We start from the raw sequence: 85,964 nt of genomic DNA, 5'->3' as shown, positions 1-85,964 counted from the left end.
AAAGTTAGTGGAAAACCTGGAAGTAATCGAAGCTAAAGAACTGGAAGTGGGGAGTGCATTTCATGCGTTCCGTTTCAGTACAGTGACGGGCGCAGAAAAATAAGTTAGATCCTAAATCCATAAGGTGATCCAAAGAGAGTGTTAGCTTTTATAAAACTAGCACTCTCTTTGGATAAATAAAAGGAGAATTTTTTCAGATGAAAAATTCAGATGCCATGATAGTTTTTCCTCCTCTAACTGAAGCCAGGCTCTTTCCGTATTTAAGTTTACCCATGATTACTAGTTTTTTGAGAAGTAAAGGAATGAGTGTAAGCCAAATTGATTTAAATATTGAATTATGCCATACCCTCTTTAGTGAAGATTGTTTAAATGAATATGTGAGCATCAATGAAAATGGAAGTAAAGACTTAAAATGGGTATATAAAGTCGAAATGGCTAAATACTTATTAAAAGAACAAAAGCAACTTTACAATAATGTATTCATTGAGAAAAGATCTTCTGATTCATTGAAGTATGACGTTCGGCTGGTGAGACAAGGCATAGAGTTACTGCTAGTCAATTCGTTTTTAAAACTGGAAATTACCTCATTGGAAGAAATCCTTGAATCGGTAAGGGATTTTAGTTGGAAAAAAAGTGATATAGCAACAAAAACCTTATACGAAAATATCAAAGAAAAAATTCTAAACGATAAACCAAAAATCTTCGCGCTTTCTATTGCTTACTATAGCCAAATATTACCTTCCCTTTTAATATGCAAGTGGATTAGAGAACTTTCCCCCAATACCCACATTATTTTGGGCGGGCAACAAATCATGATTCGTCAATCATCTTTCTTAAGCCTAAATGGATTGAATCAATTTGTGGATTCATTAGGAATTTCAGCTGGCGAAGAAACATTATTCATGTTAAACAGGTATTTGAAAAACGATTGCCAAATCGTGGAGGTGCCGGATATTGTTTGGCTTAATGAAAATAATGTTGAAAATGTCCCTTCCAAGTCTGCATATAGGATCACCGATGCCTTACCACCTGATTTTTCTGATTTACCGTACAAAAACTATCTAGATGAAGAAGTACATATGTCTCTGATTACATGTGTGGGGTGTTACTGGGGACGATGCACTTTTTGTTCATATGGTAATAGATCAAGAAAAGAAAAAAGTTATCAGCAGAAAACGGCAAGGCAGGTAGCAAACGAGTGCGAGGATATCATTAACAATTATGGGGTTAATAGAATTAATTTCATAGATGAGAATACTAATTTGCGGCTTGTCGTCAATGCAGTCAAAATACTTAAATCTAGAGGTTATGAAATTAAATTCAGTACACGGAACCGTCTTGAGGATGTGTTGTTAGACGCTGGTTTTTGTTCTGAACTAAGTAATTTAGGTTGCATTTTAATGTCAGTTGGCTATGAAACCAATTCTCAAAGGATTTTAGACTCCTTGGATAAAGGAGTGCAATCTAGTAATTATCAACAGATAATAGATAATTTACATAATGCTAACATTACGCTGCGGATGTCTATAATTGGTGGTTTACCTGGTGAAACCGAGGATGAAATTGAATGTTCTGAGGAATTTTTACTTAAAAATCAAGATAAAATTGGCATCGACGTCATGCAAATGCTCGTTTTGGAACCCGGCACTTATATTTATGAAGATACAAATAATCCTGATATCCATATTCAATCAAGCAAGAATCTAAGAGGAAACAAATTACTCAATTATGGGATGGGTAGAATGGGCGCTACATTTCAATACTCTGACGGAATAACATTTGAAGAAAAACTGAATAGATTCCTGCAACTGCATAAAAATATCAACCCCCAAAAGAATGATGAGCTGCCTCCTGATAAATACAAAAAGGAAGGACTGGATATCACTTCAAATACCTTATTGATAAACCCTTGGACTAAAATCATTAAGTTAGATAAAACGTATATCATGGATTTTGTATGGCAAAGAATCTTCTTGGTCCCAGAATCCTTAGAAGTATTCGGAAACTCATTAATAATGAGCAAGGCAGACGATAAAAAGTACCTAGAGTATTTTGTCGAAAAAGGTGTGATTAACCTTAACTAATAAAACTTATGGGGAGGAAAGACTAATGAGCACAGTCTATCAGAAGATAAAATTTCCAGATGTAAAGGAAAAACTTGGACTTGGTTTAGGCATGGATTTACCTTGGGGGGAAGATATAGGTTTTTCAAGCAAAGGGGACCATGACGACATCACGCTTAAGATGAAAGGCTTTTTTCAAAATTATAAAGACGAGTTTAACTATATTTTCTTTGCCTTTCAACCGAAAAATAGAAGTGTGTTAAAAGCCGAGGATTACTTTGATGCTTATGATAGATTATTCGAAGCCAATCCACATCTTAAGGCAAGAGCATTCCATCAAACGATTTTAAATATGGGGGCTACCGAATATTACAAAAAATCGGAAATCATAGAATTCACAAATAAGATTATAGAAAGATATGACATAAGATGGATCGTAGAAGATCTTGGCCTGTGGTCAATAAAAGGAAAAACCGTCCCTTTCCCTTTGCCGCCATATATGACACCAACAGGATTGGAAGCTTGTATAAAGAACATCAACGAATACCAATCTGAACTGGCTGTTCCAGTTTCAGTTGAGTTTCCTGGGTTCACTGAAGGTACGAACTTCTTTATTGGTGAAATAAATGGATTTGATTATTTCAGAACATTGGTCGAGGAGACAAACTCCCCGATCACTATAGATATTGGTCATATTCTCAGTTATCAATGGTTGTTAGGGAATACAAATGAAAAGATGTTCAATGGTTTAGAAAAATTGCCTTTTGAAAACTGTTTTGAATTGCATCTTTCAGGCTGCCAAATCATTAAAGGGAAATTCAGAGATCTGCATCATGGAGTTTTAATGGATGAACAAATCCAGCTTTTAGATTACTTGCTTCCTTTATGCCCTAATTTAAAAGCCATTACATATGAAGACCCTAAATATACAGATGAAGGAATATTAATTCCGAAGTCACAGAAAAATTATCAAAGAATGAAGGAGGCAGTTGAAAAATGGCAAATGATTTAAAGCCAAAGAATTATTCACTGGACGAGTTACTTTACAATTTATTATATGATTACCAATATAGAAACAACTTTTTAAATGATGAATTGAATGAATTGAATTTATCAGCTGATCATTTAAATCACATAAAAACAATAGATAAAGAAGAGCTTGTAGCAACGGCTACAACGATTGTAAGAAATTTAATGAGTGGAAACATTGAACATAATGGTGGTTTAAGAACTTCTTTTCCCGGTGTTTTTCAGGCTTTGGAATTCCGTAAAACCGATATAACGCTGCTCATGCATAAGTTCCTGGCGTCCAAACATTTCGAGGGTTACATGGAATTGCCCTATGCTGGGGAAGGGACATGTATCGAGGAAGCGTTTTATAATTATTTGTCTGAAAACGAGGAGTTTATCCTTGCGGCTGAAAATAATCATTTATTATTAAAACACGAATTTTTAAATGCCATTTTATCTATACTAACAGTCAATAAACACCCATTTTTCAGAATAGATAGTGACCTGGTTAAAAATAATGGTCATATTTACTACGCGTACCAAACATATTCTAAAGAAATATCCGAGGCACTAAGTGGAAAAAAAGTAGCTGGTGATTCCGAAATGGTCATATGGCTATATGCAGCGACCGAAAAACATTTAGTTAGGGGTCCCATTCACCCAAGTATATTAGAAATGGTGGAAATAGGAAGTTCAAGGGAAATAAGCCGTCAACAAAAGTTCAATCAAGACCAGATAGATTGGATTCTGAACTTAGGATTAATCAAGAATGATGGATAAAATATATGTATATGAGGAACATAGTGAAGTATTTTCATATTGGGTCAATGAAATTCCTAGGAATAGTACCTTGGTCTATTTTGATCAGCACTTAGATTTAAAGTTGATAGAAAATTCAAAAATGAAAAGAGTTAGTCAGTTCATTAAAGAGGGTCTGTGTATTGATGAATTGAAAAAAGATATACCTTGCAGGGAAGATGGAAGATATTGTTATGGGATTGATGACTTTTTGTATGCCGCAATACAAGAGGGTCTTTTTCGGAAAATTATATGGGTATACCCTCATATGTTAGGAGAAAAAGGTTTTAGTGAAATGCTATGGGGCCTTTTGTCCCTTGTACCAAATCATGGAAAAGAATTCATATCAAGCTTTAGAAACGGGAAAAATTCTGCTTCTGTACAATTAAATAATATTGAGTTACATGTCACAAGTATTGATTATCTGGGAGAATTCATAATTAATGAACAGGTTATTGTAGATATTGATTTGGATTATTTTTATGATCCCAAGACTAATGATTTATCCAATGATATAGACGAAACCTTACATGTATTGGGAAGTCTAGGCATCATTAATCAAGTGAAAACAATGACCTATTCAATTAAAAGTGGTTTTCTACCTGAAAGTTTCAGGTGGTTAGGGGAATATATAGCCGGGCAAATGGGGAGGGAAATTGTATATTCCAAGGAAGATAAGATTTCCCCGAAGGTAACGATGGAGAAAATTTCATCAAATAAAAAGTTGAGTCTAGCTGAAATAGATGATTTAAACTTTGAACTGAAACCATTAGGAGCAATAGGATGGAAATTGAAATCCATTCTCTATACCCAATCTGGTGAAATTGAACGTGCTAAGAATTGCTATCAAAAAGCAATTAAAACAGGTGATGATTCATATTGGGCTGCCTATGTTTTAGGCATTCACTTTTTCAAGGGTAGTCATTATGAAGAGGCTCTAAATTGGTTTAGTAAAACTGGAAATATAGTGGATTCCATCGAGGCGCATGGCTTAATATTACGTTTAATTTGTTGCCTTCGCTTGGAGCTGTATCAAAAAGGATATGATTTATCAAAAGATTGCATCGAATTATTGCCTATGAGAATAGAGGGTTATAAATTGGGTGAAGTATTCGCATCAAAACTTGGAATGGAATTACCGGATTTTGACGGAAAGATCCATAACGATCCTTCGCAATTAATAATTAGTCGAGCTGATGCGAAACCATGAACAATGAATATTTAATATCATATGATTCAGCTGTTGAAGGGGTTGTTTCACCAGGGTGCGAGAATGAAAAGAATAAGTTTCTTCAAGAAGAATTAAATCATTGTTTAACATTCATTGAACGGGATAGCTATGATCACTTAAGGCATTGGAAGTCTTTTAAACTTCGTATCGGTTTGAGCAGTTATGAATTAAAGTATTCCATCCTTATAATGATTTTAATAGAGACTTCAGCATCTATTATTCCAGTAATATGGCAAACAAGAACTAATAAGTCACCATGTATTGAATTAATCGATCATTTTGAAGTGATTTTAGCGGAAATAGAAGCAGCTTTATATGGTCAGCAACTTGAACGCAAGATTGAAACACAAATTGTGCTTGAGCCATGGACTGGATCCCATTATGTACACGAATGTTTTGGTCATACGTTAGAAGCAGATAATTATCTAGAGTATTTAAAGCCTAATGGAATAACGATGGGATACAAATGGTCAGAATATAAAATTAACGTATTCGATGATCCGACCATTCCTGGGCAAAATGGCAGTTATTTATTGGATGCGGAACAGAATGAAGCATTTAGGACGAACCTAATAAAGGACGGGGTAAACGTAGGTTTGATGCATAATGCAAAAACCTGTAAGCTCCTAGACTTACAATCTTCCTGTAATGCAAGAAGCGTTGACTCATCTTCACTTTCGATGCCAAGAATGTCAACAACCTATTTGGATTCTGGCAATATGGAAGTACAGGAGATAATTTCAGGAATTGACAATGGGATCTATTGCAGAGGTGCCTGGGGTGGGGGATCACTTGGTTTGAATTTTGTAATCCGGCCAGCATATGGTTTGGTCATTAAAAATGGGAAATTAACCAATAAAATACTTAGAAGATTTGATATTAAAGGCAACAAACTTGATTCAGCTAAAGCTATAAAGTCCCTTAGCAATGAACTGCTTTTTTTTAATCCGGTTTTCGGCTGTAATAAAAATGGTGAAAATAACCTTAGCGTCACCCAAGGTTCACCTCATATTCATTTTGAAAATCTAACATTGTATCCCGTACTCTGAAAGGATGAGCGAATTGATAGAAAAGATTCACTATAAAGAATTATCACTAATGGACTTTGAAGAAAATTATGCGGGTAAAAAGCCATTGATAATAACTGGATTAGTAGATTCATGGCCTTCTAGGGATTGGGATACAGACTATCTACAGTCTAATTATGGAGAAAGGGAAATAATCATTAGGAAATCAGGATACGATCAAGAAAAAAAATTTTACAAATCAAAACTTGGTAAATTCATTGGTATTTTAAACGATAACCCCGAAAAATTGTATTGTGACTGGCCTTTTTCCATAATGGGCAATGAGGATTTAGAGAGTTATTTTGAAAGTCCATCTCTATTCAACCATAATACAATCAAGACAAAAAACAACAAGAAATTAAAATGGATTTTCCTTGGTTCGGTTGGAACAGGAACCCCAATACACCAGGATTTTGAGAAATCACATAATTGGAATGCAGTAGTATTTGGCCAAAAAAAGTGGATTTTCTTCAGTCCTGATGATACTGAGTATGTGAAAGATTTGAAGCATGATTTATTCGATTTGGATTTAAAGGAGGATTCAACTTTCAAATATACCAAGCCCTACATTGTGGACCAGTTTTCTGGAGAATTAATGTACACACCTAAAAATTGGTGGCATACCGTTCGAAATATCAAAACTTCTTTCTCTGTTAGTGAGAATTTCTGGTATAAAGATGAAAAGGAATAATCCTTTATTCCTTTTAAGTGTACAGGTTAAAAACTCGTATTTACTAAATTTAGCGGCTTACAAACATTCTGTGGATTTTAGTGATGCCGCCATATCTAATGAAATTGGGAAATCAGCCATAGGGCTGTTTTTCTTTTTACCCTCTGAATCCTTGTTGCCCTAGTGAGCCTTCGCCTGCTTTTCTTCAAAAAACCTCCATACGAATTTATCAATTCCGTCATTAATTAAGAAAGGACGTTTGCCGGAGAATAGTCAATCTCACTTTAAAAAGATGGATGTAAATGATGGGATTAACACTTATTGGTAATTGGAGAGGGTGGTATTTCATGGATCAAGACACAAAAGTGATTCAAGAATTGCAGGAATTGAAGCAAAAAGTCGGTCATCTTGAAGACTTATTAACGCAGCAACAGAATAAAAAGGAAAAAGCAGGACCATTTCGAATCTTTCTGGACGCGGTAGTCTCATTGTTATTTGGATTAATTGTTGTAGGACCGGTTATAGTGATTGTCGTTGGGGTCCTGATGGTGGCGGCATCATGGTTAGGGATGGAGTTTTAAACGTTTAGGAAAGCCTGGGCTTTTATGAATAGATTCATTCGATAAGGTAAACAGGAAGGTAGTGTTCGGTTATTCCAGCCGGAATTATTTATGATGTCGGCGAACCCAGACAGGATGAGACTGGTTGCCACTGCGAAACGGAAAAAGAACCACTCATCCTCAAAGACAGTAGTGGTTCTTCTGACCAAGATGAAAGTGTTTAGAAAAGTGATCGTTCGCTCTTGCAGTTGTCATCCTTATGTATCCAGCATGGGGTTTTAAGAATGGTTGCTTAAACGTTCTGTTAGCTGGAAATGCTCCGTTGCATAAATTAAGGTCAGACCCGGGTGTTTCGTAAATAAAATAATCATCTTTTAAAGATATAATGCAAAAAAAGGACGGTTACTGCAAGGTTGTATCTTTTTTCAATGGACAGGGAGTCATTTTCTTTCATGAATTTTTCGATATCTTCACATTCAAGATTAGAGAATAAGGAGATCGTCTCTACTGTTATACCAAATTCATTGTTCAGTACTTGAGTTATAGCGGAGACCCTTTCATCTGCATCGGTTGAAGGTACACCTATGACTAAAAGGCCCACCAAATCTATTAGGTCCATCATTTCTGTTTGAGTTATAGAAGATTGAATATTTCGACCGTTCGCAAAATCTAAAATGACTTGTTCAGATATTCCGGTAATTTTACTTAATGATGCTGCAGGCATTTTATAATCATTTAGAAGAGTTCTTAATAACTCTTTAGGTTCATGACCAATCATCTTAAATAACCCTCTTTCACTTTTAACTCTATTATATGGAAGTAGACAATATAATTATATATTGTCTACAGTTTTATTATGGCTTGTATAATTTGAACGTTGATTAGAACGTAGGGCACTCGCTTTCCGCGGGCAGTCCGCCCTCGGATTGCGCCTGCAGGGTCTCCCCTAGACACGCTTTTCCCGCAGGAGTCTAGCACACCCGTTCCATCAACTTTGTTATAAAATTAAAATCTCTTTTGCCTACAGTAGTAGACAATATAATATATTGTCTACTTATTTTTTGAAAAATACCCCTTATTTAGAAACCCAAGTAATGTAATTTGGAACCGTATAAGAAACAACTTTACCGAGGAAAGTTGCTGATCCGGTTAATTGTGCACTATATCTATTATTATATAACGCTTTATATGAAACAGACCCACTAAAACCTGAAACTGAAGTTCTCCCAGAGGATAATCCTGAAGTAAGATTTGTAATAAGCATAGTACCAGTAAAACCAGTAGCTGGTATAGACATAGTTATTTTGTATCTAACTTTACTTCCTTCGGCCCATAAATTTAGAATACCTCCGGGGCCAGGAAAGGCTAATGTTGGTTGGAGAAGGTTGTTATCTAAATTGGTGGGAACTAGAACTAAAGGAATAGAAGCTACTTCACCTTCGGCTAATTTAATTTCCGATAAATCAACTGAGAAAGTATAGTCATCACCTGAATTTTCACCTTCTACTGTATCATTTGATACCAAGTCAGACGAAACAAATTTTTGTTGTTCTTCTGCAAAAACTGATGATGTACCCATAATCATAAATACTACTAAGATACTTATAAACCATTTGCTCATTCTATCATCTCCTTTAGAATTTTTGCTTCTATTTCATAATAACATAGGTCTTTTTAACTAGTTATATTTTTTGTAAAATTCATAAAATTATTAAATTTGAAAGTTTATATTGGATTATGCGATGAGTTTCATATAGGTGTTAAGATTTGATATAGGATTAATCGATGATTTGCTAGTAACTTTAGAAGGTTAATAAAAAGAAATGAGAAGTGAGTAACATTGGGATAACACTACGTTAGAAGACAATCCAACTGCAGATATATTACCTATTATTTAGGTGGAAATGATCAAGTTTCTAGGGGAATTGATGATCTTTAAATCTGCTAACGTGTTACGTCTAACGCCTAAAAGCTACAAGGCAGAATACTAAATTAGCAAATATGTAAAAGAGTGATCAAATGAGCAAATCAATAATATCCCGTTTTCCCCAGAAGGTTGGTAGGCTTCTTTTATACTATCCTTTGGGCAAACAAAATCTATAAAGGTGTCAGTGATAACCAATCATCCTTTATTCTAAATAGTATTTTACTGATTTCATATAGCTGGCCCATCATGATTTCATATGATTTGTTCCTTTGAATATATTATCCTAAGAAAATTATTGACAAATTTACTTCGAGTCCGTATAGTATGGGATATTATTAAAAATATTCAGATATAATTTAATTTTTGAAACGCAATGATCAGGAGTAGTAAAAGCACATTATTCGGTAAAGAGAGCTGCGGGTTGGTGCAACGCAGTCCAATGATACTTTGAACTTGCCTGGGAGTGGTAAAGCGAAAGATAGGAATTATTCCATTCTTTTGTTTTAACGATTGACCTTCGTTACAAGGTTTTTAAAGCAGGGTTCTAGAAAAGAGCCAATAAGAGTGGTACCGCGGTAAGCTTAAGGCATATCGTCTCTTTCTTCATTTGATTATGAAGGAAGAGACGATATGCTTTTTTGATTTTGGGGAGGTAAGGATATGGAGACGGATAAACGGAATTTACAGAGGACAATGACTTCAAGGCATATTACGATGATGGCATTAGGCGGTGCAATCGGGGCAGGTTTATTTAAAGGAAGCAGTTCAGCCATTGATATGGCAGGCCCTTCCGTAATCATTGCGTACTTGATAGGGGGCATCATCCTATTATTCATCATGCAAGGTTTAGCTGAAATGGCGGTCCGCAATAGCGGTGCACGAACATTCAGGGATTTGGTCCAATCGATTTTAGGAAAGTATCCTGCCTATTTCCTGGATTGGATCTATTGGAAAATGTGGGTATTGAATATCGCGGCCGAATCAGTGGTTGCGGCGATTTTCCTTCAATATTGGCTGCCTGGATATCCAATCTGGATACTGGCATTAGCTGTTTCGGTTTTAGTTACTGCGGTTAACTTGCTGTCGGTAAAGGTTTTTGCTGAAACGGAGTACTGGCTTGCTTTAATTAAAATTACCGTCATCATTGTGTTCATCATGGCTGGATTATTGTTATTGCTCGTGACTTTTGGTGATCATACAGCCGTCGGTTTCTCTAACTTGACTGAGCATGGCGGTTTCTTTCCAAATGGATCAAAAGGTTTAATCACCGCGATGCTGGTGGTAATCTATTCATATGGCGGAACGGAAATTATCGGGGTCACATTGGCTGAAACGAAAGATCCTGAAAAAGTGGTTCCAAAAGCCGTTCGCAGTACATTGGTAAGGATCATTTCCTTCTATATCATTCCATTTTTCATCATCGTTAGCTTAATTCCTTGGAATGAAGTAAACGGTGTGCCGGAAAGTCCGTTTGTGATGGTATTTCAAATGATTGGGATTCCAGGTGCCGACCATATTATGAACGCCGTTGTTCTGCTGGCGATCATTTCATCGATGAACTCTGGATTGTATGGTTCATCCCGCGTTCTGTATACACAAGCCGTGGACGGTCGCATTCCGAAAATCTTTTCAAGGTTATCCAAGAAAAAAGTTCCTGTTTTCGCAATATTAATGTGTACGTCCGCTTTATACGGCGGTGTACTGATTTCCTTATTTGCTGGAAGCAAGACCTTCGATTTCCTAATGGGATCGCTGGGATATACCGTATTATTCATCTGGTTGATCATTGCATTCGCCCATTTGAAATCACGTAAACAACAGTCCGGAAAAACAAGTGCCTATTCGGTTAAATGGTTCCCGTATACGACATGGGCTGCGATCATCGCTTTAATAACGATCCTGATCGGAATCATTTTCACGACATCCATAATCGTAACGATCATGACACTTTGCATCTACATTTTCATTACCTTAACGTATGTATGGAAAAGACGCCATAACAAAATCTAGAGAAAGCAGTGTTATCACCTTTACCTTCTCGCATATACATTTTAAGTTCCAGGCCGTGGTAACATACCATGGCTTTCTTTATGTATTTTGGGTCTGATGAAAAGTAAGAGATATCCATTTTACTAGTTCATGGGAATCTTAACTTTAGCAATTAAACAGTTAATCTAGTGAAAAATGTTGTATAATAATCTTTGGAAAATAACCAATATATTGAAAGCTGGAGCGAGTATGAAAAACAATTCTATCTTATCCTTTCACCCATTATGTTATTTATTACTTTTAGTGATTACTAGTTCCATCTACTCGGTAATCAATCAATCCACAGGTCACGCTGTCGATGTTACGACTATAATAGATGGGGAGATTCCCTTTATTAAAGAATTTGTCGTTCCTTATTTACTTTGGTACCCGTATATTTATGGATTGCTGATTTACTACTGTTTCGTTGACCGGAAGCACTATTTTGTGGCATTAGGCAGTTTGGTATCAGGGAAACTTATCTGTTTTCTTGTATATTGCCTTTGGCAATCGACAGTCCCGCGTCCAGAAGTGGTGGGGAACGATATCTTTGCCCATTTAATGCGAGTTGTTTATAGTCATGATCAACCTGTTAACTGTCTTCCCAGCATTCATGTACTGACTACATTCATCATGATGATCGTCGTCCATAAGCGGAAAGAGCAGCATAAATGGGAGTACATCAGTGTCACTACATTGGGAACACTGATTATCCTCTCCACGCTATTCACGAAACAGCATGCTGTATTGGATGTACTCGCAGGGATACTTCTTGCATGTGGGGTATATGCAGCTGTCCAGTATATGTTCCAAGCGCTATCGGCTTTTCAGGGCAATCATTACGCAGCGAGGCAAATGAAAAAGTGATTACAGGCCATAAAAGAAGGAAAATGCCACTGTAAGATATTCGCTCCCATGGGCTGATATTTTACAGTGGCATTTTATGTGAAGTTCAATTAAGAAACAACAAGAGTATTGAAAATTGGCTATGTTAATAATGAAGGTTGATCAAGTAGACAAGATAACTCGAAAGATGAAGGTGGGATTTGGATATTTATGTTAAAGTGTATAAAGAGAATTGAAAGAGTGGACATTTAAATTAGGGGAGAACAGAATGACTCATTATCTTAATCGAATTGCTGAAGACTTGTTTAAAGCGAAATTGGAAAATTATTGGCCGGGTTTTGAACTTGTTGCTTATGCATTATATGATAAGAAAAATGTTTATCTATTCAATCATCCTAAATTTAGTAACGATCAACAATCTACATATCATATTTTAAGTTGGGATGTGCAGTTTACTGGAGACACAATCATTCTGTTTGAAGAATATCCCACTGCAATTGTTAATATGGAATCGTATGAGGAATATGAAGGTTTGTATTCAATACTTATTCACGAATTATTTCACGGCTATCAATATATAAAAGGTGAAAAACGGTTTCCTGATGAAATGATGGGAATCACATATCCGTTGTCAAAAGATAATGTGGAATTACGAAATCAGGAAAGAACAAATCTTTATCGTGCGTTGTTGGAAAACAACATTATTAAGAAGAAACAATATCTTAATAATTTCATAGCCTTAAGAGAAAAAAGAACAGCCAAGATTAAAGAGTATCTAACATATGAAAAATTAATTGAAACCGTTGAGGGACCCGCGTGGTATGTGGAATTAAAGGCTTATTCGGAAAAAAGCCCACATGATTACCATTCAGTTTTAAAAAAGTATGGACAACAGTTACTAAACAAATATAAATCTACTTCTAGTATAAGAAGGAGTTGTTATAGTTCCGGTTTGTTTATGTGTTTATTACTGGAGGAGCTTTCACCAGGTTGGATGGAAAGTTTTTTTGGTATAGAAGAAACATTATATGACCTAGTTAAAAAGCATTCCGGTGACTATATAAAATATCCGATAGCTGATGTGAAAATAAGTTCTGAAACAGAGAAAGCAGTTAATTTTGCTTTAGAAAAGAGAAAAAATGAATTTGAAGAATTTTATGAACAAGCAGGAATTCATCTATATATTGAAGGGGAAATAACTGCCAAAACCTATGATCCGATGAATATCATCCCCTTAGAAGATAGACTTTTACATAAGAGCTTTTTAGAAGTAAGAATCAACAATGAAGCTTATCATATTCAACAACCCGTTATTGCCTATTTTGGAAATGGAATTCAAAACATAAATAGATTACATCTGATTTTAGAGAATAAACCCATTGAAAATATTGATTCGCTTACAATTGATGGTGTTGGAGAAATAAAGGGAAGATATAAAAAACAAGAAAATACCTTGCATTTACTTATTAATTAAAATGGACATTAAAAATCCGAAAAAAGAAGAAATCCCACTAAAGGAATAATAAGGGATTAAACACTTGCAATACAAGGTAGTTAAATGTAAAATAAAGTATATCTTCCTTTTTTAAGTAATATTTTTTAAACTAATACCTTGTTATACAAGATAAAGGGGGAGGTGATTTAATATCCATGACATCAACTCAAATGCTTAAAGGGATATTGGAAGGTTGTCTGTTAGCGATCATTAAAGAAGGGGAGGTTTACGGGTATGAATTAGCCGAAAAGCTTGGGGGATATGGGTTTGATTCTTTAAGTGAAGGTACCATTTATCCATTATTAATACGCATGCAGAAGGAAAAATTAGTAATTACGACTTTAAAGAAGTCTACAGCAGGTCCTAGTCGGAAGTATTACTCTTTATCTGAAAAAGGCGAAAGCGAACTGGAAGTCTTCATTGACCGCTGGAATAAGCTAAGTTCAAATGTAAATAAAATAGTGAAAAACAAAGGGGGAATGTAAAGGTGCTTGATGTTAACAAACCGTTATCCAAGGAAAGTCAAAACTTTTTAGAAAACCTCAGATTATACCTTTTTTCAAGTGGAAAGAAAACGGCTGAAATCGAGGATATCATCGAAGAGTTAGAGGTCCATCTTCTTGAAGCTGAAAGGAATAAAAAAAGCGTGGAACATATCGTAGGCAGAAGTCCAAAAGAATATATGGAGCAACTTTCTGATGAAATGTCTGTTGATTTTATGGGATGGCTGAAGTATATAGTGATGATCTTAATCGGGGCATTTTCCTATTGGATTATTGCAAAAGCTATAAATGGTGGTATTGAATTTTCATTGTGGGAAATCATTGGTTATCCTTTTGCTGGCATACTTTCGATATTCATTTATATGATGTGTTTTAGGTATATGGCTAGTCATAAATTATCCAAGGTAAAGCAGGGTGTACTCCTATATGGACTAGGCATAATCTCGATTGCGTTATTTGCAGGTTTAATTATTTTTAGTGGCATTTATAGTACAACTTTTATAAAACTTGATAACACAGGTAATGCTGTTGCTGTAATACTGGCCATTTCAATATTCATCCTCATATCCTTATGGAGCAAATCCTGGGTTTCCATCATCATTCCGATACTCCTTTTTGCACCTGAAGTTTTATTGAAACAGACCCATTACCAAGGGAACGTTAATTTGATACTGAGCAGTTTGATAACGATGCTGGGTATACTTATTTATTGTGGATATACGATCAGGAAAACCAAAAGCAGTTGAAGTGATTTTTATACAGGTTCATTAGCCTATACAAAAAAAAGCACCAGACTTCCTATGACAGGTAGTCCGATGCTTTTTTCTTTTACATTTCAGCTTCTATTTTCAAAGATGATTCTTCGCTGAACTGTTCCTTATCTAGGTCGCCTGTTATTTTACTAGTCAGAATACCGGAAGTCATGCTTCCGCTGACATTCACAGCCGTTCTTCCCATATCGATCAATGGCTCGACGGAAATCAAAAGTCCAGCCAAGGCGATTGGCAAGTTCATTGCAGATAATACTAGAATGGCAGCGAAGGTTGCTCCTCCGCCTACACCTGCAACCCCGAAAGAGCTAATGGCCACGATGGCAATCAACATGGCTATAAAGGAAGGCGTTAGTGGGTCGATTCCCACCGTTGGAGCGATCATGACCGCTAACATGGCCGGATAGATGCCGGCACAGCCATTTTGACCGATCGATAAGCCGAAGGATCCGGCAAAGTTGGCAATTCCTTCGGAAACCCCTAGTTGTTTCTGTGTTTGGATGTTCAATGGAAGTGCTCCTGCACTTGTTCGCGAAGTGAAGGCAAACGATAATACCGGGAAAGCTTTTCTCAAGTATACCATTGGATTCAATCCTGCAAGCGTCAGCAATAACAAATGAATGAGGAACATGACAATCAGGGCGACATAAGAGGCCCCCACGAATTTCCCCAACTTCAGGATGGCATCCAGATCACTCGTAGCTACCGTCTTCGTCATGATCGCCAAGATTCCGTATGGTGTTAAACGCAGGATCAATGTGACTACGCGCATGATGATGCTGTGCAATGTATCTACTATTTTAGCAAAAAATTCAGCTTGATCAGGCTGCTTCCTTTTGACTCCTAAATAGGCAATTCCAAGAAATGCAGCAAAAATTACAACGGAAATGGTTGAAGTCGGACGTGCTCCCGTTAAATCAAGGAACGGATTAGACGGAATCAATTCAAGGATTTGCTGCGGCATCGTTTTATCCTGAATCGTACCGTATGTTTCCGATATTTGATCACCGCGGCTTAACTCTGCTTCCCCCTGCTCAATTTGAACGGCTTCTAAATTGAATACAGTTGCAGAGGTGATACCTACGGCTGCTGCAATCGCAGTCGTTCCAAGCAGGATTCCGATGATCAGGACACTGATCTTTCCGATATTGCTGGTCAGTTTCAATCTTGTAAATGCTGATAAGATCGAAATGAAGACAAGCGGCATGACGATCATTTGCAGGAACTTGACATAGCCGGAACCTACAATGTTAAACCAATCGACCGATTTAATGATCGCCTCTGACTGAGGTTCATAGAAATACTGCAAAAGAAGTCCGAATACGATCCCTAAACCAAGTCCAGTAAAGACCCTTTTAGTAAAGGAAACATGCTTCTTATTCATGTAAAATAAAACGCCTAAAAGAACGAGCATTATGGCAAGATTTAAAAACACATAACCAATCATATCTATCCCCCCCCCTAATTCCGATTAATCAAATAAGAATAATGAATATCTGAAGACAATGATACATCATCCGTCGATTTTTTACCAGAAGAAAATAATTTATTTTTGACTTTTGAAGGGATTCATGTATATATCCATATTCACGAACTGGATTAGAAGGAACAATAAAAAGGAGGCATACATGAACCCTTTCCGCTCTCGGATCAGGATTTCTGTATACCTCTCGTGAATAGAACAGTTATTTCTTCAAATCAATCATGATATCGTCCAATACCAACTCTTTGGGAGCATTTTTTGGTTTTGATGGGAAGGATGACACCTTTTCTTTACCATCTTCCGTTATGGTTACTTCCCCATGATTCTCTGAGGTGAAATTCCGTAACGACAAATGAGGAGTTGCAATCAGTTTCGTAGCATTCTGATCAATTTTTTGGAAGGTTTTACTCCAGCTCATATTATAAGAACCCAAACCCATTCCTCCGTTACCTTGACCAGAGTAAACATTTCCTAAGTCATCTTTAATGGTCAATTCAACATAGACGTCATCCCACTTGCTTTTAACCAAGTCGGAAACTTCTTGATTGTAGTGAACGACAAATGACATCGGTGATATCGCGATTTTTTCAACCGAAACCTTTACTCCATATTGATCTACACTTTTATTGATGACCTTCTCGTTGCTTTCGGTTGCCTCTAAAGAGAAGGCAAAGTTCCAATTTCCTTTTATCTCTTTATGCTTGTCAGTAATACTAATGCTGTTTATATCCCAGTCTATATTTACCTTATCTTCTTTAAGATCTTCTAAATTACTAGCCGTTAATAAGCCTACATATTTTTTATCAGCTACTTTTGTAACTCCGTCCGATCCTGCTTGGGCTTTCATTTCTTTTATATTCGGGCCGGGAATATAGAATGATCCATCCCCCAAATCTTCTTCGCTTTCAATAGTATAAGTGATGGTTACCGTTTTTCCGTCATAAATGGCGTCATTTATCGTGAAAGTAAGGCCATTGCTTTCTTCGGTAAGGCCAATTTCGTTGGAGTAGGCCTTATAATCACCGTAAAGACCCTTTCCAGTATTCTTGATATCATCATAGAGACCCGTTTTTCCATTACCTAAAAAGCTGAAAATATCTCCTATTAAAGGAAGGCTTTTAGCAGAAGCGGTAAACGAGAATCCTATCGTTGCGGTGGATAATCCGAATATAATGGAAGCAGCCAGCACATTCTTCTGCCAACGCTTCATTTTTTTCTTCTTGCTTATTGATTTTTTGAGTGATCTTTTGATTTTGGCTTTCTCTAGTTCGGTGACTTCCATTTCCTTAAATTCAGTTTCGTCTATGTCCATATCATTTAATAATTCATAAATATCCTTCATACGACGCTGCCTCCTAACTTAAGATTCGTAGCTTTTTGACTTAGCTTCTTTTTTCCTCTATAAATACGATTGTCTATTGATGCTTTGGTCAACCCGAGTTTTATCGATATATCCTCATTTTTCAAACCTAGAAAGTACTTCATGATAAAAATATCCCGATCAACAGGTTCTAAGAGATTGATTAACTGAAGCAGTTCTTTTCTGTCTTCCAATATAATCAGTTCATCTTCTACAGATTTTTCTGAATCTACTTCTGTGTAACCTGACGTAAGCTCCATTTTCTTCATGGCTTTTCTGTAGTAATCAATCGCTTTAAACTTAGCAATCGCACAAATCCATTTTCTGAAATCTGTTTTATCCCCATGGAACTTTTTCGAATTGTTCCAGATTGAGAGAAAAATATCATTGATGCATTCCTCCAGAACACCGTCGTTCTTGAGTGGTGAGAGAACCTTATATGCGACCCCCTTGATTAGTGGCAAATAGGTATCCACTACAAATTCCAATGCATCCTCTTCTTGGCGTTGCAGCCGCTCGATAAAATTTCCTTCAGTAGACTTCATGATCATGATTCCCCTCGTTTTTTTGTAAAAGCTTTTACACCTTATACAACGTATGTAAAAAGATTTATTCTCAACTATTTGTGGAGTTTTATAGAAATTAGTTGGTATGATGGGTTCATAGTAGTTGGAATGATATGGTATTGAGGGTATCACGATTTGTCAGTATGTGACAGTGTTATCCAAATGACAGCATTAAACGATCAAAAATAGATTCTTTACTAAAGGCACATGCTTCCTGCTAAAAACTGTTGAATGAAAAAAAATTCTTTATCCATTTATCAGGAAGGATAAGCCCTTGGTTTTCTTGAATGATAGGTATGGAAGATATCAGGTCTCATATGATTAGCGTTTTTGGAAAGGGATGAAGGAATGAAGGATATATACATTGATAGGCTTAATGAACAGGATGCACAAGAGTTATTTGCATTTGAATGTAATAATAGAAGGTTTTTCGAGCATACGGTCCAAAGCCGGGGAGATGATTATTATAGCTTTGGAACGTTTGAAATCAGGCATAAGGAATTATTAAAAGAACAAGAAGATGCTATCTCCTCTTTTTATCTGATTAAGGATAGTTCAGGCATAATCGTTGGTAGGATTAATCTTGTGGATATCGACCCCATTAATGGTACGGCACATGTCGGATATAGAATTGGTGAAGCGTTTACGCAAAAAGGGATAGCGAACGAAGCTTTAAAGCTTTTGGTTAATCTTGCGCCGGAATTGAATGTGACTCAAATACATGCCAAAACGACAAGCAGCAATATGTTTTCTCAAAAGGTTTTAGTGAAAAACGGTTTTGAACGGATTTCGGTTAATACGGAAAATAATCTGGATACCGGTCAAAAGGTAACATTCTACCATTTTAGTAAGAACCTATAAATCCACATTCCTCTATTAATAGACCGCATTCCCAAGAAAAATTGTGAAAAGGCGGGGATTTATCGTGAAGTACCGAAGGGCATGCGAGGATTTACCGCTTGACGATTGCAAAGGATTTAAGAGTTGAAGCAGCAATGAAGAAATAATCGCGAGATATTTTCCCGGCAAAAGGGTTCATTACTTAAAAGGAGAAAGGAGAATGTAATATGATAGAAGGTTTATATGAAGCCCATTTACCCGTTAAGAACCTGGCCATCTCAATCGATTTTTATAAGAAAATAGGCTTGAAACTAGCTTGGAGGGATGAAGATACTGCCTTCTTTTGGATAGAGGAAAACAAAAGCTGGGTCGGCCTATGGGAAGGGAAAGAATATCAAACTCCATACCACCCTTCACTTAGGCATATCGCCTTTCGGGTATCTTATGAAAATATGAAAAATTCGTTAACTTGGCTTCAATCTCTAAAAATTGAAGTCGTCCCTTTTGGTAAGAGGACAACCATTGAACCTTTTGTGCGTCCGAACCAAGGAAACGCTTCCGTCTATTTTACTGACCCTGATGGCAATAGTCTGGAATTTATGTGTTCGGTAAAAGTCCCTGATGCATATAAGCATATGACCGAAAAACTTTCACTTGAAGAATGGGAAAAACTAAAGTCTATCTTATAGAAGAAAAAAATCTACTAGTATGAAACGATTTTAGAAAGGCAGAGCCAGTTTTTAAAGGAAGGTGTAAGTATTGTTCAATCAATTAAAGAATGACGATAGAATTCTTAATAATTTGCGTGCAGACTGTGAGTATTGTTTTGGTTTGTGCTGTGTAGCTTTGCCTTATGCAAAATCTGCTGATTTTGCATTTGATAAAGATGGAGGTACACCATGTTCAAACCTGCAATCAGATTATCGTTGCGGCATCCATGAAAATCTCAGAGCAAAAGGATTTAGGGGCTGCACGGTATATGAATGCTTTGGTGCCGGTCAAAAGGTATCCCAAATCACTTATGATGGAAACGATTGGAGAGACAACCAAGCGTCAGCAAAGGAAATGTTTGATGTATTTCCTATTATGCAACAACTTCATGAAATGCTTTGCTACTTAAATGAAGCACTGAATTTAGAAGATGCGAAACCACTTCATCGAGATTTGCAGGCTGCTTTTGAAGACACGGAATATCTTACTAAGCAAAATCCAAAGTCTCTATTGGCACTAAATGTACCAGCCCATAGAGCGACCGTTAATGATTTACTTCTGCGCACAAGTGAACTGGTACGTGCAAAGGTTTCATTTAAGAAAAATCAAAAAAAACAGTACAAAATAGGCAGGGGGAGCGACCTTATCGGTGCAAAGTTGAGAGGTGCTGATCTTAGGGGAGCGAACTTAAGAGGAGCTTTGTTTATTGCATCTGACCTCAGAGAAGCTGACATGAGAGTGACTGATCTTATCGGTGCCGACTTTAGGGACGCTGATTTAAGCGGTGCCGATCTCACTGGAAGTTTCTTTATCACACAAGCACAAGTTAACTCGGCCAAAGGCGATATGCATACAAAATTACCGCCTTCTTTAAGCATTCCCGATCATTGGAGAAAAAAAGTGTAGCTAAGATCGGAGCTAACTTTCATGCAGAGCAAATGCTTCATTCACGAGTAAAAGGCCCAAATTCATGAGTAAAGCCCAATTCACGAGTAAAATGCCGAAACTCACGAGTAAATGGCCAAAACTCACGAGTAAAAGACCAAAACTCACGAGTAAATGGCTCAAACTCACGAGTAAAAGGCCAAAACTCACGAGTAAAAGACCAAAACTCACGAGTAAATGGCTCAAACTCACGAGTAAAAGGCCAAAATTCACGAGTAAATGGTCCAAACTCCCGAGTAAAAGCGTCAAATTCATGAGTAAAGCCCAAACTCCCGAGTAAAAGCGTCAAATTCACGAGTAAAGCCGAAATTCACGAGTAAAAGCGTCAAATTCATGAGTAAAATGCGGAAACTCACGAGTAAAAGGCCAAAATTCACGAGTAAATGGTCCAAACTCACGAGTGAAAGCGTCAAATTCATGAGTAAAGCCCAAACTCACGAGTGAAAGCGTCCAACTCACGAGTAAAAAGGGAATTTTAATGTGTGAACTCTGACTATCATGCGATTCTTCATTAGGAAGGATCGTCTTTTCAAGTTAGGCGGAAAATTTTCATTTTTCTATTTGACTCTCACGTTGCGTAATACCTTACAGTAAATGATATCGAAAGGAGGTATGAAGCAGTGGCAATGAAAGTGAAAGAACTAGCCGGTTTAGTTGGCATTAGTGTGCGGACACTGCATTATTATGATGAGATCGGGTTATTATCGCCAGAGGAGACAACCGATTCCGGTTATCGCCTTTATTCGAATGAAAATCTTGAGATGTTGCAGCAAATCCTGTTTTTCAGGGAACTCGACATGCCTTTAAAGGAAATTAAACAAATGATAAGCAGTTCTTCGTTTGATAAACAAGAAGCGTTAAGGCAGCATCAAAAAATGTTACTGGAGAAACGCAGTCAACTCGATAAATTAATTAACACGGTCGATAAATCGATTAAGCATATGAAAGGGGAAATTCAAATGACGGATAAAGAAAAATTTGAAGGTTTTGACTTCAGTCAGAATCCATATGAAGAAGAAGCCCGAGAGCGTTGGGGGGATAAAGCTGTCGATGAGTCGAAGGCTAAAGTGGCGGGTATGTCCAAAGATGCACAGAAAATTGTATCGGATATTTATATAAAACTGACGTCAATCCGTACTGCCTCGCCCGAGTCGGAGGAGGCACAAGAAGCAATTAAAGAATGGTATGACTGTTTGAACACTAACTTCGGAACATACTCGCCGGAAGCTTTCAAAGGATTAGGTCAAATGTACGTGGATGATCAACGCTTCACCAAAAATATCGACCAATATGGTGATGGTTTAGCAAAATTTATGTGTGATGCGATGGGGCACTTTGCTGAAGCTAACAAAAATTGAATCCCCAGATTAGATGGAAGGTTGCTCCGGCAACCTTCTTATTTTGGAGCTGAATAATAGGCAATATCCAACCCCTATGGTCTGTACCCGTATGAAAAACTGAATATGAAAATGAAAAGTAAAAAAAGGGCCAATGATGGAATGAAACTAACGATCACCCATCCCTTCGCTTCCTTACTTTTCACACTTGTGAACCATTTAAAATAGATAAACAGGAGAATTATTAAAAAGGACCATAAATAATAACCAGTCATAGTGTCGACCCAGGCTGAATTTTTATCCCAGTAAGCGTCAGGTACAGGAGTGATATTCTCATACTGTTTATCAATTTTATTTTTAGTGGTAATGAAGAGATAGGAAATGACAGAGTAATAAACGGCAATGGCGGCTTTTACCCACCAGGGTAAGAATCGATTGGAAATCACTATTAAAAAGATGATGGCCAGAAAAATGAATAATTCGATATATAGCTCCAAAATAAAAACACCTCCATTTTATATAGTATAATGATTATGTAAAAATTCCCATTATATTATTGTAGGCTGCGTTGTCCGCCTGCTTATAGCGAGGTGTTGGTTAAAATGGAACTTTGGAAAATGAGTCAAAAGGTATCGGAGCTAAGCGATGTGATTCCTTATTATTTTTTTAGTCTAGTCTCCTCCTGTCTATTGCTTTCCACGGTGTTGGTTATTTTTAGCGGGGGTTCCTGGGGGGTACTTGGTATTATCGTGTTTTCTTTTTATGTGGTTATACCTTATTTATTATTTGCTGTTCCGGTACAGGTCCTTTTCAATAAACATCCTAAAAAATTCAGTTTACTTTATTTTTGCCTTTATATTTTTTTCTCTTTGCTGGCTGTATTCATTTATAGTTCGGTGCTTAATTTTGACTTCAGTATGGATGTTTTAACTACAAAGAATTACTATGCAATAAGCCTTTCTGCGGCACTGATTTTTTGGTTTTGGGACTCGGTCTTTTTACAAAAAAAGAGATCTGCATCATAAAAGGGACCAAAGAAATGGTCCCTTTCCGATATTATTTCTTTAGCATGTTCACGATTTCTTTAGCTTTTTCTAATTGGACTCCTTCAATGATACTGTTATTTTTTCGAACAGCCGTACCGAAATGATAGTGACCGGTATGCAATTCGGAATGGATCGATAGGATATTATCCTTATTTAAGCCGCTTCCCACCAATATCGCTATGTCGCCGCAGACTCTTTTCATTTGTTGAATGGTTTGCATGCGGCTGGGCAAATCCCCATGTCCACCGGAAGTCAATATCGTTGTGATTCCTGGATATTGTCCTAGTATTTCAGCTGAAAGGACTGGGTCGTTTGTGTCATCGATGGCTCGGTGGAATGTAATCTCCAAACCTTCACATACCGTCAATAGTTCTTCGAGGTATGGTCGATTGATTTCATTTTTTTCATTTAATGTACCCAATACGACCCCGTTCGCTCCCAGTGATCGAATGATTTGGATATCTTTTTTCATGATTTCCAAATCATTTTGAGTATAACAAAACGATTGGCTATGAGGCCTGACCATAACGTTGACTGGTATCTTTACCGAATTGACGACAGCTTCTATCAGGGCGTGGCTGGGAGTTAATCCCCCCTCGGCTAAAGCACTGACAAGCTCGATTCGGTCTGCGCCCGATTTCTCGATTAATAGGGCATCTTCTATGGTTGTGGCAATGAATTCAATATACATTGGATTTTTCCTTTCCTGCATGCAAGTGTTATAAGAATAGTATGTATAAGATTATTAAATCCATTAAGAATGGTAAAGTCAATCCATTAATAGATACAATGCCCTCCCTAGCTTTCCTCGATTGAAATTTCTTTATATCTCAATATTATGAAACGAAATGAACATTCAAACGTATAAAAAAAAGAATATATTCAATGGTATATTTGAAAGTGGAATGTTTGGCGGAGGAATTAAATGAAAATCATCATGACGGAGGTTATTTAATTGGATAAAGAAAGTAAGGAAATAAAGAAATCGAAGTTTTACAAAGTAGGGATGGGATTCCTGATCATTTCCCTTCTCACTTGGATCATTCCTGTAATAGCTCCTTTTACGCCTTTTTCGACTGGCGTTAAAGCGGGAGTCATAACAGGTGCAATCGTCTTTGCGGAAGTCATGTTTTGGGCTGGCGCGCTCTTGGTTGGGAAAGAGGTGGCTGCTAAATATAAAGGTTATTTAAACCCTAAAAATTGGAAAAAAGAAAAAGGGTGAAGCAGTTTTTTATAAAAAGGCTAGGAGTGAAGCTCCATGGAAACCGAGTTGTTGAAAGTATTCGATTCCGATCACATTCAAATCGGCGTGGCTCCGCGTGAGGAAGTACATAGATTGGGGCATTGGCATGAGGTTTTCCATTGCTGGTTTGCAAGTTCGGAAGCAGGAGTGGATTACCTATATCTTCAGCGTCGTTGTGCGATGAAAAAAGATTATCCGAATCTATTGGATATAACGGCTGCCGGTCATTTACTGGCTCATGAATCGGTATACGACGGAGTCAGGGAGATTAAAGAAGAAATAGGCATTGACGTTTCCTTTGACGAGTTGGTTCCATTAGGGATTATTGAATACCATCAAACGAAAGAAGATTTTATCGACAAGGAACTGGCAAACGTCTTTCTATATGAAAGTGCACATTGCTTCGATGATTTCACCCTGCAGCCAGAAGAGGTTTCCGGGATGGTGAAGGTAGTACTGAATGACTTCGAAGAGCTTTGGACCGAAGCGAAGGACAAAGTGAATATTAAGGGATTCGAAATGAATCAAGAAGGCCGTAGGATGATGATCGATCGATTTGTTGGACGAGATGAGCTCGTGCCGCATGATCTTTCCTATTATGAAAGCATCATTAGATTGATCAGAGAAAACTTATCGAAGGCTCCAGGTTCTGGCCTTGCTAAATGAAAATAAAGCCCCGACAAAATGATTCGAGTTTTGTTGGGGCTTTTCTCTATTTTAAAAAACATTAAGTCCATCGACCTGTGTCTTTTCCCCGTTCAACTATAGCCTATTAGCCCGTTTTGTCTCAAACGCGACATTCATATGTCCTTAGTTGTTCCCGGAATTGTCGTGAATTGTTCATAGGCATAATGACTTTGTCCTGTGGTGATTCAGTTGATAAAGCGAGACATATCAGACGTATAAATGATGGCAGGGTTCAAGTTAAAGGAGGTTTTCTGTAAATTTTCATGAACTAGGGAATTTATCACTTGTAAGAATATTACAAAATCGTAAGATAAACAAGTGTATAAATTTTGTTAAGGGGATGAGTGAAATAATGAAAAAAATGGTTTTATGTATTTCATTTTTTGTAGCTTTTTTAGTCCTTTTTGGCTCCCTTGATTTTTTTGCTAGCAAAGCATCAGCAGAAACACACACCTATGATGGAAAAAGTCCTTACTATAATAGTTGTGCAAATGGCGCAGTCACGAAGAAGTCAGTGAAAATTTATGCCAACGGTGCTTCTGCCAATTTGGAGTTGAAATTCAGCACAACTTGCAAAACGGCTTGGGCAAAGATCACTTTAAGCAGACCGGCTAAAGCAGATGGGGAGGCAACGGCATTGGTTGTCCGAAATACTGATAATAAACAATTTAGCTGTGCATCTCCTGGAGGAAATGGTGAAATAAATAAAGGTCAAACGACATGCTATACACCTATGGTATATGATTTAGATCCTCGAAAAGCTCAAGCAGTTGCATACTGGCCATATACGGCAGGCGAAACTGGCTGGTATTAATGAAAAAGGAAAGCCTTCATCTATTTTTACGCAAAGGAAGGATGAATGAATTGAATAAAAAGCTTAAAATGATAGGTTTATCCATGGTGATGACCTTGTCGATGTTTCTTGTCGATTTTGGATTTGGAAAAAATCAGGCCCTGGCCGAAACACATACTTATGATGGTAAAAGCCCTAACTATGATAGTTGTGCAAGTTCGGCGGTAACGAAGGATAAAAAATGGATCGATTCCAATTCGTACGTAGAATTGAAATTCAGCACTGTCTGTAAAACCGCCTGGGCAAAAGTGACCGTAACACGCCCCGCCGTATACAACCATGAAGCGGATGCCAGGATCGTCCGAAGTACTGATGGTAAGGCCTATACATGCGCCAGTTCCGGGGGCAATGGTGTTGTGAATATCGGGCAGACCTCTTGCTATACACCAATGGTATATGATTTGGACCCGCGCAAAGCACAGGGCCAAGGGATACATGCGATTCCTAATAGTGATGCATATAAAAAAGCGGTGACCATCTGGTACTAAGAAACAAAGGCGCAAAAAAAGCATCCGCATGATTGGATGCTTTTTTTGGCGGTCCGATTGAACTCACGCCTTATTCATTCATCACAGCTTTTTTTGTGCTTCCAATTCAAGTAGATATTGTTTCATCTCCGTACCCCCTCGGTAACCGGTAATGGCCCCGTTTTTCCCGATTACCCGATGACATGGCACCGTGATCAGAACAGGATTGGCACCAATGGCCGTTCCGACCGCCCGAACAGCGGAAGGTCTTTTGATGACTTGGGCAATGTCGGAATAGGAACAGGTTTTGCCATAGGGTATTTGATTCAGCGCTGCCCAAATTTCTTGTTGAAAGGGCGTACCTTTTACATCTGCTGGAAGAGAGAAAGTCTGCCTGGTTCCTTCGAAATATTCTAGGAGTTCTTGTAGATAGGGTGTTAACTCTTCTTCATTTTCAACAAGGCTCGCCATTGGAAAGCGTTTTTGTAGCCAAGCCTTCAGTTCTTCATACGATTGACCAGGAGAGCCTACATAGCAAAGTCCTTTTTCCGTCTTGGCAATATATAATTGCCACTTATCATAATGCAGTATGGCCCATTCAATGGTTTGTTCTTTAACATTCTTCATCTTGTTCACGCTCCTTCGCTTGAGTCTTGAGATAAGCTTTCCGATATCCTGAAGGGGTATTCCCCATTTTCCTTTTGAATAGCGTCAGGAAATAGGGTGTGCTTGAGAACCCGACAGCCAAGCCTATCTCAGTTATTGGCTGTTCGGAGTTTTCAAGGAGCCTCATTGCTTTTTCAAGGCGAAGCCGTTGAATGTATTCAGTGGGCGATATCCCCTTCACACGCTTGAATGACCGTTGTAAATGATAGGGGCTGCCGTGGGAAATATCCGCCAATCTGTTCAATGTGAGGGGTTCTCTGTAATGTGTGTCGATCCATTCGGCTATTTTGTCAACCCATTCTTCTGTCGGCAAATTCAGTCCTTCCGGTTTACATCGTTTACAAGGGCGGAAATCTTCTTCCAAAGCCATCATGGCATTTTTGAAAATCTTCACGTTTTCCTTATTAGGCACCCTGGATTGACAGGAAGGCCTGCAAAAAATGCCTGTCGTTTTTACCCCATATAAAAAATGATCATCATATGCTGCATCACAATCAATAATGGCTTTCCAATATTCATTCGGGAAATCTGCTTTTTTCGGATTCAACACATTCACCTCTTCTTTTAGTATACAAGAAAGCGTTGATATACAAACATTTTGATAATATAAAAGCAAGATAACGTAATTACTCAATTAGTGGAAAGTTAGTGGAGAAGACTATTGGTCTGTTAAAATAAGGGAGTTGAATGAAAAAGAAAAGAGCAAGATAACGTATCCATTTTTCATTACAATAAAGCTAAAGGAGGGGCAGAATGAAAGAGACATTATCAATGGACGAAGGCATGACTGAATTGAGAATACGTACACCAAAAGAGTTTAGTTTTTCGGAAAACCTTAAATACTTATCAAGATCCTCCAATGAATGTCTGTTCGAAATTGTTGATCAAAAAATTTATCGTGCACTTGTTGTCAAAAACGAGACACTTTTAGTAGAAATCAGTGCGATGAATGAAACCGAGCTGATCATTCAATTTCCAGGGCGAACAGCACCGATGGATAATCAGGTAAAGGATGCTGTCTCCCAATATATTCATCACTGGTTCGATCTTGAGACGAATCTTCTTCCTTTTTATGAGCTGGCCCAAAATGACCCTTTATTGCAAAAGCCGGTAAGCCAATTCTTCGGTTTAAGAAATATAGGCATCCCTGATTTATTTGAAGCGATTGCCTGGGGAATACTTGGACAGCAGATTAACTTGACTTATGCCTATACCTTGAAACGGAGGCTTGTAGAGGGGTTTGGTGATTTTGTTGAATTCGAAGGAAAGCAATATTGGCTGTTTCCAAAGCCTGATGTAATCGCGAAATTGACGGTCGAAGATTTTGCCGATTTGAGGATGACGGTGAAGAAGTGTGAATATTTAATAGGTGTTGCGCAACTGATTGCAGAAGGGGAACTTACAAAAGAAAAGCTGTTGAATGAAAAGGATGTAAAGAAGGCAGAAAAAATGCTGACCAAAATACGGGGAATCGGTCCGTGGACAGCGAACTATGTCTTGATGCGCTGTTTGCGTTTTCCCGCAGCCTTTCCCATCGATGACGTCGGGTTGCATAATTCCATGAAACTGGTCATGGAAACGGAAGCAAAACCAACGAAAGCGGAAATCCTGAAACTATCGGAAGCATGGGCCGATTGGGAATCCTATGCGACCTTCTATTTATGGAGATTGCTATATTGAATTAGTATATATTTCAACAACGGAGATAAAACTGCAGGTACCGTCGATATATTTCAATTTTCGGAGATAAACCTGTGGATTTCGTCGATATATTTCTACTTTCGGAGATAAAACTGCAGGTTCCGTCGATATATTTCAACAACGGAGATAAAACTGCAGGTTCCGTCGATATATTTCAACAACGGAGATAAAACTGCAGGTTCCGTCGATATATTTCTACTTTCGGGGATAAAACTGCAGGTACCGTCGATATATTTCAATTTTCGGAGATAAAACTGTGGATTTCGTCGATATATCTCTAAATTCGGAGATAAAACTGCAGGTACCGTCGATATATTTCAATTTTCGGAGATAAAACTGCAGGTACCGTCGATATATTCCAATTTTCGGAGATAAAACTGTAGATTACGTCGATATATCTCTAAATTCGGAGATAAACCTCGCTTCAATTTCCAGGACCACCGTCGGGTTCGGAAGCACCAACGGCGCCCCCACCGAGCTTTATCCCTCAACAACAATCGGCTTCAACATTTGCTGTAGATCAGGGACCATTTCGTTTTGTGCGAGTTTCTGGTATTATCCCATTTTTGTCGGTCCGCGATCTGTTGCAGGCTTCAGATGGAACGGCAGGTTCTGGACGGTTTTTGGCATTGATACAAGACAAATCAATCAATTCTTTTACCTGTTTTTGAAAATGCTCAAAGGAGATGTTTCCTTTGAGCATTTTAGGTTTCAGACTGTTTTACTTTCTTCCAATAAGAAAAGATATGGTAGCAAGACAGAAGCAGGACTATCTAAAGAAAGCCTATCGTTGATCCGTCCCCCTTAAGCGGTCAACACTCCCACTAGGGAAAGGAGATACAAGTTGTAAAACAACTGCTCCTTGATCCTCACATCATGATCGTGTGACTTTTTTTCTTTAATAGGAAACTGAGAAATAAACAAAAAAATCATAAATAAGCAAAAGGGTGATGATCATAGAAATTTATTTCGCTTTTTACATAATGAAATAAACGGCAAACTACGGTTAGTAATCACAATGTTCAATATTTAATAGAAATGGTAAAATCATTATGCTCCTATAAAATTTAGTGAATGAATATGAAAAAAGAGGATGCTGTTGAATATGAGGAAAAAAGTATCGCTGGAAACCAAGATTCTCGGGTTGGTCTTATCGTTGAGTCTGTTTTTGATTCTCTTATTGACGACTTCTTTTTCCTATATGGAAGGAAGGCAAATAGCGAAGGATAAAGGTCAATTGGCGTTGGAACTTTCAAAGACGATTAGCTTCATGCCTACAGTTACAGAGGCCTTTGAAACGGATGATCCTGCCGGCACAATCCAGCCGATTGCCGAAAAGATTCGCAGGGAAACAGGGGCTGAGTTCATCGTTGTCGGGAATAAAGAGGGTATTCGTTATTCCCATCCGCTGGCTTCCGAAATTGGGAAGCGGATGGAAGGCGGAGATAATAGCAGGGCCATTCGGGATGGTGAATATTATGTTTCCGAAGCGGCAGGATCACTTGGCCTTTCCATCCGGGGAAAGTCACCGGTATTCAATAAGGATGGAAAAATAATTGGAATCGTCTCAGTAGGTTTTTTAGTGGAAGATGTCCGCGCCCAGATTTTCAAAGATTTGTCCAAAGAGATGATTGTATCTTTAGTGGCCATCATGATATCGATCATTGGCAGTTATATGCTTGCAAGGAGCATACGTAAAGATACATTGGGGCTGGAACCATTTGAAATCGCCAATTTATATAAAGAAAAAAATGCAGTACTTCAATCGGTGAAAGAAGGGATTCTGGCCATTGACCATAAAGGGCTGATTACATCGATGAATCAGCCGGCGAAAAAATTGCTGGATATTAAAGAGTCCGTACGCCATTTGAACGTGGATGGCCTATTTCCTTCGAAATATTTATTCGAGGTGTTGAAGTCCGGTGAACCGCAAGTGGATAAGGAGATTTCATGGAAAGATAAATCCGTTATTGTGAATTGTACGCCAATCTTTGATTGTGAACGGGTAAGCGGTGTTGTCGCTTCGTTCCGTGATCGAACGGAAATTGAGGAAATGGTCAACACATTATCGGAAGTGAAGATGCATTCAGAGGATTTAAGGGCTCAAACCCATGAGTTTACCAATAAACTATATGTTCTATCAGGATTGATACAATTAGGGGAATATGATGAAGCGATAGATATGATTCAAAGCGAAACCTCCGAATTGCATTCCTTGAACCGTGTCGTGTTCGAACAGATAAAGGATACAAAGGTACAAGCCCTGTTGCTTGGTAAGATAGGGAAAGCATCGGAAAAGAAAATAATCTTTGAAATAGACTCACAAAGTTACCTAGAGAAACTTCCGGATCATATAAAATTGTCACAACTAACATTGATTCTGGGGAACATTATCGATAATGCACTTGAAGCGGTTTCAGGAATGGAGGAGTCACTTGTGAAATTTTTCGCCACCGATATCGGAAATGATATGGTATTTGAAGTGAGTGATAACGGAAAAGGAATACCGGAGGATGCTATCGCCCATATTTTCGATCGGGGTTTCACATCGAAAAAGAATGAAAGTCCGAGTGGGTATGGTCTTTCGAATGCTGATCGTGTCGTAAAAGAGCTGGGCGGCATCATTGAAGTTCAAAGCGAGGGTGAAAACACCATATTCACCGTTTATCTTCCTAAAGAACAGTGAGGAGGGAAAGAATGCTGAAGATAAGAGCAGTCATCGCAGAAGATGATTTTCGAGTAGCGGATATCCATGAAAAATTCTTGAAAAACTTTGATGAAATAGAAGTGGTCGGAAAAGCTGTCAATGCAAAAAAGACGCTTCGGATTTTGGAGCAAAAAAGCCCTGATTTGCTTTTGCTTGATGTATATATGCCAGATCAGCTTGGAACAGACCTTCTTCCGGATATAAGGCGGAAATTCCCGAATGTGGATATCATCATGATTACCGCGGCAACGGATAAAGAACAACTTGAAAAGTCGCTTCACTACGGAGTAGAGAATTATTTAATAAAACCAGTTGAAATGAAGCGCTTCAACCAAGTAATCGAAGAGTATCTTAAGAAAGCCCATCTGATGAAATCCAAACAAGAAATAGACCAGGATTTTGTTGATCTCATTTTGAAAAAGGGAACTGCCGCTTCGGAAACGAACGATGGGCCCGCTTTACCGAAAGGGGTCGACGAAATCACTTTGACGAAAGTGTTCGAGGTGCTTGAAGCAAGCGATATCGGTTTGTCGGCTGAGCAAGTGAGCGGACAAATCGGCGCTTCCAGGACAACCGCGAGACGCTATCTGGAATACTTGATATCAGTAAAGAAATGTAAAGCAGAAGTCGTATACGGGGTAGTGGGAAGACCTGAGCGGAGATATTATAAAATTCAATAGAGTTTCTGGAATTAAGTGAAACACCTTCATGATTGGAGGTGTTTTTTTGCATATGGTACAGCGGTGCAAAATGGAATGGGAGTTTCAACAAGAGTGAATATATCCAATATCTTTGGTGCAGGCAAAATGGTTAAAATCGATGAAGTTTCCTTTAAGAACCCGCCATTCAACCCGGGGAATGGCTTCAAGTTCAGCTCTGAAAAGTGCTTCCGTGAACACAATGAACACAATTGACAAAATAGTTTTAAAACACAATAAATTGAAAACGCTTACAGATTAAGCGTTTTCATATACAATTTATCTTATTAGAAGATGAGGAGTGATGGATATGCTCGCTTTATTAGGATACCTGATGATAGTAGTGTTTATGATTTTAATTATGACAGGGCGACTTTCAGCCATGATAGCTTTGATTGCAGTACCAAGTGCCTTCGCACTTATTGGCGGATTTGGCGGTAAAATGGGTGAGATGGCGTTGGAAGGGATCAAAGGTGTAGCGCCAACTGGGATCATGATTTTATTTGCGATTCTTTTCTTTGGCATTTTGATCGATGCTGGAGTTTTCGATCCAATCATCAATACGATCCTTAGGCTTGTAAAAGGAGATCCAGTGAAAATTGCCATCGGCACGGCCGTCCTGGCCTTGCTCATTTCCTTGGATGGAGATGGTACAACTACATATATGATAACGATCTCTGCCATGCTTCCGCTATATAAACGGATTGGAATGAGACCGCTTGTATTGGCCGGTATTGCCGTTTCGTCATCTGGTGTAATGAATCTTCTTCCTTGGGGAGGCCCTACAGCACGGGTGATGACCGCTTTGAAACTTGAAATGTCCGATGTTTTCACCCCTGTCATTCCTGCGATGATTGGCGGAGTCCTATTCGTCCTTTTCATGGCATATTGCCTGGGTAAAAAAGAAAGAAAGAGAATTGGGATCATAGAGGTCGATTATCATGTTGTTGCACAGCATGCCGCAGCAACGGAAGATGCTTATATTAAGCGCCCAAAATTGATTATATTCAATTACGCATTGACGCTTACCTTGCTGGTGGCGCTAATAATGGAACTTATGCCTTCAGCGGTTCTGTTCATGATAGGTTTTGCCATTGCCATTACGGTTAATTATCCGAAACTCAGTGATCAAAAAGAACGTGTGGCAAACTATGCGGACAATGCTTTATCTGTCGTTTCGATGATTTTTGCGGCAGGTGTCTTTACTGGGATCCTTGCCGGTACGGAAATGGTGGATGCCATGGCAAACTCTTTGATTCAGCACATTCCAGATCAAATGGGTGCACATTTTGCCGTCATTACAGCCATCATCTCAGCACCTTTCACGTTCTTCATGTCAAATGACGCATTTTATTATGGAGTACTCCCATTACTTGCTAAAGCGGGAGCTGCTTATGGAATTGACCCTGCTTTGATTGGTAGAGCTTCACTTTTAGGATTGCCTGTCCATCTATTAAGCCCGCTTGTTCCATCTACTTATCTATTGATTGGAATGGTAGGGGAAGATTTCGGGGCATTGCAGCGCACTTTCCTGAAATGGGCATGCGGATCGACGCTTGTCATGATAGTGGTAGCTGTCCTATTGGGAATCATCCCACTATAAGAAAGATCATATCCCAATTTTTAAAAGAGTCCCGTTCGTAAAGATGCGAACGGGACTCTTTTCGTGATCCCCTGAATGGGTACAATCTAAAGGGGCGATTCCCGAACCATGAAGGCTGTAGTAATGGTTAGCTTAATGGAAGTGGAAGGGAAGAGAGCAAAATGGCTCACTTTAATAAAAGGTTGCCGTTCAAAAGTTCGGTACTAAAGCAGCATACCTTGAAAGGCTGAAGGCGCGCGCCGTTTAACAATAACGAAAAAAACTTGTAAATAGTAATCATTACGTTTTATAATGAAAGGCAGTCAAGAAAAGAGTTGTTTATATAAAAAGTATAAATCGTAACGATTTTGATTTATTTAATGAAAGGGGCTATTTAATATTGAGAATATATAACACTTGCTTGAATTGAGGGATTTACACAAGGGAATTAGTGCTGTAAATCGAAAGTTTGGTCCATTTACTCAAGATTAATGACTTTTACACGAGATTTTAGAGCTGTTACTCATGACTTTGACGGATATAGCATTGAGTTTGGCGCAAATACTCGTGAATTTGGAGCATTTACTCGTGAATTTGGCGGAAATACTCGTGAATTTGGAGCATTTACTCGTGAATTTCGCGTGAATACTCGTGAGTTTAGCGCATTTACTCGTGAATTGGTGTTTAATCTCGAATTTCGCGCAAATACTCGTAAATGGTAAATAGCCACGAGTTCTGTACATGTACATAGAATGATGGTTAAACATCAGATAGTTTGTTACCTGGTTCATCATGATAGTAAAGCTGCGATTTAAATCGTAATCAATTCGATTTGCAGCAATCGGTAAAAATACTTGAGGTAATGGAGGAAATATATCATGTTCATAAAATTTAAGTCAATTTTTATTTTATGTCTATTGTTTTTGCCTGCTTGCTCCACTGAGTCTATGAAAGAGCAAGGGGGAGGTATTGTGGATTCTTTCGAAAACGAACATCTCTTTTGCAGCGATCGCCATTCATATACAAAAGAACTGGTTTCGATGTTTGAATAAAGAGGCTGTAGCCACCATCCTGCTTCAGCTGCCAATTGAACATGTTTCCTTAACACTTATGTCTCCGGATGCTGACGTACGCAGATATGCGGCTGAATACTTCAGCATTCGAATATGGGGAATTCCATTCACTTTGATGAGATTCTTTCACCATCAATTCAAACATGTATTACACATTTAAACAGTGACATCATTGGAACGAGTTGCTTTCTGCAATTCGTTTTTTTTATAAGGGAAAAGAAATTCCAATAAACTTACTTGACATTATGTACTTATGAAAATATAATTACTTACATAAAGTAACCAACAAAAAAAGGGAGAGAATTTATACATGAATAAAAATGAAGCAGGTCAAGTTTTTTTACGGGTGATCTTAGGTCTTACTTTTTTCATTCACGGCGTTTCAAAGTTTCAAGGGGGCATAGGAAACACGGCGGGATTTTTCGATAGCCTTGGTATTCCTGGGTTCATGGCATACATCGTTGCAAGTATCGAATTGATCGGAGGACTTGCGGTTATACTGGGTTTGGGAACACGAATCGTTTCCGTGCTGTTTGTGGTCATTATGGCGGGGGCGATTTTCACGGCTAAATTACCTGCTGGTTTTCTTGGAAACGGGCAAGCGGCGGGCTACGAACTGGACTTGGCATTACTAGCCATGTCTGTATATCTAGTGTGTGCAAACCGAACTGTTCTTTCTTTGGATACCATGATTTTCAATAAAAAAGGGAAGTGACGATATGGAGAATTTTCATCAAAAACCAGTAACTTTTGTTGGCGAAGTCAGTATTAATGTTTTGGATTTGAAAAATGCCATCACTTTTTATCAAGATATCATCGGTCTTCAAGTATTGAAGAAAACAGAAAGGCAAGCTGTTTTAACGACAGACGGAAAAACCCCGTTGCTTACTCTTGAGCAGCCTGCTGATGTGATTCCGAAAGAAGGGCGGACCACTGGCTTATATCACTTTGCCCTTTTGCTGCCGACCCGTGCCGCCTTATCGATTTTTTTACGCCATTTACTTCAAACGAAATATCCATTTGGAGCGGCGGATCATGAAGTGAGTGAAGCGCTGTACATTACCGATCCGGACGGCAATGGCATCGAAGTATACTCTGACCGGCCATCCACCGATTGGAGATGGGCCGATGGGGAGGTTGCGATGGGCACGGATCCGTTGGATGGGAATGACCTTCTGAAAGAAAGTAATGGTGAGTGGAGTGCACTGCCTGCAGGTACATTAATGGGACATATACACCTGCATGTATCAGATTTACGTAAAACGGAGGAGTTTTACATGCAAGGTCTTGGGTTTACCGTTGTGACTCGATATGAAGGTGCGCTCTTTACTTCAACCGGTGGATATCATCACCACATCGGGTTGAACACTTGGAATGGTGTTGGCGCTCCGGCTCCCAAGGAAAATAGTGTGGGGCTGAACTGGTATACCCTCGTTTTTGCAGATGAAGAAGCGAGAAACAAAGTGATGGAGCAACTTAAAGAAATCGGGGCTGTCGTCACGGAAAAAGAAGAGTTTTTCAGTGTAACAGATCCATCAGGCAATGAGATTCATTTAGTCGTCTGAATTTAAAGCAGAAAGCAAGGGTGAGGATAATGGGATTCTTAAGTAGATTATTTGGAAATAAAGAAACCGCGGCAGGGGAGAATGGACAAATGACAAAAGTATTATTCGTTAAAGTGAATGATCGTCCAGCAGATCAGGCAATCAGCTCGAAAATGTATGACACATTTTTAGAAACATATAAAGAGACACACCGTACAGATGAAGTGACCGAGTTGGATTTATTTAAAGAAGAACTCCCTTACTATGGGAATACAGCCATTACTGGTTTGTATAAACGCAACCAGGGTCTTGAACTGACAGCCGAAGAGGAAAAAGCGGCAAATCTGGTTGACCAATATTTAAATCAATTCCTAGCCATGGATAAAGTGGTATTCGCTTTCCCTCTATGGAACGCAACGGTTCCTGCACCGCTGATCACATACCTTTCCTATTTGGCACAAGCAGGTAAAATGTTCAATTATACGGCGGAGGGACCAGTTGGGTATGCTGGCGATAAAAAGGTCATGCTATTGAATGCCCGCGGTTCGGATTATGCATTGGAAGGAATGGCTTCTGCTGAAATGGCCGTGAATTTAGTTAAAAATATCATTAGCCTGTGGGGAATCAACAATCCGGAGGCAGTGGTCATTGAAGGACATAATCAGTATCCGGATCGGACTCAAAAAATTATCGCGGATGGTTTGGAAAACGTTGCAAAAGCGGCTGAAACATTCTGATTGCGAAGTTTTTCTAATGAAAGGAATCGCATAGTTACAGGATAAACGAGCAAAGAAGGCCCCCATATATCAATGGGGGCCTTCTTTGTGGTTATTTATCCTGATACTTTTTCAAACGATATTGAAGACTTTGGCGGCTGATATTCAGGGCTTTAGCTGCTTGAGAGATATTCATGCCATGTTCCTTTAATATCTTCTCCAAGTATTGCTTTTCAGTATTGGCGATATAATCATCAAGAGATAAGGTCGACTCCTGTAGATCTCCATTTGTTTTGACATCTTTTTTCTCGGGATGAATGTCTTCAAAATGGGCTTTCTTTCTAAAGAGAGTGGGAAGGTGATTGATGGCAATCTTTGTATCGCCAGGTTCCAGTAAATTCATGGCCCCCTCAATGATATGTTCAAGTTCCCTTACGTTCCCGGGCCAGTCGTAATCATAAAATAGTGAGTAGACCTCCTCGCTAATCCCTTCAATATTCAATTCGAACAGCGCATTGAATTTCTCGATGAAGGATTGTGCCAGCAAAGGAATGTCCTCTTTCCGTTCACGAAGGGGTGGGATGAATAACGATACGACGCTTAATCGATAATATAAATCCTTTCGTAAATGATCATTTGAAATGGCGTCTATTGGATCTTCATTTATCGTTGCAATGACCCGAACGTCAATTTTTTTATCTTTCGTATCCCCAACACGGCGAATCGTCCTTTCTTGAAGGGCCCGTAATAATTTCGCCTGCAAATTCGGGTTTAACGAATTGATTTCATCAAGAAGGATGGTACCGCCCTGTGCTTGTTCGAATAATCCGGGCCTTTCAATCGATCCGGTGAAGGCCCCTTTCTTTGTGCCAAAGAGTATTCCCTCAATTAGACTATCCGGCAGGGCAGCGCAGTTTTGGCTGATGAAAGGATGTGTCGAACGGCTGCTGCCATTGTGGATACTTTGGGCGAAGAGTTCTTTTCCGGTTCCCGTCTCCCCGACGATGAGGATGGAGGATGTGGTTCTGGTAGAACGCTTGCTCTTTTCTATGACTTCCAGGAAATTCTCACTGGTTCCAATGATGCTGTCAAACGTATATTTGGTATCGCCCTTATTCAAGATATTATCTTTAATGATTCTTTCGAGATTCGTTATATCCTTTGCCACTTCAATTGCTCCAATGATATTTTGGTTCTGATCCAAAATCGGAAACGTATTATTGATTGTTGTAATTTCTTGTCCGAGATTATTGAAGTAGGTCTGCTTCGAGTTTTCGGTTTTCCTTCCAGAATGAAGTGCCCGTATTAATGTGCTCTCCGTTTCTTCCTTGAATATAAAGATCTCGTGAATCTTTTTCCCTAATACTTCTTCCGATTCCATTCCTTCAATTTCAGCCATTTTTTTGTTATAAACAATGGTTCGTCCTTTTATATCGATTATGTGTATCCCGATATCGATTACATCCACAAGCGAGTGGAGGATGGTTTGAAAACCTTCTATTTTAACGATTTGATCTAAATACATGGATGCCTCCCCTTTTTATTCATTTCTTAGAGCTATTGTAGTAGAAATATAGAAAAGGTGCAAATAAAATTTGCACAGCAAGATTATTTTGCATTGAAGTGCAAAAATATTTTGCGGAAAAAGGATAAAAATGCCCTTTTTTATGATTTTACACGTTGGCATGAATCTTGCATTAATAAAAAGTGTAAGGTTTAAGTGAAAAAAATAGGGGCTAGAGCAAAAATAAATGGCATGCTATGCCAATATTGCCCCATAAGTGCTGAATTTCATTGCATATTTTATGAAAAAACAATGTTTTTTTCAAAAAAATGAAAAGTTGGCACGGAACTTGCTTGTTTAATAAGCGAGAGAAAAAAATATAAAACTTTAGGGAGATGAGCCATAATGGTCCAACCATATAAACACGAACCATTTACTAATTTTAAAATCGAAGAAAACAATAAAGCTTTTCAAGTGGCATTGAATGATGTAGCTAATGATTTAGGGAAGAAATACCCGCTAGTCATTAATGGTGAAAAAGTGTTTACTGATGAAGTCATTACCTCTGTAAACCCAGCAAATAAAGAAGAAGTTATTGGAACCGTATCCAAAGCAAATAAGGATCTTGCTGAGCAAGCCATGCAAGCGGCGGATAAGACTTTCCAAACTTGGAGAAAAACGAAAGCGGAAATGCGTGCAAATATTTTATTCAGGGCTGCAGCCATCGTCCGGAGAAGAAAACACTACTTCTCGGCTCTATTGGTTAAAGAAGCAGGAAAACCTTGGAATGAAGCGGATGCAGATACAGCGGAAGCGATCGATTTCATGGAATACTACGCACGTCAAATGCTGAAGCTTAAAGACGGAATGCCAGTGGAAAGCCGTCCGATTGAACACAATGCATTCAGTTATATTCCACTTGGTGTCGGTGTCATCATCTCACCTTGGAATTTCCCGTTTGCGATCATGGCAGGCATGACGACAGCGGCTCTTGTTTCAGGAAATACCGTCTTATTGAAACCGGCCAGTACAACACCGGTCATTGCAGCTAAATTCATCGAAGTGTTGGAAGAAGCGGGATTACCTGCAGGAGTTGTGAACTTCATTCCAGGAAGCGGTGCTGAAGTTGGCGATTATTTGGTAGATCATCCTCGTACACGTTTCATCAGCTTTACCGGATCTCGTGATGTGGGAATCCGTATTTATGAGCGTGCGTCAAAAGTAAATGAAGGCCAAATTTGGTTGAAACGTGTCATCGCTGAAATGGGCGGTAAAGATACGATCGTTGTTGATAAAGAAGCTGATTTGGAATTGGCAGCACAATCCATCGTCGCTTCTGCATTCGGATTCTCCGGTCAAAAATGTTCTGCTTGTTCACGGACAGTCATAGTGGAAGATGTATATGACCAAGTCTTGAATCGTGTCATTGAATTAACGAAAGAAAAAACGGTCGGCGAACCAACGGACGTAAACAACTTCATGGGTCCTGTTATCGATCAAGCCGCTTACGACAAAGTCATGAGCTACGTTGAAATCGGTAAAAAAGAAGGGAAACTTGTTGCAGGGGGAGAAGGGGACAATTCAAAAGGTTTCTTCATCCAGCCAACCATCATTGCCGATGTGGATGAGAATGCACGAGTCATGAAAGAAGAGATTTTCGGACCAGTGGTAGCGTTCTGTAAGGCAAAAGATTTCACACATGCAATCGAGATTGCCAATAACACGGATTATGGATTAACAGGTGCAGTCATCTCGAACAATATTGAACATATCGAACAGGCACGTGAAGATTTCCACGTAGGAAACTTGTACTTCAATCGCGGCTGTACTGGTGCCATTGTCGGATACCAGCCATTTGGCGGATTCAATATGTCAGGTACAGATTCAAAAGCGGGCGGTCCTGATTATTTAGTTCTTCATCTTCAAGGAAAAACAACATCTGAAACGCTATAATTTTAGGGGGAATCAACATGACAACAGTAACGGAAAAATTAATCGAGCAAACAGAACAATATGGTGCAAACAATTATAATCCACTTCCAATCGTCATTTCGAAGGCAGAAGGAGTTTGGGTGGAAGATCCTGAAGGAAACAAATATATGGATATGCTAAGTGCCTATTCAGCAGTGAACCAAGGTCACAGGCATCCGAAAATCATCGACGAATTAAAAAAACAAGCCGATCGCGTGACATTGACGTCCCGTGCATTCCATAGTGATAAATTAGGCCCGTGGTACGAAATGGTTTCACGCATTACGCAAAAAGACATGGCGCTTCCTATGAATACGGGTGCTGAAGCCGTTGAAACAGCAATCAAAGCTGTTAGGCGCTGGGGTTATGATGTTAAAGGAATCGCAGAAAACCAAGCGGAAATCATTGCTTGTATCGGGAATTTCCATGGCCGTACAATGGCAGCCGTGTCCCTGTCGTCCGATGAAGAGTACAGAAGGGGCTTTGGACCGATGTTACCAGGGGTCAAGCTTATCCCTTATGGCGATCTTGATGCATTGAAAGAAGCGATTACACCGCAAACGGCTGGATTTTTAATCGAACCGATTCAAGGTGAAGCTGGAATCATCATACCGCCTCAAGGATTCTTAAAAGAAGCATACGAACTATGTAAAGAAAATAATGTCCTATTCGTTTCTGATGAAATTCAATCAGGACTTGGACGTTCAGGAAAAATGTTCGCCTCTGACTGGGATGGAGTAGTTCCGGATATGTACATTTTAGGCAAGGCGCTTGGCGGCGGGGTTTTCCCGATCTCTTGCGTAGCTGCAAACCGCGAAATCCTTGGCGTATTCAATCCTGGTTCCCATGGTTCTACATTCGGCGGCAATCCATTGGCATGTGCGGTTTCCATCGCTTCTTTGGAAGTACTTGAAGATGAGAAGCTTGCGGAACGTTCATTGGAGCTTGGACAATATTTTATGGATAGCTTAAAAGAAATCAAGAATCCCATGATTAAAGAAATCCGTGGTAGAGGCTTATTCATCGGGGTTGAATTGACAGAAGCTGCAAGACCTTATTGTGAGCAGCTTAAAGAAGAAAAACTGCTATGTAAAGAAACACATGATACAGTCATCCGTTTTGCTCCGCCATTAGTGATTACTAAAGAAGACTTGGATTGGGCAATCGAACGCATTAAAAGAGTTTTATCCTAATATCCCTATGAGGTGAATTCCATTGAGTACAACTGTCAAAGAAGAAAAAGAAACTGCCAGCTTGCTTGATTCAACACAGGTCGTAATCAAGGAGGCGCTTGATAAGCTTGGCTATTCTGAAGAAGTGTTCGAGCTTTTGAAGGAACCTCTTCGGATGCTGACCGTCCGGATTCCGATTAAGATGGATGACAATACGACGAAGATTTTCACTGGATACCGTGCCCAGCACAACGATGCTGTCGGTCCGACGAAAGGCGGAATCCGTTTTCATCCAGAAGTCGATGAGGAAGAAGTCAAGGCACTTTCAATGTGGATGAGTTTGAAATGCGGAATCGTGAATCTGCCATATGGCGGAGGAAAAGGCGGCATCATCTGTGATCCGCGCCAAATGTCCATCGGTGAATTAGAAAGGCTTAGCCGTGGGTATGTTCGGGCGATCAGCCAAATAGTTGGGCCGACTAAAGATATTCCGGCCCCGGATGTTTATACAAATTCACAAATCATGGCATGGATGATGGATGAATACAGTAGAATAAGAGAACACGATTCACCTGGTTTCATCACAGGTAAGCCACTGGTTCTGGGCGGTTCACACGGTAGGGAAAAGGCGACTGCTCAAGGAGTCACCATTTGTATCGAGGAAGCGGCAAAGCGTAAGGGTATAGAATTGAAAGGTGCACGCATCATCGTCCAAGGGTTTGGGAATGCAGGAAGCTTTTTAGCCAAATTCATGCACGATGCAGGTGCGAAAGTAATTGGGATTTCGGACGCATATGGTGCCATTTATAACCAGGATGGTCTGGATATCGATTACTTACTTGATAAAAGGGATAGCTTTGGAACGGTAACGACACTATTTGATAATAAAATCACCAATCAAGAACTTCTGGAACAAGATTGTGATATTTTAGTGCCTGCTGCCATTTCCAATCAAATCACCAAAGAAAATGCACATCTTATCAAGGCCCAAATTGTCGTGGAGGCAGCGAATGGACCTACCACTTTAGAGGCAACCAAGATCTTGACGGAACGCAATGTGCTTCTCGTACCCGATGTATTGGCAAGTTCAGGCGGTGTGACTGTTTCTTACTTTGAGTGGGTTCAAAATAATCAAGGTTATTATTGGGAAGATGAAGAGGTCCAAACCAAATTAAAAGCGTTATTGGTCAACTCATTTAATCAAGTATATGAAATGTCCGAGACAAGAAAAGTGAATATGAGGCTGGCTGCATATATGGTGGGTGTCAGAAAAATGGCAGAAGCCTCGATATTCCGTGGCTGGGTATAAGCTTTAGTCTAATAATGGAGGGTGGAGGAGTGATTCCGTGTTAAAACCGATTCATACCATCGAGTGTGCTCAGGATGGGACCATCGAACAAGTTTACGTTCAAAAGAATTCCTATGTTTATGAATGGGAGAGGCTCTTTTTAGTGAAAACGAAAGATGGGAAATTGATTGATGTTTCAATTGGTGCAAGTGGTCATATTACTGAAATTAATGTCTCGGCAGGGGATCCTATAAATAGAAAGCTTCCTTTAGCTTTGCTCCAAGACGATTTCGTTATAACTGGCTCTGATTGATCATAGGAAAAAGGGCGTTCCAAGGCGATTTAGCTTTGGGATGCTCTTTTTTTGTTGTGGTCAAATAAATGGTGATGACAAAGCCAGGAAGGAAAAAAGAACTATATAACGAAAAAACTTTTAACCAAGATAAATAAAAGCGCCTTCGCTGACCATACACCTTAACATGGTATGGTTTCGCGAAGGTATTTTTCATTTGGAAAGGGGATATTGCCATATTCCCTTTCATAAACTGTTATACAAACAAGCCAAGTCGATTTGGGAGGTGATCCTGATTGCTCGAAACTGGTTAAGCCGTTTTTCTTTATCCGTGAGTGCTTTCTAGGAATTTAAGCCCATGGCTAGAAATATTATGTTAAAATACTAAGTGAGATTTAGACATCAATTAAAAAGCGGTTTTTCTGAATTCATCCATATTTACAATGAAATGGTGAATGTTCAGAATTCTTCCGTATAAAAAGGGGAGTTAATCAGAGTATGAGAATCTCAGAATTAAAAAGGAAAGCCCTTCATTCGTTGGGAGGTAAATGGGGAGTAGCAGTTTCGCTTATGTTGCTCTTGTTCTTGATCAATTTCATTTTACCTATAATTGTCGATGTGATCGGAAGCGGTGGGTTTTCACAATGGTTCATGCAGGAAGAAACACCGTTATGGTCTGATATCTTCAGCATGGTCTTTTCCATTGCCTTAATCCCGCTTACCATTTCAACCACTTGGTTCTACCTGAATTTGGTTAGGGAAGGAAACCCTGATATTCCAGAAGTATTCGCTATCTATAAGGATGGAAAAACCTCTTTCAAGCTTATTGGGGCATCCATCTTACAAGCTATTTTCATTTTTTTATGGTCATTATTATTAATCATTCCGGGTATCATCAAAGGCATTGCCTATTCGCAGGTGTTTTTCATATTGAAGGATCATCCAGAATACACGGTGCTTGAAGCCATTACAGAAAGCAGAAAAAGAATGAAGGGCTTGAAATGGAAGTATTTCCTTATGCATCTAAGCTTCATAGGTTGGGGCATCCTTTGCATGTTCACGATAGGAATTGGTTTACTATGGTTGTTTCCTTATGTCGGAACTACATTGGCAGCATTCTATAATGAATTGATTGTGCCCCAAGAAGATACTGAAGATAAACAAATAGAGGTATAAAAGATTAACCGATAGCAAATTGGCTATCGGTTTTTTTATTCTCGTTTCTCCTTAAAAAGGTTAAAATGTTAATTTTGCCTGGTGTATAATAAATACTGAGAATGCCATTTTAGGGGGATCACATAGTGAGTAGTTTTAATATTGCTGATCTGATATACCAATTGTTTTGCCTTGTATTTCTAATCCTGATCATTGTTGGCGCCGTATCCCTTTTCCGTTCCAGCAAGCACCGTAAAACCAGACTAGATATCACGGAAAAGAAAATGGATGATTTACATGAACTGATTAAAAGAGGCAAAAATTGACGGCTGCATCGTACAGCCGTTCCAACTGCAAGCAAGCTTGATGAGAATCGAGTTTGCCTGCAGTTTTTTCTTTTAAAAAATTCCAGTTGATTTTAGAAATTCGCTCCCTTGCCGAAAGCGCCTCCGGGGTCTCGGCTAGCAGTTTCGGCAGGAGTGTCGTAAATTTCTTCAATCTAGTAATGGTTTTATTCCATATATGCGGGAAAAGCATGTCCAAGGGAGACCCCAAAGGCGCAAAGACCGCCCGCGGAAAGTTAGTGCCCTGCGTTCCAATCAACGTTCAGGTTTTACAAACTCCGGCAATTATAAAAAAATCTATACTGAAATAACTTAGTCAAAAGCACTGTCCCCGAATTTGAAAAAGAGGATTGGATTTTAAGCATCAATTAAGAGACATAAAAAAATAGAAAAAGAAAGGGAATTGTCAAAAATAAGCAGTTTTACATAGATTGTTGGGAATGTGGGGCAAATTTCATGTGAGGGTGCTGGTATGGAAGATGCATGGTCTGCTACAGTGTTTTACCCTATAATGGAATAGATTCATGTTTAAGGTAAATGGTAAAAGTCTATCAGGAATGCTCGACCCTATTCAAATCGACTGAGATTTAAGAATACTGAACATTCGATCCTTTTGTTAGGTATCTTTGAGAAGTGGGAGGAGTCGGTATCATGAAAGAAGTTATTGCAATAAAAGAATTTACTAGGTTTAAAACACGGACGGAGGAATTTAGTCCGTACGCTTGGTGTAAACGGATGTTAGAAAATGACCATGTGAGTTATCACGAAGGAACGGATACGTGGAATGTTTTTAAATATGAAGATGTGAAGCGGGTTCTCAGTGATTATAAACATTTTTCAAGTGTTCGGAAACGGACTACCATATCGGTTGGAACGGATAGTGGTGAAGGAGCAGTCCCTGAAAAGATCAGAATAACTGAAAGTGATCCACCTGAGCATAGAAAACGCCGCTCTCTGCTGGCCGCAGCATTCACACCTAGAAGTCTTCAAAACTGGGAACCACGCATTCAGGAAATTGCAGATGAATTGATTGGACAAATGGATGAGGACACGGAAATCGATATTGTGCAATCATTGGCGAGTCCGCTTCCGATCATTGTGATGTCAGATTTAATGGGTGTTCCCTCGAAAGATCGTTTATTGTTTAAGAAATGGGTGGATATCTTATTCCTTCCTTTTGATAAAGAAAAACAAGAAGAAGTAAATGAAATGAAGCAAGTGGCAGCAAAAGAATACTATCAATATTTATATCCAATTGTTGTGCAAAAACGATTAAACCCGGCAGATGATATCATCTCAGATCTATTGAAGTCAGAAGTGGATGGGGAAATGTTTACGGATGATGAGGTTGTCCGGACGACCATGCTGATTTTAGGAGCAGGGGTCGAGACAACAAGTCATTTACTGGCCAATAGCTTTTATTCCCTGCTATATGATGACGTTGAAGTTTATCAGGAATTACATGAAAACCTGGATTTGGTTCCGCAGGCGGTCGAAGAAATGCTCCGTTTCCGGTTCAATCTCATTAAATTAGATCGCACCGTACAGGAAGATAACGATCTATTGGGAGTGGAATTGAAAAAAGGGGAAAACGTGGTTGTTTGGATGAGTGCAGCTAATTTGGACGAAGCGATGTTTGAAGACGCCTTCACCCTTAATATCCACCGCCCTAATAATAAGAAACATTTAACATTCGGGAATGGTCCTCATTTCTGCCTAGGAGCTCCGCTAGCGAGGCTAGAAGCAAAGATTGCGCTTACTACATTCCTGAAGAAATTCAAGCATATTGAAGCGGTGCCAACATTCCAGGTAGAAGAAAATCTTACTGATTCAGCGACTGGGCAAACTTTGACATCACTACCGCTTAAGGCACGCCGTACACATTAAAAAACGAAAAGAACCTTGTGCACTAACCTGCATAAGGTTTTTTGCTTGTTGAAGTGAATCCCGAATACATCACGATAAACGAACCAATATCTTTTAAAACCCACCTTACTTCCTTTAGAGTTTCTTCTCTGTCAATTCAGTGCCAAGCCCTTAAAACGGTTGCGATGTCGAAAAATCACTTTTTAGGGTAGTGGTTTCTGCATACCGGGTTAAAGTATTATATAATCAGTTGTCCATCGATATTCTTGGCTTCTTCGATCAATTCTTTTTTGATGGTTCAACACTAATCACCGTTGCTCCTTCATTATATAAAGTACTGCCCAGAACCCCAAATCCAGAACATAGGTCTGCCACCTGAACCTCAGCAAAGTTCATTCCCCTCATTTTTAACTTTCCATCAATTCATCCGGTAAATCATTTCTCCATTCAGCATAATTTTTCGCTACTTGCCGAAATTTACATTCATGCTTCTTTTTCCTTTGGTTTAAGAATGAAAATACAAAATATGTATATTTTGATTGTGCCATGATCGATCATTAGAATGATTAAACAAAATGGTAAGTGAAACGAAACCGAAGATGTAACGATACATGTGAATGTATGAATCTAAAGTAACCTGAAGTTGAGGTGATAATGACCAATAGGGTAGTATGAAAAAGTAGATGGAAGTGTGCTCCGGCATCCTCTGGGTGAGGTTTGCGGGCGATGAAGCCTTTACATTCTGCCTATAATGAAGAAGGTTAGGATAAAATAGATATTTCCATTTGAAACGGTTTCAAAAGTGAAAGGATGTTATTATGAGATTAAAGCAACAATTAACCATTGCCTTTATAGTAAGTGTACTTTCTTTAATAGGGTTCAGTTTCATTGCATTTACCATAAGTGCAAAGGAATACCTGAAATTTGATGAAGTCGTGATTGCCTTAGTGCAGGGATTGGAATCGCCCTTACTAACGAGCATCATGAAGTTCTTTACCTACATAGGTTCAACCAGTGCCTTGATCATCCTTTCCTTGTTCATATTGTTTTTCTTATATAAGGTTTTAAAGCATCGTTTGGAACTAATTTTATTCAGTGCTGTCATAATTGGTTCACCTCTTCTCAATTTGATGGTTAAGCTTTTCTTTAGACGCGCCCGGCCCGATTTACATCGACTCATCGAAATAGGGGGGTACAGTTTCCCTAGTGGACATGCCATGAATGCATTCTCTTTATACAGTATTCTCACATTTTTGCTATGGCGTCATATTACGGCTAAGTGGGCAAGGGTTCTATTGATTCTGTTCAGCATGACGATGATCCTCTCAATAGGTATAAGCCGAATATACTTGGGGGTCCATTATCCTAGTGATATCATTGCCGGATATTTGGCGGGTGGTTTTTGGATTGCGATCTCCATTTGGTTTTTTCAAAGGTATCAAGACCGGCGGAAGAACAAAGATATGTAATAAAGGGACAAGAATATTGCAAGATTAGCAGCCGGAGGGTAACAGGGTCAGATACTGACTCAATACAGTTAGGAGAGATTAAATGGAAAATTGGATTACGGAATTCATGAATGATTTTGGGTATATAGGAATCTTTCTATTAATAGCATTGGAAAATATTTTCCCGCCGATCCCGTCAGAGGTCATTCTGACTTTTGGCGGTTTCATGACGACGACGGCGAATATGACAATTATCGGTGTTGTGATTGCTTCGACACTGGGGTCAGTGGCAGGAGCGGTCGTCCTTTATGGGATTGGTTTACTTCTTGATGTGAAAATAATTGAAAAGTTCGTGGATAGATGGGGGCATATTTTTCGGTTAACGGTATCCGACGTCCATAAGGCGAATTCATGGTTTGATAAGTACGGGGCCTGGACCGTGTTTTTCTGTAGACTCGTTCCGCTGATCAGAAGCTTGATTTCGATTCCTGCAGGCATGTCCCATATGAGCTTTTGGCTCTTTCTGCTATACACTACATCCGGTACGTTAATTTGGAACGTCATCTTGGTGAATATCGGGGCGGCCGTTGGATCTTCGTGGGAAGATATTGTAGGGTATATGGACATTTATTCTAACGTCGTTTATGTAATATTGGCCTTGCTATTGATTCTTTTCGTTGTTTTGATTTTTAGAAGGAATAAAGGCAAAGGGAAATAATTGATTGGGGGCAAACGAAAACGGCACTTTCATTACATAACCGAACATAACCGCCAAAGGCTGTCATTGCGACAGCCTTTTTCTTGTGTGAGCAAGAAGGTGGAACTCAGAATAAAGGGAATGTGCTTTGGACAAAATGAGTGAAACGAAAAAGGAATGAGGTTCGGTGCTATGGCTTCTTTTTTCAAACAAAAAAGACAAATGAAACAAAATGAAAAGAAAAAGGAAGATGAAGGTCAATCCAAAACACCTGATTATATTGAAAGTTCCATTTCGGCCAATCTGGAAATCGTGAAGAATAAGACGGGAAACAGTCCGGACATTATTATCCGAACGTTGAAAATAGGTCAAAATCCGGAAATGAAAACGACTATTTTGTATGTGCAGGGTCTGATTGATAATCCAAGCGTTACGGATTTTTTAATTGAATCTATCATGAAAAACCCTCATCTATCAGAAAAAATACTTCCACAAGAAGCGTTGGATGTAATCTCTGAAGACGTGATTTCCCTCGGTGGTGTAGAAACCGTCAAGGAATGGGAAAAATTATTTTTGTCATTATTATCAGGGGATAGCATCATTTTTGTTGATGGTATAAACATAGCCTTGGTTGCCAGTACAAAAGGGGGGGAACGGCGCTCGATTCAGGAACCAAGCACGCATTTGACTGTCAGGGGATCAAGAGAAGGGTTCACGGAATCGAATGGAACGAACATCGCCATGTTACGCCGCATCATCAATACCCCGGATTTATGGATAGAGTCGATGAAAATAGGCACCGTGACAAAAACGGATGTTTCCATCATGTATATAAATGGGATTGCCAAGGAAGGGATCGTCGAAGAGGTCAAGAAGCGCTTAAACCGAATTAACATCGATAGCATTCTTGAATCAGGATATATTGAGCAATTGATAGAAGACCAGGTCATGACACCATTCCCAACCCTTAATCATACAGAACGGCCGGATATGGTCGCAGGGAACCTACTTGAAGGAAGAGTGGCTATATTCGTTAATGGAACGCCTTTTGTCTTGGTGGCACCGGCCTTATTCGTCCAGTTTTTCCAATCTGTCGAAGATTACTATAATCGCTTCGATATTGCTTCAGCCACACGCTTTTTACGGATCATCGTTTTTATAATCTCTATAATCGGGCCTGCTGTCTATGTTGCAGCCACGACCTTTCACCAGGAAATGATCCCAACGAAGTTGCTGGTCATCGTTGCGGCCCAAAGGGAAACGGTTCCTTTGCCGGCCGTCATTGAAGCGCTTCTCATGGAAATGACTTTTGAAATATTAAGGGAAGCAAGCCTACGGATGCCAAAGGCTGTCGGTTCGACCATGTCCATTGTAGGGGCATTGGTGATTGGGCAGGCTGCAGTCCAGGCTGGCATCGTATCGCCGGCAATGGTCATCATCGTTTCGATCACGGCGATTGCCAGTTTTGCTACCCCATCTTATGCAATAGCCATTTCAGCCCGTATAGTGCGTTTCGGATTTATCATTTGTGCCGGTGTTTTAGGTTTTTATGGCATGATTTTAGCCTTTATCGTCCTTATTGTCCATTTATGCAGCCTTCGTTCACTTGGAGTTCCTTATATGACACCGCTGGCCCCTCTTAATCCGGAAGGGTTAGGCGACACATTCTTCAGAAGACCGATGTGGGCGTTTAAAGAGAGGCCCAAATTAGTAACCAACCCAAATAATCTGATAAGGGAAGGCGATAATCAAAGACCACTGCCTCCTGAATCGCGTGGAATGAAAACTTCTGACCAGAAAAAAGGTGAAGGCAATGAATCGTAAACGATTAGTCCTGCTCTTGATGTTGATCTGCACTACATTCACCTCCGGCTGTTGGGATAAAAAAGAATTAAACGAAATGTCCATCGTTTCGGCAGTGGGAATCGATAAAAATAAAGAAGGGAAATTAGTGGCAACGTTTCAAATTATTAATCCAAGCAATGTTGCGGGAGCTCTTCAAGGGGGCGGCGGAACAAATCCACCCATCTCCATTTATAGGGCCAGCGGAGATAATATATTGGAAATGGATAGTGTTGCTTCAACCAAAATTTCAAGGGATATGTATTTTGCCCATGCAAACCTGATTGTCATAAGTGAGGAAATAGCAAAAGAAGAGGGCATCAACGCGATTTTTGATGCCTTTGAACGTTCCCCGGAATTTAGGGCGACTACGAGGATCGTGATTGCCCGTGGTGTAAAAGCAAGGAATATAGTCGAAACGCTGACGTCAATCGATAAAGTAACAGCTGAAAAAATCATCAGGACAATTGAATCTACGGAAAAACAACAGGGCGGAAGTGTCAATATCAATCTTCAAGAAGTGATCAAGAATCTTGTAAGTACCGGAAAAGAACCGATAATAAGTGGTTTTACCGTGAACGGTCAGAAAGGTAAAGAGGACAAAATGGAGAATACCCAGTCTTCAGATATTCAGGCAAACCCTATAGCAGCTGGTATAGGTGTTTTTAAAGAAGGGAAATTGGTTGACTGGCTGGATGGTGATAAGGCAATCGGATCCATGTGGGTATTGGATAGGATTGAAGGTACCAATCTAAACATGGATTGGAAGGATAAAAAAGACGCAATAACCTATCAGGTGATTCGCCAAAAAACCAATGTTTCGGTAAAAATGGAAAATGGTAAACCTAAGATATTTATAAATGTCCGTGCAGAAGGAGATATTCGCGAAGCGGATGTTCCCTTGAATCTAAATAGTCCGCACGTCCTGATTGATATTGAAAAGAAGTTAGCCAAGAACTTGAAGAAGGAGATGGAAGATGCAATCGTACGGGCCCAAAAAAATAAATCCGATATTTTTGGATTTGGTGAAATCATGCATGAATCCCATCCAAAAGTATGGAAGAAGTTAGAAAAGGATTGGGACGATGTTACTTTTCCTAAACTGGAGGCACAGGTGCAGGTAGAGACTTTCATTCGCCGTACAGGATTACGTAATAAGCCGTATCTTTCAAATATTAAAAAGAGTGATCAATAATGGGAAGGAAGTGGCATCTTCGTGGAAAAGGCACAAATTAGCGGCTATCAGCTGTTCGTCCTTATTTTCCTGTTTGAAATGGGCAGTGCTCTATTGGTTCCTCTTGCAGGAGATGCTAAACAGGGTGCATGGCTAGTCATTCTTATTGCGATGATAGGCGGTTGTTTATTATTTTTCGTTTATTATAGTCTTTTTCGATACTACCCTGATCAGCTGTTAACTGATTTTGTAAGAAATATATTGGGGAACTTCTTAGGAAGGATAGTAGCCTTTTTATACATTCTTTATTTCATATATCTCGCTGCAAGGGTGTTGAGGGATTTCGGGGAGACACTGCTTACTTTTGCCTATCCTCACCTTCCATTATTTTTTGCTAATGCAACATTCATTTTGGTAGTGGTATTTACGGTTCGTAAAGGGATAGAGGTAATGGCAAGGACGGGTGAAATGTTTTTTGTCTTGGAGAATTTACTTTTCCTGACATTCATTTTTCTGATAGTCGTTTCAGGCATGATCCATTTAAACAACTTAAAGCCCGTTTTCGAGATCAGTGGGGCGGAGATGATGAGAATGGCCTTTACTGAAACCATATACTTTCCATTTGGCGAAATCATTGTCTTTTTGATGATTTTTCCTTATTTGAACGAACCTCAGCTAATGAAAAAAATCGGGATCGGGAGTTTGGTTACAGGAGGTATTTTTCTCTCGTTTACAATGGCTATGAACGTAGCGGTACTTGGAGTGGATCTTACAACCCGTTCGCAATATCCTCTGCTTACACTCATTCAGTCCATTGAGATCGCTGGCTTCCTCGAACGCCTTGATGTTTATTTTTTATTGAAGCTGATGATTGGCGGGTTCATCAAGTTAAGTATATTTACCTATGCAGCGTTAACGGGTACGGCGAATGTTTTCAATGTTAAACAGCCTTCCAGACTTGCTTATCCGATCGGCTTTGTCATTTTACTGATTTCCATTGTAATCGCAAGCAACTATTCGGAACATATCCATGAAGGATTAGACGCCGTTCCGATCTATATCCACCTCCCATTTCAAGTGATCATCCCGATGCTTCTCTTGATCATTGCCTTTTTCAAGAATCGAAAAAGAAGCAAGGCCAGCACCAAAATAAGTTCCTAAAAGGGGAATAGATGAAAAATGAAAATTTTCGGTATTACGGTTTTGCTGCTGATTCCATTAGTGGCCTTTTCTTTAGGTATGGATTTTCTTTTAGGATTTGATTTGGATAATTCAATGAAACATGCCTTGAACCCTTTTTTGGTGAAAGAACCGGCTGAACTAATCCTATTTCTTGTTCTTCTTGTGTCCTTATTGTTCAGCTTCATTTATCGAAAAAAAAAGAAAGGCAACAAAGTCAAAGGGCAACAATAAAGTTGCAATTCCCGTTGCTGAACTAAGATAAACTCCATCAATCAAATCTTAATTTGAATGATGGGTTTGTCTTTTTGCTTTTTTGCAACCTCGTATACCCATTTCATAGTATGATGATTAAATGAGCTTTATTTATCAGCGGAATGTAAAATCAATTAACAAAAAAACCTCAGGAGGGAGGACGGCAATTTGGATATCAAATTGAATCAAAAAATCATAAAAGACATGTGCGGGGCCGTCTCCTTCAAAAGAGGGGAAGCTTTTCATCGTGCCAATAAAGTGACATTTCAAAGTTACCGTCCTGATGGTTGTGAAGCAGCGGTTAAAGGAATGGAAGATTTCCATGTCTCGATCGAAGTGGATTCTGTCGGTGGTTTTCAGACTACATGCAGTTGTCCTTCGCTAGCTTCCTACCAAAGGGATTGTCAGCATATTGCAGCCGTACTGCTGTCGGTTTGCGATCATCAGCGAGAGGGAACGATCCCTGATGGCCTAAATGTACCTGGTTCTGATATTTCAGCCAATAAGAAGTTGTCTGAGGGCTTGCTGACCCTATTCAATAATCAGCCTGTACGCAAAAGCGGTCAGCAGCTCCACTTTGAAAACAGGCAATTGCTTGATGCAGAGTTTACGTGTAAACCTGTAAGGATAGTTACTGGACAATATATGTTAGGAATGGAAATGAAAATCGGTTCTTTCAATTTGTTGAATGTCCGGGATTTCCTGAAACGGGTAAAAGAAGGAAAAACTGCCCAATTGACCCTTTCATTTTTATATGACCCTGAATTGCATTGTTTTCATAAGGAAACGGATGCAGTGCTTCAGGAGCTTATTACAGTGATATCGGATGAAAAGGTTTATGTTGATGCCCTTACGGACAAATTTAAATATACAATGGACGATCACTTATTACTTCTGCCTCCATCTTCCTTTCAAAGACTTGTCCCAATCCTTGGTAGGGCGCCATTGGTGAAGCTTGCATATGGAGGCCATACATTTGATGGTCTTTGTTTATCCGGCGAACCGCTTCCTTTACAGTTTGATTTTACCCAAAGCGAGGGCGAAGATTATCAGCTGAATATTAAAGGTTTGAATGAGATGATGGTGATGAATGCATACAAAATGGTCCTATTTGAAGGGAATTTGGTTCAGCTCGAAAAAGAGGATTGCAAACGCCTTTCAGAATTGAAGCAAATGCTCGAGGATTCGGGAATGAATCGAATTCCAATCCATCATGACCAACTGGAATTATTCCTGGACAAAGTGGTACCAGGTTTGAAAAGGCTCGGTGAAGTCCATATAGCAAGGTCCATCACCCAACTGTTTTTGAAGACACCGCTGGTTGCTAAGCTATACTTGGATCGAGTGAAAAACAGGCTGCTTGCGGGGCTGGAATTCCACTATGAAAATATCGTGATCAACCCATTGGAAAAACAGGAATCCAAGGCGGTCGCCATGCTTATAAGGGATTTAGATAAGGAGGCGGAGATACTAAAGCTTATGAAGGAAAGCCTGTTTGCCGAGACTGACGGCGGCTATTTCTTACATAATGAAGAGCTGGAGTATGAGTTTTTATACCACATCGTTCCAAAACTTCAAAAGCTGGTACAAATCTATGCCACGACAGCTGTCAGAAACCGGATTTCCCGTGGGAATGCTGCACCCCGCATTAGGGTCAAAATCAAAAAAGAACGGACTGATTGGCTCGAATTCAAATTTGAAATGGATGCGATCCCCGATAAACATATACGTGAGGTCTTAGCAGCGCTTGAAGAGAAAAGGAAGTACTATCGTTTAAGAAATGGATCGCTGCTTTCCCTTGAAACAAGGGAGTTCGAGGAAATCAATCGGTTTCTGAATGCACTTCCCGTACAAAATGAAGACCTGGAAAACAGTCTGAACATGCCAATCGTAAAAGGGCTGCAACTCCTTGATTCCGTTAATGACAGCCAGACATTCACATTAGAGGAATCATTCCGTCAGTTTTTGGATAACATCGGGAATCCGAGTGCCTTGGAGTTCATGGTGCCAAATAGTCTTGGGCCGATTTTGCGCGATTATCAAAAGAACGGCTACAAATGGATGAAAATACTTGCCCAATACGGATTTGGCGGGATTCTGGCTGATGATATGGGACTGGGCAAAACACTGCAAAGCATCACATTCATTTTATCTGAGCTGCCTGAAATCCGTAAGAAAAGGGTTCCTGCGCTTATTGTCTGCCCTTCATCATTAACCTACAATTGGCTGAGCGAATTCACTAAATTCGCCCCTGATATACAAGCCGTCGTCGTGGATGGCCATAAAAAGGAAAGGTCGAAGCTGTTTAAGGAAGTAATGGACGTGGATGTAGTGATCACCTCTTATCCATTGCTCCGGAAGGATATCACGTGGTTTGAAAAAGAGGACTTCCATACGGTGTTTTTCGATGAGGCACAGGCCTTTAAGAACCCAGGGACACAAACGGCACGAGCGGCCAAGAAAATAAAAGCGGCACATCGCTTCGCGTTAACTGGTACACCCATCGAGAATTCACTAGAAGAACTTTGGTCCCTTTTCCATGTGGTATTCCCTGAACTATTCATGGGGTTAAAGGAGTATAGTAACCTCTCAAGGAAACAGATTTCCCGGAGAATCCGGCCATTTTTGCTGCGGAGAATGAAAGAGGATGTGCTTTCGGAACTCCCGGAAAAAGTCGAATCGCTGGAATCGATGGAACTGCTTCCAGATCAGAAGAAACTGTACGGCGCCTATCTGGCGAAGCTGCGGCATGATACGCTGAAACACTTGGACAAGGACACCCTCAGGAAAAATCGGATCAGGATCCTCGCTGGCTTGACCCGGCTTCGGCAAATATGCTGTCACCCCGCCTTATTTGTGGACGGTTATAAAGGCAGCTCGGCAAAATATGAGCAACTGATGCAAATTGTTGAAGAATCGAAGCTTTCTGGAAGACGGGTACTGATTTTCTCGCAATTTACAAAAATGCTTCAAATCATCGGCAGGGATTTGGCTATTAAAGGACAGGTCTTTTTCTACTTGGATGGACAAACTCCATCAAAGGAACGTGTGGAAATCTGCAATCGGTTTAATGCAGGAGAACGGGATGTATTCCTCATTTCATTGAAAGCGGGCGGTACGGGTCTCAATCTGACGGGTGCCGATACAGTCATTCTATATGACCTTTGGTGGAATCCAGCAGTGGAAGAACAAGCCGCGGACCGTGCCCATCGAATGGGGCAGAAGAATGTGGTTCAGGTCATCAAACTTGTTGCCCGTGGCACAATTGAAGAAAAAATGAATGAACTGCAAGAGAAAAAGAGACACCTTATTGAAGAAATCATCGACCCTGGGGAAAAATCATCATCTGCACTTACAGAGGAGGATATCAGGGAAATCCTGATGATATAAGGAGAGGGATACGGTTACACAGACCAGTAGAGCTAAGGGGAACCATAGTTATTAATTTATGAATTGAATAGTTTAGTTATGGAGCATTTCTTCGTAATGAGGAATGCTTTTTTATTTTTTTTAAAATGAAAAGGATATTTCGGTAACAATAATAATACAATAAAAAACAACAATGTTTTATTGTAAAACGATAAAAGGTGTGTTAAATTCAAATGGACAAAAAATTAATGAGGTGCTTTTTATGAAACAAGTGTCAACGATCTTTTTAAAGATAGCTGTTATTCTTATTGGAATGCCGATTCTTGCTTTGTGCATCTTTTTGGTGCCTGGGATAGCGAAGTTTGCAGCAGAATTGTATCCGGATATGGCTTATTTGAAATATCTCGTTTTAATCGATTTGTATGCATCGGTGATACCATTTTACTTTGCTCTATATCAAGCTTTTAAACTTTTAAGCTTTATTGACAAGAACAAAGCTTTCTCGGAATTATCCGTAAGAGCTTTAAAAAAGATAAAATACTGTGCAATCACAATCAGTAGCTTGTATGTGGCAGGCATGCCGCTCTTTTATCTTATGGCGGAAATGGACGACGCCCCAGGTATCATATTAATCGGATTGGTCGTCATTTTTGCTTCAATGGTGATTGCAGTCTTTGCTGCTGTTCTTCAAAGGCTTTTACAAGAAGCCATCGATATAAAATCAGAAAATGACTTAATAGTCTGAGGTGGAAAACATGGCAATTATAATCAATATTGATGTGATGCTCGCTAAAAGGAAAATGAGTGTTACAGAACTTTCTGAGAGGGTTGGAATAACGATGGCTAACCTTTCCATATTGAAAAACGGTAAGGCAAAAGCGATTCGATTATCCACTTTAGAGTCAATTTGTAAGGCTTTGGAATGTCAGCCCGGAGATATTTTAGAATACCGAAATGATGAAGATACCCAAGGTTAAAAAGTGGAAGAAAGGGGAGTTACTCATGAATTTAACCATTAAAAAAGTGGAGGCACCAATCATGAGAGCACTGAAACAACTCGTTCGTTTTGGTTGGGAGCAAGCCCTGTCATGTTTGTTTCCTGCCGTTATTTTTGCTTCTTTGGCCATTACAAGATTCATTCCGCTTCCCTTCCTGCCACGGTATGACTGGCTGCTCATCATCTGCCTTCTGATGCAGTGGTGGATGGTGCGTTCTAGGCTTGAAACAAGAGATGAGCTAAAGGTTATCACATTGTTCCACCTTATTGGACTTGCACTTGAACTTTTCAAGGTACATATGGGCTCCTGGACTTATCCAGAGGAAGGATATTTCAAAATTTTTGGAGTGCCTCTTTATAGCGGATTCATGTACGCAAGTGTAGCGAGTTATCTTTGCCAGGCGTGGAGGAGGTTAAAGGTCGAACTGGTCAAGTGGCCACCATATTTGGTCGTTGTACCTCTTGCTGCTGCTATTTATTTAAATTTTTTCACACACCATTATTGGATTGATGTTCGTTGGTGGTTATCCGGACTTGTTATCATCGTCTTTTGGCGATCATTGGTCATATACGAGGTTGGTGGAACTCGTTATCGTATGCCAATCGCACTTTCATTTATGCTCATCGGATTTTTTATATGGATAGCTGAAAATATCGCAACATTCTTTGGAGCTTGGGAGTATCCAAACCAAACCGATGCATGGAGTCTCGTTCATCTAGGAAAGGTAAGCTCATGGCTCTTATTAGTGATTGTTAGCTTCCTTATAGTAGCGACGCTAAAACAGGTTAAGGGGAACGATTCCACTAAGATGGATGCAAGTCAATTTTTATAAAATGACTTCACGTGAAAAATTCTTCTTAATTCAAGTTAGGTAAAAAGACGGCACATAATATATATGTACCGTCTTTGATTTTCTATGCTTTTATAAAAAATTGTAGTGTATATTCCTTTTTTTCTTTTGGAATTTCTACGAAAAATCGCCTTCATTCATTCCTATGAAACAAGTTTTAATCCCACTGCTGCACCAAGGACCATGGCTATAAAAACGATCCTTCTCCAATCTTTGGATTCTCCATATAAGAGCATCCCGATTATCGCTCCTCCTGATGCGCCAATCCCTGTCCAGATAGCATAAGCTGTCCCCATCGGCAAGGTTTGCATGGCGTAAGCAAGAAATAGAAAACTTGCTCCAAATCCGATGAATAACAGTAGCAAGGATTGCCAATTCCGGTCTTTATGCAATTTATTTATCATCGCAACCCCAAACATTTCAAATAGCCCCGCTAAGATTAAAGAGACCCAAGCCATTAAGATTCATCCCCTTTCTCAGCCTTATCATCAGTCACTAGCTTCAAGCCGATCACCCCTGATAATAAGAGGAGGATCAATAGCATTTTGCTCAGCTTGAAGGATTCTCCAAAGAAAATGATTTCGGAAAAAACGGTCCCCGCGGTCCCCATACCGACAAAAACGGCATATACCGTTCCGACAGGAAGCTTCCTTCCAGCCATAATCATCAAATAAAAACTGATGATGATCGAAATGACCGTTCCAGACCAAGTCCAAAAGTCATCTGCATGTTTTAAGCCAATCACCCAAAATACTTCAAAAAAAGCTGCAATGAATACTTTAATCCAGTTTGTGCCCATGAAATATCGCACCTCCGATTTTATTCTTTACCAAAAAAACAAAAAAGCCCAAGAGATAACCGTTAAACGGTTTCTCCCAGGCTTTTATCCTTCCGTGACACAGCATGCTGTGAGTTTTCTCTCGGACCAGACCAGCAATAGAACGCACTGCGGAACCCTAGAAAACCTTTGACATATACAATTACCTTTCATTATACATACTTTTTGAACTTACTCAAGGTAAAAGTTTAATGAAAAAAATGAATGGTGAACTTTTTTGCCACTCTAAAAATCATCAATTTATCATGACCTGTCAATGGTAAAAAAGAGCGTAACAGTTTCTTTTTTTCTTGCTATTTAAGCACTCACGGTCCGTTTCCGTGATGAACCTTCTTTTTTATGTGACACATAGCTATGAAGGATCATTCCTATGATAACGATAAAGATGCCGAACCACGATAACGGAGAAGGAATCGGTAACGATAGGAATAGTAATTCGCCAGCTAAGGCAAAAAGCACCTCCATTGATTGAGTAGCTTCAACTGAAGCCAACTTCTGCATATTTCCGCTTACCAAATCAGTCGCTTTGAAAAAAAGGACCGTGGCAATGACACCAGAAAATAGTGCTACCAAAAGGGATTGGAAACTCTGCATCTTCGTCGGGGCCCCTACTGTAAAGAAACCGTACAATGAAAGCAGAAACCAGAAAGGCAGACTCGCCAACGTCATTCCTAATACACGTTGATAAGCATCCAAACGTCCTTCGGATACTTCCATCATTTTTCGATTTCCCAAAGGGTATGCAAACGAGGCGATAACGATGGGGATGACCCCCAACCAGAGATTGGCCATTGAAATGTGCTTGGTGTGTTCGAGTTGCATCAGGATGATCCCAAGCAGAATGATCATGGACATGAGGAGGCCTTTCACAGAAACCTTACCTCTTTGCCTTTCGAGCCCATCCTTCGTTTGGACATTTTCAAAAAACAGCGGCGCAAGTAATGCACCCGAAATGATCGTGATTTGCCAAGTGCCGGCGATTAGCCAGCCAGGTGAGTAGGCGGATGCAAAGCATAAAGGAGCATAGAACAACCCAAATCCTACAAAACTCCAAAGCAGCCAAGGTCCCGGCCGTTCTCTCATCACCCGTAAAAGGGGGCGCAGGTTTTTTCTGCTTAATACGATACATAGCAAAAAAGGCACCATAAAGATATATCGAAGTGAAGCACTCCATATCCAACTTCCACCAGACAACTCCATGGATTGATTTAAAACAAACGTGAATGCAAAAAAGAAAGCAGAACAAATACCTAATATAATCGGACGCAATTGACTCACCTCAATCTGTTTTATGAGCCAGTAATTAGCCAAGACTCTTTAAGTGTGGCAATCGTTTCGGCTTTCTTCTTATTATAAAAGACTTTAAAACATTCTTATCAGAAGTATCACGTTCCACTGCATCAAAGGCAGAAGAAAAAATTTTCGAAATTTTAAAATCCATCCATTTAAATTGTCCTTCAAATGCAAAAGAAAATCAACAGGATTCTTTAAGACTAGTGATATTCCTTCTCCATCATTCGACATGGAATGAAAGGAGTTGTTGTTAAAAATAAAATGGGAACGTTGGCAGTGTAACTGTAAAATTAGTAATATATACCATCATAATAACAGGGAATGGCGGTATGACGGGCTTTATGAAGGGTTTACTAAAATTGAATGTAAAAATGTTATTAAGGCAGATAATATACGAAGATACGAGAATTGACGAATATGGTAGGGAGTGGTATCTTAATAGAAGTGCAAATAATGTCGAATGGTGACGAAATATATAGAATCCCCATTTGAAAGAAAATTAGTGAGGTAAATTATATGAAATCTACAGGTATTGTACGTAAAGTTGACGAATTAGGACGGGTAGTCATTCCAATTGAATTACGCCGTACATTAGGAATTAATGAGAAAGACGCTTTGGAGATCTACGTAGAACAAGAGCGCATAATCCTTCAAAAATATAAACCAAACATGACTTGTCAAGTAACAGGTGACGTTTCCGATGACAATATGAAACTTGCTGACGGTAAATTAATACTTAGCGCTGAAGGTGCTGAACTTCTTATTAAAGAAATTCAAGCCAGCCTGGAAACCGCTAAATAATTAGTTTTCTAGATAAATAGCATTAAAGTGTAGGGAAAAGAAAATTTTCCCTACACTTTTTTATATTAAATGGTGAAATGATAAAAATAATTCGATTCACGAACGAAACCAATTTTCTCGTAAAGCTTTTGTGCATTTACATTATCCTTACCTGTCTCAAGTAAAACCCCCTTGGCACCTGTTTCCCGTGCGTAAGTGATGGCCGCCTTCAATAACTCCTCGCCAAATCCTTTTTTGCGGGCGGACTCTTTCACGTATAAATCGTTCAATACCCATGACCGCACCATACTTACAGATGAAAAGGAAGGGTATAATTGAACAAAACCAATAGGATTCCCTTCTTCAAACGCCATAAAAACCACAGACTCTCCATTCGTCAGTCTTTCTCTTAAAAACTCCCTTGCACGATCAGGATCGGATGTTTGCTCATAAAACACCCTGTATAAATCAAAAAGTTCTGTCAGAGTTTCAAGCTCAAGTATTGTCGCTTTCTGAATGCTCATTTGGAAACCCCCATTGCTAGAATACTCTTAATTTACCATTTTTTTATGCTTTATGATATAAATCCCACTAAAAAATGAATAGTTCCCAGCTCAATATTCAGGAACCAAAAAGGCACCATCCTGAATTTTTTCATAACTAAGAGGGCTTTTAAACACAAGATGAGCAGCAAACTCATGAGATAAGAACGTTTACTCATGAATTTAGTGGATTTACTCGTGAAATTAGGCCATTTACTCGTGAAATTGGATCAAATACTCGTGAATTTGATCTTTACTCGCCTGAATGAGCAGCAGACTCATGAGATAAGAGCGTTTACTCGTGAAATTGGATCAAATACTCGTGAATTGATCTTTACTCGCCTGAATGAGCAGCAAACTCATGAGATAAGAGCGTTTACTCGTGAAATAAGTGGATTTACTCGTGAAATTGGGTCATTTACTCGTGAAATTGGATCAAATACTCGTGAATTGATCTTTACTCGCCTGAATGAGCAGCAAACTCATGAGAAAAGAGCGTTTACTCGTGAATTTAGTGGATTTACTCGTGAAATTGGATCAAATACTCGTGAATTGATCTTTACTCACATGAATGAGCAGCAAACTCATGAGATAAGAGCGTTTACAAGTGAATTTATTTGTGTATCAAGTCCTAATATATTACCAGATACGTTAACGTCAAGATCGAGCTTTTATTTTTCATCCTTGAAAACAGTTTTTACTTAATGATGTGGATGGAAGCATAGATGTCTTGATTATTCAATCCAGCGTATAGCGGATTAATTAGAAAAGCGATCAAGATCAATATAGGGGTTGCATTAGCTAAGGGTTGCAAGTATAAAGGACTTGTCAGCATTGATAAAGAATTATATATAGGTGCATTGAACATAAAGGGGGAGAATGAGATGGATTTGAGATACCCGATTGGAAGGTTTCAGTTTGATGGGGAAATTACTAGTGGTGTGGCCGAGGGCTGGATCACGGAGATTGAGGCTTTGCCTGGAATGCTGCGGGAGGCAGTAGGCAGCATGGATGATGAACAGCTTGATACGGCTTATCGTCCTGGAGGATGGACGGTCCGCCAAGTCGTGCATCATGTTGCTGATAGTCATATGAATGCCTATATTCGCTTTAAATTGGCCCTTACGGAAAATAGCCCGGTCATTAAACCGTATGAGGAGGGGCGATGGGCAGAGCTGCCTGATTATGATTTGCCGATTGATATTTCTTTATCACTAATCGAAGCGGTACACACCCGCTTAGGCAAACTTTTATCACGCCTTCATGCAGACGATCTGAACCGGGCATTCATCCATCCTGATTCGGGAGAGGTAACGGTCGGTGAAAATATTGGCATTTATGCATGGCATGGCCGCCATCATCTTGCTCACATTACTTCTTTATCAAAGCGTCCGGGGATGGTGAATATAACTGTATCTCCTGAAAGTGAGTGAAAACTGTGAGTGCTGATGTGAGAGTAGAAAGTTTAACATCAATTGGAGCCTGTCTTAATGAGCTTTCGGACCTTTTGATGCAGGTGGTGGAAGATGGCTTGTCCATTGGTTTTTCCCTCCCATGAAACGGTCTTTAGTTCATTCCTATTGGGAGAGTGCCATAAATCCTGATGTAATTCTATTTGTCGCTAAATGGGTGAGACAGCCGGAAGTGTACAGATACATTTATGCTCAAAGCGGAACGGGGGCCATCGGGCGGAAATGGCAAAATTAATGACGTATACTGAGTATAGACGAGGCCGTTCAATCATGCAGCAGGCTGAGGAGTGGCAAGGAGGGACGGACATTGATGCAAGGGAAGTTTCCTGTATCTCAAAAGGAGAATTCCATCCTACCATTTTTTATCATAAAAATCAGATCTAGTAGGCCGGAACATTTGGACGAATTGAATGGGGAGGAATGTATATGCAAGCTGTAATCGAAAAAGAAAGAAATGGGATCATCGCAAGATTCGATCGCCAGCTCAATCATTCGGTGGAAAAGGTATGGGGTGCTTTAACTGAGAATGATCAGGTGGAAAAGTGGATGTCCAACCTGGAAATGAAGGACCTTCGAAAAGACGGGACCATAAAATTCAATATGAATGATGGGTCAGGGGACTCCTTTGATATGAAGATAAGGGATTTTCAGGAATCTGCCGTTTTAGATTTTGAATGGGGTGACGGCTGGGTTCGTTTCGAGGTATCCCCTGAAAAGGATGGATGCTCATTAGTATTGAAAGAATCCATCCGGCCAGTTAATGATCATACATCAAAAGATTTGGCAGGCTGGCATGTTTGCCTAGATATGTTAAGAGATTTACTGGATGGTCAATATAAGGATTTTCCAATGGATGAATGGGAAAAATGGCATAAGGAATATACGATCGCCGTCAAACGTATTGATGGATGAATGGCATGCAGGCTGATACATAAGGATTATAATAGGCGCAATAGGTCAGCCATTCACCAAGGCGAATAAAAGGTAAGGGAAGGCACTTGCTTTTATGGAAATGATCAGCATCAATCAGCAGACCGGGATATCATCAGTCGGTCTGCTTTTATATTAAAATAATGCATTAGATGTTCGTATCATTTTCACTGGTACGCATTTCCTGTTTAATTTCATTCATTCTGTTTTTTTTTCCACGATCCATTGAAAGCATCTATCTACAAAAAGAAACGGTCGTTAAAGTGATAGAGGAAATAACCGCCGTATCTCAGCAAACGACGGCTTCATCAGAAGAAATTGCATCATCGATGGAAGAACAAGCCGCTTCATCCAATGAACTGGCGCAATATACGCAGCAGCTTACACAGCTAATAAATGATTTGGAGCATACGCTGGGGGAATTCCAGATAAAGAATGAGAAGACCGGAAACATAAGCTTTGCAAAAAGGGAGGCCACTAAAGTGGTTTTCCCTTTTTTGTGGGGTACGATGGACCGCCATACTATCATTCTGTAGGCACCTAACCATGATTCTTGGAAAGGGGCATCTCTCTTTAGTGGACAAAATGACTAGAAGTACAAAGGTACAATTTGGAGGGACTGGTTATATATCCATGCTTTTTTTACAAAGGTGAATAGTATATAGGAATCGGACAAGTAGGATCCAATGGCTCAAGGCCCAAAAAGGGGAGAACTACATGCATTTTGAAATTGGAATGACTATTTTTGTGTTCGCCATGACAATGATAGTTATATTATGGAGGCCGGGAGGAATAAATGAAGCATGGCCAGCTTCAATCGGTGCTGTGATTATTTTACTGACTGGCATAGTATCCCATGGCGATATTTTGGATATTATCAATAAAATCGGGGGCGCATCGATCACCATCATGGCAACGATTGTCATGGCTGTTATATTGGAAAGTTTTGGATTTTTTCATTGGGCGGCTGCAAGACTTGCCAGCCTTGCAAGAGGATCGGGGTATCGCCTGTATTGGTACATTCAATTATTGTGTTTTTTAATGACCCTGTTATTCAATAATGACGGCAGCATCATGATTACGACCCCCATCTTGATTTTGCTTCTGAAAAATCTTAGATTAAAACCACATGAGGCCATCCCGTATCTTTTGAGTGGGGCATTGATTGCAACAGCTTCAAGTGCGCCTATTGGCGTGAGTAATATTGTTAATTTAATCGCATTGCAAATCGTGCATATGACGCTTTATATGCATACTGCCATGATGTTTGTACCTGCAACTCTGGGGTTGGTCTTTATGTCATGGTTGATGTTCGTAGTGGTCAAGAAAAAATTGCCTAAGAAATTACCGGATATTTCTTATGACATTGAGGAAAGTTTCTTTACTAAGAATTTCCATCCTTTAAAGGGGAAAATGACAGTTGAAACAAAAAGGCAACGCACAAAGTTCATGTTGAAAGTATTGCTCTATGTGTTCGTGGTGCGCTGTTTACTCTTTGTAGCTTCTTATTTTTCCATTCCAATTGAGTGGGTTGCTGTACTTGGTTCTTTATCTTTACTGGTATGGAGATGGTATCATTTACGGACAAATCCTGTCGATATCTTAAAAAAGACCCCATGGCACATCCTGATATTCGCATTCTCCATGTATGTCATCATTTATGGTCTCCACAATGTAGGACTTACAACCATACTTGTAGAGATATGCGAACCGATTGTTAACCAAGGGTTAATGAGTGCGAGCCTTGTCATGGGAGGATTGGTTTCGATCCTATCGAACATCTTCAACAATCATCCGGCATTAATGATAGGCACCATTACCTTAACGGAAATGGGACTTGATCCAATCACCTTAAAAACTATCTATCTAGCTAATATAATCGGTAGTGACATGGGATCATTGTTATTGCCCATCGGTACTCTTGCCTCGCTTATCTGGATGCATATCCTGAAACAGAACAAAATGAAAATAAAGTGGAAAGATTATTTAAGCGTATCCCTGATAGTCATACCCATAACAACAGTGGTGACACTGCTATTATTATATTATTGGGTGCAAATGATTTTTAGCTGAATAAACCTCTAGGAGGAGATAGTAATGAGTGATGCTGTTGCATTACTGGGTAAACAGATTGATGTTCAACTCTCAGGAAAAGAAACCTTCAAAGGAATTCTGACTGATCTGAGCACGGATATTCTAGTGTTGTTCAATGGACAGCGGTATTTGTATTTTCCAATGCTGCATGTCCATAGATTCAATCTGAGTACAGAGATTGATAGCGAGATTAAATATCCTATTGAGTCCCCCATGATGGAAGAGATGGCGTCCATTTCCTATCGTAAAACATTAATGAATGCAAAAGGGGTTTTTTCAGAAATCCATGTTGCGGGACATATTCCTTTACACGGTTATATCACAAATGTTTTCAATGATTACTTTGGGTTCTACTCGCCTGTATATAAAATGATGTATGTATCGCTGCACCACCTTAAATGGCTTACTCCGTATTATCAACATGCCACACCATACACCCTCAATAAAGAGAGTTTCCCCATCAACCCGACAGGTGTGCCAATGCTTCGTTCTTTGGAGGACCAATTAAAGAAAAATGCAGGAAAGCTTGTAGTATTTGATGGGGGAGAGGACCCTATGAAAATCGGTGTCCTTAAAAAGGCTGAAAACAACTTGGTTGAGTTAACGACAGCTAGTGGGGATGATGTGTTTTTGAAGCTTTCACATATTAAAACCGTGTATATGCCTTAGATTAATAGAAATGAGGGGAAAGCCAATCATGCTTGCCCCTCATTTTCATCTTCTGCTAGATGATGGGGGATACCAACGGATTCGGGTTCCTGATTAAAAATCCATCGTCTTCGTAATCAATTTCCGTTTGATCTGTAAAATGGGAATCCGAGGGGTCAATCAAAATTTTAATATCGTGTAAAACAAGTATTTCCTCTTGCTCCTTTTTCGAGCTTGCCAAGCTTAAAGAGTAATTCATCTGGTTACAGCAAGTTCTGTTTATACCAAACCTCAAATACGTTTCCTCTCCAAAGCTATGTTGTCTATCTTTAATTGCCTGCCGGGCTTTCTCTGTCAGTTTTATCAAGATGTTCACTCCAATGTCGTTAGGCTGTTCATAAATAGGGCGAGCAGTATATGTACCACTTTATCAACGTTCGATCTTCACGGTTAAAGGAGCACTGGCGTACAAATAAATAAATTTCGCTGTTCCATAATCCTTTGGATTGCTCCATTTCCACTATGCACTTTCCTTATTCTTAAATCCCTCCCTTTTAAGAACGGTTATTTTGAAAGCGGTTCCAACGCGACTTCAGTATGGGTATAATGATTCATCTCAGATCGCATCATTGATAGCGACCATTAAAAGATAGGCTAAAAGTTTTATGTTGTTCACCGATAATACTATTGCGATGAGTATAAAGGTATATTCATATTGGTTAAAAGTAGGTCTAAAGATTCGAAAATGTTGCACTGTTTTTGGAAAATAGTGAATTTTAAAATATTTAAGCGGATAAAGGAAGGGTTAAAATGTTTAAAGGAAAATTAAGCTATATGGTAATTTTATTGGTATTCATGGTTAGTTTCACTTTTTTACCTGGTTTAAAGGTCGAGGCGGCAGATCATGTGCATACTGTAATTTCTAATGAAACGGTGGAATCGATTGCCAAGACTTATGATATATCGAAGGAGCAATTAATGAAAACGAATGGTTTACCGGATGATCAGTTATATGTGGGCCAAAAGTTGACGATCATTCAAACTGCTTATACTCCTTCCATTTATCAATGGTCGGAGAGAGGAAAACAAATTGCGAACTATGCGAAAACCTTTGTAGGGTTTAAAAAGACAGCAGGAGAAGAGACGCCTGAAAAAGGGTTTGATTCCAGCGGACTGATTCATTGGGTGCTTTCCCGGCAAAGTGTGCCGATCGACCGTTTGACAGTAGATGGCTTTTATAAGCAAGGGATGGATACCACCACTCCGAAAACTGGAGATATTATATTCTTCCTGGAAAAAGACAGCTTAAAGGTTGTGACTGCAGGTATTTATCTCGGCGAAAACCAATTTGTCAATTCTGGATATGGTGCAGAAACGGTTCAGGTTAGATCCACTACAGAAGATTACTTTGCAAAATACCAAGTGGCGTACAAAACATACTCGCCTAAAGGAGAGCATATCGTCCAAAGGGGTGAAACGCTTAAAAGCATATCGAAACATTACAGCATTTCCATGAGTACGATTAAAGATCGTAACGCTTTACCGACTGATGAGTTGATGCAAGGACAGTATCTACAAATATACAGCAACCCGTTGTATCCGTTTTATGTAAACCAAGAAGCTGCATATGATAAAGCATATGATGTCATCAAGTATGCATACACTTTACGCGGATTCACCTATGTTTTTGGGGGAGAAGATCCGATGACCGGAATGGATTGCAGCGGCTTCATTTATTGGGTCATGAAGGAGCAGGGCCTTTCAGTACAACGGGGTTCCTCAGCGGATTACTTCTCATTGGTACCCAAAATCGAAAATCCAAAAGCAGGGGATTTAGTATTTTTCAGCAACACAGGAACAAGGGTGGGTGTGACCCATGCAGGTATTTATCTAGGGGATGGCCGTTTTCTCAATGCAACGGAAAACGCAGGAGTTCATATCTCCAACCTTTCGTCAAGTTATTTTGCCGAGAGTTTTGAAAGCTTCGGTCAAGCTGAAAGCCTCATGGACTAAGAAGAATAGGAAGTCTGCTTGAGTGTTTCTGGTAGCCTCTTAAAAAAAGACGATAGGGAAGATCATTCAAACTGTTTATATTCCAGAGTCGCTTTTTCAAGGGCACGAACGAACCGATTAAAAAGATCCAACGGATTTACCCTGTTTTTACTAGTAAAGTCATTACCTTTGAATAAGCTTTTTCTAAGCTTCGTGGAAAGCTCCAATTGCACGCCTGCACCCGCTTTGGATGTGTTGGTAATGTTGTTTCCATTCATGCCTGAAAGGTGCTGCGGTGCGTCTTCAGTTTGAAATCCAGCTTCATTGAGTGAATGTTGAATCAAGTTCTTATAGGGTTCATTCCGTCCTCCAATGTACACCAGCGCGTTATGAACGTCGTAGTGGCCATGGATGGAAAGGATGGTCTGTGCGTTCGCTGCCATTGAAACGCCGATCGGTTCATTGAATAAGTTGGATGTTATATGAAGAACCTGGTTCCCTCTTGGTTTAAGACCTTCGAATAGATATGTGCTTGCACAAAGCCTTTCTCCAAGGGCGGCAGCAATCTCGCTAGTGCCTGGTTCGATATTCCCGCCATGTATGGCTAAGACTGCAATATCAGGTATCCTATGATGAACGATGATGCGGTAATCGAGGTATTCGTGTTCATTTTGCTGCAGTTCAGCAAAATCAGTATAGCTTTTCATGGTTATCCTCCCGTATCTGTAGCCTATTTATATTCTATACCCGTTGAAAGCAAAAATAAAAAAAAAGCGGGGATGCCCCAGCTTTTTTTATTTTTCGATAGTCGTATATTGTTCTATTTTCTTTTGCTCATCGGGTGTTAAAGTTTCCGTGCGTTTGAACATATTACTGGTCACAAGCAGGGCTGCTATAAGAACTACAGGTATAACCCAGCTTGCTATTTTTTTTACGATATTCATATTCTAAGTCCCCTTATGCATTACTAAAATTCATATGGTATTTGAAAGGAGAAGCTGGATAAGCATTTTTATTGCCGCGCTTTCCAGCTTCCATGTCTTCTTTTATCTCCAGCTCCGGATAGTCGTCCGTCTTTCTCGTTTTTAACGAGTACTTGAACCCCGCCATAATACATGGGTGAAATCTTCTGAATGACTTCGTATCCTGAATTTTCCAAGTCGGATATTATTTCATTCGAAAGCCTGGATTCCGTATAAATTTTCTTTCCATCAAAGACGAACCGATTACGGTCGATGATATCCTGAAATGAGCCTTCATTCTCTGTATATGAATAAAGGACCTGCATCAATACTTGAGGAATCCTATCACCGCCGGGTGAGCCGATCCCAATCGATTCCTTCCCTGGTTTCTTGAGAATGGTTGGTGCGGTGAAAGTTCTTGACCGTTTATATGCCTCTTGAGAATTCAGGCCGGACCGGAAATTTTTCAATTGATCGTTAAGGAAAAAGCCATTCGTATAGTCACCAGATCCGAAAAAGTTACTGAGTGTATTTGTTGTGGAAACGACAGTGCCATATTTGTCCATGATCACAAAATGTGTCGTGCTTTCATGTTCTTCGGAACCAAGCGCTTCCTCATTTTTCCAACTTCCACTATTGATCTTATTTTTAAGATTATTCAAGTGAATGGGTGAGAGCAATTGTTCAGCCTTAGAGTGACTTATTCCATCACCAGTATGTGCTGATCGATCTTGATAAGCAGTATTTGTGATGCCACCCAGGATTTTCATATAATCTGATTTGCTTGAAGACTCGCCCAGGTTGGTTTCCTCGGCGAGCTTTAACATTTCAAGAACTGTAATCCCTGAAAAGGGAGGAGGGGCTGTAAAAACGTCATAACCGGCAAATGTTCCTTGGACCGGGGTACGTTCTTTCACCTCATAGCGCTTTAAATCCATCAAGTCGATGTCTGTTTTTCTTTTAATATCCCGTGCAATTTTCCCTTTATAAAAACCATCAGGACCTTCCTGTTGAATCTTCTTCAATGTTTCAGCAAGTCTTTTTTGGATGAGGGTTTTGCCTGGTTCAATGGCATCACCATCAGGATAAAAAAGTGAAGTGTTATCGGAATAGACCCTTGGCTGAGCTGCTTCTAAGCGTGATGATAACGTTGCGTCCACTTTAAAACCTCCTTCAGCCAAATCTATCGCCGGCTGAAGAAGATCTGCCATTGGTACGCTCCCATACTTATCGCTTATAACCTGCATGCCGGCCACTAAGCCAGGAATCCCCGCATTGTGTCTTGAACTTGGGTCTTCCGGAGAAGATTCACGATAATCGATAAAATTGGGGTCTCCGGATCCAGGGGTAATCAGCATACCGCCGCCGCCACCCACGCCAGATCCAAAAGGTTCGACTACACCTAATACATAGGATACCGCAATTGCGGCATCCGCCGCTGTTCCGCCGTTATCCAATATATCCATCCCGACATCTATTGCGATTGGGTTTGAAGAACTGACCCCATATGATTGTTCCGTTTTACTCTTTATCGGATCATTCGTGTCAGAAATAGGGGGTGTCTTCGAACATCCAGCTAAATATATGAGCATGCAAAGGGAAATGAATACTTTTCCCGTCATACGATTAATCATCGATTATTCCCCCTGTTCGTTGAGCTTCCAAGTTGTTTCACTTTTCACATAGTATCCAATCGTTCCTTACTGAATGGGTTGTATGTTCTGTGGTGTAGCTTTTACTTCTTGTTTCTCTTGTGCAGCTTTCTTTTCTTTTGCTGCTTTTTCTTCTTGTACAGCTTTCTTTTCTTTCGCTGCTTTTTCTTCTTGCTCACGTTGAACTTTATGGTCGATTACTTTCTTGTGATCCAATGTAATCTCGATGTTATCCTCTTTTTTCGACCATTGGGCTTTTTCACTCGTTTCCTTCGTCAACTGACGGTAAACACGTGATTTGTCGATTGAAGAGGTAGCTGGCCTTGGTGTTGCTTCTTCAATTTGCAGTGGAACGACATCGACCGTAGCTTTTCCGTCTTCCGCTAAATGGTATTGAACCATTGCTGAATCCTTTGTGCGTGTCCAGCCTTGATCGAATATGAAGTTTCCTAAGCTATAGAAAATGATTCCATCTTTATAAACATCAAACGATTGAAGCACATGGGGGTGATGACCGATGATGATATCAGCTCCCGCATCGATTATTGCTTTAGCCAATTCTTTTTGGCGATCGGTTGTAGATGTTGAATACTCTATTCCCCAGTGAACATTCACCACAACCAAGTCTGCGTTGCCTTGCTTGGCATCTTTTGCTTTTCCAATCATTTCAAATAATAAATCAGGGTTGGTGTTCAATATCCCGGCTTTATTATTTTTTGGAACGGCATCCTTACCGTAAACATCTGTAAAGCCAAGTGTTGCGACACGGACGCCATTAACATCCGCATAGTTGATGCTATTTTTAGCTTCGGTGGTGTTCGATCCAACACCGACATAGTTCATATCCGCAGTTTTGAATTCATCAATCGTGTCAAGCAGTCCTCGTTCTTCGAAGTCCATCATATGGTTATTGGCCAAATTCATCACAGAGAAGCCAGCATCTTTAACGGCTTTCACACCACTATTGTTGGAGTTTAACCTGATGGCCGTGTCTGCTTCCTTGTAGTTGGATGCCTCTTCTTTTAAAACAGGATGTTCATAATTCCCACTGACATAGTCTGAATCGGCAAAATAGGGTTTCATATAACGGAAGAGGTAATCATACCCGTGCTTATCCGTCACTTCTTGAACATAACGTCCCATCATCACATCACCGACCATTGTCATCGTCAATGGTTGATCAGTTTTTGAAGCAGGTGTTTTCACTTCTTCAGCCCGTCCCATCCAAGTGGTAATGACTAAAGCGATTAGTAATATAGGTAGTATAATTCCAGTGTATTTAAGATTCTGTTTCTTCGTACGTTTAATAAAGATAAGTGTTTTTTCTTTTGCATTTAAAGTCCGTTTCATTTTTTGCACCTCAGAATAGGTAGTACACGTTCATTAAACCGAAAGTTAAGCCGGATAATAAAAGCGTGCTGCCAAGTGTCAATGGCATTCCTTGTCTTTGAATGGTATTCGCTATCAATCCGGGTACGATTATACCGATTCCCCGAAACTCGAATATTTCAAATGGCATGACGGGGTAGACCATGTCCAATAGGAGTTTCAGGCAAATCCCGGTCACCATCATGGCTGCGAATTTTCTTCTTCCATATAAAATCACCCATCTTGAAAGGCCGTGAGTGACGATTAAATAAGTTACTACACTAATGACCAAGATGACCAGCATGATTTCCCATTGATCAAATACTAATGCCAAATAACCTGGCACAATAAGTCCTGCGGGTACGACACCCGTTTTTTCTGAAAATATAAGGCTAAGCGTTACTCCCAGTACTAGTGCTACATATAAATCCGATCCAAACATTAAGGTTCCTCCTACTTAACTTGCTTTCTGCTTTGTTTTAGATTTCATGAATGCTTCAATTAATGGTTCCGCTGCGCCGTGAATATTCCCGACACCGTAGACGATGCGATTTTTCATCAATGGGCGGAGACGGGCCACGATTTCTTCAGTTGACCAGTTTTCCAAATCCCAATATTCTTTTGTATCCAAATTACCTTGCTCGAATACCTTTGTTATTGGTGATGTAGTTTCACCAATGGCAATGACGATTTCAGATTTAATGTAAGGCAATACATCTCTTGCAAACTGCTCTGTACGGTCCACACGGTCAGCACGGCAGTTCATGATGACGATAGGAGGTTCTGTGCTGTATCCGAACGTTTTGACACGATCCCAGATGTTCAGCGTCGATGCCGCGTCGTTTGCAGCAAAGCCATTGACAAAGAAAGTTGGCTTGACTGGATCTCCAAATCTAGTGATCCGCATGGCCCCTGGATCTGGATGCGCATTTAACATACCGCGAAAAGCTGTTTTTTCATCAATGCCTAAAGCTTCTGCAACAGCCAAAGCCAGTGATGCGTTATCCGGAAATACCATATAATCGAATTCGCGCAAGAAGTCTTCAGAGATTCTTGAATTATCTGCAACGATCACTTTTGAGTTGCGTTCTTTGGCAATTTTCTTGAAGAAGTCCAAATATTCACTTTCAATGGTAATCAAGTGACCATTATAAGGGATTGTAGCTGTAAAGGCTTCTGCAACCTCATCCATTGTCGGTCCCATGACATCCATATGGTCTTCTAATACATTCACGATGACCCCAATGTTTGCTTGGATCATTTTATTTTGGAAGATTAATTGATAGTCAGGCTGTACGGCCATACATTCACAAACAAGTGCTTCCGTTCCTAAATCTGCTACTTCTTTAACTACACGCCGTTGTTCTCCAATGTTCGGTCCCTCTGGGCGGCGTTTAATCGGTTTTTCTTTGTCGGTAAACCAGTAGATCATTCTAGCTGATGTTCCGGTTGTTTTACCTACTGTTTTGTACTTAGCTTCCTGGATCACACCTGTTATTAGACGTGTTACAGTCGATTTGCCTCGAATACCGTTTACATTCACACGTACCGGAATGGAATCGAGACGCTTCTGATGGCGTCTTTGTTCGAAGATGCCATAGCCAAGTAAAAAGATCGCACAAATAAATATTGGTGCCATTTTTTAACCTCTCTTTTTTTAAATATTTGATTTACTGAATACACACTACATGATTTTAAACTTAATAGGCAAGAGCCAATTATTCTATCGTAATATAACTGTAGTCAGCTTTTTGCAAAAAATGTATATAGGAGTGTAATAGTATCTAATGGAATAAAATGTTTTATGAGTCCAAAGATATGGCTGAAAGTCGAGTAAAACCTTGATTTATTTACACTAAAATATGGAAAGTTTAATATATGGCCATTATGAATACAATTAAAATAGTTTTATAGGCATTTGAACCCGATTCTTAATGGCTGTATTTGTATAATAAATTGTTATTAAAAGTGAGGTTTATTACAATTTATTGATTGTTTATACCCATTAATTTGACCTAAACGTTACAATATTTACGTATTTGTCATTCAATGTAAGATAGTGCATCTATAGACACATGTAGTCGGACTTTTTTGAATATGGCCAAAGATGAGTAAAAGAACACATCTCTTTTTTTGTAAGTTTTGGGTTTTTTTCTAGAAAAATACCCGTGGGCCTATATTGTGACTTTTACCTAAAACATGAAATAAACTAAGGTTAATCCAATTTATTTAAAAAATACCTAGTTACTTCTATTAATATAGTGTTAATAGAAAAAAGAAAAATAAAAAAAGCTCAGAAGTATATCTGAGCTTTCGGCTTTTATATTTTAAAAGAATGATATGGGTAATGAATCTCCGTTTATCATGGAGAATGTGACGTTTGTAGGGTATAAACTACAACATAAGTAGCTTATTTTTTGAAGGAATCAGGTTAACTGGATTTTTTTCTGTCAGAAATTTCAATGTTGGGGCCTTTTTTACCGCCTTCAATCACATAAAGTCTAGGAGCTAATCTCCTCCTACCTTGATTTTCAGAATTCATCTTCATATAATTTTCGTATTCTTTGCGAAAGAATTTGTTGTTTTTCCGATCTAGTGCTTTTCTTTCGTTAAAATCTGCTATGAATTTGAAAAAACGTTTCATATGAATTCCTCCTTTTGGGGTTAAAAGGTCTTGGTTTAATAGTAACACATTATTGGTGAAATTTAACCTTTTTTTACAATTTTGGAGTGAAATTTATGCTTTTTGTGTGAAAAAAGTTGTGAATTGTTTGGTTTGCAAGAAAGCGTGCAATGAGCCTTACTGAGTATAAGGGCCCGTGCATTGGGTTGAAATGAAATGCTGGATCAAGTGAGTTCTTGTACTGGTGATTTCCAGTAAGTGTGGGTATTGGAAGTGAGAAGTATTTCAGTAAGAATATTCCTAATAAATTCATTATACACTAAATATTCTGAAAACAAAAGAAAATATTCACTTCCAACCCTTTTGATAGATTTTTCTTTTCATGATGATTAACTTTTCATGATTATTAATGCGTATAGTCTTTTATACCCCAAATACACGAAAACGAAACAATCACCATGAAGGGGAGAAAAAGAAAATTTCCCGCGTTCAAGTGACGGGAAATTTTCTAGTATCATAATTGGAATTTCTTGACCTGTTCGGTTAGCAGTTCAGCGGAAGATGCGAGTTCACATGCATGATTCGTGACTTCATCCATCGAAGAGCTGGATTGTTGAGCGGAGGCAGAAACTTGTTCGATTCCTGCCGCGGACTCTGCAGTAACGGCTGCGATATCTTCGATGGCCTGATTGATTTCTTTACTATTTTTGGAGATATAGTTCAATTCAGCTGTAATATGCTGTATTTTCATTCCCATATTCCCGACAGAGTGATTGATTGTTTCAAAGGTTTGGCCGGTGAGCGTAATCTGTTTCGTGCCTTCATCCACCTGTGTATAACCATCTTCCAGGGAGTGGACGACCGTTTTTGAATCTGTTTGAATAGCGGTGACAATATCGGTGATATCCCCAACGGATTGTGTGACCCCTTCAGCGAGTTTCCGCACTTTAGCTGCGACGACGGCGAAGCCCTTGCCATGTTCACCAGCGCGTGCAGCTTCTATGGCTGCATTCAGCGCCAATAGGTTGGTTTGATTGGATATATCTTTGATGACCTGCACAAGCTGTGAGATTTCCTGTGATTGAGAATCGAGCCTTTTCACTTGCCCGACGGCATTTTTGACAATTCCGTCAATCATTTGCATTTGTTGGACCGAACTGCGCATTAAAGTGGTGCCCTCCTTGGTCAAGGATAGGATCTCGGTCGGACTTTGAGATACCTCCATTCCTTCAAGATGGGCCTGCTCGATCTTGCCGGTGAAATCATCCATCATGCGGACCATTTCAGCTGCCCGGTTGGCTTGTGAGTCCGAGCCTTCCGAAAGTTCGTACATGGTAGTCGCAATCTGTTTGCTGCCCTGTTGCACTTCATTTGCTGATTGAGTCAGATCCTCGCTTTGGTTGGAAACGGATTCGGATACAACCAGCATTTTTTCAATCGTATCACGAAGGTTTTTCTGCATTTGGTTGGCGGATACCGTTAATTCACCCATTTCATCATTTGACTTTTGCTCCAGGGGCTCATGATTCAGTTTTCCGTCAGCAACCATTTTCATCCTGTCCCTGACTTTAAGGAGGGGGGTGGTAATGAGGTTTGCAGTCACAAGTGCAAGCACAAGGCCGATAAGGACTGCCGCAATGGATATGATGATACTTGTAGTCTTAACCGATTTCCCGCTTGCGATGACGGTTTCACCTGAAGAGACAATCGTTTTTTCGCGTTCGGAAGCCAGCTCTCTAAACCCATCCATCAATTCATTGCTTATTGGTGCAACTTCATCCTTTAGTATTTCTATAGCACGTTCTTCATTTCCTTGATCATATTGTGTAAATACGCGGTCTATAATAATCGTTCTCCAATCCACGCTTTTCTCAATCAATTCCTTCGTTTTTTCAGAATCACTTAAGGCTAAAAGATCCTCCTGAATGACTTTGCTTTCTTCGGTATATTTTAAGAACTTCTCTTTATTACTTTCGTCGCCAAATAGAATATAGCCTCTTGCGAGTGCGCTTCTTTGTGCAACATTATTGAGTAGTTGTTCTTCATCAATTAGAATCGGCAATTTTTGGCTAATAATATCTTTGGAATGTACAAGTGACTTATTGCTGCTATAAATATTAAATGCTCCTAAGATGATACACAAAGATATGATGAGTGAAAATGCTGCCAATATCTTTCCTTTAATACTTTTCAAATTAATGAACCCCTTTATCGATATTTTATTCACTCTTTTTTATCGGATAAATAATGGGTTATTTAAGCAGATGAGAAGATAACCAAGTTTTCCGTTAGGTGTGATTTTCCATAATCCAAACATCTTGATTTCTTCTCGTTTTCAAGTTACTATTGACTTGGAAAAATATAATATTCCGCATTATGGCGGAAGAGGTTCTAGCTACCCTCTCAAAAAAACTAAGGAGAAACAGTGCTCTTTTCTTAGGGTGCTGTTTTTTTCCGTAAAAAGGAGTTTTATAGAAATGAAGAAGAAAGAAAAGGCAGTGGTTGTGTTTAGCGGAGGTCAGGACAGTACGACGTGCCTGTTCTGGGCGATGGAGAGATATGAGGAAGTGGAAGCGGTGACGTTTGATTATAATCAGCGGCACAGCTTGGAAATCGAATGCGCTCAAGAGATTGCCAAGGAATTGGGCGTGAACCATCATATCCTTGATATGTCGCTGCTGAACCAACTGGCACCGAATGCTTTGACGAGAAGTGACATTGCAGTGGAGGACGGGGAAGACGGGGAATTGCCGTCGACGTTCGTACCAGGGCGGAATTTACTGTTCCTATCGTTTGCCGGAGTGTTGGCCAGTCAGATTGGCGCTAAACATATTGTCACCGGTGTCTGTGAAACGGATTTCAGCGGATATCCGGACTGCCGGGATGTATTCATTAAATCGTTGAATGTGACCTTGAACTTGTCGATGGACCAGTCATTCGTGATTGATACGCCGCTTATGTGGCTTAATAAAGAGGAAACATGGGAGCTTGCCGATCAGCTTGGCGCGTTCGACTTTGTCCGCGAAAAGACCCTGACTTGCTATAACGGAATCATATCAGACGGCTGTGGAGATTGTCCGGCATGTAAGTTGCGGAAAAAAGGATTGGATGACTATGTAAGCAGACGGAAGGTGCTTTCGTGATGTACGGTTTTACTATAGTAGATAAACTCCAAAAAATAGATCAAGATATTCAGCGCAGCCAATTGAAATATACAACTAAAAGGGTCATGGTCAGTAAGGAATTTACCTTTGACGCAGCACACCATCTACATGACTATGAAGGAAAATGCAAGAACTTGCATGGCCATACGTATAAGGTCATTTTCGGATTGAGCGGGTACACGGATTCACGCGGTTTGATGATAGATTTCGGGGACATCAAGGATATATGGAAAAATGAAATTGAAATCCACCTTGATCATCGTTATTTGAATGAAACCTTGCCGCTCATGAACACTACGGCTGAAAATATGGTTGTCTGGATTTATGAAAAAATGGCCGAAGCCCTTTCATTAAAGGAATATGAGGGTGCTAGGGTCGAATTCGTTCGACTATACGAAACGCCGACAAGCTATGCCGAAGCCAGACGGGAGTGGATGGAAAGTGAGTAAACTCCCGGTTATGGAAATCTTCGGACCGACCATCCAAGGTGAGGGAATGGTCATTGGCCAAAAAACCATGTTCGTTCGGACGGCTGGCTGCGATTATTCATGTGCCTGGTGTGATTCCGCATTTACTTGGGATGGCACCGGTAAGGAAGATACCGTCCAAATGACTGCCGAGGAAATATGGGATGAGCTGAAGCGGATTGGGGGTGCCGGTTTTTCCTTCGTGACGATATCAGGCGGAAACCCGGCACTGCTGAAAAACTTAAACAGCCTGGTAGCGATCCTACATGAAAATAAAATGAAAATAGGTGTCGAAACACAAGGGAGCAGATGGCAGGATTGGTTTCTCGATATTGATGAATTGACTATTTCTCCTAAGCCGCCGAGTTCAAAAATGAACACGGACTTTACGGTGCTCGACCAAATCATATCGAACCTTGCCAATCGAAACCCTGAAAACCATGTCTCATTGAAGGTAGTCGTCTTTAACGAAGAGGATTATCAATATGCTAAAAATGTACATGGCCGCTACCCCGATATTCCTTTTTATCTGCAGGTCGGCAATGACGACAGCAGTACGGCGGATGATCGTCAATTGATCAGCGGGCTTTTGAGAAAATACGAGGAGCTAATTGATAAAGTGATAGCCGATGATGAATTGAATGATGTGAAAGTGCTGCCACAGCTTCATACTTATATATGGGGCAACAAGCGAGGCGTGTAAAGATCAGAGACAGAAGGCGGTGTGATGCGTAATCACACTGCCTTTTACATATGGAAAGCTACCTATACCTTTTGAAGGTGTGTAGCTTTGAAGGATGATGTGTATTTAAGGCCATACCCAAATAACCGATCCATTCCAATATGTGCGGTCCAAATTGACCCGATCATCATAAGCGCATCAGACTTTAGAAAAATGGCTAGCAAAATCATGAAAATGGACAGGGTATAAGTGTGAAATAGGTTATAAACCTTTGCTCCAACTCGATCATCAATTAGATAGGCCAACATGGAAACATCAGGCGATAAAATAAATAAAAGGAAAATCCACCAGCTGAATTCATATAACGAATAGATGTAAATCATCGCTAAAAGGACCATGAGTCCTTCGATATGAAGGAATTTCTTTACCATTTTCCAACCTCCCAAAATTTAATTAACCATTGGTCAATAATTTTAGTGAAAAATCAAACAATGTTCTTGATGATATTTTTCACGTGAAAATAAGCTAAACCTTTTACATCTGGATAGGATAGTTCAGAATTGATATAAAAAGTTATGAATCCGTGAAGGGAAAGGAAAATGGACCATATGGATGCAGGATTCAGTTTGTTGTCGGTTAATTCTGTCAAGGATTGGATTAGCTTTTCATAGGTTTTATTAGAATCGAATTGAAGTAACTGCTGAATTTCTTTTTCCTTGGATAAAAACATGATGGAATAATGATTCTGTTGTGTTAAACCAAACTCAATGAAGCATAATAAAATCTTTTCGATTTTTTGAGAAGGGTCATTTTCCGACATGGTGATATCATCGATTAAATGATTTAAAACGGAAAAATCCGTTTTCACCAAACTATAATATATTTCTGCCTTATTTTTAAAGTGATAATAGATGGCTCCATGGCTGCAATCCAATGATTTAGCCAATTGTCTCATTGAGACGTTCGAATACCCTAAGGTTGCAAAAAGGTTTCTAGCTTCAGTCAATACCATTTCCCTGGATAATTCTTTACCTGCCGATTTCCTTGGCGACATCATTCCACCCCCCCTTGTTTATTGACCATTGGTTAAATGGAATGATACCGTACTGATTTACAAATATCAAATATTAGACATTTTTCTAAATGGCTGTTTTTAAGTGAGGGTTTACCATTAAATGTAACTAGAATTTAACTATAACGTCAAACATAGTAAATGGTGAAATCATAGGATTCACTATTAACTAAATATATACTTTTATGGTAAAATGGAGGAAAACCAAGCCCGTTGGAAGGGATGAATAGATGAAAAGGAAATTAGTTATTTTGTCTACAATATTCGTAGTATTTACCAGCTGTTTTTTATTCAATAAATCTTTTAATAATAAAACAAAACCTATGGAAGACATTATAATGGTGTATCCAGCAAATCGAGTAATAACAAATGAAGTGATACTCATTGGGGATGAAGCTGAGGGCAATCTACCTGATATCGATTTGAATGATGAAAAGGAATTGGAAAAATTGGCAAAAAAGTAATATGAGCAAGGTAAAAAGGGGGAAGTAATTTTTACAGAAGAAAATCAGTGAAATCACCTAACTGTAATGAGTAAACTAATGGGGGAGGCCGCAGTTATTGCTAGTTTCGGATAGTATCTATGGGGAACACATTATAGAGGGAGTTCTGGAAGAGCTGATAAAAAGCAAACCGGTCCAAAGATTGCAGGGAATACATCAGGGTGGGGCAAGTTATTTAGTTAATGAGAAGTGGAATGTCACACGATTTGACCATTCAATTGGTGTGATGTTGTTAATAAAGGCGTTTGGCGGTTCATTAGAGGAACAAATCGCGGGCTTGCTGCATGACGTATCCCATACTGCATTCTCACATGTTATAGATTTCGTTCTGGATTGTAAGGATGAAGATTATCATGAAAAGATATATGATCATGTCATTATGGAATCTGAAATCCCATTTATATTGAAGGAATATGGATATGATTGTAAAGTTATTGTTCAATCAAAATGGGAAATGCTTGAACAGCCAGCACCTGGGTTATGTGCCGATAGGGGGGATTATACTCTCCGGGATATGCATCAGTATGGATATATCACACTTGAATCCGTTCACGACTTTCTTGATCATGTAATCATAGTAAATGGAAGAATGTATCTGGATAATATTGATTCGGCGGAATGGTTTGTGAAAACGTATTACAGTGAAGTTATTGATTTTTTCATGGATCCACTTAATATATATGGCTATGATATCTTGGCAAAGACGTTAAAATTGGCTTTGGCTAAAAACCTGATCAGCCTTGATGACTTACTTGGTACAGATGAAGAAGTCATATCCTTGTTAAGCTCCACTGAAGACGATGAAGTGCAAAATCTGTTAAAAAGGATCCATGGTAACGTAAAGGTGAAAGAAGATCAATTGGACTATGATTTACATCGGAAAAATAAAGTGCGCCTGATGGATCCTTCCATCATTCAAGGAACCCAAGTGGTGAGAGCATCCAGTTTATCCGAAAAAGTGAAGAACATGGGAATTGAAGCCTATGAAAAAGCTTCGAAGGGCATGTATCTAAAAGTGATTTCCGATTGAATTTCGCGTCAAACCAAACGGAAAGTGAAAAACTCACGGAATCCATCCTTGAGTTTTTCCCGGAAACATTACCCGTAAATTTATATAGACTATCGACGACTTGTAAGCCGCTTTCTTTTAAGTGGTGGCATTTTATCGATATTCGGACACCATTAAATCGTAAAGGCTTATCAGGTACAACATAGTTAAATATTGTCAGTGTTATTGTTCTGGCAGGCGGCATGCCCAACTGCCGGTTTTGGAGATCTTTTTTCAGCTGAACCAGCAGCTTAAAAAATTAATGACGCTCTCAAATTAGTTACACCACTTTCTAAATAACCCTTTAAACAGGTTAAAGTATATACCCACCCCTCTTTTTGTCCTATCATTTTTTTTATTATTTCTGGATCGTCTTCCTTCAAACCTGATTCGTTTACTTCAATAATTGAACTTGTATTATCCAGCTCTTTTAATGTAATTGTAACGACCGTTTCTTGGGCGTTGCCTCCCCACGAATACACGATTTTCCTATTTTCCTCGACTTCTAATACATGTATAACCACTTCAGCATCGTATTCGTTATATCTCAATGTAAGCGTCCTGCCTTGCTCCCATCTTTCAGAACTCGATGAGAACCAGAAATTTCCGATTTTTTCGGGGTTTACTATTGCTTCAAACACCTCATTAGTTGGCTTGCCTATTTTAAATTTCGTAGTTATTTGAGTATCCATACTATATCAGCTCTCTTTCGATATGTTTAAATAAGTTCCCACTAACACCTAATTAACCCGATCTACATATATTGGCGGCAAGGTCCGTCCAGTTTCAAGCAAGCTCTTCAGGTTACATAGAATAGCTGGCCATCCATTATTTATGCCCTTAAAGGTATTGTCACCATATACGAAATCGGTCTCCAGTAGCTCTTCATGCGTAAGTGTTAACTTCACAGTAGATTCATCCATTGGCTGCAGTTGAAAAGTGACCCGAGAAGGATCCTCGCGGGGTGTTTCGTCTCCTGTCGTGTTCCATGTAAAAGAGAGCAGTTGCAGCGGCTCACACTTAAGTACATTTCCATGATCAGTGATTCGTCCATCTTCCAGCAAATATGTAACGGTTGCGCCTTCTTGAAAGGATGACTTGATTTGACATTCAAAGTGGTATTTTTTTGTAAATTCGCGACTCGTTAGGGCTTCCCAAAGCTTCTCTGGTGTGGTTGCGATATAAATAGGATAGACAAACGTTGGTTTTTTCATTATTCTTTTTCCTCCTCGCGTTTATACTTCTAGCATTCCTTATCAAGTCCGTGCCAAATAAAAACAAAAAGGGTTGCACTATCAAAATCGTATCATAGCTCTATCAATGATTGTCTGCTTTTTATATACAGCCGGTCAAGCAGTTTTCTGCGACAGGAATCGGCAAAAGCCATAAAATCAGAGGAACATTTGCTAAGTGTTAAGCTTTGGCAAAGCGGATATTGGCTTATCGAGTCTGCAAATGAAATCCGTGGATTCGCACCATTCCCAGTGACCAAAACGAAATCAAACGGTGATTATTGAAAGGATATAAGCTTGAATACATTTTAGGATCAGGCCATATGGAAACTTCTTGATTTCCAACCGTTTTCAAGCTACGATAAATAATGAAATGATAATCCGCTCCGGCGGAAGAGGTTCTAGCTACCCTCTCAAAAAAACTAAGGGGAACAGTGCTCTTTCTTAGGGTGCTGTTTTTTCTGTATAAGGAGAATGAATTAAATGTTAAGAATTCTATTTTATTTAGTATCCATCGTCACGGCGAATGTGGTTACAGCAGCTTTTGATCCATTACATTTGGGCATGTTCATCATTCCGATGGGTACATTGTTCATCGGAGGAACCTTCATCTTTCGAGATCTGGTCCAGAATAAATTCGGCCGTGCGAAAACCTATATGTGTATTGTTACCGCACTTATTTTATCTGCATGTGTTTCATTTTTATTAGGAGATACGTTATTGATTGTATTTGCTTCCGCATTATCGTTCGTGGTGGCAGAAACAGCGGATACGGAAATTTATACCCGGTTAAAGCTCCCGATGAGTTGGAGGGTGTTTTACAGCGGGATCGTTGGAGGGTTTTTCGATTCGGTGATATTTGTCGTGATTGGCCTAAGTCCACTAGGTGCTAATATATTGCCATGGGAAGCCGTACCCGCTGCGATTATCGGCCAAATCATCGTTAAAACAGTCATTCAGTCAATCGGTGCCGTACTGTTGGGACGAATCAACGTAAGACTGGAAAAGCGCGTAGTCTCCGGTTGAATTCTAGGAGGGATGCACCGATGGATGGAACCAAAAAGGAAGAAGATAAATGCTATTGCCTCGAGGCCTTTCGCGAAAAATATGGTCCGCATGTCCAGGGGGAATGTATGAAGCTCTCCTGCGCCAATTATCGGAAACATAAAGGAATAGACAAAAAAGGGCCAAATTAGGTCCTCTTTTTGCGTGACTGGAGTAACCCACTAGTAAACAGCGCGAAATCAAGAGTGTAGCATGAATTCACGAGTAAACGTGCGAAACTCACGAGTAAATAGTCCAAACTCACGAGTAAACGTGCGAAACTCACGAGTAAATAGTCCAAACTCACGAGTAAATGTGCGAAACTCACGAGTAAACGTGCGAAACTCACGAGTAAACAAGCCGAACCCACGAATAAACAGCGCGAAATCAGGAGTGTAGCATGAATTCACGAGTAAATGTGCGGAATTCACGAGTAAACGTGCGGAATTCACGAGTAAACGTGCGAAATTCACGAGTAAACAGTCCAAACTCACGAGTAAAAGTGCGAAACTCACGAGTAAACGTGCGAAACTCACGTAAACAAGCCGAACCCACGAATAAACAGCGCGAAATCAAGAGTGTAGCATGAATTCACGAGTAAAAGTGCGGAATTCACGAGTAAAAGTGCGAAACTCACGAGTAAATAGCCGAACCCACGAATAAACAGCGCGAAATCAAGAGTGTAGCATGAATTCACGAGTAAACGTGCGAAACTCACGAGTAAATAGTCCAAACTCACGAGTAAATGTGCGAAACTCACGAGTAAATGTGCGAAACTCACGAGTAAAAGTGCGAAATTCAGGAGTAAACAAGCCGAACCCCGAGTAAACAGCGCGGAATCAAGAGTGTAGCATGAATTTACGAGTAAAAGTGCGAAATTCACGAGTAAACAAGCCGAACCCCGAGTAAACAGCGCGGAATCAAGAGTGTAGCATGAATTTACGAGTAAAAGTGCGAAAT

Annotated in this window: 92 protein-coding genes, 1 pseudogene, 3 riboswitches and 1 other annotated feature; of the genes and pseudogenes, 64 read left to right on the top strand and 29 right to left on the bottom strand. The window is 39.6% G+C overall.

The features are described from left to right. The first annotated feature begins 197 nt into the window (after positions 1 to 197). The 7 genes from ACFX4L_RS09775 (at position 198) to ACFX4L_RS09745 (ending at position 7,421) form a co-directional block, all read left to right on the top strand. Entirely contained in the window at positions 198 to 2,084 is a 1,887-nt protein-coding gene (locus tag ACFX4L_RS09775; RefSeq protein ID WP_377382176.1) for a B12-binding domain-containing radical SAM protein, read from the top strand. Positions 2,085 to 2,109: 25 nt separating this feature from the next. Next, on the top strand, positions 2,110 to 3,075 hold the full coding sequence (locus ACFX4L_RS09770) for a multinuclear nonheme iron-dependent oxidase (RefSeq protein ID WP_061464563.1): 966 nt from the start codon (positions 2,110 to 2,112) through the stop codon (positions 3,073 to 3,075). Further along, positions 3,060 to 3,854 (top strand): hypothetical protein, encoded by a 795-nt coding sequence (locus ACFX4L_RS09765; protein WP_284469893.1) that lies wholly within the window; start codon positions 3,060 to 3,062, stop codon positions 3,852 to 3,854. The genes ACFX4L_RS09770 and ACFX4L_RS09765 overlap by 16 nt, the downstream gene beginning before the upstream one ends. Beyond that, positions 3,844 to 5,082 carry a peptide arginase family protein gene (locus ACFX4L_RS09760; protein ID WP_377404908.1) on the top strand — a complete coding sequence of 413 codons (1,239 nt, stop codon included), beginning with the start codon at positions 3,844 to 3,846 and terminating at the stop codon, positions 5,080 to 5,082. The genes ACFX4L_RS09765 and ACFX4L_RS09760 overlap by 11 nt, the downstream gene beginning before the upstream one ends. After that, on the top strand, positions 5,079 to 6,152 hold the full coding sequence (locus tag ACFX4L_RS09755) for a metallopeptidase TldD-related protein (RefSeq protein ID WP_377404905.1): 1,074 nt from the start codon (positions 5,079 to 5,081) through the stop codon (positions 6,150 to 6,152). Before ACFX4L_RS09760 ends, ACFX4L_RS09755 begins: the two co-directional genes overlap by 4 nt. 13 nt (positions 6,153 to 6,165) lie before the next feature. Then, complete coding sequence (locus tag ACFX4L_RS09750) at positions 6,166 to 6,861, top strand: cupin-like domain-containing protein (RefSeq protein ID WP_284469896.1); 696 nt, start codon at positions 6,166 to 6,168, stop codon at positions 6,859 to 6,861. 326 nt (positions 6,862 to 7,187) lie between these two features. Next, positions 7,188 to 7,421 carry a hypothetical protein gene (locus ACFX4L_RS09745; protein WP_289337159.1) on the top strand — a complete coding sequence of 78 codons (234 nt, stop codon included), beginning with the start codon at positions 7,188 to 7,190 and terminating at the stop codon, positions 7,419 to 7,421. A gap of 346 nt (positions 7,422 to 7,767) precedes the next feature. On the opposite strand, the gene ACFX4L_RS09740 is transcribed toward ACFX4L_RS09745, so the two are convergent. Both ACFX4L_RS09740 and ACFX4L_RS09735 read right to left on the bottom strand, forming a co-directional pair. Next, positions 7,768 to 8,178, bottom strand: a complete 411-nt coding sequence (locus tag ACFX4L_RS09740; RefSeq protein ID WP_377404901.1) for an HTH domain-containing protein — start codon at positions 8,176 to 8,178, stop codon at positions 7,768 to 7,770. A gap of 297 nt (positions 8,179 to 8,475) precedes the next feature. Next, a complete protein-coding gene (locus ACFX4L_RS09735; protein WP_377404898.1) occupies positions 8,476 to 9,021 on the bottom strand; it encodes a hypothetical protein in 546 nt (181 codons plus the stop codon). Positions 9,022 to 9,691: 670 nt separating this feature from the next. Continuing rightward, positions 9,692 to 9,929, top strand: a binding site (T-box leader). Positions 9,930 to 9,987: 58 nt separating this feature from the next. Here ACFX4L_RS09735 and ACFX4L_RS09730 point away from each other — a divergent pair. The 5 genes from ACFX4L_RS09730 (at position 9,988) to ACFX4L_RS09710 (ending at position 14,945) form a co-directional block, all read left to right on the top strand. After that, entirely contained in the window at positions 9,988 to 11,337 is a 1,350-nt protein-coding gene (locus tag ACFX4L_RS09730; protein WP_089363817.1) for an amino acid permease, read from the top strand. A gap of 228 nt (positions 11,338 to 11,565) precedes the next feature. After that, positions 11,566 to 12,222 carry a phosphatase PAP2 family protein gene (locus ACFX4L_RS09725; protein WP_377382194.1) on the top strand — a complete coding sequence of 219 codons (657 nt, stop codon included), beginning with the start codon at positions 11,566 to 11,568 and terminating at the stop codon, positions 12,220 to 12,222. A 247-nt stretch (positions 12,223 to 12,469) separates the two neighbouring features. Further along, positions 12,470 to 13,675 carry a hypothetical protein gene (locus ACFX4L_RS09720; RefSeq protein ID WP_377404895.1) on the top strand — a complete coding sequence of 402 codons (1,206 nt, stop codon included), beginning with the start codon at positions 12,470 to 12,472 and terminating at the stop codon, positions 13,673 to 13,675. 176 nt (positions 13,676 to 13,851) lie between these two features. Next, positions 13,852 to 14,181 (top strand): PadR family transcriptional regulator, encoded by a 330-nt coding sequence (locus ACFX4L_RS09715; protein ID WP_061464555.1) that lies wholly within the window; start codon positions 13,852 to 13,854, stop codon positions 14,179 to 14,181. Positions 14,182 to 14,183: 2 nt separating this feature from the next. Beyond that, a complete protein-coding gene (locus ACFX4L_RS09710) occupies positions 14,184 to 14,945 on the top strand; it encodes an HAAS domain-containing protein (RefSeq protein ID WP_377382198.1) in 762 nt (253 codons plus the stop codon). An 82-nt stretch (positions 14,946 to 15,027) separates the two neighbouring features. Here the strand turns inward: ACFX4L_RS09710 and ACFX4L_RS09705 are convergent, their stop codons facing one another. From ACFX4L_RS09705 to ACFX4L_RS09695, 3 genes are all read right to left on the bottom strand, one after another. Continuing rightward, on the bottom strand, positions 15,028 to 16,416 hold the full coding sequence (locus tag ACFX4L_RS09705) for an L-cystine transporter (protein ID WP_377382200.1): 1,389 nt from the start codon (positions 16,414 to 16,416) through the stop codon (positions 15,028 to 15,030). 238 nt (positions 16,417 to 16,654) lie between these two features. Beyond that, the gene (locus tag ACFX4L_RS09700; RefSeq protein WP_377382203.1) at positions 16,655 to 17,794 is read right to left on the bottom strand and encodes a DUF4179 domain-containing protein; all 1,140 of its coding nucleotides are present in this window, start codon (positions 17,792 to 17,794) and stop codon (positions 16,655 to 16,657) included. Beyond that, the gene (locus tag ACFX4L_RS09695) at positions 17,791 to 18,357 is read right to left on the bottom strand and encodes a sigma-70 family RNA polymerase sigma factor (protein ID WP_317778618.1); all 567 of its coding nucleotides are present in this window, start codon (positions 18,355 to 18,357) and stop codon (positions 17,791 to 17,793) included. The genes ACFX4L_RS09700 and ACFX4L_RS09695 overlap by 4 nt, the downstream gene beginning before the upstream one ends. Before the next feature lie 369 nt (positions 18,358 to 18,726). Here ACFX4L_RS09695 and ACFX4L_RS09690 point away from each other — a divergent pair, with 369 nt between their 5' ends. From ACFX4L_RS09690 to ACFX4L_RS09680, 3 genes are all read left to right on the top strand, one after another. After that, positions 18,727 to 19,239, top strand: coding sequence for a GNAT family N-acetyltransferase (locus ACFX4L_RS09690; protein WP_377404892.1), 513 nt, complete (start codon positions 18,727 to 18,729; stop codon positions 19,237 to 19,239). Positions 19,240 to 19,445: 206 nt separating this feature from the next. Beyond that, positions 19,446 to 19,907, top strand: a complete 462-nt coding sequence (locus ACFX4L_RS09685) for a VOC family protein (protein ID WP_125160313.1) — start codon at positions 19,446 to 19,448, stop codon at positions 19,905 to 19,907. Positions 19,908 to 19,977: 70 nt separating this feature from the next. Beyond that, on the top strand, positions 19,978 to 20,835 hold the full coding sequence (locus ACFX4L_RS09680) for a pentapeptide repeat-containing protein (RefSeq protein ID WP_377404889.1): 858 nt from the start codon (positions 19,978 to 19,980) through the stop codon (positions 20,833 to 20,835). Positions 20,836 to 20,872: 37 nt separating this feature from the next. Here the strand turns inward: ACFX4L_RS09680 and ACFX4L_RS09675 are convergent, their stop codons facing one another. Next, on the bottom strand, positions 20,873 to 21,142 hold the full coding sequence (locus tag ACFX4L_RS09675; RefSeq protein WP_377404886.1) for a hypothetical protein: 270 nt from the start codon (positions 21,140 to 21,142) through the stop codon (positions 20,873 to 20,875). A gap of 352 nt (positions 21,143 to 21,494) precedes the next feature. Here ACFX4L_RS09675 and ACFX4L_RS09670 point away from each other — a divergent pair, with 352 nt between their 5' ends. Further along, on the top strand, positions 21,495 to 22,232 hold the full coding sequence (locus tag ACFX4L_RS09670) for a MerR family transcriptional regulator (protein ID WP_377404883.1): 738 nt from the start codon (positions 21,495 to 21,497) through the stop codon (positions 22,230 to 22,232). A gap of 74 nt (positions 22,233 to 22,306) precedes the next feature. Here the strand turns inward: ACFX4L_RS09670 and ACFX4L_RS09665 are convergent, their stop codons facing one another. Continuing rightward, complete coding sequence (locus ACFX4L_RS09665) at positions 22,307 to 22,708, bottom strand: hypothetical protein (RefSeq protein ID WP_125160307.1); 402 nt, start codon at positions 22,706 to 22,708, stop codon at positions 22,307 to 22,309. Between the two features lie 105 nt (positions 22,709 to 22,813). Here ACFX4L_RS09665 and ACFX4L_RS09660 point away from each other — a divergent pair, with 105 nt between their 5' ends. Beyond that, on the top strand, positions 22,814 to 23,236 hold the full coding sequence (locus ACFX4L_RS09660; protein ID WP_377404880.1) for a UPF0715 family protein: 423 nt from the start codon (positions 22,814 to 22,816) through the stop codon (positions 23,234 to 23,236). Between the two features lie 31 nt (positions 23,237 to 23,267). Here the strand turns inward: ACFX4L_RS09660 and ACFX4L_RS09655 are convergent, their stop codons facing one another. After that, the gene (locus ACFX4L_RS09655; protein WP_377382219.1) at positions 23,268 to 23,948 is read right to left on the bottom strand and encodes a copper homeostasis protein CutC; all 681 of its coding nucleotides are present in this window, start codon (positions 23,946 to 23,948) and stop codon (positions 23,268 to 23,270) included. 264 nt (positions 23,949 to 24,212) lie between these two features. On the opposite strand from ACFX4L_RS09655, the gene ACFX4L_RS09650 reads away from it, so the two are divergent. The 4 genes from ACFX4L_RS09650 to ACFX4L_RS09635 all read left to right on the top strand — a co-directional run bounded on the left by ACFX4L_RS09650 (position 24,213) and on the right by ACFX4L_RS09635 (position 26,528). Further along, entirely contained in the window at positions 24,213 to 24,479 is a 267-nt protein-coding gene (locus ACFX4L_RS09650) for a transporter suffix domain-containing protein (RefSeq protein ID WP_250211696.1), read from the top strand. A 36-nt stretch (positions 24,480 to 24,515) separates the two neighbouring features. After that, positions 24,516 to 25,166, top strand: coding sequence for an NUDIX hydrolase (locus tag ACFX4L_RS09645; RefSeq protein ID WP_125160304.1), 651 nt, complete (start codon positions 24,516 to 24,518; stop codon positions 25,164 to 25,166). 373 nt (positions 25,167 to 25,539) lie between these two features. Further along, positions 25,540 to 26,001 carry a DUF2690 domain-containing protein gene (locus ACFX4L_RS09640; protein WP_377404877.1) on the top strand — a complete coding sequence of 154 codons (462 nt, stop codon included), beginning with the start codon at positions 25,540 to 25,542 and terminating at the stop codon, positions 25,999 to 26,001. 83 nt (positions 26,002 to 26,084) lie between these two features. After that, complete coding sequence (locus ACFX4L_RS09635) at positions 26,085 to 26,528, top strand: DUF2690 domain-containing protein (RefSeq protein ID WP_284472016.1); 444 nt, start codon at positions 26,085 to 26,087, stop codon at positions 26,526 to 26,528. A gap of 81 nt (positions 26,529 to 26,609) precedes the next feature. On the opposite strand, the gene ACFX4L_RS09630 is transcribed toward ACFX4L_RS09635, so the two are convergent. Both ACFX4L_RS09630 and ACFX4L_RS09625 read right to left on the bottom strand, forming a co-directional pair. After that, a complete protein-coding gene (locus ACFX4L_RS09630; protein ID WP_284469913.1) occupies positions 26,610 to 27,134 on the bottom strand; it encodes a methylated-DNA--[protein]-cysteine S-methyltransferase in 525 nt (174 codons plus the stop codon). Beyond that, positions 27,121 to 27,720, bottom strand: a complete 600-nt coding sequence (locus ACFX4L_RS09625) for a bifunctional transcriptional activator/DNA repair enzyme AdaA (RefSeq protein ID WP_377404874.1) — start codon at positions 27,718 to 27,720, stop codon at positions 27,121 to 27,123. The genes ACFX4L_RS09630 and ACFX4L_RS09625 overlap by 14 nt, the downstream gene beginning before the upstream one ends. Before the next feature lie 224 nt (positions 27,721 to 27,944). On the opposite strand from ACFX4L_RS09625, the gene ACFX4L_RS09620 reads away from it, so the two are divergent. From ACFX4L_RS09620 to ACFX4L_RS09580, 9 genes and pseudogenes are all read left to right on the top strand, one after another. Then, positions 27,945 to 28,853: a DNA-3-methyladenine glycosylase family protein gene (locus tag ACFX4L_RS09620; RefSeq protein WP_377382401.1), complete on the top strand. Its 909-nt coding sequence runs from the start codon at positions 27,945 to 27,947 to the stop codon at positions 28,851 to 28,853. Positions 28,854 to 29,302: 449 nt separating this feature from the next. Then, positions 29,303 to 29,529, top strand: a pseudogene (locus tag ACFX4L_RS09615) (collagen-like protein); the annotation flags it as partial. Between the two features lie 450 nt (positions 29,530 to 29,979). Further along, entirely contained in the window at positions 29,980 to 31,560 is a 1,581-nt protein-coding gene (locus ACFX4L_RS09610; protein WP_377382227.1) for an ATP-binding protein, read from the top strand. A gap of 11 nt (positions 31,561 to 31,571) precedes the next feature. Beyond that, positions 31,572 to 32,261, top strand: a complete 690-nt coding sequence (locus ACFX4L_RS09605) for a response regulator (RefSeq protein ID WP_377382230.1) — start codon at positions 31,572 to 31,574, stop codon at positions 32,259 to 32,261. Positions 32,262 to 32,589: 328 nt separating this feature from the next. Beyond that, positions 32,590 to 33,882 carry a CitMHS family transporter gene (locus ACFX4L_RS09600; protein WP_125160298.1) on the top strand — a complete coding sequence of 431 codons (1,293 nt, stop codon included), beginning with the start codon at positions 32,590 to 32,592 and terminating at the stop codon, positions 33,880 to 33,882. A 948-nt stretch (positions 33,883 to 34,830) separates the two neighbouring features. Further along, positions 34,831 to 35,094, top strand: a complete 264-nt coding sequence (locus ACFX4L_RS09595) for a hypothetical protein (RefSeq protein WP_377382233.1) — start codon at positions 34,831 to 34,833, stop codon at positions 35,092 to 35,094. Positions 35,095 to 35,244: 150 nt separating this feature from the next. After that, positions 35,245 to 35,649: a DoxX family protein gene (locus tag ACFX4L_RS09590; protein ID WP_377404871.1), complete on the top strand. Its 405-nt coding sequence runs from the start codon at positions 35,245 to 35,247 to the stop codon at positions 35,647 to 35,649. Positions 35,650 to 35,653: 4 nt separating this feature from the next. After that, positions 35,654 to 36,499, top strand: a complete 846-nt coding sequence (locus tag ACFX4L_RS09585) for a VOC family protein (RefSeq protein ID WP_377404868.1) — start codon at positions 35,654 to 35,656, stop codon at positions 36,497 to 36,499. Between the two features lie 29 nt (positions 36,500 to 36,528). Continuing rightward, a complete protein-coding gene (locus ACFX4L_RS09580; protein ID WP_061464526.1) occupies positions 36,529 to 37,215 on the top strand; it encodes an FMN-dependent NADH-azoreductase in 687 nt (228 codons plus the stop codon). Positions 37,216 to 37,306: 91 nt separating this feature from the next. Here the strand turns inward: ACFX4L_RS09580 and ACFX4L_RS09575 are convergent, their stop codons facing one another. Further along, positions 37,307 to 38,719, bottom strand: a complete 1,413-nt coding sequence (locus tag ACFX4L_RS09575) for a sigma-54 interaction domain-containing protein (RefSeq protein WP_317778859.1) — start codon at positions 38,717 to 38,719, stop codon at positions 37,307 to 37,309. Between the two features lie 384 nt (positions 38,720 to 39,103). Between ACFX4L_RS09575 and pruA the strand changes: the two genes are divergently transcribed. The 6 genes from pruA (at position 39,104) to ACFX4L_RS09545 (ending at position 44,902) form a co-directional block, all read left to right on the top strand. After that, positions 39,104 to 40,651 carry an L-glutamate gamma-semialdehyde dehydrogenase gene (gene pruA, locus ACFX4L_RS09570; protein ID WP_061464524.1) on the top strand — a complete coding sequence of 516 codons (1,548 nt, stop codon included), beginning with the start codon at positions 39,104 to 39,106 and terminating at the stop codon, positions 40,649 to 40,651. A 17-nt stretch (positions 40,652 to 40,668) separates the two neighbouring features. Continuing rightward, positions 40,669 to 41,862, top strand: coding sequence for an ornithine--oxo-acid transaminase (locus ACFX4L_RS09565; RefSeq protein WP_317778861.1), 1,194 nt, complete (start codon positions 40,669 to 40,671; stop codon positions 41,860 to 41,862). A gap of 22 nt (positions 41,863 to 41,884) precedes the next feature. Next, positions 41,885 to 43,150, top strand: coding sequence for a Glu/Leu/Phe/Val family dehydrogenase (locus tag ACFX4L_RS09560; RefSeq protein ID WP_377382244.1), 1,266 nt, complete (start codon positions 41,885 to 41,887; stop codon positions 43,148 to 43,150). A gap of 37 nt (positions 43,151 to 43,187) precedes the next feature. Beyond that, positions 43,188 to 43,442, top strand: coding sequence for a biotin/lipoyl attachment domain-containing protein (locus tag ACFX4L_RS09555; protein WP_089364895.1), 255 nt, complete (start codon positions 43,188 to 43,190; stop codon positions 43,440 to 43,442). A 477-nt stretch (positions 43,443 to 43,919) separates the two neighbouring features. Then, on the top strand, positions 43,920 to 44,597 hold the full coding sequence (locus tag ACFX4L_RS09550; protein ID WP_284469928.1) for a DUF975 family protein: 678 nt from the start codon (positions 43,920 to 43,922) through the stop codon (positions 44,595 to 44,597). A gap of 125 nt (positions 44,598 to 44,722) precedes the next feature. Continuing rightward, the gene (locus tag ACFX4L_RS09545) at positions 44,723 to 44,902 is read left to right on the top strand and encodes a hypothetical protein (RefSeq protein WP_377404865.1); all 180 of its coding nucleotides are present in this window, start codon (positions 44,723 to 44,725) and stop codon (positions 44,900 to 44,902) included. On the opposite strand, the gene ACFX4L_RS09540 is transcribed toward ACFX4L_RS09545, so the two are convergent. Next, positions 44,883 to 45,119 (bottom strand): hypothetical protein, encoded by a 237-nt coding sequence (locus ACFX4L_RS09540; protein ID WP_377382248.1) that lies wholly within the window; start codon positions 45,117 to 45,119, stop codon positions 44,883 to 44,885. The genes ACFX4L_RS09545 and ACFX4L_RS09540 overlap by 20 nt on opposite strands. 449 nt (positions 45,120 to 45,568) lie before the next feature. On the opposite strand from ACFX4L_RS09540, the gene ACFX4L_RS09535 reads away from it, so the two are divergent. The 11 genes from ACFX4L_RS09535 to ACFX4L_RS09485 all read left to right on the top strand — a co-directional run bounded on the left by ACFX4L_RS09535 (position 45,569) and on the right by ACFX4L_RS09485 (position 58,580). Continuing rightward, entirely contained in the window at positions 45,569 to 46,807 is a 1,239-nt protein-coding gene (locus ACFX4L_RS09535) for a cytochrome P450 (RefSeq protein ID WP_377382404.1), read from the top strand. Positions 46,808 to 47,604: 797 nt separating this feature from the next. Beyond that, the gene (locus tag ACFX4L_RS09530; RefSeq protein ID WP_377382251.1) at positions 47,605 to 48,255 is read left to right on the top strand and encodes a phosphatase PAP2 family protein; all 651 of its coding nucleotides are present in this window, start codon (positions 47,605 to 47,607) and stop codon (positions 48,253 to 48,255) included. An 82-nt stretch (positions 48,256 to 48,337) separates the two neighbouring features. Next, on the top strand, positions 48,338 to 48,952 hold the full coding sequence (locus tag ACFX4L_RS09525) for a DedA family protein (RefSeq protein ID WP_284469932.1): 615 nt from the start codon (positions 48,338 to 48,340) through the stop codon (positions 48,950 to 48,952). A 171-nt stretch (positions 48,953 to 49,123) separates the two neighbouring features. Further along, positions 49,124 to 50,755 carry a spore germination protein gene (locus ACFX4L_RS09520; RefSeq protein WP_377404862.1) on the top strand — a complete coding sequence of 544 codons (1,632 nt, stop codon included), beginning with the start codon at positions 49,124 to 49,126 and terminating at the stop codon, positions 50,753 to 50,755. Continuing rightward, positions 50,745 to 51,968, top strand: a complete 1,224-nt coding sequence (locus ACFX4L_RS09515; RefSeq protein ID WP_377404859.1) for a Ger(x)C family spore germination protein — start codon at positions 50,745 to 50,747, stop codon at positions 51,966 to 51,968. Before ACFX4L_RS09520 ends, ACFX4L_RS09515 begins: the two co-directional genes overlap by 11 nt. A gap of 21 nt (positions 51,969 to 51,989) precedes the next feature. Next, the gene (locus ACFX4L_RS09510) at positions 51,990 to 53,108 is read left to right on the top strand and encodes a GerAB/ArcD/ProY family transporter (RefSeq protein WP_377404856.1); all 1,119 of its coding nucleotides are present in this window, start codon (positions 51,990 to 51,992) and stop codon (positions 53,106 to 53,108) included. An 18-nt stretch (positions 53,109 to 53,126) separates the two neighbouring features. Further along, positions 53,127 to 53,360: a YczF family membrane protein gene (locus ACFX4L_RS09505; RefSeq protein WP_125163426.1), complete on the top strand. Its 234-nt coding sequence runs from the start codon at positions 53,127 to 53,129 to the stop codon at positions 53,358 to 53,360. A 189-nt stretch (positions 53,361 to 53,549) separates the two neighbouring features. Next, positions 53,550 to 56,771: a DEAD/DEAH box helicase gene (locus ACFX4L_RS09500; RefSeq protein WP_377404853.1), complete on the top strand. Its 3,222-nt coding sequence runs from the start codon at positions 53,550 to 53,552 to the stop codon at positions 56,769 to 56,771. 241 nt (positions 56,772 to 57,012) lie between these two features. Continuing rightward, positions 57,013 to 57,495 (top strand): DUF2975 domain-containing protein, encoded by a 483-nt coding sequence (locus tag ACFX4L_RS09495; RefSeq protein WP_377382270.1) that lies wholly within the window; start codon positions 57,013 to 57,015, stop codon positions 57,493 to 57,495. A 10-nt stretch (positions 57,496 to 57,505) separates the two neighbouring features. Then, the gene (locus ACFX4L_RS09490; protein ID WP_061464508.1) at positions 57,506 to 57,727 is read left to right on the top strand and encodes a helix-turn-helix domain-containing protein; all 222 of its coding nucleotides are present in this window, start codon (positions 57,506 to 57,508) and stop codon (positions 57,725 to 57,727) included. 61 nt (positions 57,728 to 57,788) lie between these two features. Beyond that, positions 57,789 to 58,580 (top strand): DUF817 domain-containing protein, encoded by a 792-nt coding sequence (locus ACFX4L_RS09485; protein ID WP_377382407.1) that lies wholly within the window; start codon positions 57,789 to 57,791, stop codon positions 58,578 to 58,580. A gap of 161 nt (positions 58,581 to 58,741) precedes the next feature. Here ACFX4L_RS09485 and ACFX4L_RS09480 read toward each other — a convergent pair whose 3' ends face one another. The 3 genes from ACFX4L_RS09480 to ACFX4L_RS09470 all read right to left on the bottom strand — a co-directional run bounded on the left by ACFX4L_RS09480 (position 58,742) and on the right by ACFX4L_RS09470 (position 60,705). Beyond that, positions 58,742 to 59,056 carry a DMT family transporter gene (locus ACFX4L_RS09480; protein WP_061464506.1) on the bottom strand — a complete coding sequence of 105 codons (315 nt, stop codon included), beginning with the start codon at positions 59,054 to 59,056 and terminating at the stop codon, positions 58,742 to 58,744. Then, positions 59,056 to 59,397 carry a DMT family transporter gene (locus tag ACFX4L_RS09475; protein ID WP_061464505.1) on the bottom strand — a complete coding sequence of 114 codons (342 nt, stop codon included), beginning with the start codon at positions 59,395 to 59,397 and terminating at the stop codon, positions 59,056 to 59,058. The genes ACFX4L_RS09480 and ACFX4L_RS09475 overlap by 1 nt, the downstream gene beginning before the upstream one ends. A gap of 71 nt (positions 59,398 to 59,468) precedes the next feature. Continuing rightward, a riboswitch (guanidine-I (ykkC/yxkD leader) is annotated at positions 59,469 to 59,569 on the bottom strand. A 164-nt stretch (positions 59,570 to 59,733) separates the two neighbouring features. Continuing rightward, the gene (locus tag ACFX4L_RS09470) at positions 59,734 to 60,705 is read right to left on the bottom strand and encodes a DMT family transporter (protein ID WP_185147811.1); all 972 of its coding nucleotides are present in this window, start codon (positions 60,703 to 60,705) and stop codon (positions 59,734 to 59,736) included. Positions 60,706 to 61,245: 540 nt separating this feature from the next. Here ACFX4L_RS09470 and ACFX4L_RS09465 point away from each other — a divergent pair. Beyond that, positions 61,246 to 61,530 (top strand): transition state genes transcriptional regulator AbrB, encoded by a 285-nt coding sequence (locus tag ACFX4L_RS09465; RefSeq protein ID WP_061464502.1) that lies wholly within the window; start codon positions 61,246 to 61,248, stop codon positions 61,528 to 61,530. Between the two features lie 65 nt (positions 61,531 to 61,595). On the opposite strand, the gene ACFX4L_RS09460 is transcribed toward ACFX4L_RS09465, so the two are convergent. Next, complete coding sequence (locus tag ACFX4L_RS09460; RefSeq protein WP_377382277.1) at positions 61,596 to 62,033, bottom strand: GNAT family N-acetyltransferase; 438 nt, start codon at positions 62,031 to 62,033, stop codon at positions 61,596 to 61,598. Between the two features lie 195 nt (positions 62,034 to 62,228). Here ACFX4L_RS09460 and ACFX4L_RS09455 point away from each other — a divergent pair, with 195 nt between their 5' ends. The 8 genes from ACFX4L_RS09455 (at position 62,229) to ACFX4L_RS09420 (ending at position 67,216) form a co-directional block, all read left to right on the top strand. Then, complete coding sequence (locus ACFX4L_RS09455; RefSeq protein ID WP_377404850.1) at positions 62,229 to 62,756, top strand: hypothetical protein; 528 nt, start codon at positions 62,229 to 62,231, stop codon at positions 62,754 to 62,756. Positions 62,757 to 62,935: 179 nt separating this feature from the next. Next, complete coding sequence (locus tag ACFX4L_RS09450; RefSeq protein WP_377382283.1) at positions 62,936 to 63,484, top strand: YfiT family bacillithiol transferase; 549 nt, start codon at positions 62,936 to 62,938, stop codon at positions 63,482 to 63,484. Between the two features lie 121 nt (positions 63,485 to 63,605). Beyond that, positions 63,606 to 63,758: a hypothetical protein gene (locus tag ACFX4L_RS09445; protein ID WP_377382286.1), complete on the top strand. Its 153-nt coding sequence runs from the start codon at positions 63,606 to 63,608 to the stop codon at positions 63,756 to 63,758. Next, a complete protein-coding gene (locus ACFX4L_RS09440; RefSeq protein WP_284469945.1) occupies positions 63,746 to 63,907 on the top strand; it encodes a hypothetical protein in 162 nt (53 codons plus the stop codon). The genes ACFX4L_RS09445 and ACFX4L_RS09440 overlap by 13 nt, the downstream gene beginning before the upstream one ends. Positions 63,908 to 63,949: 42 nt before the next feature. Then, entirely contained in the window at positions 63,950 to 64,435 is a 486-nt protein-coding gene (locus ACFX4L_RS09435) for an SRPBCC family protein (RefSeq protein ID WP_284469946.1), read from the top strand. A gap of 170 nt (positions 64,436 to 64,605) precedes the next feature. Next, on the top strand, positions 64,606 to 64,989 hold the full coding sequence (locus tag ACFX4L_RS09430; RefSeq protein WP_377382291.1) for a hypothetical protein: 384 nt from the start codon (positions 64,606 to 64,608) through the stop codon (positions 64,987 to 64,989). 181 nt (positions 64,990 to 65,170) lie between these two features. Then, on the top strand, positions 65,171 to 66,526 hold the full coding sequence (locus ACFX4L_RS09425; protein ID WP_377382293.1) for an arsenic transporter: 1,356 nt from the start codon (positions 65,171 to 65,173) through the stop codon (positions 66,524 to 66,526). A gap of 24 nt (positions 66,527 to 66,550) precedes the next feature. Next, complete coding sequence (locus ACFX4L_RS09420; RefSeq protein ID WP_284469949.1) at positions 66,551 to 67,216, top strand: DUF2642 domain-containing protein; 666 nt, start codon at positions 66,551 to 66,553, stop codon at positions 67,214 to 67,216. Between the two features lie 55 nt (positions 67,217 to 67,271). Here ACFX4L_RS09420 and ACFX4L_RS09415 read toward each other — a convergent pair whose 3' ends face one another. Further along, positions 67,272 to 67,562, bottom strand: coding sequence for a HesB/IscA family protein (locus ACFX4L_RS09415; RefSeq protein WP_289319844.1), 291 nt, complete (start codon positions 67,560 to 67,562; stop codon positions 67,272 to 67,274). A gap of 443 nt (positions 67,563 to 68,005) precedes the next feature. On the opposite strand from ACFX4L_RS09415, the gene ACFX4L_RS09410 reads away from it, so the two are divergent. Then, positions 68,006 to 69,208 (top strand): C40 family peptidase, encoded by a 1,203-nt coding sequence (locus tag ACFX4L_RS09410; protein ID WP_377382296.1) that lies wholly within the window; start codon positions 68,006 to 68,008, stop codon positions 69,206 to 69,208. A gap of 62 nt (positions 69,209 to 69,270) precedes the next feature. On the opposite strand, the gene ACFX4L_RS09405 is transcribed toward ACFX4L_RS09410, so the two are convergent. The 8 genes from ACFX4L_RS09405 to ACFX4L_RS09370 all read right to left on the bottom strand — a co-directional run bounded on the left by ACFX4L_RS09405 (position 69,271) and on the right by ACFX4L_RS09370 (position 77,986). Then, positions 69,271 to 69,894 carry a poly-gamma-glutamate hydrolase family protein gene (locus ACFX4L_RS09405; protein WP_377382298.1) on the bottom strand — a complete coding sequence of 208 codons (624 nt, stop codon included), beginning with the start codon at positions 69,892 to 69,894 and terminating at the stop codon, positions 69,271 to 69,273. Between the two features lie 87 nt (positions 69,895 to 69,981). Then, positions 69,982 to 70,131 (bottom strand): CapE family protein, encoded by a 150-nt coding sequence (locus ACFX4L_RS09400; protein WP_377382301.1) that lies wholly within the window; start codon positions 70,129 to 70,131, stop codon positions 69,982 to 69,984. Between the two features lie 68 nt (positions 70,132 to 70,199). Next, on the bottom strand, positions 70,200 to 71,783 hold the full coding sequence (locus ACFX4L_RS09395; RefSeq protein ID WP_377404847.1) for a gamma-glutamyltransferase family protein: 1,584 nt from the start codon (positions 71,781 to 71,783) through the stop codon (positions 70,200 to 70,202). A gap of 66 nt (positions 71,784 to 71,849) precedes the next feature. Further along, positions 71,850 to 73,151, bottom strand: coding sequence for a CapA family protein (locus tag ACFX4L_RS09390; RefSeq protein WP_377382304.1), 1,302 nt, complete (start codon positions 73,149 to 73,151; stop codon positions 71,850 to 71,852). A gap of 10 nt (positions 73,152 to 73,161) precedes the next feature. After that, positions 73,162 to 73,611: a poly-gamma-glutamate biosynthesis protein PgsC gene (gene pgsC / locus ACFX4L_RS09385; protein ID WP_061464491.1), complete on the bottom strand. Its 450-nt coding sequence runs from the start codon at positions 73,609 to 73,611 to the stop codon at positions 73,162 to 73,164. A 15-nt stretch (positions 73,612 to 73,626) separates the two neighbouring features. Beyond that, on the bottom strand, positions 73,627 to 74,808 hold the full coding sequence (gene pgsB / locus ACFX4L_RS09380) for a poly-gamma-glutamate synthase PgsB (RefSeq protein WP_061464490.1): 1,182 nt from the start codon (positions 74,806 to 74,808) through the stop codon (positions 73,627 to 73,629). Between the two features lie 792 nt (positions 74,809 to 75,600). Further along, on the bottom strand, positions 75,601 to 75,813 hold the full coding sequence (locus ACFX4L_RS09375; protein ID WP_061464489.1) for a hypothetical protein: 213 nt from the start codon (positions 75,811 to 75,813) through the stop codon (positions 75,601 to 75,603). 493 nt (positions 75,814 to 76,306) lie between these two features. Beyond that, on the bottom strand, positions 76,307 to 77,986 hold the full coding sequence (locus tag ACFX4L_RS09370; protein WP_377404844.1) for a methyl-accepting chemotaxis protein: 1,680 nt from the start codon (positions 77,984 to 77,986) through the stop codon (positions 76,307 to 76,309). 185 nt (positions 77,987 to 78,171) lie between these two features. Further along, positions 78,172 to 78,214, top strand: a riboswitch (PreQ1 riboswitch). 55 nt (positions 78,215 to 78,269) lie between these two features. Between ACFX4L_RS09370 and queC the strand changes: the two genes are divergently transcribed. Genes queC through queE form a run of 3 tightly spaced genes read left to right on the top strand, consistent with a single transcriptional unit; the run spans position 78,270 to position 80,126 of the window. Further along, positions 78,270 to 78,935 carry a 7-cyano-7-deazaguanine synthase QueC gene (gene queC / locus ACFX4L_RS09365; protein WP_061464487.1) on the top strand — a complete coding sequence of 222 codons (666 nt, stop codon included), beginning with the start codon at positions 78,270 to 78,272 and terminating at the stop codon, positions 78,933 to 78,935. Then, on the top strand, positions 78,935 to 79,405 hold the full coding sequence (gene queD / locus ACFX4L_RS09360) for a 6-carboxytetrahydropterin synthase QueD (RefSeq protein WP_061464486.1): 471 nt from the start codon (positions 78,935 to 78,937) through the stop codon (positions 79,403 to 79,405). Before queC ends, queD begins: the two co-directional genes overlap by 1 nt. After that, positions 79,398 to 80,126 (top strand): 7-carboxy-7-deazaguanine synthase QueE, encoded by a 729-nt coding sequence (gene queE / locus ACFX4L_RS09355; protein WP_061464485.1) that lies wholly within the window; start codon positions 79,398 to 79,400, stop codon positions 80,124 to 80,126. Before queD ends, queE begins: the two co-directional genes overlap by 8 nt. A 62-nt stretch (positions 80,127 to 80,188) precedes the next feature. Here queE and ACFX4L_RS09350 read toward each other — a convergent pair whose 3' ends face one another. Together ACFX4L_RS09350 and ACFX4L_RS09345 are read right to left on the bottom strand one after the other, a co-directional pair. Continuing rightward, a complete protein-coding gene (locus ACFX4L_RS09350) occupies positions 80,189 to 80,536 on the bottom strand; it encodes a DUF4260 domain-containing protein (protein WP_061464484.1) in 348 nt (115 codons plus the stop codon). A gap of 53 nt (positions 80,537 to 80,589) precedes the next feature. Continuing rightward, a complete protein-coding gene (locus tag ACFX4L_RS09345) occupies positions 80,590 to 81,162 on the bottom strand; it encodes a TetR/AcrR family transcriptional regulator (protein ID WP_125160249.1) in 573 nt (190 codons plus the stop codon). 245 nt (positions 81,163 to 81,407) lie between these two features. Between ACFX4L_RS09345 and ACFX4L_RS09340 the strand changes: the two genes are divergently transcribed. Together ACFX4L_RS09340 and ACFX4L_RS09335 are read left to right on the top strand one after the other, a co-directional pair. Further along, positions 81,408 to 81,641, top strand: coding sequence for a hypothetical protein (locus ACFX4L_RS09340; protein ID WP_377404841.1), 234 nt, complete (start codon positions 81,408 to 81,410; stop codon positions 81,639 to 81,641). A gap of 97 nt (positions 81,642 to 81,738) precedes the next feature. Then, positions 81,739 to 82,710 carry an HD domain-containing protein gene (locus tag ACFX4L_RS09335; protein WP_377382320.1) on the top strand — a complete coding sequence of 324 codons (972 nt, stop codon included), beginning with the start codon at positions 81,739 to 81,741 and terminating at the stop codon, positions 82,708 to 82,710. A 269-nt stretch (positions 82,711 to 82,979) separates the two neighbouring features. On the opposite strand, the gene ACFX4L_RS09330 is transcribed toward ACFX4L_RS09335, so the two are convergent. Both ACFX4L_RS09330 and ACFX4L_RS09325 read right to left on the bottom strand, forming a co-directional pair. Next, entirely contained in the window at positions 82,980 to 83,420 is a 441-nt protein-coding gene (locus ACFX4L_RS09330) for an SRPBCC family protein (RefSeq protein WP_377382323.1), read from the bottom strand. A gap of 48 nt (positions 83,421 to 83,468) precedes the next feature. Continuing rightward, positions 83,469 to 83,942 (bottom strand): SRPBCC family protein, encoded by a 474-nt coding sequence (locus tag ACFX4L_RS09325; protein WP_377382326.1) that lies wholly within the window; start codon positions 83,940 to 83,942, stop codon positions 83,469 to 83,471. Positions 83,943 to 84,349: 407 nt separating this feature from the next. Continuing rightward, a riboswitch (PreQ1 riboswitch) is annotated at positions 84,350 to 84,392 on the top strand. A gap of 51 nt (positions 84,393 to 84,443) precedes the next feature. Between ACFX4L_RS09325 and ACFX4L_RS09320 the strand changes: the two genes are divergently transcribed. Both ACFX4L_RS09320 and ACFX4L_RS09315 read left to right on the top strand, forming a co-directional pair. After that, positions 84,444 to 84,986 carry a VUT family protein gene (locus tag ACFX4L_RS09320; protein ID WP_284469964.1) on the top strand — a complete coding sequence of 181 codons (543 nt, stop codon included), beginning with the start codon at positions 84,444 to 84,446 and terminating at the stop codon, positions 84,984 to 84,986. A 20-nt stretch (positions 84,987 to 85,006) separates the two neighbouring features. Further along, positions 85,007 to 85,156, top strand: a complete 150-nt coding sequence (locus tag ACFX4L_RS09315) for a hypothetical protein (RefSeq protein ID WP_155726451.1) — start codon at positions 85,007 to 85,009, stop codon at positions 85,154 to 85,156. The last annotated feature ends 808 nt before the right edge of the window (positions 85,157 to 85,964 follow it).

This window comes from Peribacillus sp. YIM B13482 (assembly GCF_042787975.1).
Lineage (GTDB): Bacteria > Bacillota > Bacilli > Bacillales > DSM-1321 > Peribacillus > Peribacillus simplex_A.
Note: the sequence above shows the minus strand (reverse complement) of the source record. Positions and strands in the feature narration are given on the sequence as shown.

Coding starts and splice junctions, on each gene's coding strand:
- ACFX4L_RS09775 (WP_377382176.1), top strand. CDS start 198: ATGAAAAATTCAGATGCCATGATAGTTTTTCCTCCTCTAACTGAAGCC.
- ACFX4L_RS09770 (WP_061464563.1), top strand. CDS start 2,110: ATGAGCACAGTCTATCAGAAGATAAAATTTCCAGATGTAAAGGAAAAA.
- ACFX4L_RS09765 (WP_284469893.1), top strand. CDS start 3,060: ATGGCAAATGATTTAAAGCCAAAGAATTATTCACTGGACGAGTTACTT.
- ACFX4L_RS09760 (WP_377404908.1), top strand. CDS start 3,844: ATGATGGATAAAATATATGTATATGAGGAACATAGTGAAGTATTTTCA.
- ACFX4L_RS09755 (WP_377404905.1), top strand. CDS start 5,079: ATGAACAATGAATATTTAATATCATATGATTCAGCTGTTGAAGGGGTT.
- ACFX4L_RS09745 (WP_289337159.1), top strand. CDS start 7,188: ATGGATCAAGACACAAAAGTGATTCAAGAATTGCAGGAATTGAAGCAA.
- ACFX4L_RS09740 (WP_377404901.1), bottom strand. CDS start 8,178: ATGATTGGTCATGAACCTAAAGAGTTATTAAGAACTCTTCTAAATGAT.
- ACFX4L_RS09735 (WP_377404898.1), bottom strand. CDS start 9,021: ATGAGCAAATGGTTTATAAGTATCTTAGTAGTATTTATGATTATGGGT.
- ACFX4L_RS09730 (WP_089363817.1), top strand. CDS start 9,988: ATGGAGACGGATAAACGGAATTTACAGAGGACAATGACTTCAAGGCAT.
- ACFX4L_RS09725 (WP_377382194.1), top strand. CDS start 11,566: ATGAAAAACAATTCTATCTTATCCTTTCACCCATTATGTTATTTATTA.
- ACFX4L_RS09720 (WP_377404895.1), top strand. CDS start 12,470: ATGACTCATTATCTTAATCGAATTGCTGAAGACTTGTTTAAAGCGAAA.
- ACFX4L_RS09715 (WP_061464555.1), top strand. CDS start 13,852: ATGACATCAACTCAAATGCTTAAAGGGATATTGGAAGGTTGTCTGTTA.
- ACFX4L_RS09705 (WP_377382200.1), bottom strand. CDS start 16,416: ATGATTGGTTATGTGTTTTTAAATCTTGCCATAATGCTCGTTCTTTTA.
- ACFX4L_RS09700 (WP_377382203.1), bottom strand. CDS start 17,794: ATGAAGGATATTTATGAATTATTAAATGATATGGACATAGACGAAACT.
- ACFX4L_RS09695 (WP_317778618.1), bottom strand. CDS start 18,357: ATGAAGTCTACTGAAGGAAATTTTATCGAGCGGCTGCAACGCCAAGAA.
- ACFX4L_RS09690 (WP_377404892.1), top strand. CDS start 18,727: ATGAAGGATATATACATTGATAGGCTTAATGAACAGGATGCACAAGAG.
- ACFX4L_RS09685 (WP_125160313.1), top strand. CDS start 19,446: ATGATAGAAGGTTTATATGAAGCCCATTTACCCGTTAAGAACCTGGCC.
- ACFX4L_RS09660 (WP_377404880.1), top strand. CDS start 22,814: ATGGAACTTTGGAAAATGAGTCAAAAGGTATCGGAGCTAAGCGATGTG.
- ACFX4L_RS09655 (WP_377382219.1), bottom strand. CDS start 23,948: ATGTATATTGAATTCATTGCCACAACCATAGAAGATGCCCTATTAATC.
- ACFX4L_RS09645 (WP_125160304.1), top strand. CDS start 24,516: ATGGAAACCGAGTTGTTGAAAGTATTCGATTCCGATCACATTCAAATC.
- ACFX4L_RS09640 (WP_377404877.1), top strand. CDS start 25,540: ATGAAAAAAATGGTTTTATGTATTTCATTTTTTGTAGCTTTTTTAGTC.
- ACFX4L_RS09635 (WP_284472016.1), top strand. CDS start 26,085: ATGGTGATGACCTTGTCGATGTTTCTTGTCGATTTTGGATTTGGAAAA.
- ACFX4L_RS09630 (WP_284469913.1), bottom strand. CDS start 27,134: ATGAAGAATGTTAAAGAACAAACCATTGAATGGGCCATACTGCATTAT.
- ACFX4L_RS09620 (WP_377382401.1), top strand. CDS start 27,945: ATGGACGAAGGCATGACTGAATTGAGAATACGTACACCAAAAGAGTTT.
- ACFX4L_RS09610 (WP_377382227.1), top strand. CDS start 29,980: ATGAGGAAAAAAGTATCGCTGGAAACCAAGATTCTCGGGTTGGTCTTA.
- ACFX4L_RS09605 (WP_377382230.1), top strand. CDS start 31,572: ATGCTGAAGATAAGAGCAGTCATCGCAGAAGATGATTTTCGAGTAGCG.
- ACFX4L_RS09600 (WP_125160298.1), top strand. CDS start 32,590: ATGCTCGCTTTATTAGGATACCTGATGATAGTAGTGTTTATGATTTTA.
- ACFX4L_RS09590 (WP_377404871.1), top strand. CDS start 35,245: ATGAATAAAAATGAAGCAGGTCAAGTTTTTTTACGGGTGATCTTAGGT.
- ACFX4L_RS09585 (WP_377404868.1), top strand. CDS start 35,654: ATGGAGAATTTTCATCAAAAACCAGTAACTTTTGTTGGCGAAGTCAGT.
- ACFX4L_RS09580 (WP_061464526.1), top strand. CDS start 36,529: ATGGGATTCTTAAGTAGATTATTTGGAAATAAAGAAACCGCGGCAGGG.
- ACFX4L_RS09575 (WP_317778859.1), bottom strand. CDS start 38,719: ATGTATTTAGATCAAATCGTTAAAATAGAAGGTTTTCAAACCATCCTC.
- pruA (WP_061464524.1), top strand. CDS start 39,104: ATGGTCCAACCATATAAACACGAACCATTTACTAATTTTAAAATCGAA.
- ACFX4L_RS09565 (WP_317778861.1), top strand. CDS start 40,669: ATGACAACAGTAACGGAAAAATTAATCGAGCAAACAGAACAATATGGT.
- ACFX4L_RS09550 (WP_284469928.1), top strand. CDS start 43,920: ATGAGAATCTCAGAATTAAAAAGGAAAGCCCTTCATTCGTTGGGAGGT.
- ACFX4L_RS09530 (WP_377382251.1), top strand. CDS start 47,605: ATGAGATTAAAGCAACAATTAACCATTGCCTTTATAGTAAGTGTACTT.
- ACFX4L_RS09525 (WP_284469932.1), top strand. CDS start 48,338: ATGGAAAATTGGATTACGGAATTCATGAATGATTTTGGGTATATAGGA.
- ACFX4L_RS09520 (WP_377404862.1), top strand. CDS start 49,124: ATGGCTTCTTTTTTCAAACAAAAAAGACAAATGAAACAAAATGAAAAG.
- ACFX4L_RS09515 (WP_377404859.1), top strand. CDS start 50,745: ATGAATCGTAAACGATTAGTCCTGCTCTTGATGTTGATCTGCACTACA.
- ACFX4L_RS09505 (WP_125163426.1), top strand. CDS start 53,127: ATGAAAATTTTCGGTATTACGGTTTTGCTGCTGATTCCATTAGTGGCC.
- ACFX4L_RS09495 (WP_377382270.1), top strand. CDS start 57,013: ATGAAACAAGTGTCAACGATCTTTTTAAAGATAGCTGTTATTCTTATT.
- ACFX4L_RS09490 (WP_061464508.1), top strand. CDS start 57,506: ATGGCAATTATAATCAATATTGATGTGATGCTCGCTAAAAGGAAAATG.
- ACFX4L_RS09485 (WP_377382407.1), top strand. CDS start 57,789: ATGAGAGCACTGAAACAACTCGTTCGTTTTGGTTGGGAGCAAGCCCTG.
- ACFX4L_RS09480 (WP_061464506.1), bottom strand. CDS start 59,056: ATGGCTTGGGTCTCTTTAATCTTAGCGGGGCTATTTGAAATGTTTGGG.
- ACFX4L_RS09475 (WP_061464505.1), bottom strand. CDS start 59,397: ATGGGCACAAACTGGATTAAAGTATTCATTGCAGCTTTTTTTGAAGTA.
- ACFX4L_RS09465 (WP_061464502.1), top strand. CDS start 61,246: ATGAAATCTACAGGTATTGTACGTAAAGTTGACGAATTAGGACGGGTA.
- ACFX4L_RS09460 (WP_377382277.1), bottom strand. CDS start 62,033: ATGAGCATTCAGAAAGCGACAATACTTGAGCTTGAAACTCTGACAGAA.
- ACFX4L_RS09455 (WP_377404850.1), top strand. CDS start 62,229: ATGAATTTAGTGGATTTACTCGTGAAATTAGGCCATTTACTCGTGAAA.
- ACFX4L_RS09450 (WP_377382283.1), top strand. CDS start 62,936: ATGGATTTGAGATACCCGATTGGAAGGTTTCAGTTTGATGGGGAAATT.
- ACFX4L_RS09445 (WP_377382286.1), top strand. CDS start 63,606: ATGAAACGGTCTTTAGTTCATTCCTATTGGGAGAGTGCCATAAATCCT.
- ACFX4L_RS09440 (WP_284469945.1), top strand. CDS start 63,746: ATGGCAAAATTAATGACGTATACTGAGTATAGACGAGGCCGTTCAATC.
- ACFX4L_RS09435 (WP_284469946.1), top strand. CDS start 63,950: ATGCAAGCTGTAATCGAAAAAGAAAGAAATGGGATCATCGCAAGATTC.
- ACFX4L_RS09430 (WP_377382291.1), top strand. CDS start 64,606: ATGTTCGTATCATTTTCACTGGTACGCATTTCCTGTTTAATTTCATTC.
- ACFX4L_RS09425 (WP_377382293.1), top strand. CDS start 65,171: ATGCATTTTGAAATTGGAATGACTATTTTTGTGTTCGCCATGACAATG.
- ACFX4L_RS09420 (WP_284469949.1), top strand. CDS start 66,551: ATGAGTGATGCTGTTGCATTACTGGGTAAACAGATTGATGTTCAACTC.
- ACFX4L_RS09410 (WP_377382296.1), top strand. CDS start 68,006: ATGTTTAAAGGAAAATTAAGCTATATGGTAATTTTATTGGTATTCATG.
- ACFX4L_RS09405 (WP_377382298.1), bottom strand. CDS start 69,894: ATGAAAAGCTATACTGATTTTGCTGAACTGCAGCAAAATGAACACGAA.
- ACFX4L_RS09400 (WP_377382301.1), bottom strand. CDS start 70,131: ATGAATATCGTAAAAAAAATAGCAAGCTGGGTTATACCTGTAGTTCTT.
- ACFX4L_RS09395 (WP_377404847.1), bottom strand. CDS start 71,783: ATGATTAATCGTATGACGGGAAAAGTATTCATTTCCCTTTGCATGCTC.
- ACFX4L_RS09390 (WP_377382304.1), bottom strand. CDS start 73,151: ATGAAACGGACTTTAAATGCAAAAGAAAAAACACTTATCTTTATTAAA.
- pgsC (WP_061464491.1), bottom strand. CDS start 73,611: ATGTTTGGATCGGATTTATATGTAGCACTAGTACTGGGAGTAACGCTT.
- pgsB (WP_061464490.1), bottom strand. CDS start 74,808: ATGGCACCAATATTTATTTGTGCGATCTTTTTACTTGGCTATGGCATC.
- ACFX4L_RS09375 (WP_061464489.1), bottom strand. CDS start 75,813: ATGAAACGTTTTTTCAAATTCATAGCAGATTTTAACGAAAGAAAAGCA.
- queC (WP_061464487.1), top strand. CDS start 78,270: ATGAAGAAGAAAGAAAAGGCAGTGGTTGTGTTTAGCGGAGGTCAGGAC.
- queD (WP_061464486.1), top strand. CDS start 78,935: ATGTACGGTTTTACTATAGTAGATAAACTCCAAAAAATAGATCAAGAT.
- ACFX4L_RS09350 (WP_061464484.1), bottom strand. CDS start 80,536: ATGGTAAAGAAATTCCTTCATATCGAAGGACTCATGGTCCTTTTAGCG.
- ACFX4L_RS09345 (WP_125160249.1), bottom strand. CDS start 81,162: ATGATGTCGCCAAGGAAATCGGCAGGTAAAGAATTATCCAGGGAAATG.
- ACFX4L_RS09340 (WP_377404841.1), top strand. CDS start 81,408: ATGAAAAGGAAATTAGTTATTTTGTCTACAATATTCGTAGTATTTACC.
- ACFX4L_RS09330 (WP_377382323.1), bottom strand. CDS start 83,420: ATGGATACTCAAATAACTACGAAATTTAAAATAGGCAAGCCAACTAAT.
- ACFX4L_RS09325 (WP_377382326.1), bottom strand. CDS start 83,942: ATGAAAAAACCAACGTTTGTCTATCCTATTTATATCGCAACCACACCA.
- ACFX4L_RS09320 (WP_284469964.1), top strand. CDS start 84,444: ATGTTAAGAATTCTATTTTATTTAGTATCCATCGTCACGGCGAATGTG.
- ACFX4L_RS09315 (WP_155726451.1), top strand. CDS start 85,007: ATGGATGGAACCAAAAAGGAAGAAGATAAATGCTATTGCCTCGAGGCC.